Origin of the sequence: Priestia flexa (assembly GCF_021441905.1) — a bacterium.
In the GTDB taxonomy this organism is placed as follows: Bacteria; Bacillota; Bacilli; order Bacillales; family Bacillaceae_H; genus Priestia; species Priestia flexa.
This window is the reverse complement of record NZ_CP090431.1, coordinates 3,221,158-3,336,500: the sequence shown is the minus strand read 5'-3', so window position 1 is coordinate 3,336,500 and position 115,343 is coordinate 3,221,158. Positions and strand designations below refer to the sequence as shown.

Genomic DNA, 115,343 nt, shown 5'->3' with positions numbered 1-115,343 from the left:
TTCATCTCCACCAATTTTCTTAGTGAAATCTTGCAGTGGAAAAATAGTTGTATAAACCGTTAATTTATCGTCTTTACTGCTTGCTTGTTCATCTGAATTGTCAGCACCGCATCCAGCTAAAAATGCTGCTGTACCTAATGCTAATGCCATAAATGTAGCTTTAACTTTCATATATATAATTCTCCTTTCGATTACTAGTTACGAACAATGACCTATGTTATTATATCGTAATAGTTACGATTTGAAAACTATAAATTTATGACTGGACCGTGAATTTAGGTAGAGAATCACAGAAAGTCGACCAATCTTGCTGCATTTCTGCATCAGTAAGCAAGCAGTGATCAAGCGTAGAAATGACTTCTTCTTCATTCATTTCCAATCCAATAAAAACTAGCTCGTTCATGCGGTCACCAAATGTATCGTCCCATTTTTCGAGAAGCTCGGGCTCTTCTCTTAATGTCTGTTGCTTTTCAGCTTCTGAATATGCAGCTACCCATTCGCCTGCACCTTGGATCATAATCGATGTTCCAGCTTGTGAAAGCAGTCCTGCCATATCATTCCGTGAAGCTAACCAGAAAAAGCCTTTTGCTCGGACAATATCAACTGGCCAATTTTCAAGCCATGTCATTAACCGTTCTGGATGAAATGGACGCTTTCGTCTATAAACAAAAGAAGAAATGCCGAATTCTTCTGTTTCTGGAGTGTGGTGATCTGTATTTAGCTCCTTGATCCAACCTGCTCCTTGACTCGCTTTTTCAAAGTCGAATAGACCAGTATTTAGAATTTCTTTTAGGTCAATCACACTTTTAATTGTTTGGATAATCTTAGCTTCAGGGTTCAGCTTCTTTAAGACTAACTCCAGCTCTTTTGCGTCTTCTTCTGTCAGTAAGTCGACTTTGTTCAGCAGAATGACATTTGCAAACTCAATTTGGTCAATGAGTAAGTCAACAACTTCACGCGTATCATGTTCATCGTTACCTTCTTTACGATCTAACAAGCTTTCACCGGATGAGAAATCCTCCCAAAAACGATTTCCATCTACTACTGTGACCATCGTATCCAGAGAACATTTTTTTGTTAAATCAATGCCAAGCTCTTCATCGATATACGTAAACGTTTGGGCAACTGGAATGGGTTCACTAATTCCTGAAGATTCGATGACGATGTAATCGATATTTCCTTTATCAACGAGACGTTCAACTTCTTTCATTAAATCGTCTCGTAGCGTACAGCAAATGCATCCGTTTTGCATTTCAACTAATGTTTCTTCAGTACGAGAAAAGCCACCTTGTTTTACTAAGTCGGCGTCAATATTTACTTCGCTCATATCATTGACGATGACGGCTACTTTAAGCCCGTCTCTATTTTTTAAAATATAATTCAATAAAGTTGTTTTACCTGAACCTAGGTAACCACTTAATACTGTAACAGGTACTTGTTTCATTTTGTTCTTCCTTTCTTTAAATAAGAATAGTTACGATTTATGCTGTTACATCATATAAGAATTTTTAGTATAATACAAGGGGAACGATTAAAAAAATTTTTACATAGGAAAGGAAGTAGGAAACATGAGTCTATTAAATGAGATTTTAACTTACAATGAGAAGTTTGTGGAAAATAATGAATATCGCAAATATGAGACAAGCAAGCTGCCGGATAAAAAGATGGTTATTTTATCTTGTATGGACACAAGATTAGTGGAATTACTTCCTCAATCAATGAACTTACGTAACGGTGATGTGAAAATTGTGAAAAATGCAGGGGCACTTGTATCTCATCCTTTTGGAAGTGTCATGAGAAGCATTTTAGTAGCTGTATATGCACTTCAAGCAGATGAAGTATATGTAATTGGCCACCATGATTGTGGTGCAGGAAAATTAGAGCCGATTTCATTTTTAGAAGCTGTAAAAGAGCAAGGGATTTCAGAAGAAGTAATCGATACAATTGAAAAGTCAGGAATTGATTTAAAAAGCTGGTTAAAAGGATTCGATTCGGTTGAAGAAACGGTGCAACATACGACGTCTACAATTCGTAACCATCCTTTATTTGCAAAGCATATTCCTGTACATGGTCTTGTTATTGATCCAGGCACAGGAAAGTTAGACGTTATTGTAGATGGATACGAGTATGTTAAAGAAAAGCAAAATAGCTAATCTTTTTTTACAGATTCTTTTTCAGGCACGGGATCCATACCTCCTGGGTGAAAAGGATGACACTTGGAAATTCGCTTTATCGTTAACCACCCGCCTTTAAAAGCTCCAAATCGCTTAATCGCTTCAACCCCATAATGAGAACATGTTGGATAGAAGCGACACGTAGGAGGTGTGAGTGGCGAAATAACTTTTTGATATACTTTTATAATACTCAGCATGATTTTAGCAAGCACTGATATCACATCTTTCTAAACAGATTCTTTTCTATAAATATATCGAAAAAAAAGCACAGGATGCAAATACCAGGTATATAGTATATTAAATTGATGAAAAAAATCGGAATTAAGTGTATGATAAAAAGTAAGAATAAAAAAGGAGTGATAGCATGCCATCAGTAGAAAGTTTTGAATTAGATCATAACGCTGTAAAAGCCCCTTATGTAAGACATTGTGGTGTACACAAGGTAGGTAGTGACGGCGTTGTTAATAAATTTGATATTCGTTTTTGCCAGCCCAACAAGCAAGCGATGAAGCCTGATGTTATTCATACATTAGAGCATTTATTAGCTTTTAACATCCGTACTCACGTAGAGAAATATGATCATTTTGATATTATTGATATTTCTCCTATGGGCTGTCAGACAGGATATTATCTTGTTGTCAGCGGAGAACCAAAAGTAGAAGAAATTATTGATCTTTTAGAAGACACACTAAAAGATGCAATTACAATCACAGAAATTCCAGCTGCAAACGAAAAGCAGTGCGGTCAAGCAAAGCTTCATGATTTAGAAGGAGCAAAGCGCTTAATGCAATTCTGGTTGAATCAAGATAAAGAAGATTTAGCAAAGGTATTCGGTTAAACTAAAAAAACTCTAGCTTTGACAGCTAGAGTTTTTTTAGTTTAACCATAATGCCGACCTACGTATTTTAAAAAGTTTAGTGTTAGACCATTTTTATAAACTATTCACAATGAGCTGCGCAGCTTGTCTAGCACCAGAAATATTTCTAGCGATCGGTCCCACTTCTAGTTCAGCTAAGGCCCCTGTAACATATAGATTAGGTCCCCATTGTAGTGAGTGAGAAACAATAGGATAGCCACACTCACTGCAATGTAACTTATGCTCATGAATCAAGGGTGTCAGCCACTGCTTTTCAGGTAATGTTTGAACAAAGCCAGTTGCTAAGAAGACACGTATCCAATCGTAAATCAAATGTATCCACCTCTTTAAATCGTAATCATTTCGTTTTTTTTTGTGAAAATGATAATAAAAAAATGGTTCATCGTCAATAGCGGAAGAGTACGAAAAACTTCTAAAAAAATGTTTTAATCAAGGAAAAAGGGGTACTACTATACTAGAGATAATTGAAGTAGAAATCATTAAGGAGTGGGTATTATGTCTAAAGAGTTAACAACAATCGTAAATAAGCAAGTAGCAAATTTTAGCGTGATGTATATCAAGTTACATAATTATCATTGGTATGTAAAAGGCGAACAGTTCTTTACGTTGCATGAAAAATTCGAAGAGCTTTATACAGAAACGGCAACAGTAATTGATGACTTAGCAGAACGTTTATTAGCTCTAGGTGGTAGCCCAGTTGCTACAATGAAAGAAATTTTAGAAATGAGTTCAATTGAAGAAGCACATGGAAATGAAACAGCAAAAGACATGGTATCTGAATTAGTAAAAGACTTCACAACGCTAACAACAGAGTTAAAACAAGGTATGGACGTAGCTGGCGAAGTGGATGATGAGACAACAGGTGACATGCTTCTTGCTATTCATCAAAGTCTAGAAAAGCATATGTGGATGTTAAACTCTTTCTTAGGAAAATAAAAACTTGCGAGCTTCTCGCAAGTTTTTTTATTCCATAAAAGTGTACAAACGATAGCATGTATGAAGAACACTTCTCACTATTTTGCATATGATAGTATGTACCACTATGTAAATAGTTGAGAGGATGAAAAATGAATATGTACAAACTATCCTTGTTATCTTTATCTAGTTTAGGTTCATTTATCTTTTTCTTAGTAGGGGAATGGAATTATTTATTGATGGCTTTAGTAGCACTGGTAGCAGTTGATTATGTCACTGGAACAGTTGCAGCGTTTATTGATAAGAGTTTATCTAGTAAGGTAGGCTTTCGGGGCATTGCCAAAAAGGTTTTTATTTTTGCTCTTGTTATGATGGCTAACTTCATGGACCAAGTATTTTGGCCGGACAATCATTTTATCAGAGATATAACGATATTATTCTATATTTTAAATGAGATGATTTCTATTACGGAGAACGCTGGTCGAGTAGGTCTTCCTGTGCCCGCCGTTATTAAGCAGGCAATTGAGAAATTAAAAAATCAAATTAAATGATCAGTATAAAAGGAAACCATTATACAAATAAGAAAGGTAAGTCAGTATAAAGGAGCTGAATATCTTTCAATGAAAAAAACGTATTATGTATCCCTCGGTTCGGGTGAGATTTCTCAAGTGAGTACGGCATCGGAATGGAATTTTAAAATAAGTGCGACCGATTTGGAAGTAGAGCAACTGCGAGAGCGTTTAGATCAACGTTATTCAGATGATTGGCAAGGTTTCTTTCGAGCTCATATTCCTTATCTAGAATATCATCATGATCGTCAAAATGATGCTTATGATGATATGAATACTCAGCTATATCAAATGTTGTATGAGCTAGGAGATGAGAATGCAAAGGCTCATATTCGCACAATGGGAATTCTACCTTCATAAAAATAATAAAAATGTAAAAGTAGTGCTACTATTAATGATTATTAAGGGCTTTTATCGAGAATATTGGTAGAAAATCCGTTATTTCTATTCGAAAAGCTAAGAGATAGTACTTAAATGTGTGATAAAATAAGGAAAAAATCAAATGGAGTTTGAGTAGACGATGTACACATTTAAGGACGCATACCACAATCAGGTTTTTTTATCGTTTGAGCGCAGTCCGTTTTCAAAAACTCCTCGTCACGTTTGGGTTGTTTGTCGATACGAAGGACAATGGTTGCTAACTAATCATTCTAAGCGGGGGTTGGAGTTTCCGGGAGGTAAATTGGAGCTAGAGGAAACACCGGAGGAAGCGGCAGTTCGAGAAGTATTTGAAGAAACAGGTGGAGAAGTAGAAAATCTCTCGTATATTGGTCAATATAAAGTAGTTAGTAAAGGAAAAACAATTATAAAAAACATTTATTTTGCGAATATCTCAAAGTTAGTCCCAAAAGATGACTATATGGAAACAAAAGGACCGGTTGTTATTCGAGAAATTCCAGAACAAGGAATTCAAAAAAATGCGAAATACAGTTTTATTATGAAAGATAATGTTTTACAGTACGTGATGAAGCATGTAAAGCGCACATTTTTGTAAGAAACAAAGAAGCCCTGTTATCATCGGGACTGACCCCTGTTTTTGAGACAGGAATCAAAACACCTTTTAAACAACCCGTTTTCTGTATTGTACAGGAGACTGGTTGTTTAATTTTGTTTGAATACGGGCATGGTTATAATACGTAATATAGCTTTTGACGGTTTGCTCTATGATGGTAGTCGTAGTGTATGTCAACTCGTCAAGGTAGAACGTTTCAGACTTTAGTGAGGAATGAAACGATTCAATTGAGGCATTATCTGCAGGCGTCCCTTTTCGGGACATACTCATGATAATGCCTTTCTCTTTAATTGTTTGTTGATAAGCATACGATGTGTACACAGAGCCTTGATCACTATGCAACGTGCACCCTTCCGGTAGAGAAGGGAGTTGGTTAAGCGTGTCTAAAACAAACGCGACATTTTGACAATCACCTATGGAATACGCAATAATCTCTCCGTTAAATAAATCTTGAATACTTGAAAGATACAATGGTTTCGGCCCAAAAGGCAAGTACGTAATATCAGTCACGAGCTTTTGAAGAGGGCGTTCAGCTCGAAAGTCACGATTTAATACATTCTCTGCAACCTGATAAGGTTGCCCTGTTCGCTGCCGTTTCTTCCGTTTAACGCGACATTGCCAACCGTATTTCTGCATGGTACGCTGCACAAACTTGTGGTTAATCTTCATGGTTCGCTTGAGTACAGCTGTGATCTTCCGATAGCCATATCGAAACTTGTGTGCACGACATTGTTCACCCACTTGCTGTTCCATCCATTTCTTTCGTGTATCCTGTTGACTATGCTGCTTCCAACGGTAGTAAGTGGACCGAGGAATACCAAGATGGAAACAGATTTGATAAATAGGGATTTGTTCTTTTAACTCTTCCACTAGGTTCACTGCGATTTCTGGTACCACTTCCTTTCCAATTCCTTGTACTTTTTTAAAATCTCGATTTGTTGCTTTAATTGTCGGTTCTCAGTCTTTAACTTAGCTGTCTCGTTTTCAAAATCAGGACCTTTTCCATAGGCATATTGCTTGCCTACTGGCTGTTCCAACCGGTGTACATCCCCATTTTGATACCACTTCATCCATGTTTTTAATTGGGTAGGGTTCCGAATGTTTAGTTGTGATAATACTTCTTTTACAGGTACACCGGCTAACCTCATTTCAATCGCTTTTAACTTTATTTCGACTGGATAACTGACTCTTGTTCCCATAGAAAAAACACCTCCAAGTGATTGTTAGGTACTACATACCCAGTTTTCAACTTAAAGGTGTTTTTTATTTGTCTCACTTTATGGGGTCAGTCCCCATCATAGCAGGGCTTTTTAGTATTAATATTAATGACGCGTTAGTCGTTTTTCTAGATAGGAAATTGCTTGGTACATCCCAGTTGCAAATACAGCAATGAGCAACAAGCTTAAAATAACAAGGGTAAAGTTAAATACTTGGAAGCCATAGATAATCATATATCCAAGCCCTTTAGACGAAACCAAAAATTCTCCAACAATTACGCCAACCCATGATAAGCCAACATTCACCTTAAAGGTTGAAATAATCGCTGGCATTGTAGAAGGCAAAATTGCTTGTTTAAAACAATCATGCTTAGTAGCACCAAAGCTTTGCAGTAATTTCACATAGTTTGGATCGACTTCTTTAAAAGCTGTATAGACAACAATAGCAGTGATGATGACAGAAATGATTGCGCCCATTGTTAAAATGGAAAAGAAACCAGGTCCAATGGCTACAATCAAAATTGGGCCTAGAGCTACCTTTGGCATAGCATTTAAGATAACTAAATAGGGATCCAAAACCTTTGCTAAACGATTTGAATACCATAGCAAAGTTGCTAAAATGATACCACACAGCGTTCCAATAATAAATCCAAGTACTGTTTCAAACAACGTAAAGCCAATGTGTTCTAATAATGAACCATCCCCTGTTTTTTCAATAAACAAATTCCACACTCGGAGTGGAGAGCTGAAAATAAGAGGGTCAATCCACTTGAACGAAGATGCCAGTTGCCATATCCCAAAAAAAGATAAGAAGATAAATAATTGAACCAAACGAATGATTCGCTTTTCGCTATTTACTGCGGATTTGTATTGCTGATGTAAAACATCAGGATTGTGAGGCTGATTCAAGGTGATCCAACTCCTTCCAAATCTCCATGAACAGGTCGTTGTACACAGAGTGTTGTCTAGCTTCAAAAGGAGACAGAGTCTGAAGGATAGGTGGTACGGTGAAAATTCGAGCAATTCTTCCTGGGTTGGCTGAAAATAAAACGATTCGATTGCTCATGGCAATTGCTTCTCCAATATCATGCGTAACGAGTACCGCCGTTTTTTCATAAGTCATTAAGGTTTTTGATACAAGCTCTTCTAACTTTAATTTCGTTTGAAAGTCTAGAGCTGAAAAGGGTTCATCTAAAAGTAAAATACTAGGATTCGTAGCGAGTGTTCTAACGAGCGCCACACGTTGACGCATACCTCCAGATAATTGATGTGGAAAAAAATCTGAAACGCTTTTCAATCCCATTCCTTCTAAGAGCATTAATGCTCGCTGCTCATGTTCCTTTGTAAGGTTACGCTGGATTGTTAGTCCAAGAAGGATGTTGTCTTTTATCGTCTTCCAGGGAAATAAGTAGTCTTGTTGAAGCATATAACCAACTTCTGCTGTAGGCTCTTGAACAAGTTTATTCTTAATGTTTACTTCACCTGAAGTTGGTTTAATTAACCCAGCCAAAATCGAAAGAAGCGTCGTCTTTCCACATCCGCTAGGTCCTAGAAAAGAAATAAATTCTCCTTCTTTAATTGAAAGGTTGATATTTTCTAAAGCTGTGGTGGCTGATTTCATTGTGACATATACGTGGTGGACGTTTGTGATTTGTAAGCCTGACATGGTTACTGCTCCATGACGTCAGTTGCAATTTTTGTGTTGACTAATGTTTTGTGATCAATACGCTTAGGTAGTTCACCAGCTTCATCCATAATGCGTTGAAGGTTTTCCCACTCTTCTTTATCTAACACTGGGTTAGTAGCAAATGAATCTTGGGTTTTATATCTCTCAACAACGGTTTCAATTGTATCGATTGATGTGTCGTCAAAATAAGGAGCGATTGCTTCAGCAACTTCTTTTGCACTGTGCGTATCAACCCACTGCTGTGCATTATAGATAGCTCTTGTAAATTTCTCAGCAGTTTCTGGATTTTCTTTTAAAAAGCTGTCTTTTGACATGAATGTTGTATATGGAACCTTTCCTGACTCTTCACCAAAAGAAGCAACAATGTAACCTTTTCCTTCTTTTTCAAAAATACTGGCCGTTGGCTCAAATAGTTGGACATAGTCGCCAGTTCCAGATGCAAAGGCACTTGAAACGTTAGCAAAATCAATATTTTGAATAAGTGTTAGATCGTTTTTAGGGTCAATATTATGTTCTTTTAAGACGTACTCTCCAACCATTTGTGGCATGCCACCCTTACGCTGTCCTAAGAATGTTTTTCCTTTTAACTGGTCCCATGAGAAGTTATCAACTTTTTCACGTGCTACTAGAAATGTGCCATCCGTTTGCGTTAGTTGCGCAAAGTTAATAATGGGATCATCAGAACCTTGTGCAGCGACATAGATTGAAGTTTCTGAACCAACTAATGCAACATCTATGCCATCGGATAAAAGGGAAGTCATCGTTTTGTCTCCGCCCCAAGTAGTTTTTAATTCTACGTTTAATCCTTCTTTCTCAAAAAAACCTTTTGATATAGCTACATATTGGGGAGCATAAAAGATGGATCTTGTTACTTCTCCTACGCGAACAGTTTCAATTGAGCTTTGTTTACCACAGCTCATTAAAGTGAAGGTTAAAATACAAATAGTGATGATGGACAGCAGCCATTTTATTTTTCGCATGGTATTTCCTCCTAACGTTAAAATAAGATTGTAAATCAATTATGATGAAACATAGTAATAGGCCAATATGTGGAGTAGGATTGATAGCGTGACTTTTTCTACAATAATATATGATAATGGATAAAATAGTGTGAACGCCTGGTTAAAAACGATTGAATGATAAGGAGGGTTTTTTATGAAGGACGGAACTATTATTAGTCAATATCCTTTTCCATCTCCCAATCCACGCATTTCGTTGTCAATTGTGACGTATATGTGTCAAGGTTTAAAAATTAAGGGGATGTTAGCGGAACCAAAAGAAGAAGGTACATATGATGGATTTTTATATTTAAGAGGTGGCATAAAAAATGTAGGTACTGTGAGACCAGGGAGGCTAATTCAATTCGCATCTCAAGGATTCATTGTAATGGCTCCATTTTATCGAGGGAATCAAGGTGGAGAAGGAAACGAAGATTTTGGGGGAGATGATCGTTACGATGCTTTTGCAGCTTATGACTTACTTGTCAATTACCCTCGAGTTCATCAAGACCGAATCCATGTATTTGGTTTTTCACGAGGAGGCGTAATGGCTTTGTTTACTGCCATTGAAAAAAGTTCAGCACGTTCGCTTGTTTTATGGGGAGGGGTAACGGATATGATTCTTACCTATGAAGAGCGAACAGATTTAAGGCGTATGATGAAAAGGGTCATTGGTGGAACACCTTCGAAATATCCAGACAGGTATGAATGGCGTTCACCGCTAGCTCAGGCATATAAGCTAAGTATACCGACATTGTTAATACATGGAAAAGAAGATGCAAACGTGTCAATTGAGCATGCATATCAATTAGAGAAAATGCTGAGTGAACATGGGAAGCCCGTGGAAAGCTGGTACTTTGATGGATTTCCTCATGCGTTTCCTCCGAAGCAAAACCGAGAGACAGTGAAAAATTTAACTGAATGGATGAAAACAAAATAAAAGATATGCCAGCATAGAAAAAGCATTGTACAATAGAGGAAAAGAAAGGGAGGTAAGAAGGATGGGAATGCCACTAGAATTAAATACGATGATTGTTACAAAAGGAAATGAGAAGCGAGTAGTAGATAATGTATTTCAAATTGAAAAAAAAGGCTACCGCTTATACCCACTTGAGGTTCCGCTTAGTATTCATAAAACGAAGAATGGTGAACGCGTTGGGACAGGTATTATTAAAAAGCTTGAGTTAGAGCAAAATAAAACCGTTGTCACATACGAGTTAATAAAGCTACACTCCACAAACTAAAAAAAGCCGGAATTAAATTCCGGCTTTTCATTATTTTGAAATAATCGGTCCGCCCATTTGTGAAATTTCTGGAGCTACATTTGCAAAGCGCTCAAAGTTCTTTGTGAACTTTTGTGCTAATTGATGAGCTTTTTCTTCATATAAATTTGCATTCTTCCATGCTTTTACTGGTTGAAGTACTTCATCAGGGACACCAGGAACATGTGCAGGAATCTCAAGTCCAAAGATAGGATCTTGAACCGTATCTACGCTAATGAGTTCTCCTTCTAACGCTGCTTGAACCATTGCGCGTGTGTAAACTAGCTTCATTCGCTCTCCAACACCATACTCTCCACCAGTCCATCCCGTATTCACAAGATAAACATTTACGTTATGCTCATCAATTTTTTTACCTAGCATTTTAGCATAGGCTGTAGGTGGAAGAGGTAAGAATGGTTCACCAAAACAAGTAGAGAACGTCGCCTGTGGCGCAGTAATTCCGCGCTCTGTTCCCGCAAGTTTACTTGTATACCCACTTAAGAAATGATACATTGCTTGTTCTTTTGTTAGTTTGCTAATTGGAGGTAAAACTCCAAATGCGTCTGCTGTTAAGAAAACAATTGCCGTAGGATGTCCTGCAACGCTCGGTAAGATTGTGTTATCAATTGCTTGAATTGGATAAGCAGCACGAGTGTTTTCTGTTAAGCTATTATCATTATAGTCTGCAATTCTAGTATTCGAGTTAATCACAACATTTTCTAAAACTGTTCCAAATCGAATGGCATTAAAAATTTGAGGCTCTTTTTCTTTTGATAGTTGAATGCATTTTGCATAACAACCGCCTTCAATGTTAAATACGCCTGTACTAGACCAACCGTGCTCATCGTCACCAATTAGTCTTCTGGTAGCGTCAGCTGATAATGTTGTTTTTCCGGTGCCAGATAGTCCAAAGAATAGTGCAACATCACCTTCTTTGCCAACATTAGCTGAGCAGTGCATAGGAAGTATGTTATTTTGAGGAAGTAGGAAATTCATTACTGAGAAAATAGATTTTTTCATTTCACCTGCATATTCCGTTCCACCGATTAAAACAACTCTTCGTTCAAATGAAATAATAATAAATGTCTCTGAATTTGTCCCATCAATGTCTGGAACAGCTTTAAAAGTAGGAGCAGATACAATTGAGAATGATTCAGCATCACTTTTTAGCTTCGTGTCTTCTGGACGAATAAATAGTTGGTGAGCAAACAAATTATGCCATGCGTATTCATTTACGACTTGGATTGGAAGCTGATATTTATCATCGGCGCCCGCATAGCCGTTAAACACAAATAGCTCATTTTGTTCTTTTAAATGTTCTAATACTTTTTTATAAAGCGCGTCAAATCGTTCAGATGAAAACGGTTGATTCACATCTCCCCATTCAACAGTATGAGATGTTAAGGAATCGCTTACAATGAATTTATCGTGTGGGGAACGCCCCGTATATTTTCCTGTTTCAACTTGAATAGCACCTGTAGAAGTCAATACGCCTTCTTGTCGCTCTAAAATCTTTTCGACTAATTGAGAAACAGATAGTTGGTGATTCACTTTTTCAGATTCCAGGAGATTGGCTAATTCAATAGACATATTAACAGTACTCATGTGCACTACCTTCCTTTTTTTAAAATGATGTTTAAATGTACAATTAGTATAACACATTACTTTAAATAGTCTATACTATTCGAATAAAAATGTTAAAATGTTGCGAAAATTTTTTGTTTTAGAGAGCATAAAACGTTTTTGTGAGATGATCTTACTAGTGAAAGGTTTCTGTAAATAATAGGGAAGGAAAATACAACCTTTAAGTGATTTTCATAGGAATGTTATTGACATAACAGAGCATTTTCCTGTATGATATGTCCTTGAACGGATACTCTCTTATCCCGAGCTGGTGGAGGGACAGGCCCTATGAAACCCAGCAACCATCACCCATTTCCATAGAGGTGATAAGGTGCTAACCTGATGCAAGGGAATAAACCTTGATCGATAAGAGTGAAAGGCTTATGCAGAACTTGATACCTTTCCTCGATACAAGGAAAGGTTTTTTATATTGAAAAAATGTAAATGAACCACAATAAGGGAATGAGTACCGTATCACAATGTATCATATTTAAAGGAGGAAAACCGATGTCAACACAACGTCGTCTGTTTACGTCAGAATCTGTTACAGAGGGACATCCAGATAAAATTTGTGACCAAATTTCTGACTCAATTCTTGATGCTATTTTAGCTGAAGATCCAAATGCTCGTGTTGCTTGTGAAACAAGCGTAACAACTGGTTTAGTATTAGTAAGTGGTGAAATCACAACATCTACTTATGTAGATATTCAAAAAACAGTACGTGATACAATCAAAGAAATTGGTTATACGCGTGCAAAATATGGTTTTGATGCGGATACTTGTGGAGTAATCACAGCAATCGGTGAGCAATCTCCAGATATCGCTGCTGGTGTAGACCAAGCGTTAGAAGCTCGTGAAGGTTCAATGTCTGATGAAGAAATTGAAGCAATCGGAGCTGGTGACCAAGGTTTAATGTTTGGGTACGCTTGTAATGAAACAAAAGAATTAATGCCGTTACCAATTTCTTTAGCTCATAAGTTAGCGCGTCGCTTAACAGAAGTGCGTAAAGAAGAAATTTTACCTTACCTTCGTCCAGATGGTAAAACGCAAGTAACGGTTGAATATGATGAAAACAATCAACCAGTTCGTGTTGATACAATCGTTATCTCAACTCAGCATCATCCAGAAGTAACGTTAGAGCAAATTCAACGTAACTTAAAAGAATATGTAATCAATCCAGTTGTTCCACAAGAATTAATCGATGAGAACACGAAGTACTTCATTAACCCAACAGGACGTTTTGTAATTGGTGGTCCTCAAGGTGATGCAGGCTTAACAGGTCGTAAAATTATCGTTGATACTTACGGTGGATATGCTCGTCACGGTGGTGGCGCATTCTCTGGTAAAGATGCAACAAAAGTTGACCGCTCAGCAGCATATGCAGCACGCTACGTTGCGAAAAATATTGTAGCTGCAGGATTAGCTGATCGTTGTGAAGTTCAGCTTGCATATGCCATTGGTGTAGCTCAGCCAGTTTCAATCTCTATTGATACATTTGGAACAGGTAAAGTAACTGAAGAAGTATTAGTTGAAGTAGTACGTAACAACTTTGATCTTCGTCCAGCTGGTATCATTAAAATGCTTGATTTAAGACGCCCAATTTATAAGCAAACAGCAGCATACGGTCACTTTGGTCGTACTGATGTTGAGCTTCCTTGGGAGTTCACTGATAAAGCAGAAGCTTTAAAAACTGAAGCTTTAGCTAAATAATGAAAAGTCGCTGTCTCAAAAGAGACAGCGACTTTTTTTATTGAACAAATTCTAACCCATTGTTTGATTTAGTAGTGACTGCTTCATAGCGAAGCAGTAATTGGTCAAAAATAGAATCCCAAGATTGCGTAAGAGCATAGCGACGAGCAGCGTCTCCAAACCTTAGTCGAAGCTGGGAGGACTCTAACAAAGTACAAATGGATTCAATAAATTCTTCAAGTGAATTCGGGGTGCAGAGGTAGCCATTCTTCTCATTGCTAACAATATGTTTTACTCCCCCTGCATTAGCAGCAATAACAGGCGTACCGCAGGACAATGCTTCTAATACAACGTTACCAAAGGTCTCCGTTTCAGAAGGAAATATGAATAGGTCGGAAGCTGCATATAGTTTAGCTAAATGCTCATGTTCTAAGAAGTCGATGAATGTAATGGATTCACTCGCTTCTTGCTGCAGCGCTTCCTTGCTAGGCCCACCTCCAACAATAAGCCACTGTACTTGGTGACGTAAATGGTCAGGAAGTAAGCGAGATAGCTTTAATAAAAATGCTACGTTTTTTTCAGGAGATAAACGTCCAACATATGTTAAGATATAAGGCTTTTTTATATTGTATTTTATGCGGATATCAAATTTATCGTAGTAGGGATGAAATAAATGATGATCGACTCCTCTAGACCAGATAGATATAGATTTAAAGCCTTGATTTAAGAGCTGCTTTTTTGTTTCAAGAGAGGGAACAAAAATCTCTTCAAACGGTTCGTAAAACCATTTCATATATCTCCACAGAAGAGGAGATAAGTGTCCTAACTTGTAGCTTGGAAGATAGTGTTCAAAGTCAGTATGATGAGAACCAACTAAAGGAATACTAAGCTTTTTAGCCACATGAATGCCACTAAGTCCCATTGAAAAAGGAGTAGCAACGTGCATGATTGTAGGATTGAACTCCTTTATTTTTTTCTTCATCTTTATAACATTCGGTAAGGCAAACCGACATTGTGGATAAAGAAAGAATGGTATACTTAATGAATGATTAATGGATAATGGACTAAATGTGCGGGACGATGATTCAGGTGCAAAAACCTCATAGTCAATTCGTTGACGAGATAAATAATAAGTAAAGCGCTCTAATGTTTTTGCGACTCCGTTGATCTCAGGAGAAAACGTATCTGATATCAATGCAATCCTCATCCTACCACCTCCATTTTGATTTAGTAGAACAACTGTAGACCGATAATTCCAGAGAATATACCTAACAACATGCCTGCAAATACGTCAGTAGGGTAATGGAGCCCTAAATAAATCCGCGAAACTCCTACTAAAAAAGCAAGTGGAAATAAAAATAAAATTGAAACAGGTACCGCAATCATGATAGGTGCTAGAAACGAAAAAATGGCTGTTGTATGTCCAGATGGAAATGAATGATCTTGTAAAGGATTATCCAATACTTTTGTTTCTTTTAATTGAAGGTAAGGACGTTTTCTTGGATAAATTTTTTTGGTAATCGCCACAGGGATATGGCTGATTGCTAGAGATAAAGCGCATGCGTAAGCAAGCGGTAAAGATGCACGATTAATACATAGCATGAGGAGTAGCGCTAGGCCAATCATTGAAGTTGCACCACCGATATGTGTAATCGTACGAAAAAAAGTGTTGAGAGGCTTGAAGTCGAAATGTTTATTCACAACTTGAAATAAGTGGCACTCCCAATCATAAACTTGACGAATTAGTTTTGTTCGCATATAGCAACCTCCTTTAAGCCCATTATGTTCATAGCTAAAGTAATCGGTGACGATGAAACGTTAAAAAATTATATGTTTTTGTTTCTCAACGAATGTATAGTCGCTATGTTATATTGTAAGAAATATTTGTAGAGCTAGTGCTAATATTGTGTAAAGAATGTGTGGATTTATTTAGTGCATACTAAGTAAGGCCGCTACACAAAAAACAAGCAGTGGCATTGACCACTGCTTGTTGCATTAGCTGTTAATCGGGTTAATTGATTTATAATATTGTCCTTTTTCAACATACTGCATGCGAATTCGGTTCATATCTTTTACATCTTCATCTGTTAATTCACGGACAACTTTAGCAGGGCGACCTAGTGCAAGTGTATGAGGTGGGATTTTTTTACCGGGTGGGACCAAGCTACCGGCTCCGATAAATGCACCTTCTCCAATTTCTGCTCCATCTAAAATAATTGAGCCCATTCCAACCAGCGCATTTTTGCGAATAAGTGCGCTATGTAAAATAACTTGATGGCCGATTGTTACATCATCTTCAATGATAAGCGGCAAATTAGGGCTTTGATGAAGTGTAGATTGTTCTTGAATATTGACACGCTTTCCAATAATAGTCGGTGAAACATCTCCGCGAATAACGGTATTAAACCAAATGCTACTTTCATCGCCAATCGTGACATCACCTGTAATCGTTACGTAATCAGCGATATAGCATGTGGGTGAAATAGCTGGTATTTTTCCTTTATAAGGATAAATCATGCGTTCATCTCCTTTATTAGTTGAAAAAAGAGTAATAATCTTCTAATGTAAGTGTACATAGTTTTTTTTAACAGGTAAATAGCAAATGAAAGGGAGTAACTCAAATGCGTAAGTGGGAAACAGAAAATCCAAAAGGTGTGGTAGTCATTGTTCACGGCGCAGCTGAGCATCAAGGACGGTACCGCTGGCTAGTTGAAATGTGGCGTTCAGTCGGCATGAACGTTGTGATGGGGGATCTTCCTGGACAAGGTCTAACAACAAGAAGAAGAGGACATATCTTATCATTTGACGAATATGTACATGAAATTGAAAACTGGGTAAAAGAAGCACAAACTTATGATTTGCCTATTTTTTTATTAGGTCATAGCATGGGTGGGCTTGCCGTTATTCGAACGCTCCAGTTGAAGAACTTACCAATATGGGGAGCGATTTTATCATCGCCATGTCTAGGACTTAAAGAACAAGTTCCGGCTTATTTAGACGTTTTATCTAAAGGGTTAAATAAAGTAATGCCAACGAAACTGTTTGACTTAGGCTTAACTGTAGAGAAAGCAACGAGAAATCCAGAAGTAAGAGACGAAGACCAAAATGATTCATTGTATGTGACAAAAGTTTCCGTTAGGTGGTATCGCGAGCTTGTAGAAGCGATCAATATGGCATTTCGTGATATTGAAAAGATGCCTGATGTTCCACTTCTTGTTATGCAAGCGGGAGAAGATAAAATTATTGAAAAATTAATTGTAAAGCAATGGTTTGACGAAGTAGATTTAAGCGAAAAAATCTATAAAGAGTGGCCTCAGCTTTACCATGAAATTTTTAATGAGCCTGAACGAGACTATGTTTTCACATATGCAAATAGCTTTGTGAACCTTCATATTTGACGAAGCTTGAAACAACGGAGGTGGGGAACCTGTGAAGATACCGTCTCATCCCTTTTCTTTAATGGGGAAAATTTATCGAGGCATCATGCCAACTGTACATGAAGAGCTGAAACAGTGGCGTTTGAAAGCAGAAAAAATACCAAATATGGAACTGCGAACGCAAGCTTTAGATAGCATTGATACCAAAACCTTTCACTGTGAAGGAGGAGGTATACTGGCCATTTTGGCAAAAGAACAAATGAAAACCTGTATTCGCTTTATCGTTGCGTATCAGACCATTAGTGACTATTTAGACAACTTGTGTGATCGCAGCAATTCGCTCGATCCAAAAGATTTTGCAGCGCTCCATGAATCTATGCCAGACGCGTTAACACCTGGTGCACCATTAAAAGACTATTACCGCTATAGAGATGATAAAGATGACGGTGGATATCTTAATGAGCTGGTTCTGACATGTCAACAGACGCTGGAAAAAGCACCTAAGTACGCTATTGTAGCGCCGTACTTGATTGAATTGGCTAATTATTATTGTGACTTACAGATACATAAACATGTAAAGATAGAAGAACGTGTACCTAGGCTTGAGAAGTGGTTTTCAGAGCATAAGGAGTCATTGCCATCGATGTCATGGTATGAATTTTCAGCATGTTCGGGTTCGACGCTCGGTATCTTTTGTTTAGCTGCGTATAGCTTTACAAAAGACTTTACAGTGCAACATGCAGAGCAAGTACGCAATGGTTACTTTCCTTATATTCAAGGGTTGCATATCTTGTTAGATTATTTAATCGATCAAGAGGAAGACGTTGAAGGAGGAGATCTAAACTTCTGCTTCTATTATCCTCATCATCAAGATATGATGAATCGATTTCTACATTTTGTCACAAAGTCTGGCGAGCATGCTCAACATTTACCAGATGCTCATTTTCACCGTTTTATTTACCAAGGTTTACTTGGTGTTTATTTATCAGATCAAAAAGTTCGGAGCCAAAAGGAAGTAGCTCGAAGCGCTAAAACACTTATAAAAGCAGGTGGGTCTTTGAGTTATTTCTTCTATGTCAACGGGCGATTATATCGAATGTTAAAAAGATAAGCTTTTGCCAAATGGCAAAAGCTTATCTTTTTTCAATGGCCACAATAAATGGCGGATTATTTTGTTGGTTTATAAACTGGTAGCGTAAAACATGAACGATTTGTTGGTCAAGATTCGATACATAATGAAGCACATCATCACGTTCTATCTGTCCTTGTTCATGTCCGTGATAAATAACAAGTACGATAATCCCCTCGGGTGCTAATAGTTCAATCAGCTGCTCAATCGCTTGAATGGTGGACGTTGAGAGAGTAACAATTTTTTTATTTCCACCCGGTAAGTATCCAAGATTGAAGATTGCACCTGCTAGGTTACCATGTAAATGAGTTGGAATATGGTTTTTTAAACGACTATGGCTATCTTTTATAAGAGTAACTTGTTGTTCAATCCCTTGTTTAGCCAATCGTTCAGACGTATTTTGAATTGCTTCATCTTGGATATCAAATCCGTATACATGTCCACTTGCGCCCACTAATTTTGCTAAGAATGACGTGTCGTGACCGTTTCCAACGGTCGCATCAATGACCGTATCACCTTCGTTAACAGCACTTGTTAACAGCGTGCGAGCAAAAGGAAGAATGCGTTCAATTTTCATAATGTTGAAACACCCTTTGCAAAGAATTTTCCTTGGTAGCTACCTCGACGTTTGAGCTCTTGGTCAATTGTGTTTAATACATTCCATTTATCCACGCTCCACATCGGTCCAATCATCAAGTCAATTGGGCCATCTCCTGTAATGCGATGAACAATCATCTCTGGTGGTAAAATTTCAAGCTGGTTGCACACAAGGCTGATGTAATCATCAAATGATAAAAATTCGAGTAGGCCTTTCTCATACTGCTTCACCATTGGAGTGCCTTTTAATAAATGAAGTAAGTGAATCTTAATGCCTTGTACATCCATTTCTGCTACTTCCCTTGCAGTTTCCATCATCATACCTTGAGTTTCAAGAGGAAGGCCATTAATAATATGAGCACAAACGCGAATCCCATGCTTTCGAAGCTTTGCAACACCCTCTAAGTAACATGCATGGTCGTGTGCACGATTAATTAACGCAGAAGTACTCTCATGAATCGTTTGTAGCCCTAGCTCTACCCATAAATACGTACGTTCGTTGAGTTCTGCTAAATACTCAACTACGTCATCTGGTAAGCAATCTGGGCGGGTAGCAATGGATAATCCGACAACGCCTGGTAGTGCTAAAACTTCTTCATATTTTTGGCGTAATTCTTCGACTGGTGCATGTGTATTTGTGAATGCTTGGAAGTAAGCAATATATTTTCCGTCTTTCCACTTATGGTGCATCTTTTCTTTTATCTTGTTAAATTGTGTAGTCAAGCTTTCAGTGCGATTTCCAGCAAAATCTCCAGATCCCGCAGCGCTACAAAAGGTACATCCACCGTATGCAACGGTTCCGTCTCGATTAGGACAGTCAAATCCGCCGTCTAACGCCACTTTAAATACTTTATGACCAAAGTGTTGTCTTAAATGGTAGTTCCATGTGTGATAACGTTTATCCTCCGCTTTATATGGAAATGGGTTTTCTTGACTCAAGTCAATACCCTCCTTTATCTATGTACAGTACGTGTCTTAAATACAACATCAAATTGTATCAGAAAAAAAGAAAAGTTCCAAAGGCAATGTGAAATTCTATATTTTACAAATGATTTTTTCTAGAGATATGTCGTAAATTTGTCCAAAGATGAGCAAAATACATCTGAAACTAAAGAGTGTGGAGGGAGATAATCATGGCAACACGTCAATCAGTAGATAAGCTTCTTCAGCAATGTGAAGATGCGCTTCGATATGCGCAAAGTCAATTATCTGAAGGCATGAAACAAGAACATTATAATGATACAGAATATACAAAAGCACAGCTTGGCCTTGAAAATGCATATAAAGAACTTGAAGAGCTTGCTCATAGCGCAAATGATCAACAGCGTGAACAGCTTTATCGCATGCGCCTTCAAATTCAGCAAACGCAAAATCAAATGATCCTAACTGAACATTAAGGGGGAAATAGCGATGGCTACTCGTTCAAATCAGAATAATCCAGAGCAAAAGACAAAAGATGGAATCAATAATAACGATATTGAAGTAGGTAAAGATTTCGATCCAGTAAAAGAGTTAAAGGCTCGTAACAGCAAGCGTGCACAGCCCGATAAATCAAAAACAAAATAAGGTAAAAAAGAGCGCGAAAGCATTTGCTTTCGCGCTCTTTTTTAATAGAAAGTTAATTGAAAACATTTTTAATTAACTTTCTATATGCTAACTCATTGCGAAATAAAGTAGAAAGGACTAGAATGTACGTTGGCTTTAAAAGTTCTCAACAGTTGAAAGGAGAAATAGATATGCCAAAGTCATTATGGTTTTTAATCATTGGAATGTTAGTAAACGTTACGGGCGCTTCGTTTTTATGGCCTTTAAATACAATTTATATACATGATCATCTCGGTAAATCATTATCCGTAGCAGGCTTTGTTTTAATGTTAAATGCTGGTGCTAGCGTAATTGGTAATCTTATTGGAGGTACCTTGTTTGATAAAATAGGAGGGTATAAATCCATTTTATCAGGTATTGTTATCACCTTGATAGCATTGGTTGGGTTAGTGTTTTTTCACGATTGGCCTACATACGTTGTGTTACTTGTCATCGTTGGTTTTGGCTCGGGAATTGTATTTCCATCTATGTACGCAATGGCTGGAACGGTTTGGCCAGAAGGTGGACGTAAGTCCTTTAATGCCATTTACGTAGCTCAAAATGCAGGGGTAGCAATTGGTGCAGCTCTTGGAGGAATTGTAGCTTCTTATTCATTTACCTATATCTTCTTAGCAAACACGTTACTGTACGTGGTTTTTTTATTGATTGCATTTTTCACGTACAAGAACATTTCAGTTACGGGTTTAGCCCAAACGAGTGTATTGCAAGAAGCTAAGGGGATTAAAAATCACTATAAGCTGATTGCTTTATTAACTTTATGTGTGGGCTATTTGCTGTGCTGGATGGCGTATGTACAGTGGCAAACAACAATTGCTACGCATACATTAGAGCTTAATATCCCATTATCTCAGTACAGCATGCTTTGGACAATTAATGGCATTTTAATCGTTGCAGCACAGCCGTTTATTGTACCAGTCGTACAAAAGTTTGCGAAGACGTTAAAAGTGCAAATTATGATTGGTACGGCAATCTTTATTGCATCTTTTATTATTGTTTTGCAGGCAACTACATTTGTAGACTTTTTAATTGCGATGATTGTCTTAACGATTGGAGAAATGTTTGTTTGGCCTGCAGTTCCAGCAGTAGCAAACGAATTAGCGCCAAAAGGTAGAGAAGGATTCTATCAAGGCATTGTAAATAGTACGGCTACGGGTGGCAGAATGATTGGTCCTGTTTTCGGTGGGATGATGGTGGATCATTTTGATGTTTCTGTGCTCGTGTATAGCTTAATTGCTTTTCTATTCTTAACATTTTTCACAACATGGTTTTATGATTTGAGAATAAAAGAACAATCTACAAAGCGTTATCAAGTAACGGTTTCAAAATAAATTAAAAAGCTGAAAAGCGATGCCAGACGGCGTCGCTTTTTTGTTCCATAAAACCTGGTATGTCTCAATGGTTTGTCTAATAAGATAGTAGAAGTCAGCAGGGAGGAGGTTGTTTTCCACTTGATTGTAAACGCTTTCTAATATAAAGGGGGAAGAAAACGTGCTTAGTATGATTGGGTTAATCGGTGGTTTAGTCTTGCTTATTGTGCTTACTATGAGAGGAATGAACTTATTAATAGCAGGACCTTTAAGTGCTTTAGTAGTAGCTTTAACAAGTGGAATGCCTTTGTTTCCGCAGCTTGTTAAAGAAGGTGAAGTGAACTTTGTTGGTAACTATATGTCAGGATTTACGGGCTTTGTGACGTCTTGGTATTTAATGTTCTTACTTGGAGCAATCTTTGGAAAAGTGATGGAAGATAGCGGTGCTGCTGATAGCGTTTCAAAATGGATTGTTGAAAAGCTCGGTATGAAAAGAGCTGTATTAGCCATTGTTTTAGCCTGTGCTGTATTAACTTATGGTGGAGTCAGCTTGTTTGTCGTAGCTTTTTCTGTGTATCCCATGGCGGTAAGTTTGTTTAAGCAAGCTAACCTACCACGACGCTTTATTCCAGCTGCTCTTGCTTTTGGCTCTGTTACGTTTACAATGACTTCAGCTGGTTCACCTGAAATTCAAAACTGGATTCCAATTGATTATTTGAATACATCGCCTTATGCAGGTTGGGAAGTAAGTTTAATTGTGGCGGTATTAATGGCAGTGTTTGGCTATTGGTGGTTGAAGAAAATTATTACAAAAGCAGTGCAAAATGGTGAGCACTTTGTTGAGAGAGAGACGGACCCAAAAATGGAGAAAGGAAGAGAGTTACCTCATCCATTGCTTAGTTTAATTCCTTTAGTTGTCGTTCTTATTTGTTCATTTGTATTCCATAATTCATTGATGCAATCAGCTCTTATCATTGCGCTATTAAGTGGAATCATTGCTACGTATGTATTAAACCGTCGTTACTTTAAAGACTTCTGGGGAGCGCTATCTGAAGGAACACTTGGTGCTTTAATTGCAATTGGAAATACGGCAGCTGTTGTTGGATTTGGCGGAGTAGCAAAGGCAGCTCCTGCTTTTAATGTCGCTGTTGAAGCGATGACCAGTATTCCGGGCAGTCCGTTAATTGGAGGCGCCATTGCAGTAAGCGTTATCGCAGGGATGACCGGATCGGCATCCGGTGGCCAAGCGATTGCTTTACCGCTCTTAGCACCACATTATATGGACGCAGGTGTTAATCCTGAAGCACTTCATCGAGTTGTGGCCATTTCATCTGGCGTGTTGGACTCACTTCCCCATAATGGATATGTTGTAACTACAATTAACTCTATTTGTGGTGAAACACATAAAGATGCCTATGGCTCCGTGGCAGCTATGACTGTCGTTGTTCCGCTCGTAGGGTTAGCGATAGCTATTGCCCTCTTTACGTTTGGAGTGGGTATTTAAAGAGTAAGATGTTCAGCACATGGACATTTTAGCCGTTTGTGTGCTGAATGTTTGGATATTTCTTAAAAAAATGGGCATTATGTATGTTTTTAAGAGATTTGTTTATAAATAAGAAGAGAAACTTTGATAAAATGGTGTGAACAACTTGCAGTTTAATCACATATTATTTACAATACAAGGTAGTTACTATATGAAAAGCATTGAGAAGGAATAGTAGTGAGCGATACGAGCAAAGAGAGTTGACGGTTGGTGGGAGTCAACAAACGACCGTTCATGAACTCACCTTTGAGCTGTAAATGTGAACGAAGTAGCATTTATCGTCATCCGCGTTAAGGAAAATGAGTGAGTACATACATAATTTGTGCTAATGTGGGTGGTACCGCGGGAAGTTTATTCAACCTCTCGTCCCTTTCTTAAGGGATGAGGGGTTTTTTATAGTTCTAACACCATTGTCTTAAAATAGAAGGAGGAGTATTCATGGCCTTTAACCATAAGCAAATTGAGAAGAAGTGGCAACAGGTTTGGGAAGAAAATCAGACATTTAAAACGACTGAAGATAAAGGAAAGCGTAAATTTTATGCGCTAGATATGTTTCCATATCCATCTGGAGCTGGCCTACATGTAGGGCATCCAGAAGGGTATACAGCAACAGATATTTTATCTCGTATGAAGCGTATGCAGGGATATAACGTACTTCATCCAATGGGATGGGACGCGTTCGGTTTACCAGCAGAGCAGTATGCGTTAGATACAGGAAATGACCCAGCGCAATTCACAGAGCAAAACATTAACAACTTCCGTCGCCAAATTAAATCTCTAGGTTTCTCATATGACTGGGAGCGTGAGATTAATACAACAGATCCAAGCTACTATAAATGGACGCAGTGGATTTTCTTAAAGTTATACGAAAAAGGATTAGCGTATATTGATGAAGTTGCGGTAAACTGGTGTCCAGCTCTTGGAACAGTATTAGCAAATGAAGAAGTTATTGATGGTAAAAGTGAACGTGGAGGTCACCCAGTAGAACGACGTCCAATGAAGCAGTGGATGTTAAAAATTACTGCTTATGCAGATCGATTACTAGAGGATTTAGAAGAATTAGATTGGCCAGAGAGTATTAAAGAAATGCAGCGCAATTGGATTGGTCGCTCTGAAGGGGCGCATGTTCACTTTACAATTGATGGGCATGATGAAACGTTTACGGTGTTCACTACGCGTCCAGATACGCTTTTTGGCGCAACGTATGCCGTGTTAGCACCAGAGCATCCATTTGTTGATAAAATCACAACAGCTGAGCAAAAAGCAGTAGTAGATGCTTATATTGAGAAAATTAAAAGCAAAAGTGATTTAGAGCGTACAGATTTAGCGAAAGATAAAACAGGTGTATTTACGGGAGCTTATGCGATTAACCCAGTAAATGGCGAAAAAATGCCAATCTGGATTGCAGATTACGTATTAATGAGTTACGGAACAGGTGCAATCATGGCAGTTCCAGCTCACGATGAGCGTGACTATGAATTTGCTGTTAAATTTGAACTTCCAATTAAGGAAGTTGTAGCGGGAGGAGACGTTTCGAAAGAAGCGTACACAGGAGATGGCGAACACGTTAACTCTGACTTCTTAAACGGCTTAAATAAAGAAGAAGCAATTGAGAATATGATTGCTTGGCTAGAAACAAACAAAAAAGGTGAAAAACAAGTTACGTATCGTTTACGCGACTGGTTGTTTAGCCGTCAGCGCTATTGGGGAGAACCAATTCCAGTAATTCATTGGGAAGATGGTACAACAACGCCTGTTCCAGAAAGCGAGCTTCCATTAGTACTTCCGAAAACAACGGAAATTAAGCCGTCAGGTACTGGTGAATCACCATTAGCAAACATTGATGAATTTGTAAACGTAGTAGACCCAGAAACAGGTAAAAAAGGTCGTCGTGAAACAAACACGATGCCACAATGGGCTGGAAGCTGCTGGTACTACTTACGCTACATCGATCCAAAGAATGAAGATGCATTGGCTGACGCAGAAAAGCTAAAAGAATGGTTACCGGTTGATATTTACATTGGTGGTGCAGAGCATGCCGTTCTTCATTTATTATATGCTCGCTTCTGGCACAAGTTCTTATATGATATTGGAGTAGTACCGACAAAAGAACCTTTCCAAAAGTTATTTAACCAAGGAATGATTCTTGGCGAAAACAATGAGAAGATGAGTAAGTCAAAAGGTAACGTTGTTAACCCTGATGAGATTGTTGAGAGTCACGGTGCAGATACGCTTCGTCTATATGAAATGTTCATGGGACCTTTAGATGCATCTATTGCATGGTCAACAAAAGGATTAGACGGAGCAAGACGTTTCATCGATCGCGTATGGCGTTTGCTAATGGATGACAACGGTGAGCTAAGCAATAAAGTACAGGAAAGCGATGATAAAACATTAGAGCGTGTATATCACCAAACGGTGAAGAAGGTAACAGAAGATTATGAAGGTCTTCGTTTTAATACAGCGATCTCACAATTAATGGTGTTTATCAACGACGCATATAAAGTCGATGTTCTTCCAAAACAATACGTGGAAGGCATCGTGAAATTACTTGCACCAATTTGTCCACACGTTACAGAAGAGCTGTGGAATAAGCTTGGCTACGAAGAAACAATCTCGTATGAGGCTTGGCCTGCTTTTGATGAAGCAAAATTAGTAGATGATGAAGTTGAAATTGTTGTTCAAGTGAACGGTAAAGTACGTGCAAAGCTAAACGTTCCAGCTGAAGCATCACGTGAACAGCTTCAAGATATCGCAATGGCAAATGAAAACGTGCAAGAGCAAATCGAAGGCAAGACTGTCCGAAAAGTGATTGCTGTACCAGGGAAATTAGTAAACATTGTAGCGAACTAATGATAGAAGTCTGAGGCAAGAGCCTCAGGCTTTTTTCATGTAAGTAGAATTTCATTTATCACTTTTGTTACAATAATAATATGGGAACGAATACATAATGAGAGGGTTGAAAAAGATGGAACAAGTAAAAGAAATTACAACAGAAGAGCTAAAGAAACGTTTGGAGCAAAATGAAGCACTTGAGCTAGTAGATGTTCGCGAAGATGAAGAAGTAGAAGAAGGCATTATTCCAGGAGCAAAACATATTCGTATGAATGATATTCCTGCACATATTGATGCCTTTGATAAGGATAAAGAATATATCTTTATCTGTCGCTCAGGACGTCGTAGCGAGAACGTATGCTACTACTTACAAGAGCAAGGGTATAAAGTACGCAACATGGTTGGCGGTATGCTTGAGTGGGAAGGCGAAACAACTAAAAAGTAAATAAAAAAGATGAGACATAAGTATTTTAGCTAACGAGATATCCGAACTATTGGAAGGTAACGACTTTTGATAGTTTGGGTATCTTTTTCTTCATTCCCAAAACAAGTTAAAAAACTTAGTGGAACGGAGCGGAGGACACGCATCTGCGGCGCAATAGAACGAACTGGTGGTTCCAGCCTAACTACTTTAGAAAAGGTATAATTCATCTTTGAGAAAGAATCATTTGTTTTTATTCCAGACTCTTTTTTATTCAACGTATAAATTTTATAAGAATGTCTATAGTGATTGATACATATGTTAATAGAAATGTCCAAGCAGTGATAATCATGGGATGAAAGTGGTGTCGCGGTGTGGTTCAGGTAAAAGTGTTTGATAAAGAGCATGAAAAAGATTTAGAAGTAGCTCTAAATCGCTTTTTGAAAAAATTTGATGATGAGGATATTGTGGACATTAAGTATCAAGTTACAGTAGATGTGGACCGAGATGAACAAGTATACTGTTTTTCAGCAATGGTCATATATAAAGCCTAGCGCATTAATGCGCTAGGCTTTTGGCATACTCTCCAGCATTTGCTCCAGCAAGTCTTCCAGTTACTAAAGCTGACGTAATATTATAACCACCTGTATATCCATGAATATCTAGAATTTCACCGCAAAAGTAGAGGCCACTCATGAATTTTGAAGACATTTCTTTTGGATGCACCTCTTTTACCGATACGCCTCCACCTGTTACAAAGGCTTTTTCAAGAGATAACGTTCCGTTTACAGAAAACGTAAATTGTTTCAGAAGACCAACAAATTCGCGAAGTCGATCATGTGAAATTTGTCCAGCAAGTTCTTGTTCTTCAATATGCGAAGCTTGAAACAAAAATAATAAATAGCGCTCGGGCACAAACCCTTTTAACACATTTTTAATTGCTTTTTTTGGTTCTTCTTTTAAAAGAGCTACGACTTTTTGAAAGAGATTTTCTTCATTTATGTCTGGAAACGAATCAATCATCATTTGAACAGTCTTTGTCTTTTGTTTTTTTAGTTCTTTGACAACATATTGACTGCAGCGCAATACCGCAGGTCCAGAAATTCCAAAGTGTGTAAAAATCATATCCATTCGATGAGTAATCACAGGCTTGCCTTTCTTGTTTAGTACGCTTAATCCAACGCTACGTAAAGATAAACCTTGCAATGTCTTGTCTCGAATAAATGATTCACTTGAAGTGACGGGAACTTCGGTGGGATAAAGTTCTGTAATGGTATGTCCCGCTGCTTCCGCCCAAGCATAGCCATCGCCTGTGGAACCGGTATGAGGAACAGACTTTCCTCCAACAGCTAAAATGACTGCCTTGGTTTGGATTACTTCACCCGTCTCTAGCTGCACTTCTTTTACTGCATTGTTCTCATATGCGACTTTTCTTACAGGCGTATTTGTGCGTACATGAACGTTTAAACGCTTTAATTCACCAATGAGTGCATCAACGACTGATTGTGCTTTATTTGACACGGGAAACATGCGTCCGTGATCCTCTTCCTTTAAAGCAATCCCGAGGTTTTCAAAAAATCTGATGATATCTTCATTATTAAAAATCGAAAATGCACTATATAAAAAGCGTCCGTTTCCTGGAATGTGCTTAATAATTTCATCGATTGGGAGTCGGTTCGTAACATTACAGCGTCCACCACCCGAAATAGCTAACTTTCGACCGAGCTTTGTTCCTTTATCTACTAATAGTACCTTTGCGCCTTTTTCACCGGCTGCAATCGATGCCATCAAACCAGAAGGTCCTCCTCCGATTACGATTACATCATAAATCATATCTCCACCAACCTGTCTATTTTATAAAATTTGAGTTTGTTCACTGACAAATGAAGAAACTTTGGATAAAATGGGCTATAGTCTTGTTTTTTTCTAGCTGCTAGCAGCAGTTAACATTAAAGCATGTCTGAAATAAAACTGCAACTTGATTCCTTTTTATTCTATCACTATTATCAAAGTGTAACATTACGTATCGGAGGAAGCTTATGTCTGATTCAAAGCTATTACGAGGAACATTTGTGTTAACGTTAGGAACCTATATTTCTCGCATATTAGGAATGATTTATATTTTTCCATTTGCAACGCTCGTTGGAGCTGTAGGTGGAGCGCTGTTTGGATATGGATATAACCAATATGCCATTTATCTAAGTATTGCAACGGCAGGGATGCCGATGGCTGTTTCAAAATTCGTATCTAAATATAACGCAATGGGTGATTACTATACGAGTAGGAGAATGTATCGTGCAGGCCTTAAGCTTATGCTTGTCACAGGGGTTTTATCTTTTCTCTTACTTTATTCTTTATCTCCTTTTATTGCGAATTTAACACTAGGAGGAGCCGATTTAGATAACTCGTTAGAAGACGTTGTCATGGTTATGCGCATGGTGAGCGTGGCGCTTCTTGTCGTACCTATTATGAGTTTAATGCGAGGATTTTTCCAAGGACACCAGTCTATGGGGCCAACTGCTGTTTCACAAGTTATTGAACAGTTTGTCCGCGTTGTCTTCTTACTCGCTTCTACGTACATCGTGTTAAAAGTTGTCGGAGGAAGTTTAGCCTTAGCGGTTGGATTTGCAACAATGGGTGCATTTGTAGGGGCGCTTGGTGGACTAGCTGTCTTGTTATGGTATTGGAAAAAACGAAAACCTCATTTAGACAAAATGGTACAAGAGCAAAAAGTTACGCCAACGCGTATTTCAACGGTTTCTATTTTTAAAGAGTTGTTTACGTATTCTATTCCTTATGTATTTGTAGGGCTTGCAATTCCCCTTTATCAGTATGTTGATCAATTTACATTTAACCGTACAATGGTTGCTGCTGGTCAAAAAGAAATTGCAGAAACGATGAATGGGATTGTGCAGTCGTATGTACCAAAGCTTGTAATGATTCCTGTTTCACTAGCGACAGCGTTTGGATTAACGCTCGTTCCAACCATTACACGTTCATTTGTGAATCAAGATTACACGGCTCTTCAAAAACAGATTGACCAAACTTATCAAACGATTATGTTTTTAGTATTACCGGCATCAGTTGGGTTGATGGCTTTAGCGGGTCCAGCCTATGGAACATTCTTTGGTATAGAAGATATTAAAGCTGGTGGAACAGTTCTATTAGCTTATGCGCCAGTTGCGTTATTATTTTCATTTTTCACTGTGAATGCTGCGATTTTACAAGGTGTGAATAAACAAAAATACGCGGTAATCAGTTTAACATTTGGTCTAATTGTGAAAATTATTTGTAACGTACCATTTATTTATCTATTTCATGAGCTAGGTTCAATTTTAGCAACGGCTCTTGGTTATCTTGTATCTATTGCGTATACATTTTATCTCATTAAAAAGCATGCGAATTATGATTACCATGCGTTTATAAAACGTACAGTGTTAATCTTTATCTTCGTTGCAATTATGGGGTTAAGCGTTAAGTTGCTTTCCTTTATTTTAGGCTTCTTCTTAGCGTATGATCAAAGCCGCATCGCTGCTGTGGTGATCACCTTTATTGGAGCAGGGGTCGGAGGGATTGTATACGGTGTAGCAACGTACCGTTCGACATTACTAGAGCGAGTAATGGGCAAACGAATTATAAACATAATTGAACGAAAAATTTTGCGCCGTCGTCCAGCAAACGGTTAATGAGAAAGTGACTCATTCAATGAGTCACTTTCTTTTCGGATATAAACTGAGGAGGATTTTATGAGATTAGATAAGTTATTAGCTAATATGGGATATGGTAGTCGAAAAGAAGTAAAAGGGTTATTAAAAACAGGAGCAATAAAAGTGAATGGTAAAGCGGTCAAAGATGCTAAGCTACACGTGAATCCGGAAACTGACGAAGTGTCCGTTCACGGAGAAATCATTGAATACAAAGAATTTATTTATTTGATGATGAATAAGCCTCAAGGGGTGATTTCTGCTACAGAAGATCATCAACATGAAACAGTTGTTGATTTATTAGAAATTGACGACGCCATTTATAATCCTTTTCCAGTCGGAAGACTAGATAAAGATACGGAAGGATTACTGCTATTAACAAACGATGGACAGCTTGCTCATCAGCTGCTCTCACCCAAAAAGCATGTTCCAAAAACCTATTTTGCGACTATTAATATGAAAGTAACTGAGGAAGATGTCGAAGCATTCAGAAAAGGGGTTACATTAGATGACGGATATGTCACGAAACCCGCAGAGTTAACCATTTTAAAAAGCGGTGAATCATCTGAAATTGAGCTAACCATTGTTGAAGGGAAATTTCATCAGGTGAAGCGTATGTTTGAATCAAGAGGAAAGAAAGTCACGTATTTAAAACGAATTTCCATGGGAGCTTTGCCGCTAGATGAAGAGTTAGAGCTGGGCGAATACCGAGAGCTAACAGAAGAAGAATTAAGCGCATTAAAAGATAAAAAAGACTAAGAGGCGAAAGAAAAAGGAACCTGTACATAAATTGGTTCCTTTTTGTTCACTCTACGCAAGTGAAACAATTCACGTTTAAATGCACTGAGGTAAAATCAGGCATTTAAAGATACTCAACACACAAGGCGAAAAAGTATGAGGAATCTTTATCTCTGTATATAAATACTTACCTTTGAAACTTACTAGGATGAAATCTTGACCTTCTTCTCTGTCGTCGTCCACGTACCACGACTTGGACTATGAACTAAATCATTGTATGCTAATACATTTAAATCACGCTGAATAGTTCTAGGGGTGATACCAAACTCATCAACAAGCTCTTGAGTAGTAACAGTTCCCTTTTTACTAATGAACATATAAACGGATTTGATACGCGTTAGCATTCGATTAGTTGAAGGTTTCAAAAAACCACTTCCTTATTCGTTTTTCGTAAGGCACAACTTCTTTATAACTTTGAGATGTCAAGCACTATTTAAGTCCTCAGTTATATTGTACACAAAAAATCATAAAAAATAAAAGGGTAAAGCTTAATTTAATAATAAATTTACAAAAATTGTGATAAATGAGATAAATATGTACTTTTTTGGCAGGTCTCCTTTCCTAAGTTATACATTATTTTTTAATGTATGCGAAATATAACAAAATAGACCTATTCAAGCATAAATTTAGAGAAAAGGTTACAACCCTTTACCCTTTTTCTAGCTAATTAAACACCTTAGAAGCTTTTTAAAAATAGGTGTGATAAAGTGGAAAATAGTACAAATTGAATACTTCTACAATAATGGAGGATAACTATGGAAGCTATCAATTGGATGGAAGAAGTTAAAAAAAGAGAAAGCAATATCTTGGAAGAAACGAAGCGCTTTTTACAAATTAAAAGCGTCCTTGAAGAATCTGTAAAAGAAGATGAGCCATTTGGAGAAGGAGTAGCTAAAGCTCTTCATTTTTTATTAGATAAAGGAAATGATGATGGTTTTACGACTAAGAACGTAGATGGTTATGCAGGACATATTGAATTGGGAGAAGGAAAAGAATTAATAGGAATTTTATGTCACGTTGATGTCGTACCTGAAGGTGATGGTTGGTCTGTTGATCCATACGGTGCGGAAATTAAGGACGGAAAAATCTTTGCTCGCGGAGCGATTGATGATAAGGGACCAACAATAGCTGCTTATTACGCTATGAAAATTGTTAAAGAGCTAGGATTGCCGCTTTCTAAACGCGTACGTATGATTATCGGAACAGATGAAGAAAGCGATTGGAGATGTGTAGATCACTACTTTAAACATGAAGAAATGCCAACGATGGGCTTTGCTCCAGATGCTGACTTTCCTATCATTTACGCAGAAAAAGGGATTACCGATGTAGAGTTACAGCAACAGCCGATTCAAGGCACAGATGGCGACTATGTACTAACATCGTTTGAATCTGGTCGTCGTTATAATATGGTACCTGACTATGCAAAAGCAGTTCTTACTGTAAAAGAAGAAGCAAACCTCGAAAAAACGTATGAGAAGTTCTTAAATAAACATCATGTAAAAGGTACAGTTGAAGTCAACAGCAACAAATATACCCTTACCTTAGAAGGGGTATCGGCCCACGGAAGTGTTCCTCAAAAAGGGAAAAATGCCGGGGTGTTGTTAGCAAGCTTTCTACATGAATTAGCATTAAATGAACAAGCAAGACAGTTCGTTACATATGTTAATCACTATTTTGTAGAGGATACAATTGGTGAAAGAATCGGTTTGCATATTCGAGACGATGTAACAGGTGATTTGACTGTAAACGTTGGTATTTTATCTTACACTCATGAGAAGGCTGGACAAATTGGTTTAAACATTCGGTACCCAGTTGCCGCTAGTATTGATACTATTATTTCTACAATTAAGAAGCAAAGTGAGACATATCAAATTTCTGTTAAGCATTTTTCAGATTCAAAACCGCATCATGTCGATCAAAAGCATAAGCTTATCCAAACGTTACAGCAAGTCTACCAAGAACAAACGGGAGAGGAACCAACGCTTATTTCCATTGGCGGAGGTACGTATGCACGAGCGCTAGAGGCCGGAGTAGCATTTGGTCCACTATTCCCTGGAAGAGAAGAAGTAGCTCATGAAAAAGATGAATATATGGTGGTCGAAGATCTATTGAAAGCAACAGCCATTTATGCACAAGCTATTTATGAGTTAGCTAAGTAAACGAAAAAGACGCTCAGCAGCATGAGCGCCTTTTTTGGTTTATTAGGAATCAAAAGAGAATAAATCGCTTGATAAGTAGCGTTCACCTGTATCACAGGCGATGCACACAACGACTTGGTCGGGGCTTAGCTTTTTAGCTACTTCAATGGCAGCATAGCAAGCTGCACCAGAGGATGGACCAACTAAAATCCCTTCTTCAGCTGCAAGTCTACGCGTAATATCATATGCTTCTTCATCTTTAATCTTTAAAATTTCATCATACACATTCACATTTAACGTATCAGGGATAAAGCCAGGGCTTGTTCCTACAAGTTTATGCTTTCCTGGTTTTCCACCTGATAAAACAGGAGAGCCAGCAGGTTCCACTACATGAACACTCATGTTTGGATAGCGCTCTTTTAGTACTTCACCAGTCCCTGTAATTGTGCCACCAGTTCCGGCTGTAGCAACAAATGCAGCCAATTCTTTATTTAAATCATCCATTGCTTCAATAATTTCTTTTGCCGTGGTGTGGCGGTGTGCGTCTGGATTAGCTCCGTTTTTAAACTGCATTGGCATAAAAGCATTTGGAATTTCTTTTGTTAATTCTTCAGCTTTACGAATAGCACCTGGCATTTTTTCATCTCCTGGTGTTAGCACAACTTCAGCCCCGTAAGCTTTTAATAAGTTAATACGTTCTTGCGTCATAGTATCTGGCATAACAAGAATTGAGCGATATCCTCTTGCAGCAGCATTCATAGCTAAGCCAATTCCAGTGTTGCCACTCGTTGGCTCAATTATAGTTGAATTTGGTTTTAAAAGGCCTGCTTCTTCAGCTTTAACAATCATATTAAAAGCAGCGCGATCTTTTACGCTTCTGCTGGGGTTGAAGAATTCTAGCTTTAAATAAACGGATGCACCGTCAGCTGGCTGAAGGCGATTCAATTTAACAAGTGGAGTATCTCCTATTAAATCTGCCATGTTGTTAACAACTTTCATTTTAACCATCCTTTGCATCGATAGAATTAATGATCTTTTTTATCCTAGTATAGACAATAATAGCGTACAACTACACTTTTATCGCCGTAAAAAGAAGTGTTTTTTCTATCATAACATAATCTATCGCATTAGTAGGATAAAAGGGCTTAAGCTTACGGTTTCACTAAAAAGCTTTAATTACTAGTGGTATCTTTCTTTTAATGTTAGTAAAATTGAACAATAAAAACAATCTGGTATTTTTTAACGAGGAGAATGATTTGATATGGCGCAACTTATTAAGATACAAGACTATCTTTCACGCTATGAGCGAGATTTGTATCACTATTCCTCTCAATTTACACGCGTGAAACAACACAATTGGGAGAAAGCAAAGGATTATTTCTATAACGGAGAGGAAGAGGTTCAGTTAGATGATATAGACGAATCGCCGACTTCAGAACCATCGCTTTTTCGAAAGGTAAAATCCTTTTTTAAAAAAGATGAAGTAGCCGAAATAGATAAAGAATACATGGAGGTAGAAATAGAAAAAGAAGCAGAAGAAAACTTTGATGCCGAAAATCTCACTGCGTTTGTGACAGAACCTAAAAGCCTACAAGATCTAAAGGTATTGTTTTTAGAAAACGTTTTTCAAATGCAAATGAGGTGGGCGACGTCGACCTTATTTGAGCTTTCAAATGCAGATAAGCGATACTTTTATGATGAAAAGCTTCAATACTTTTTAAAAAGCTTTCCTGATACTTTTCTACTTATGTATAAGCCTGTCTTTTTAGTGAAAAAAGCGCCTGTTGAAGCAGAGGTTATTTTAATCACGCCTACTGAAACAATTTGTATTGCAATGGTTGAAGGGAAAAATGGCTCTGTTTTTCAGTATTCAAAAGAAAATTTTTGGACAGAGTTAATAGGGAAAGATAAAAAGAAAGTGTTAAATCCCGTGCTTGGGTTGAATAGAACAGAGCAACTCGTCAAAAGCCTTTATCAATCTCATAATATTGACCGACCTATTCGTAAAATATTACTGAGTCGCAATGGTTTCTTTGACTCTCCAACAGAACCGTATCAAATTGATTTTATTGATAAGCGGAACTATGAAGAATGGTTCTATAATTTAAGGCGTTTATCAGCACCCTTAAAATTCAATCAGCTTCAGGCAGCAGAGGCACTTTTAAAGCATAGTCAAAGCATTTATTTTGATCGAAGTGAGAATGAATAATTTTGATGTGAAATTTAGTATTTATCTAATAGAAAATGCTTTCATTTCTCCAATTTGAACATATAATGCTCATAATAAGTTATGTAGGAGGAGAACAGATGGCTTATGATGATCAAAAATTTGAAGCATATTTAGATAAGATGGATATGGTTACCGTTCTTGTTCCTAAATCTTACTACGATGGAGAAGTGAATTCGCTTTGTTTAATGAGAGATGGCCAATCGCTTTCTTTAAAGCTAAAGGATAGAAAAGTATTACATGAGGCTATAAAATATGAATGCTACTGTCAAATAAAAATAGAGATTGGTGAAGAGTATCAAGTGGTAGAAGAACGTGGTGCCAAAGCAGATTTAAAGATAGGAGCTGTCATTCGCACTCCTGAATTCGATGATGCTTTTTTTTACAATGAATCGGACTTGGGTGTGGTTTTTACCAAGCAACATATTCAGCTGAAATTATGGGCACCGACTGCTACAGATGTGAAGGTAAAGCTTATCAATCCTAAAACGTTAAATAAAGAATATATTGGCATGGCTCGTATGAAAAAAGGAGTGTGGACAGCGATTTGTGGCCTTGAAAAAGAAGGGCATCACTATAGCTATGAGGTAACGGTCAACGGTGTTACGAGAGAAGCTGTTGATCCGTATGCACTAGCAGCATCAGCAAACAGTGAATACGGTGTGTTGGTGAATTTACACAAAACTAAGCAGCCGCCTGTGAAAAAGGCTCCGCTTCAAAAGCCCACGGATGCTATTATTTATGAAGTCCATATTCGTGATTTTACCATTCACCCTTCCAGTAACGTGTCCAATAAAGGAACATATGCAGGATTCACTGAGTCGTCAACAGAAAGCGGTGTAACAACAGGGTTAGCTTACTTAAAGGAACTTGGTATTACACATTTGGAGCTCCTACCCGTTAATGACTTTGATGGCGTAGATGAACTGAAGCCTTTAGATACCTATAATTGGGGCTACAACCCACTCCTATTTAATGTGCCGGAAGGCAGCTATTCTTTGGAGCCAACAAATCCTATAGCTCGTATTCTAGAGCTAAAGCAACTTATTCGAGCGGTTCATGAGAATGACCTACGTGTTATACTCGATGTTGTCTATAACCATGTATATGTAAGGGAAGACTCTTCTTTTGAAAAGATTGTTCCAGGATATTACTTCCGGCATGATCAATTTGGAATGCCGTCCAATGGAACAGGTGTAGGAAATGATTTTGCTTCTGAGCGTAAGATGGCGCGTAAATTTATCGTTGACTCCGTCTTGTTTTGGGTCAAAGAATATGATGTTGATGGCTTTCGTTTTGATTTAATGGGAATTTTAGATATTGAAACGATGAATACGATTCGACAAAAGCTGTTTGAATATGATTCATCCATTTTGCTGTTTGGTGAAGGGTGGGATCTAAATACCCCTTTATCTTCAGAGCAAAAAGCAACAATCTATAACTCTGATAAAGTCCCACATATTGGGTTCTTTAATGATCGTTTTCGAGATTTTATCAAGGGAAGTACTTTTAACATCTACGATAAAGGTTTTATTTGTGGCAACACCCATCGAGTTGACGAAGTAAAGCAAGTAATGGCTGGCAGTGTTTCTTATCAAAAAGGAGAGAAGTATTTATTTGTTCAGCCTACCTCTTCGATAAACTATGTAGAATCACACGATAATCACACGCTGTGGGATAAATTGAGTAAGTGTAATTCACATGAGGAGAAACAAATTTTGCAAAAAAGGCAAAAGCTTGCAAGTGCAATGGTGTTATTAGCTCAAGGCATTCCTTTTCTACATGCAGGACAAGAATTTTATCGAACAAAACAAGGTGTTGAAAATAGCTATCGCTCACCGGATAGCATCAATCAATTTGATTGGGAGCAGCGGAAAATCTATAACAAGGATATAAAGTGGCTACAAGCAGTGATTCAGCTAAGAAAAGCGCACGGCGCATTTCGCTTTCATACAACCGAGCGAATTCGTAAGCATATGAAGTTCTTAGAATCGGTGCCAGAAATAGTTGCGTATGCTCTTGCCAATGTAGAAAAATACGGACCATGGAAGGATATGATTGTCGCGTTTAACCAAGACACATCAACTCATTATATTAACTTGCCACAGGGGAGTTGGAACGTCGTAATCGATGGAGAAAGCGCTTATCAGTATCCATTTACAAAAGCCCTTTCAGGCGAAGCAGCGGTTCCTGCGGTTGGCGTTTTAGCATTATTTAAAACATAAGTGCTATTCTGCTACTTGACGAGAAAAGCGGGAAGAGGATAAAATTTATGAAGGATAGCTATTGGTATATGTCCGCAATAGCTGTCTTTTTTATTTAATAAAACAAATACACGTTGTTGATGATATAAATAGAAGTAAACATAACTTTAAATTTTTAATGAAATGTGTGTGTTGAAATTGAAGGTGAATTGGTTGGAACATATATTAGGAAGCGAATGGGAAGTGACTCCTGCTGGCGGTGCAACTGGAGATGCTTATTTCGCAAGGTTTCAAGACCGAAAGCTATTTCTGAAGCGCAATTCATCTCCTTTCCTAGCTGTTTTGTCAGCAGAAGGGATTGTTCCAAAGTTAGTTTGGACCAAACGAATGGAAAATGGAGATGTAATTACAGCTCAACACTGGCTAGATGGTCGAGAGTTAAAACCTCAAGATATGAACTCGGATAGCGTAACAGAACTGCTGAGTAAAATTCATCACTCTAAAGAGTTGTTGGATATGTTAAAAAGATTAGGGAAAGAGTCGTTATTACCACAAGACGTTCTACTCGATATTCGAGCAAATGTAGATTTGGACTTGCAGAAAGAACCAGTTGTTGAGCAAGGGATTCTGTATTTAGAGCGAGAAGTGGATTTCGTTCAGCCAGAGGAATATGTTGTTTGTCATTGCGATGTCAATCATAATAATTGGTTGCTAGGTGAGAATGAACAGCTATATTTAATCGATTGGGACGGAGCGATGATTGCTGATCCAGCTATTGACTTAGGCCTTCTGCTGTACTGGTACATTGATCCAGCAGAATGGAAGGGTTGGCTAGAAAAGTACGGTATTGCTTTAACAGATAGCTTGCAAAAGCGAATGAAGTGGTATGTTGTGAGTCAAAGTATTTTATTTGTACAATGGCATCGTACAAAGCAAGAATTACCAGAAATGAACTACTGGCTTAACTACTTAAAAGTATTGCTTGAAAATGAGCAGTTAAGCCAGTAAGTTTAGTTAAGATAGACTAGATAGTTCTTCAACCCATTGGGATAAATTTTGTTTATTTGTTTCAATATGTTGATCGAGATGCGCCGCGCTTTTTGCAGTCTGTGTATACTCGCAAATGTTTTGAAGCGTGCGATACACTTGTTCATTAGCAGTTCCATTTGCTAGCATTGCTTGAGCTAAACGTTCAACTTGTTCGCATTCAGAGACTGTTCCACAGCAGTCAGTTTGGTGATTTGATAAGATGTCCTTTAAGATAGCCATTTGATGCTGAGCGTTTAAAGGCATAGTGCATCATCCTTTCTCGTATGATGCTTTTATTTTTTTCTTTATGAATACAATTATTCATACGAATGTCGGTTGTACAAAATAACCGACATTTTCCGTGTGGTTCAATTTTGATAATTTTTGATAATATAGATGAGGTGTGCAGTATGAGACTAAGAAATAAGCCTTGGGCAAAAGAGAAATTGGCACAGTATCCACAATATGCCGTTGGAAATCCCGCAGAACATAAGGGCAAATGGAACGAGGTATTTGGAAACGATAACCCAATTCATATTGAAGTTGGAACTGGAAAAGGTCAATTCCTACTTGGGATGGCTAAGCAAAATTCAAACATTAACTACATTGGCATTGAGTTATATGAAAGTGTAATTGTTAGTGCGCTAGATCGCATAATTGAAGCAGAAGTACCGAATTTTAAACTGCTAAGCGTTGACGCAAAAGACCTAACGGAATATTTTGCTAAAGGTGATGTTGAGCGAGTATACTTAAACTTTTCAGATCCTTGGCCAAAAGTTCGTCATGCTAAAAGACGCTTAACGTACAAAACATTTTTAAATATCTATGAACAAATTTTAATCGATGGTGGAGAGATTCATTTTAAAACAGATAATCAAGGATTGTTTGAATACTCTTTAATGAGCTTTTCTGAATATGGCTTGTTATTAAAGTACGTAAGTTTAGATTTACATGCTAGTGACTTCGAAGGAAATATTATGACGGAGTATGAAGAAAAGTTTTCTCAAAAGGGAAGTCGTATTTATCGTTCAGAAGTTAAATACATGAATGAAAAATAATATCTATAAGGACCTTTCAACTAGTGAAAGGTCTTTTTTGTTTAAAAAAGACTATAAAAACGTAAATAGGGAGTGATACAATAAATAGGAATATATGGGAGGTGTAAAAATGGAAACGTTAACAATAGGGGATGTGAGAGTTTCTTGGTTAAATGGTGGAGATAATCATCTTGACGGGGGAGCTATGTTTGGTGTTGTACCAAAAGAGCTTTGGTCTAAAAAATACCCTACTGCTTATGACAATCGTATCCCAATGAGAACAGATCCATTGCTAGTTCAAACTGGTAAAGAAGTTATCTTAATTGATGCAGGCATAGGAAACGGAATGATTGAAGGTAAGCAAAAAAAACATTTTGGCATTACGGAAGAATCTAACGTAGAAACAGATTTAATGAAGCTAGGATTAACGCGACATGATGTAACAAAAGTAGCGATGACACATATGCACTTTGATCATGTAGCAGGACTAACAACGAGAAGTCAAGGGAAATTGGAGTCTACATTTCCAAACGCAGTTATTTATGTAAGCGACGTTGAATGGAACGAAATGCAAAACCCTAATATACGTTCAAAAAATACGTATTGGAAGCAAAATTGGGAAGCCATTGAATCTCAAGTTGTGCCGTTTCATGATTCTCTTCAATTGCTCCCAGAATTTACGATGCATCACACAGGTGGGCATAGTGATGGACATTCTGTCATTGTCATTAGTAGTCAAGGCGAGCAGCTTGTGCATATGGGAGATCTATTACCAACTCATGCTCATCATAATGTGTTGTGGGTTATGGCCTATGACGATTTTCCAATGACATCTATTTCTCAAAAAGAAAAATGGCTTCAGTATGCATACAATCAAAATGCATGGCTTAGTTTTTACCATGATGCTTATTACCGAGCGATTAAGTGGGATACTAAAGGTCACATCATAAATGCAGTAAAGTTTAATCAATCTTTACTAAGTCAATAATGTTACCGCTACTTTTATCAATGAAGAATTCATATTGTTCCTGATTTCCATTGACAGAACGAGTAATACCACCAGAGTAACCTTCAAAAGCGAGGCCGTACCTGTTTATAACCTTGGTCGTCGTCTGAATCCAAGAGCCGTTAATGGGACCATTTCTTTTAAATGCTTGCTTTGCAATATGCAATGCTTCCATGGATGAAAGAGACGACTTTTTCTTTTGATATAGATAAGCGCTTGCAAAACCAACAGCAATGCCAGTTATGAGCTGCGTATACTTCATAATAATCACCTTCTTTTTTTAATAAAAACAAAAGTTCTTACTATAGTCCATTATACAAAAACATACTTTGATTGTTAAGCAATCCTCTTGGTTAAGGAAGAAAAATGGAAAGTATTTTGACTTTTCGCTACAATGAAAAGTAATGACATACATAAAGGAGACGAAAGATGAATTCAGAAACTTTATCATTATTTAAAACATTAACAGAACTTCCGGGTGCTGCAGGGCATGAGCATGCGGTAAGGTCTTTTATGAAATCACAAATGGAGCCTTTAACTGATGAAATTATTCAAGATGGACTTGGAAGTATTTTTGGAGTGAAAAAAAGCAATGCTTCAGGTCCAAAAGTAATGGTAGCTGGGCATATGGACGAAGTTGGATTTATGGTGACAGGTGTGACCGATAAAGGAATGCTTCGTTTCCAAACATTAGGCGGATGGTGGAGTCAAGTATTATTAGCTCAGCGCGTCGAGGTTATTACAAGAACGAGGAAGATTACAGGCGTTATTGCATCGATTCCTCCACATCTGTTAGAGGATGCGCAGCGTAATAAGCCGATGGCTATTAAAAACATGATGATTGACGTTGGAGCCGATTCCAAGCAAGAAGTTGCTGATATGGGGATTCGTCCTGGAGATCAGATTGTACCCATTTGTCCATTTACACCAATGGCTAACGAGAAAAAAATCTTAGCAAAAGCGTGGGATAATCGATACGGTTGTGGATTAGCAGTTGAGTTATTGAAAGAGGTAAAGGATGATAAGATTCCAAACATTCTATATGCTGGAGCAACTGTGCAAGAAGAAGTAGGTTTACGAGGTGCTCAATCTGCTGCAAATATGATTAAGCCGGATGTCTTTTATGCGCTAGATGCCAGCCCAGCGAATGATATGTCAGGAGATAAAAATGCATTTGGTCAGCTTGGAAAAGGTGTACTGCTTCGCATTTTTGATCGTACGATGGTAACGCATCGAGGTATTCGAGAGTTTATTCTAGATACAGCTGAGACCAACCGTATTCCATATCAGTATTTTGTGTCACCAGGTGGCACAGATGCCGGGCGCGTTCACACGTCTAACAGCGGTGTTCCATCAGCTGTAATTGGTATTTGCTCAAGATATATTCACACACATGCTTCCATGATTCACGTAGACGATTATGCTGCTGCAAAAGAACTATTGGTGAAGCTCGTGCGGGCAACAGACGAAACAACAGTAGCTACTCTTAAAGAGCAGGTGTAGTCTTAAAACAGTCGCTTGTAAAAAGCGATTGTTTTTTGTGTTAATTAAAAAACATGCAAAGGAGCAACGGAATGAACATTGCAATCGGAACGAAAAATCCAACTAAAGTAAATGCTGTTAAAAATGTATTTGGACAAGAGATGACATACTATTCATTTGATGTGCCTTCAGGTGTATCTAGCCAACCGTTTTCAGATGAAGAAACCATTCAAGGAGCTATTAATCGTTCAGAGAAAGTATGTAAAGATGAGATAGACTTAGGGATTGGATTAGAAGGGGGCGTAACAGAAACGGATTACGGCTTATTTTTGTGCAACTGGGGAGCTTTAAGTAGTCGGTCTCTTGAAAAGCCAATCATTGCGGGTGGTGCAAGAATTTTATTGCCTGAGGAAATTGCAAGGGTGTTAAAAGAAGAAAAAATTGAGTTAGCAGAAGCTATGGAACGCTTTACAAAAAAAGAAGATGTACGTTCAAATGAAGGAGCAATCGGTATCTTCACATCAGAAATCCTTACCAGAACGTCTATGTTTGAGCAGGTTGTTCGTATGCTGTATGGTCAATATCTATTTCATCAAAACCGCTAAATAGGATATACTAACGTCTTATAATAGTAAAACGTTCTACATACTTGAAAGTAAGATACTTGCACCATCTGTTTGACTATGGTTTCATATGAGTGAATGTAAAATTAAATGAAGCATAAACCCAATGTCTTTTTGAATAGAAACGAGACATAAAACATAAAGGAGGAAATAAAAATGAAGAAAATGGAAAGTATTGAACAATATAATGAGGTTATTAAAGAAGGAAAGCACATCATGATGTTTTCAGCAGACTGGTGCCCAGACTGTCGTGTAATTGAACCGATTCTACCTGAAATAGAGCAAAAGTATAGTGAGTATACGTTTCATTATGTCGATCGAGATCAGTTTATTGATTTGTGCATTGAACTGAATATTTTTGGTATTCCAAGCTTTGTAGGATATAACAACGGTGAAGAAAGCGGACGTTTTGTAAGCAAAGATCGTAAAACGCAGGAAGAAATTGAACAATTTATTGAAAGTTTAAAAGGATAAGCTATCGCTAGGCCTGTTGTTTTAACAAGAGGCCTTATTTTAAGCTTCTTTTGGTGAAAAGGAGGGGTTTTTCAGTGAAGATGACAAGTGTTAAAATGAAAAAGTTAGTTCAAGATCGTTTGAAAGATGAAAATCTACGTTTTCAATTTGATCAAAAAAACGATACGCTAAGAATTGAGCATTCTGAAACAAAAAAAGGATTAACGGTTTCACTACCAGGGCTCATTGCGAAATGGGAAGAAAAAAAGGACGCAGCAGTAGACGAAATGATATATTATATAAGAGAAGCTGTGCGCGTAATGAATGATGAACAACAATTAGACTCAAAAGAAAAGAAGGTTCTTCCAGTTGTTCGGTCTACCTCTTTTCCAACGAAAACAAACGAAGATGTTCCGCTCGTATATGATGATCATACGGCAGAAACAAGAGTTTATTATGCCTTAGATTTAGGTAATACGTATCGATTAATAGATGAAAAGCTTCTGCAAAAAGAAAAGCTTGATGTAACATCTATAAGGGAAATGGCAAAGTTTAATCTTCGTTCATTGCCAATTACATATAAAAAAGATACAGTTGCAGGCAATGATTTTTATTTTGTTAATGCCAATGACGGGTACGATGCGAGCCGGATTTTAAATGAATCTTTCTTACAAGAGTTTCAAGATAAAGTAAAAGGAACGCTCACAATTGCTGTGCCTCATCAGGATGTTTTAATTTTAGCAGATGTTCAAAATGAAACAGGCTATGATATATTAGCACAGATGAATATGAGCTTTTTTGCTAGTGGAAGAGTACCCATTACAGCACTCTCTTTCTTGTATGAAAACGGGCGTTTAGAACCGATTTTCATTTTAGGAAAAAATCGTAGTAAAGGACGGAGTTAAGGAATGAATATTTTTTACAACAAAGAAGGTATCGGTGATACGTTAATCGTATCTCTTCGAGACATTGAACTTTCAAACCGAACGTTTGAAACAAAAAAGAATGTAACGCGAATCTTTGATGAAAAATCAAATATTACTGCTGGCTATAATATTTTTGAAGCATCTACTGTTTTATCTTTTTCAGGGCATGGACCTATTAAGTTAACAGAAGAGCTAGTAGCGGAAGTAAACCGAGTTATTCAGGAAAGCGGATTTTCTGAATCGATTGAAGTAGACTTGTCTCCAAAATTTGTTGTGGGCTACGTTCAAGAAAAAGAGAAGCATCCAAATGCTGATAAATTGAATATTTGTAAAGTAGATGTTGGGACAGAGACGTTACAAATTGTGTGTGGCGCTCCAAATGTTGAGGCAGGACAAAAAGTTGTAGTGGCAAAAGTAGGCGCTGTTATGCCAAGTGGTCTTGTTATTAAAGATGCAGAACTTCGTGGCGTACCTTCTTCTGGTATGATCTGTTCTGCAAAAGAATTGGCTTTACCAAATGCTCCTCAAGAAAAAGGTATTTTAGTGTTGGAAGAAAGCGCAAAAGTAGGAGAAGAGTTCTCAGCCTAACTCTATATGATGCCAAAGTCGGATGTTGCTTTACACCTATGTTTCAAAGGATTACAGTTTGTGAAAAGCAATTGTCAATGGTTTTATAAATTTGATAAAATTAAAAGCCACTAGTAGTTCTAGTGGCTTTTTTGCATATTTCACAATATATCGGGTATCTAGTTAATAGATTTTATAGGAACCCTATTGGATACATGGTAAAATGAATGAGAGTGTATAAAAATTGAAAATTTTACAAGAAGCATACAGTTTTTTATAAATAGAAATACGACTGTTAAGGAAGAAAGAGTGATAAAAATGGGTTTTATGCGAAAAATGATGGATTATCTATTAGGTTATGAAGTAAAAGAAATTATAGTAGATGAAAAAGGTCGAGAAACAGAGATTCCATTAGATGAACCTAAGAAAGAAACAGAAATGAAGCAAAGGCCAGTTCAAGACACGGTCAATGAAAAAGCAGCTACTCCAAAGAAGAAAACGCCAGCCCGCTTACCGAGACAAGAAAAAGGGACAACCCATCAAGAATTAGAGGCAAAAGTAGCTTATCACTATCCAAAAGGTCAATTTCGCTTTCCGCTTATAGATGACAATCAATTTAATCGTTCAGATGATTCACCAAGGCGTGAGGTTCGTCGAAGAGAAAGGCCTGCTGAGAAATTGAAAAATGAACGAGAGCCTATACTGAAAAGTCATCAGTTGACTAAAGAAGAACCAACTTCTTTTCAACGTCCAGAATATGTGAAGCCAGTACAAGAAAAAAAGGCACCGGTCGCTTCTAAGCCGACTTCGCAAGTGAAAAAGCCGTTTCGTCCGACTGAAATCCCGTCACCCGTATATGGGTTTAATAAGCGTCCAGCTAACCATCATCTTTCTCAACAAAATTCAGAAGTGGTGGAATTTGAGCTTTCGAGCCCAGCTGGCATAAAGCCGACGCCTACTTATGAGTCTCTTCGAAAGGAAATACGTAACGAAAGAACATATGTAGAGCCTTTGGTGCGCAAAGAACAGCAGGAGGAAAGCAAGGAAATAGAAAAGGTAGAATCGTTTAGTGAACAGGTAAAAGATGCTTATGTCGAACCTCAACCAGTCCCTTCCTTACATATTGAAGACTTATCAGTGGAAGAAGTAGAGGAACCATCAACTCACTTTGAAGACCATGTGGATGTTGTAGAGTCTGAAGTAGTAGAGAAGCCGGAATCAATAGTGGAAAGTGTTCCAAAACAGGAAGAGCGGGAAGAGACTAATGGTGGCGAATTTGAGGAGACAAAAGGGTATCACCCTTCAATTGAAGAAGAGCCGCAAGCATTCGCAGATGAGTCAGAAGCAACTAACCAAAAGACCGTATCGTCAAGTACAAGTTCATCAAATGGAGGGCGCAGGTTAGTTCCTTTTAATGTCATGATGTTAAAAAAGGATCGTGAAAAAGCCACTAAATCGTCATCTATAGAGCGTTTGAAAATGGAGGAAAAGCAAGAAGTACATGATGAAGAACCAATTCCTGCGCTACTTAAAGAAGAAATGCCGCCAATGGATTCTCAAGCAGAGTTGTCGTATCAATTTCCTTCTATGTCAATATTAAATGCACCCTTAATTGAAATGGAAGAAGATCATGATTGGGTACAAGAGCAAAGTGACCTGCTTGATATGACGCTAAATAATTTCAACGTTCGTGCTAAAGTAGTAAATGTGACGAAAGGTCCAACCGTTACACGATTTGAAGTTCAGCCAGAGCCAGGCGTTAAGGTAAATAAAATAACAAATTTAACAGATGATATCAAACTGAGTTTAGCAGCAAGAGATATTCGGATTGAGGCGCCAATACCAGGTAAAAATACAATTGGTATTGAAGTGCCCAATCAACAAAGTAAGCCGGTTTTACTTAGCGAAATAGTAACTGACCCAGCGTTTACGCAAAATAAATCACCGTTAACAGTTGCACTGGGCTTAGATATTTCAGGTGCTCCTGTCGTAACAGACTTGAATAAAATGCCCCACGGACTAATTGCAGGGGCCACAGGCTCAGGAAAAAGCGTATGCATTAACACAATTATTGTAAGCTTGCTCTATAAAGCAGCCCCTCACGAGGTAAAGCTGATGCTTATCGACCCAAAGATGGTTGAGTTAGCTCCTTATAACGGCATTCCACACTTAGTAAGCCCTGTTATTACGGATGCTAAAGCTGCAACATCAGCTTTAAAATGGGCTGTAGAAGAAATGGAGCGTCGCTATGAGCTGTTTGCGCATACAGGTGTGCGTGATATTACACGCTATAATGAAAAAGTAGAAGAGCATAGCGAAAAAAGCGGTAAGCTTCCATATCTCGTCATTATTATTGATGAGCTGGCAGACTTAATGATGGTATCGCCTGGTGAAGTAGAAGAAGCGATTTGTCGTATAGCTCAAAAAGCAAGAGCATGCGGTATTCATTTGCTTCTAGCAACGCAAAGACCTTCTGTTGACGTTATCACGGGTCTTATTAAAGCGAATGTCCCAACTCGCGTAGCCTTTTCAGTCTCTTCTCAAGTGGATTCTCGCACCATCATTGATACAGGTGGAGCGGAGAAGCTACTTGGTAAAGGAGACATGTTATTACTAGAAAACGGTTCGTCTAAAACGGTTCGAGTTCAAGGTAATTTTGTATCAGATGAAGAGATTGATCGTGTCGTAGATCATGTAAAATCGCAAATGAAGCCAACCTATTTATTCGATCAGCAGGAGCTGTTAAAAAAACAGCAGACGTTTTCAACACAGGAAGATGATGAATTATTCTATGAGGCGTGTGAGTTTGCTTTAAACCAGGACGGTGCTTCAGCATCAAGCCTGCAACGCCGCTTCCGTATTGGTTATAACCGCGCTGCAAGATTAATTGATATGATGGAGCAGCAAGGAATTATCTCAGAGGCAAAAGGAAGTAAGCCAAGAGACGTGCTGATTACAGAAGATGAACTGCATGAACTTGAAAATAAAACGGCCAGCTATTAAAGTAGAGACCTGGCTTGCTACGGCTATTTTAGCAAAGTAGCTTAAGCCAGGTCTTTATGTATGTAACAAGATTAGGTTATTTTGGAAGTGTGAGAACAGAGATAAAGGTTTGTCAGATTACAAAAAATGATTTAGTATATGTAGGGGTAACATTTCATTGTTTTTTCCAGTTTGATTTGGAAAGCATAACTAGTAATGAGGACGTCAGCTCACAAGCGATATGATACGGCTCCTCGATAATGAGTGTGAGAGGCAATGGCGAATAACCATCAAGACATTATCGATTTAATTGAAATTCGGAAAGAAAAACAATCCCAAACGGATGATGCTATTCAATCCTTTTATGATGAATATGTTTTGTTTGTGATGCGGTATACAAATATTCGAGAAAAAGTGAGAGCGTCTCACCTTTTTTGTGAGCGTACAGGACTTTCGCAGGAACAAATGCAGCTAAGCGACAAAGAGTATTTATTTCAACATTGGTTTGCATTTGATTATGTTACAATTCAAGGCCGAACATTGTTGCAGCAGTTTATAAGTGAAAAAGCAGCTACACGAAATGAAACATTTTTAATTCAAAGTGCTTTGTTTTTAACAAGTGTATTAGAGCCGATTATTGTATCAAAAGTATGTGAGTCTTTTTACGTAAAAGGATATAGTCCATTGACAAACAAGCAGGTTATCATCAAAGATGTAAAAGGAAGGTTTAAGAACACAGATGTTGAAAAAGTATTATGGGTTCGGAAAATAAAGTCACTCGGTTATGACGTATTAGTAGGCTCTTACTTTATACAAGCAGAAGCTAGTATGGAGAAGCTACATCAATCACTGAATCAAAATGAAAAACTCACTTGGAGACAATTTTTAAAAAGATATGCGGTTGCCTATTTGACTGAGGTCCGAGTCTTTCAAAAATAGCCAAAAGTCAAGGCTCTCAAAGCCTGTTGAGAAATTTGCAGAAGTGATATAATATGCAGCTGTTGTCATTCTACACAAACAAATGCGAAGAATGACATGTTTGTAAGAGCAATTATTGATAACCGTCATATACTGTCTTACAGATAGACGAATGTTGGAGGTTCTTTATATGACAGTTTACCATTTTGTAGGTATTAAAGGAACAGGGATGAGTGCGTTGGCACAAATCTTAAATGATACGGGCTTTCAAGTTCAAGGTTCGGATATTGAAAAAGAAATCTTTACACAGAAAGCATTAGAAGAGCAGGGGATTCCTGTTCTACCTTTTAATAAAGAAAACATTAAAGAAGGTATGATTGTAATTGCTGGAAATGCGTTTCCTGATACGCATGAGGAAATTGCAGAAGCGATGGAGCGCGATCTACCTGTTGTACGTTATCACCGTTTTTTAGGTGATTATATGAATCAGTTTACAAGTATCGCTGTTACAGGTGCTCATGGTAAAACATCGACTACTGGTATGCTAGCCCATGTTATTCAAGGCGCTGAACCAACTTCATATTTAATTGGAGATGGTACAGGAAAAGGTGTAAAAGATAGCAAATACTTTGCATTTGAAGCTTGTGAATACCGCCGTCACTTTTTATCATATACGCCAGATTATGCAATCATGACGAATATTGATTTTGATCACCCAGATTATTTTGCGAACATTGAAGATGTATTCAGTGCGTTTCAAGAAATGGGCTTACAGGTGAAAAAAGGTATTATTGCCTGTGGCGATGACGAGCATCTTCAGCAAATCCAAGCAAAAGTACCAGTTTTATATTATGGATTAGGTGAAGAAAACGATTTTCAAGCTCGCAATATCGTGAAAAGTACAGCTGGAACAGCATTTGATGTGTTTGTACGCAATACGTTCTTTGCATCATTTGAAATTCCCGGATACGGAGACCATAATATTTTGAATGCTCTATCAGTAATTGCACTATGTCATTATGAAGATATCCCGGTAGCTGTGTTACAAGAGCGATTTAAGACATACCAAGGTGTAAAGCGACGCTTTAGTGAAAAAAGTGTTGGAAAGCAAGTATTAATTGACGATTACGCGCACCATCCAACTGAGATTAACGCAACAATTTCAGCAGCTCGTCAGAAGTATCCAAATCGAGAAGTAGTTGCTGTATTCCAACCTCATACATTCACAAGAACACAAACGTTTTTAGAGGATTTTGCTACAAGTTTACAGCATGCAGATAAGGTATATTTATGCGATATCTTTGGCTCAGCTCGTGAACAGCAAGGCAAGCTTTCAATTGAAGATTTGCGTAGCAAAATTAATGGAGCAGAGCTTATTGATGAACAAACGATTGAAACATTAAAAGGTCACAATGAAGCAGTTCTTGTATTTATGGGAGCTGGAGATATTCAAAAGTTTGAAGAACTATATCAAAAAACAGTTTCATAATAACAAAGCTCAGATTAGCTAATCTGAGCTTTTTTGATTGCTTAAATACTTGATTATTTTAAATTCTCTGGATTTAATCCTTTTAATTCTTCTAATACAAAAAGACCGTCCTTACGAATTAACACATCATCAAAGTAAATTTCTCCACCGCCGTATTCAGGGCGTTGTATCATAACCATATCCCAGTGAATGTTTGACTTATTTCCGTTGTACGCATCTTCATAACATTCACCCGGTGTAAAGTGGAAGCTTCCATCAATTTTCTCATCAAATAAAATATCTTGCATTGGATGTTGGATATATGGGTTTACACCAATAGCAAACTCTCCTACAAAGCGAGCACCCTCATCTGTATTAAAAATCTCATTGATACGCTCTGTATCGTTTGCTGTTGCTTCAACAATTTTTCCATTTTCAAACGTCAGCGTTACGTTTTCAAACGTAAATCCTTGATATGGTGAAGGTGTATTATAAGCAATTGTTCCGTTTACTGAATCACGGACGGGAGCTGTGTAGACTTCTCCATCTGGAATGTTCATTTCACCAGCACATTTTACGGCAGGAATATCTTTAATAGAGAAGGTTAAATCAGTCCCTTTTCCTGTTAAATGAACCTTGTCCGTACGATTCATTAGGTCAACAAGTGAATCCATTGCTTTACTCATTTTGCTGTAATCTAAGTTACATACATCAAAGTAAAAGTCTTCAAATGCTTCTGTGCTCATTTTAGCTAGCTGAGCCATTGCATCATTTGGGTAGCGTAAGACGACCCATTTCGTTTTTGGTACACGAATATCACGGTGAACCTTTTTACCGATTGTATTTCCATGAATACGCATTTTATCTCCTGGCACATCAGATTGTTCAAAGATATTGGAACCTGAACGTAATCCAATATAAGCGTCCATTTCCTTCATCACGTTTGCTTCAAAGTTAGCCATCATGCTATATTGTTCTTCTTGTGCACCTTGAAGGAGAGCGCGGTCTACCGTATGATCTTTTAATGAAACAAATGGGTACCCACCTGCAGCATATGCCTCTGCTACCAGTGCAGTTACAAGTTCACGCTGCAAGCCAAAGTTTTCAATTAAAACCTTTTCGCCTTTTTGAAGACGAACGGAGTAATTAATTAAATTATGGGCTAAAGTTTGAATTCTAGGATCTTTCATATGTATCCCTCCTTTAAAATAAGCGACAAATGCCACTTCCTTATTGTAACCGATTATTTATTTTTTGTTGATGAATAAAGGGTATTTTAGTTATACTTTCCAAAAGATAAGGCAATAAATAATAAAAGTTTAAGAAAATGAGGAAGATAGTGTATGATAAGGATAAACAATTCCAATTTCTAATCGGATGTTTAAACTGTCTTAAAATTGGGAATGTATTTATATCAACAATATGAACGAGGAGGGGATTAAATATGATTCTTATTTTATATTTAAGCGCTGCAGTAGTCGCTATTGCGATTTTCTATCTTGTTGTTTCAGTATCAAAGACGCTTCGTTCTGTACAACAAACGCTTACTTCTGTGGCAGGAACGCTCGACGGTCTGGAAAAACAAATGACAGGTATTACAACGGAAACAACCGCACTCTTACATAAAACTAATTTATTAGCAGAAGATATCCAACGGAAATCAGAAGCTTTAAATACCGTAGTTGACTCGGTAAAAGGTGTTGGAGACTCAATTCATGATTTAAACAAATCTTTAAAGAACGTCTCTACTAGCGTCTCGCAAAAGGTGGAAGAAAATAAAGAGACCGTTGCGCAAGTTGTTCAATGGAGCAATGTAGCAATGGATGTATGGGAACGACTGAAAGCAAGAAGAAAGCCTGTTCAACAATCTACTGTTGATTCGACTGCTACTCAGTTAGCTAAACCATCACAAAAGCGCTCAAGATCTTATTCTTAAAAGTATACTGGAGGAGAAAGCAATGGCAAATAATCAATCAACAAATAAAGACTTTTTATTAGGAACGATTATTGGAGGAGTAGTAGGAGCAGCGACTGCTTTATTGTTAGCTCCGAAAGCAGGTAAAGAACTAAGAGCGGATTTAAATGAACAAGCGGCTTATGTTCGTTTAAAAACAGAGCAAGTAAAAAATAATGCTGTTGAAAAAGGACAAGAATTCGCTCAAACTGCTAAAGTAAAAACAGCGGACTTGTCCCAAACTATTTCAGAGCAATCATCACAAGTCGTAGATAAAGTGAAAAACTTCAGAAAAGCTGATCAGCATGAAGATAATTTACCCCCAACAAGCCTTGAGGTACTCGCTGATGAAGTAGAGTCTCAAAGTAATGAAGACTTTCAGCAAAAACTAACGGAAGCCCAAGAAGCGTTAGATGAAGTCGAAAGCAATATCAACCGTCCTTAAATGTGCTAGTAAGCGTTCATCTCATTGAACGCTTTTTTTTGTGACTATCCAATGTGCCAATTTATTGTGAATGAGTAATTGAGAAGGTAAAATAAAGAAAAAAACTTAAAAGGATGATGGAAATGAAGAAAATTATAAGCATAGAAGAGTTTAATGAAGTGGTCAATGAAAATGAATCTTTTCTATTTTTAAAGCATAGTACAACTTGTCCGATTAGTGGCGCCGGTCATGAAGCATTCTCAAACTATGTAAACAATCAAAACTCAGTGAAAGCATACTATTTACACGTGCAAGAAGCACGCCCGCTATCAAACTATATTGCTGAGACATATGGTGTTAAACATGAATCACCACAAGCACTTTTCTTTGAAGATGGTAAAGTGAAGTGGGACATTTCACATTGGAAGATTACTGAAGAAGAACTAAGTAAAAGAGTAAGTAAATAAAAGAAGTGGAAAAAGCTTGCGTGATGATTATTTGCGCAAGCTTTCGTTTATTGTGCTTCAGCTTATTTTCGTATAAAATGAATAGTAACTTAGTCTTTCTCCTCTATCTATATCCTCCTAGATCAACAGATTCTTCAAAGGACTTCTGTGTCTTTGCTATTTCTGGCAGAGAGATAAACAAGTGAATATTGATTACCGTAAAGGTGGAAGGGTGGAACCAAATGGCGAAACAAGATTTACAGCAACTACGTGCTCAAATCGATGAACTGAACCTACAGCTACTAAAAGTTATTAATGAAAGAGGAATGCTCGTTCAGGAAGTTGGTAAGCTAAAAGGGGTACAAGGAACGAATCGTTTTGATCCCGTTCGTGAAAGGGTAATGCTTGATTTAATTGTTGAGAAAAATGAAGGGCCATTTGAAACATCTACTTTGCAGCATATTTTCAAAGAAATTTTTAAAGCGAACCTTGAGCTTCAAGAAGATGACCATAGAAAAGCGCTTCTTGTCTCAAGAAAGAAAAAGCCAGATAATACAATTGTCATGGTAAAAGGAGAAGCAATTGGCGATGGTAGTCAGCGGTTTATTGCGGGCCCTTGTGCAGTTGAAAGCTATGAACAAGTTGCTGAGGTGGCAAAAGTAGTTAAGCAGCAAGGAATTAAGCTTCTTCGAGGTGGAGCTTATAAGCCTAGAACATCACCATATGACTTTCAAGGGTTGGGGTTAGAAGGTCTGAAGATTTTAAAGCAAGCTGCTGATGAGTACGATTTAGCCGTTATTAGTGAAATTGTGACCCCTGGTGATATTGAAACAGCACTTGATTATGTAGACGTTATTCAAATTGGCGCACGAAACATGCAAAACTTTGAATTACTAAAAGCAGCAGGAAGCGTGAATAAGCCTGTATTACTAAAAAGGGGTTTAGCTGCTACAATCGATGAATTTATTAATGCTGCTGAATACATTATGTCAAAAGGAAATGGTCAAATTATCTTATGTGAACGCGGGATTCGGACATATGAGCGAGCAACTCGCAACACATTAGATATTTCAGCTGTTCCAATCTTGAAAAAAGAAACTCATTTACCAGTTCTTGTCGATGTTACGCATTCCACAGGTCGAAGAGATTTACTGCTCCCAACTGCCAAAGCAGCGCTCGCAATTGGAGCTGATGGAGTCATGGCAGAAGTTCATCCAGACCCTGCTGTTGCACTATCAGATTCTGCGCAGCAGATGAATATCCCTCAATTTAATGAATTTATGAGTAAGTTAAAGCCACTTTGTAACTGAAATTTATAAATGAGAAGCCTGAAACTCATGTTTCGGGCTTCTTTTATGAAAAACTGTGCTGTCATAGATAGAAAAAAAGCAATAATGTTGCATCTTTACAATAAGTTTGCTAAAAATAGGAAATGATAAAAAGGCAGAATCATTTTTTGAAAATCTGGTGAAATTTGTCGGAAAAAGGCACTAAAGGCGTTGCGGTTCAGCACATAGTGTCGTATAGTAGTTACAGATATTCGCTATAATTCTGTCAATTATTTTTTTATTCAAGTCCCTGTATGTACATGTATATACATAAGAACTTTTGATGATTTATGAATAGACGTTATATAGAATGGGTATTTAATTGGTATATAAAAATCATGAATGAAAATCTTACAACTATTTCGTTATATGCAAGAAGGGTTTATATACGTAATTACAAGTTATCATTTAAGGGCAAAATAAGTGAACAAGTAATAAAAAAGGAGTGTGTCGTTATGAACGTAACAATTTATGATGTAGCAAGAGAAGCGAGTGTATCAATGGCAACGGTTTCGCGCGTTGTGAACGGAAACCCTAACGTGAAGCCTTCGACAAGAAAAAAAGTACTAGAAACAATTGAGCGTTTGGGCTATCGTCCTAACGCAGTAGCGAGAGGGTTAGCAAGTAAAAAAACAACAACAGTAGGGGTTATTATCCCAGATATTTCAAGTATCTTTTACGCAGAACTTGCACGTGGTATTGAAGATATCGCTACAATGTATAAATACAACATTATTCTAAGTAACTCCGATCAAAACCAAGATAAAGAACTTCATCTATTAAATACAATGCTAGGTAAACAAGTAGACGGAATTATTTTCATGAGTGGTAATTTAACGGAAGAGCATGTAGAAGAGTTAAAGAAGTCACCAGTTCCGATTGTATTAGCAGCGTCTATTGAATCTACAAACCAAATTCCATCTGTCACAATCGATTATGAACAAGCAGCATATGATGCGGTTAAGTCTTTAATTGACAATGGCCACAGTAAAATTGCATTCTTAGCAGGTACTCTAGAAGAGCCTATTAATCATGCCCAAAAATTAAAAGGTTATGAAAGAGCATTAACAGATCATCAAATAGACGTTCTGGATTCTTATATCGTGGAAGGCGATTACACATACGATTCAGGTATTGAAGCAGTTGAAAAGCTATTTGAAGAAAATGAAAAACCAACGGCTATCTTTGTAGCTACTGATGAGATGGCTCTAGGTGTTATTCATGGCGCACAAGATCGTGGATATAACGTGCCAAATGATCTTGAGGTTATTGGATTTGACAATACGCGTTTGGCTACGATGGTACGTCCGCAGTTAACTTCTGTTGTTCAACCAATGTATGATATTGGTGCAGTAGCTATGAGATTATTAACGAAGTATATGAATAAAGAAACAGTGGATAGTAGCATTGTTCAGCTTCCACACCGTATTGAATACAGACAGTCAACGAAATAAATAGAAATTTCCATAAGTAGCTAATGTGCTTAGTCATGCAGGAACACATTGAAGTTGCCATTAGTGGGGAGAGAGGGTATGAAGAAATTTGATCTATTAACGCCTATAGGGATACTGATTGGTATCTCTATGGTTGCGTTTGGCGTTATTTCTAGCGGCGGAGTACAAGGCTTTTTAATTTTTATTGATTTCCCGTCCATGCTTATTGTCTTGGGGGGAGTTTTCGGAGCTCTATGCGTCAGCTTTCCGATTAGGCAGCTTCGTAATATGTGGAGAGTTGGTTTACAAGCTTTTCAATCAAAGGAATCAAATGTTGATGAACTAATAGAAAAATTTGTACAGCTATCAGAATTAGCAAGGCGTGAAGGGTTATTGGCACTGGAAGCAGAAATGGACAAGGTTCATGATCCATTCGTGCGGAAAGGGCTGCTATTAGCAATTGACGGCGTAGAGCCTGAAGTAATTAAAGAAATGTTAGAAGCAGAAATTATTGGAATTGAAGAGCGTCATTCTAAGGGAAGAAGCGTGTTTGAAAAAGCTGGCGATTATGCTCCGGCTTGGGGAATGGTAGGAACATTAATTGGACTTGTTTTAATGTTAAGAAACTTGAATACCCCTTCTACGCTTGGCCCGAATATGGCTATTGCACTTTTGACGACATTATATGGTTCTCTTCTTTCAAATTTATTATTTCAACCAATTGCAGCCAAGCTAGCAGTGAAAACAGAGCAGGAAGTATTTATGAAAGAAGTAGTAATTGAAGCAGTTGTCGGTTTGCAAAGCGGTCAAAACCCGAGATTATTGCAAGAAAAGCTAAAAGCATTTATACCCGCTAAAAAAGCAAGACAATCTCAGCTTAAAGAGAGGGCTAGCGTCCGTGAAGCGTAGAAAAAAAGTTCAGCACTCTTCACAGTCGAACAAATGGATGGTGACGTTTGCAGACCTTGTTACGTTAATATTAGTGTTTTTTATTTTACTTTTCTCTATGTCTAATATCGATAATATTAAGTTTAAGCAATTAGTAAATTCTTTAGGATTATCAGAGTCTAACGGAGCAGATGCTTCTATTATTGAATTTGAATCATCTTCACAGTCGCAAGAGGGAAATAATAAAAAAGTCCTTAGTAACAAGTCAGCAGAGCTTGATCGTATTCTTTTACAGGTACAACAATATCTTGAGGAAAATAACCTTCAGGAAGTGATAACTGCGAATCGTGATGAGCGAGGAGTCGTTTTGGTATTACAAGAACAGGTATTATTTGAGACAGGAGAAGCGGAGATTTTAAAAAAAGGCTACCCGTTCCTAAATGAGTTGGGCGCACTTTTTACGACGATACCTAATCAGATAAAAATTGAAGGCTATACCGATAATCGACCGATTAAAACGTACCGTTATCCATCGAACTGGGAGTTATCTACTGCAAGAGCGAGCAGCGTCATTCGTTATTTTATAGCTCATTATGATTTAAAGTCTGAGCAATTTATCGCTATCGGCTACGGGGAAGCAAAGCCTGTTGTTGAAAATACGTCAGAAGCCAATATGCAAAAGAATCGACGCGTTGAGATTATTATTTCTGACCCGACCAATGAGTAGTTATTCAGAGCATGGCCTCTTCTTATGATATGAGAAGAGGCCATGCTTTTTAGTGAGACGAAGCTTCTTTCTGATGCGAGCGAATAGGAAAGAGCGCTCGAGAGACAGTATGAGCATTCTTTTCTTCAATTTCTTTCCTTCTTGGAATAGGATCATAAATTCCATCTTCATCATCCCATTTTGTACAAATTGGGATGGGCGCTTCTCTTTCCCACTTTTGAACCCAAGTGGTCGGTAAGTTTCCTGTAATCGATTGCTTTTCTAACATCTCCAGCCAAATAAAGGACCAAGCACGTGGAACTACCCGCCAAATATCATACCCTCCACCACCTACTCCAATCCACTTTCCATTGCAGTATTTATGAGCGATTTCATGCGCAACTTTTGGGATTTCTCGATACATTTTAGTCGTGCCGCAGAGGTGAGTAAGAGGATCATAGTAATGAGAATCAGCACCGTTTTGAGTTAAGATAACGTCAGGTTTAAAGAACGCAGCAACCGCTTCAAGCGATGTTTTATAGGCGTGTAACCATGAATCGTCTTCTGTATAGGCATCAACTGGTATATTAAATGAATATCCGTATCCTTTATTATGTCCGCGCTCGTTTACATCGCCAGTTCCAGGGAATAGGTATCTACCAGTTTCGTGAATAGATAAAGTACATACAGAAGGATCGTCGTAAAAAGTCCACTGCACGCCATCACCGTGATGAGCATCTGTATCGACATATAAAATGCGGGCACTGTATTTTTCTTGCATATAGCGAATAGCTACCGCACTATCATTATAGATGCAAAAGCCGGATGCTTTTCCTCGAAAGCCATGGTGAAGTCCACCACCAAGATTTAGTGCATGGTTAGCTTTTCCTGTCATTACTTGATCTACGGCAGTAAGTGTACCACCAACGAGAAATGCACTAGCTTCGTGCATGTTATGAAAAATAGGCGTATCTTCCGTTCCCAGTCCATAGCTTTCACCTTTTGTTGTCGATAAATTTCCTAATCCAGCATCTTTAACAGCTTGTATATAAGCAGGGTCATGAACGAGCGCTAGTTCTTCGTCAGTAGCCATTCTGGGTAAGACAATTTGTTTATCTGTTAGCATTCCAGATTCCAGCAATAGTTCATAAGTTAGCTTTACTCGGAGCTGGTTAAAAGGGTGATGGTGGTTAAATTTATAGGTTAATAAATCTTCAGAGTAAATAAAGACGGCATCTTGTTTTTTCATAACGTACTCTCCAGTGGTTTTGGCCAAATAACTTCGTAGCCGTGATCACGTAAATCGTTAATAATGCTAAGCGGGTTAAATGTTTGAACCCTAAAAACGAGTACTTTATATCGATCATCTTTATGAGGATATACTAGGACGCTCAAGATGTTCGTACGGTGTTGACCAAAAATAGCTGTCACATCACTTAAAACACCAGCTTGGTTTTTAACTTTCACTTCAATATGTGACCCAGGCTTATGTGACCCAGTTAGCTGAATAAAGCTACGCAATAAGTCTCGTTCGGTAACGACACCGATTAGACGGTTCTCTTGTGTAACAGGTATGCATCCAATTTGGTTTTCATAGAAGACGTTTGCGATATCTTCTACAAAATCAAGAGGGTGTGCAGTAATAACATTCTTTTGCATGATGCGATGAATAGGTTCTGATAATTCAGTGGACTGTGAAGATGGATCTAAAATTGATGGACTAGCATCTCGTATATCACGATCAGAGATGATACCAACAATATGATGTGCATGATTCACAATTGGAATATGACGAATTTTATATGTATCTAGCAAATGAAGTGCTTCAGCAATGGTATCAGTCGGTGCTAGAGTAATAACATCTTGAATCATAATCTCTTCAACAAGCATATAAAACGCCTCCTTATCAATACATAAAGCGATTTTGAAAACGCAGATGATCAAACGATTGAACGCTATCTAAATTGACTCTTTTTCCTATTCGAGCCATTAAACAGTTGGCTGGATGTGAGCTGATTTCCGGGTCATCTGTTGCATACCAGGTTAATCCACCCGTGTTCATCATTTTTTCCATGATTTTACGATATTCCCACACGTTTAAGCCTGTTCCTTTTAAATCCCAATGCCAATAATATTCTGTTGTAATAATAATATAATCTTCCATGGCATCATCCATCATTGAAACTTTTAATAAGCTTTTGCCAATCGAGTAGCTTCTAAATGGAGCTGCTACTTCAATGGCACCCAGTTCAATTAAATTATCCATTTTCCCTTCAGACCACCTTTCTAAGGGGTCTGGATATAAGAAGGTGACATAGCCAACAACCGTATGGTTGATGCGTGCAACAATAATTCTACCTTCGGGTAAGTCGGCAATTTCAACTAGAGCTTGCTTTTGCTGTTCAGCGGGTCTAAAAGCTGTTAATTCTTGGTGGAAATCTAGCTGTGCTAATGTTGTAGAGGAAACGGGACCTTCAATAACTAACGTCCCAACAGGAGTTTTAACTTCTTTCATATTGTATGTTTTGATGTGATTCAACAAGGTCACCACCTTTATTCGGTCTTATCTGTATTATACATAAAATCGAGATAAATGAAGCGTTTTCAATAAATTTATCGAGAAAAAAAGGAAATTGGTAAAATTAGTCGAATTATTCTATCGAGAACAGAGCATCATTCCAATAAATATTTTTAAAATTGAGAAAATTAAAGCTCTGTTATATAATAGGAATGAGAATATTTACATAAGGGGGAGTTTGTGATGAAAGTGGAAGCGCTTCCTGTAATTAACGGTGAGTATAATTTACAGGACTATGATCAAATGTATACAGAATTTGATTGGTCGCAGGTGGAAAAAGAATTTTCTTGGCATGAAACAGGTAAACTAAATGCTGCCTATGAAGCAATCGATAGGCACGCAAACTCTACGCGTAAAAACAAAGTAGCGCTTTATTACAGGGATGCGAATCGTAATGAAAAGTATACGTATCGTGAAATGAAAGATTGGTCGAATAAAGCAGCGAACGTTTTAAAGCAGGCAGATGTTGAAAAAGGAGATCGCGTTTTTATTTTTATGCCGAGATCCCCGGAATTGTATTTTGCTCTTTTAGGTGCTATTAAACTAGGTGCTATTGTTGGTCCATTGTTTGAAGCATTTATGGAAGGTGCTGTAAAAGATCGACTTGAAGATAGTGAAGCGAAAGTATTAATTACAACTCCAGAATTACTCCAACGTGTACCCGTTCAGGAACTACCCGCTTTAAAGCATGTTCTTCTTGTAGGTGAAGAAGTAGAAGAGCATGGACCATTTTTAGATTTTAATCAGCGTATTGCACAAGCAAGTAAAGAAGTTGAAATTGAATGGGTTGATCGAACTGATGGTATGCTGTTGCACTACACATCAGGTTCAACTGGTAAGCCAAAAGGTGTTTTACATGTTCATAATGCGATGCTACAACACTATCAAACTGCTAAATGGGTGTTGGACTTAAAAGATGAAGATGTTTATTGGTGTACGGCTGATCCCGGTTGGGTTACAGGCACATCTTACGGTATTTTTGGCCCGTGGCTAACTGGTTCAACAAATGTCATTATTGGTGGGCGCTTTAGTCCAGACTCATGGTATCAGGCTCTTGAAGAATACGGTATTACCGTATGGTATAGTGCGCCTACTGCTTTTCGTATGCTAATGGGAGCAGGAGATGAACTTGTAAAACGCTATAATCTATCTCAGCTTCGTCATGTTTTAAGTGTAGGTGAACCGCTAAATCCTGAAGTTGTGCGCTGGGGAATGAAGGTGTTTCAAAAGCGTATCCATGATACGTGGTGGATGACAGAAACAGGTGCTCAAACGATTTGTAACTACCCGTGCATGAAGATTAAGCCAGGATCAATGGGCAAGCCGATTCCAGGCGTAACAGCGGCTATTGTGGATGATCAGGGCCAAGAACTTCCACCGTATCGAATGGGGAATTTAGCGATTAAAAAAGGTTGGCCTTCTATGATGCATACAATTTGGAATAACCAAGCAAAATATGAATCTTATTTTATGCCAGGTGATTGGTATGTATCAGGAGATTCAGCTTATATGGATGAAGACGGTTATTTCTGGTTCCAAGGGCGAATTGATGATGTTATTATGACGGCTGGTGAGCGAGTAGGACCGTTTGAAGTCGAAAGTAAGCTTGTGGAACATCCAGCAATTGCTGAAGCGGGCGTTATCGGAAAACCAGATCCTGTTCGTGGTGAGATTATCAAAGCATTTATCGCATTGAGAGATGGGCACGAGCCTTCAGATGAGCTGATTGAGGAAATACGTCAGTTCGTGAAAAAAGGGTTAGCTGCTCATGCAGCACCGCGTGAAATTGAATTTAGAGACAAGCTTCCAAAAACAAGAAGCGGTAAGATTATGCGACGTGTTTTAAAAGCATGGGAGTTAGATCTTCCAACAGGTGATTTATCAACTATGGAAGATTAATCGAAAAAAGAGGCTGGGACCTAAGTAATTCAGCCAATGATAAACCTGAACGGTTGAGAGTTCCTCACTTTTAATCGTTCAGGTTTTTTGTTGATTGTGAAAACAATGTTGGAAACAGGGTGGAATGGAGTGTAGGACACTCGACTCCTGCGGGAAATAGAGGGAAACCTGAGATCCCGCAGCGCAGCGAGGAAGCTCAGGTTCCTCCACGCGGAAAGCGAGCGGCCGTAGTGCAATGGAACGAACGTGTTCTGACAACGTAAAGAGGTGAGAAAAGGGAGTGTTCGTCTTTTTGGAAATTTGTTTTGTTATGTCCCACTCTCTTTTAGTTTTTATCACATAGATTGCTACTTGAATTTTAAAATGAAATCATTCATAATAATGCTGTATAGATTTTTTTAATATAAAATGCAGAGATAGGAAAAAGTAGTAGCTGTCTCCCTGTTAAAGAGAGCTGGTGGTCGGTGTAAATCAGCCATAGACAGATATGAAGTACATCCTTGAGCATCTTTTGTGAACGTGTTAGTAGCAAAAGACGGGAAGACCGTTACATCGTTTAAGTGGAAAATAACCGTTGTTATTTTCAAATAGGGTGGTACCGCGATATTTTCGTCCCTTCTTTTATAGAAGGGGCGTTTTTGTGTTGTTTTGAAAGATATATTAAAGGAGAGAAACTTAGATGAACATTTTACAAGATCTTGAATTCCGTGGTCTTATTAATCAACAAACGGATGAAAAAGGATTAAGTGAGTTATTAAATTCTGAATCAGTTCGCTTATACTGTGGATTCGACCCAACGGCTGATAGCTTACACATTGGTCATTTATTACCCGTGTTAATTTTACGTCGCTTCCAGCAAGCTGGTCATCAACCAATTGCACTAGTTGGTGGAGGTACAGGTCTTATTGGAGATCCAAGTGGGAAAAAAGCAGAACGTACGTTAAATGAAAAAGAAACAGTAGCGATGTTTAGTGATCGTATTAAAGGTCAGCTATCTCGCTTCTTAGATTTTGAAAACGGGGATAATCAAGCGGTTATTGCAAATAACTATGACTGGATTGGATCTCTAGATGTGATTACATTCTTACGTGATATCGGCAAAAACTTTGGTATTAATTATATGATGGCAAAAGATTCTGTTCAATCACGCATTGAGTCAGGAATTTCTTTCACAGAATTTAGCTACATGATTTTACAGTCTTATGACTTCTTAAACTTATACAAAACGTATAACTGTAAGCTGCAAATTGGGGGAAGCGACCAGTGGGGGAACATTACAGCTGGCCTTGAACTAATTCGTAAATCTGAAGAAGATGCAAAGGCATTTGGTTTAACAGTTCCGCTTGTAACAAAAGCTGACGGTACAAAGTTCGGTAAAACAGAAGGTGGAGCAGTTTGGTTAGATGCTGAAAAGACAAGCCCTTATGAGTTCTATCAGTTCTGGATCAACACAGATGACCGCGATGTTGTAAAATACTTAAAATATTTTACGTTCTTATCTCATGAAGAGATTACGGCGCTTGAAGCATCTGCCAATGAAGCGCCTGAAAAACGTGAAGCTCAAAAAGCGTTAGCGGGTGAAATGACAGAACTTGTTCATGGGAAGGCAGCTCTAGAGCAAGCAATTCGTATTTCACAAGCGTTATTTAACGGTAACATTGCTGAGTTAACTGCAGTAGAAATTAAAGAAGGATTTAAAGATGTACCTTCTTACAATCATAGTGGTGAAGAAGTAGGACTTATCGATTTACTTGTTGAAAGTAAAATTTCTCCGTCTAAACGTCAAGCACGTGAAGATGTAACAAACGGGGCAATTTATATTAATGGAGAACGTATTCAAGATCTTCAAAAAGTAATGACGGAAGCAGACCGTATTGAAGGGCAGTTCACAGTTATTCGACGCGGTAAGAAAAAATATACGTTAATTCAATATTAATGAAAAGACGCTCAAGTTTGAGCGTCTTTTTTCATGAGTAAACAAAAAAAATTCCCAATAGAGGGAATCTTTTTTTACTATTAACGAGAGTAGAACTCTACGATTAGTGCTTCGTTGATTTCAGGAGATAATTCAGTACGCTCAGGTAAGCGAGTGAAAGTACCTTCTAATTTTTCTGCATCTACAGTTAAGTAGTCTGGTACGAAGTTTGTAGCTTCTACAGATTCTTTAATAATTGAAAGGTTGCGAGATTTTTCGCGAACACCAATCACTTGACCAGGTTGTACACGGTAAGAGGGAATGTCAACGCGTTTACCATCAACTAAGATGTGACCGTGGTTAACTAATTGACGAGCTTGACGACGAGTGCGTGCAAGACCCATACGGTATACTAAGTTATCAAGACGAGCTTCTAAAAGAATCATGAAGTTCTCACCGTGCTTACCAGTTAATTTACCAGCAGCAACGAATAAGTTACGGAATTGACGCTCGTTTACGCCATACATGTGACGTAATTTTTGCTTTTCTTGTAATTGTAAACCGTACTCAGAAATTTTCTTACGTTGTCCTGGGCCATGTGGACCTGGAGCGTAAGGGCGTTTTTCTAATTCTTTACCTGTACCGCTTAGAGAAAGACCTAAACGACGAGAAATTTTCCAACTTGGACCTGTATAACGAGCCATGATGACTCCTCCTTGTTTGTGTTTTTATTTTATGCAAAACAAAAACAGACACATTCTAACGATATGCTCATTTTGTTTTCATGTACCATCGCTCTAGCAGCAGAGAGTTACACGATACACCATCAGCTCATGCTGAGGAACAAAATGAAAAAACATAAAGAAGACTGTATAAGCTGCAATATTTTACACAACGAGTATTATATGTTTTCTACATCAGATTGTCAAGCCTGTTAATTTAAAAGGTTATGATAGGAAAAAACAGGATTTTTTATTATAATAAAAGAATGGTTTAGAAGAGGAATTAATGGTGTAGGTGATAATGAAATGAATCAACAAGAAGTTTTGAGAGAATTAAAAGGACGTTTATTTGAATTAACGCACGTTAATGACAATGCTGAATCATTACGACAAACATTAGATAAAATGGTGCAGAGCATCATTTCTATATTGGAATCTAGCAGTGGTTTTATTGCGTTAAAAGCAGGAGAACTCTATGGCTATAAATTAATAGCATCTGTAAATAAAAAAGGTAATCAAAGCAATGATAAGGGTGAAAAAGAGGTATTAGACCTTCTTAACTCTTTACCGTTACGTACTCAACAAAGCTATTATGTGACAGATTCGTATATTGTAATGGCGCTAACAATTGAGCATTATCATTGTTTGTTTGGTATAGAAAGAACGGATTTAGTAAAGGGAAATAGTAATAGCTTTTTAACAGAGCTTAGCAAGCAGTGTATTGCATTTCTAAAGAAAGTATATGCCCATTATCAAACATCCATTGATAAGGCGCGATATAAGGAGCTATACGAATTAACAGAAGCATTTAACCGTTCCATGAACATGGATTACATATTAGAAAAAGTGATAAGCGTATTGGAAGGTATGTATCCAACTTATCAACATAAAATTTATGTTGCCCATGATTATCGTGGGCGGTATATCGATAAAATTTTGCCCCTATCATACGATGATCAAGAGCTAATGAATATTTATGTGACAGGTGAGGTTGACGTAGTTTCAACAGATAGTACAGGCTGCAAAGTTTATGCACCTCTTGTAGGTTCGCAGGGAACTTATGGTGTGCTTATTATGGAAAAGAGTACACCGTCTTTTTTTCCACATTCAGAAATCCCCTTTATTAAACAATTAATCAGCGTCACTGCAGGGGCATTGGAGAAGGTACAGCTTTATGTACGTTCGCAAAAAAACCTTACCGATTTAAAGCTCATTAATGAAACATCACGTCATTTAAACGAAAAATTAAATCTACACGACGGTATTCATTATGTGTCGAATCGAATTATGACATCATTTGATGCTCAAGAGGTTGGCGTAATCTTCTTTGAGGATGATTATTATGCCCCATTAAAAGGAAACACTGCATTTTTTGACACCCCTGGTGCGAGATACTATATTGAGTATGCATATAAAAGGATTACTCAGGAGAATGAATCGTTGTTTATAAACAATATAGTTGGAGAGCTGAATGATGAACTTGTTACATTTCAATCACTAATTGCTGTACCGATGGTTCAAGACCAACAGTTAAAAGGTATGGTAATGGTTCTTCATAAGCAACCTTATTTCTTCTCTTTTGATACATTTAAGCTCGTTCAGGAGATTGTTCATCATTCAACGCTTGCATTTGTGAACGCGATGCTGCGAGATGAATTAGAAAAGTTAGTCGTGACAGATCATTTGAGTAAGCTTTATTCGAGGAAATACTTGGATCAGTGTATTGAAGAGTCTATGAGAAAAGATTCGGGCGGCTCATTTATTTTATTAGATATTGATAATTTTAAGAGAATAAACGATACATATGGTCATCAAGTAGGAGATGATATTATCATTCAAATATCAAATCTTATTAAAGGGAATATTAGGTTAAATGATGTAGCAGCAAGGTGGGGCGGTGAAGAATTAGCTGTTTACTTGCCCTGCACTACATTAAGTATCGCAAAGCGCATAGCGAATCGGCTTGTTAAGCGTGTAGAAGAAGAAACAATCCCAAAGACAACAATTTCCTCTGGTATTTCTTTTTGGTCTCAAGAACAACAAGATTCAACTGAGAAACTATTTAAGCGGGCTGACCTAGCATTGTATGAAGCGAAAAAAAGAGGGAAAAACCAAGCCGTTATTCAAGAGTATAAATAATAAAGAGGATGCTTAAGCATCCTCTTTATTCAGGCTGTTGAGAAACTTTGTTCTCAACAGCTTTTTTATGTCTGTCTTTTTTTATCAGTGGTAACACTGATAAAAAAAGACTGGAGTTGATGAAACATGATGGGTGCACTTAAAAATCATCGAGATGAACAAGTGATGGTTTCTGTAGAAGATTTAGTTCCTGCCAATCACTTTTTGCGTACAATTGAAGCGACAATTGATTTTAGCTTTATTGAAGAAAAGCTTCTTCCTTATTATTGTGAAGACAATGGACGTCCTTCCATTCATCCCATTACGCTATTCAAAATGATGTTTATTGGCTACTTTTATGGCGTTCGTTCCGAACGTCAACTTGCCAAAGAAATTCAAACGAATGTGGCGTATCGATGGTTCTTAGGCTTATCGTTAACGGATGCCGTTCCTCACCATTCGACGATTAGTTTTAATCGCCGAACACGCTTTTTAGATACGACGATTTTTGAAGACATTTTTGATGAAATTGTTCGCCAGGCGATAGAACATCGCATGGTTGGTGGACGTGCTTTAATGACAGACTCGACTCATATCAAAGCGAATGCGAATAAACATAAATATGAAAAACAACCAAAGAAGTCCCGCCGACAAGCGTATATGGAAGAGTTAGAAGCAGCCGTCAACGAAGATCGTCTTGAAAACGGAAAAAAGAACTAAGTCCTCGAAAGGAAGGCGTTGCCTTACAAAAACAAACCCGCATCAGTACAACGGATCCCGATAGTGGTTTTATGATGAGAGATGGAAAGCCAGATGGCTTTCATTATTTAGATCATCGAACGGTGGATGTCAAACATAATATTATTACAGATACCTGTATTACAGCTGGCAATGTGGCTGACTCTGTTCCTTATCTTGACCGCCTTGACATACAAATAAAAAAGTTTCGCTTTTCTGTTGAAGCTGTTGCATTAGATGCCGGGTATTTTACAAGCCATATTTGTAAACGCCTTTCTGAAAAAGGGATTTTTATGGTGATGGGCTATCGGCGTTTTGGATCGTCAAACAAAGACGTGCCAAAACGTCTGTTTCACTACGTACAGGAAAAAGATGTATTCGCTTGTCCAATGGGGTGCATTTTATCGTATGCGACTACCAGTCGCACAGGAGATCGTACATACAAATCAAATCCAAGTGATTGTGCCGTTTGTCCAATGAGAGACGGGTGTTTTTCCGCTTCCCAAAAACAACGCGTGGTGACACGTCACATTTGGGAGAGATTCAAAGAACAAGCGCGTCTAAACAAGCGCACAAAAGCAGGTAAACAACTTTATCGTATGCGTTGCACGACGATTGAGCGTAGCTTTGCCGACGCAAAAGAGCTAAATGGGTATCGATATGCCCGGTATCGAGGGCTGAAGTCTGTCCAGATGCAGGCGTATCTGACGGCAGCTTGTCAAAACATGAAAAAAATCGCCCATTACCTGACCAAAACAGGTCAGGTAATGGGCGATTTTTATGGAAAACGACGATTTGTTTGTGAAATGTTTACTTGTTTCACTATAAAAAATGAAAAGAGCCTCAGATTGACGAGAACCTTACAGGTTTCTCGTCAATCTGAATAAAGAGGATGCTTAAGCATCCTCTTTATTATTTATTACATTGCTTCTAGCAAAGCTTCAACAAACTTCTCTAAATAAGCTTGGTCTAGTTCATCAAAACGGTTTTTAATTGGGCTATCGATGTCCAACACACCAATTAATTTATCGTCTTTTACAATAGGGACAACAATCTCTGATTGAGATGCAGCATCGCAAGCGATATGACCGGGAAACTGATGTACATCAGCAACAAGCTGCGTTTGTTGGGTTTCAGCGGCAGTTCCACAAACACCTCTTCCAAATGGAATTCTTACGCATGCTGGTAAGCCCTGGAAAGGGCCAAGCACTAGCTGATTCCCTTCCGTTAAATAAAATCCAACCCAGTTTACATCTTCTAAAAACTGGTTTAAAAGTGCTGAAGCATTAGAAAGGTTTGCGATCAGATTATTTTCTCCGTCAATTAATGCACGAAGTTGCTTTAAAACAAGTTCATAATTTTTTTCTCTTGATTCGCTATAATTTTCGACATGAAACATGTTATTCTCCTCCATTCAACATAAAACGTATAAAATGTATCAAAGCGCGTCGTTCTGTTCATGACTTTGTCGATAAAAGATTACAGGAACTTAGAAGCTTATCACGAATTATGTAGATAAGCCCATAAAACCCTTTTAAATAATGTAACGATTTCTCTCGGATTTTGCAATGACTTTGATTGTGTATAAGAAGACGTGATTCCTGCTTAAATATCACTTGATTGAAAAAAGATGAGGTGGTAAAAATGGTTGTTCAAGCTAAAACGAAGGAACGAATTATTGACGCTGCGGTTTCATTATTTAACGCGAAAGGTTTTGATGGAACTTCAGTACGCGAGATTGCTACAAAAGCAAAGGTGAACGTAGCGAATATTTCATATTACTTTGAAGGTAAAGAAGGGCTATTAGAAACGCTTGTTACAACTTACTTTGAAGGCTATATAGCAGAACTTGAAAATGAATTTGAGCTCAGGGAATATAAAGATGCTAAGGAGTGTTTACAGGGGATGGTCTCTGCTGTACTGAATTATCAGCACGAAAACCGTACAATTGCGCGGCTTGTCTATCGCGAGATTTCACTAGACACGACGTTCATAAGAGAAGTTATGACAACATACTTAACAAAAGAAAAGTACTACCTTAAAACCGTTTTAGAAAAAGGAATGGAAGATAGGGAATTTCGAAAGGTTAACTCTTCATTTATCATTATTCAGCTGAAAGCACTGCTTTCGATGCCCTACCTTCATCCACAATATTTAACAGAGGTATTATATATTATGCCTCAAGAAACCTACTTTTTAGAGCAATACAATGGCGAACTAACTGCTTGGATTCGAACGATGCTATATGAACAGCGTGAACCGAAAAAGCAAGTGCACGTGCGTTTAACAAGAAAATAGCGTTTCGTAACCTTGACCGAGGTCCTTCGCACAATGGGCATCTGATCCATAGACAAGAGGGATCTTTTTTTTGCGTGCTAATTCAAGCACATCAGGAGCAGGGTATGCTTCTTGACAAAGAGGTTTAAAGAGTCCAGCTGCATTATAATCAAGCTCCAAGTTTTGTTGCTGAATAGCTAATAAAATCGTATTAATTTTTTCAGTAAATCGATTTGGACACGGAAATTGCCTTTTGAATTTATGAACAAGTGTAATATGTCCAATTCGCTTCGGCTTAAAAAGTCCTAGGTCATAGTTTACAGACTTCAACAGCGTTTCGTAGTACTTATCATATGTTTTGCTTACACTCCCAAATTTCTGTACAATATGAGCAAATGCTTCGGGGCTATAATCTAAACAAAAGTACTGACGGTCAAATCTTAAAAAGTGAACAGACAGTATGCTGTCGTCTAAGTGAGGGCCGTATTCATTTAAAAATTGCGTAGTTTTCGTTTCAAATCCATCAATATAATCCACTTCAAGTCCAACGTTGATTTTTAAATCGTTGGCATACTGCTCTTTTATGTGATGGACATCTTTTAAATAATTTTCAAGCTGTGTCATCGACATGCCGCTATCTTGTTCCGGAGTTGGGTCAACAAAATTCTCAGGAATCGGGGCATGCTCTGTAAATGAAATTTCCTGGAAGCCTAATTGGATGGCTTTCTCTACATAAGCTTGTAATGAATCCTGTGAGCCATGTGGACAAAATGGTGTGTGGATATGTCGGTCTACCTTCATCAACTTGCATCACTCCTTTCATTTTCTTTAATTGTAACGTTGCAGGCTAAAACTTCAACTGTAGAACTCGAAATTTCAGCAATTTTGTCGATGAATTTAGAAAAGCAAAAGGTTTTTCTTTGAAAGAAATGATAAAAGGAGACACAGTCGACAAATTGCCAATATTTTGTGTGAAAAAATTAAAATTTTTGCTCAAAAGCAAGGCTTTACATGGTATCATAAAAACATTGACGCTTAAACATTTAAAGGATTACAATAACCCTTTTTATAAATAGGAAACTTGTCATGTAGAACGTATTGTAAGGGGGCTTAGTATGGAATTTATTATTGCACTAATCATACTAATTATTGGATTAGTTGTGTACGGAATGTTTTCACGAAAAAAATTTTATCAGGAAATTGACCGGCTTGAATCTCGTAAGATGGAGTTAGAGAATATGCCGGTGGCAGAGGAAATTTCAAAAGTAAAAGAACTAAACATGACAGGTCAAACTGAAGAGCTATTTGAACGCTGGCGTGAACAGTGGGATGAAATCGTAGCAACTGAGCTTCCAAAAGTTGATGAATTACTTTTTGAAACGGAAGAATGTGCAGATAAATACCGCTTTAAAAAAGCGAAGCAACTATCTATACATATTAATGAACTGTTAGATAAAACAAAGGCTGAGATTGAGAACATATTAACAGAATTACAAAATCTGATTGGCAGCGAACAAAATAATCGTCATGACATTGAAGAGCTTAACCAGTTGCACCGTCATGTAAAGAAAAAGTTGCTAGCGCACCGCTATTCATATGGAAAAGCGGAAAAAACGCTGGAAGCAGCGATTGATCATGCAAAGAAACAGTTTGCTGTTTTTGAAGAAGAAACAGTAAATGGAAACTATTTACAAGCACGAGAAACGGTTCTGCAATTAAAAACGGATTTAACGACAATTGATACATGCTTAGAACAAATTCCAAAAGTGTTAGTAGAATGTCAAACTACGCTTCCAGCTCAGTTTTCAGAGCTAATTGATGGATTTATGGGTATGACCAGAGACGGCTACGTGTTAGATCATTTGCAAGTTGAAGAAACGATTGAATTTTTAAGACATGAAACAGACACTATTATTCAACAAATCGAAGAGCTTTATGTAGAAGAAGCAATGGCAAAGCTCGATGATGTAAATGAACGCTTAGAGCAACTATACGATGCTTTAGAGCACGAAGTGTATTCATATCATAAGATGAATCAAGAATCTCAAACGGTTTCACATTTCTTGAAGATTTTACAAGATAAGAACCGAGAACTGCGAGATGAAACACTGTTCGTACAACAAAGCTATCACTTTAAAGAGAAAGACTTAGAGCTGTATTACAAAATGGATCGTGAATTAAAGCGTTTAACGAACCTTTATTATAATATCTCAGATAAAGTAGCGGAACATAACTTAGCTTATAGCGTTATTCAAGAAGAACTTGAAGATGTGTCTAAGCAACTAAAACAGCTTCAACAGTCTCAAGAATCTTATAGCGATATGCTTCAAGCGTTGAGAAAAGACGAACTAACGGCTAAAGAGCAAATTGAGGATTTAAAGTCTCAGCTTATTGAGGCAAAAAGGTTGATTCAGAAAAGTAATTTACCAGGTGTACCTGAATACTATAAGGTACAGTTAGAAAAGACGATGCACCTCTTGAAAGACGCAACGTTAAAGCTTCAAGAAAAACCTCTTAACATCCAAGCAGTCCAAGCTCTTCTTAGTGAAGCTGTAGAGGCTGTAAAAGAGACATTTGAAGAAACGGAAGCAATTCTAGAAGAAGCGCAGCTTGTGGAGAAGATGATTCAATATGGAAATCGTTACCGCAGTCAGTATGGATCGGTAGCTCAAGCGCTACGAGATGCAGAAGAGCTATTTCGTAAATATGAATATAAAGAAGCTCTAAACGAAGTAGCTAGTGCGATTGAACAGGTCGACCCTGGTGCGGTAGAAAAAATCCAGCAGTTTATGATCACAAATAGATAGAATAAAAAAACGTCAGCTTAGTTAGCTGGCGTTTTTTTTATAATTGATATGAAATTATGAAGCTTTGCGAGAAGAAGATTCCAAATCTTCGATGTAGCTTCCACGGATTTTACTAATCATATAGCCAATGATACAAGCGATAAGGGTTGGAATTAGCCAGCCCATTCCATCGCTATAAAGCGGGAGGTAATTTGTAAACAGCTTGTCAATACTTGCAATTTTTAAATTAGCAGCATTTAACCCGTCAAAGAGGCTAAAGAAAGAACTTGTAACGACTGCTAATACATATACTTCACGGCCAAATCGCAGTGCTGATGCAACTAGAGAAAGGACAATTAAGCTAATTGCAATTGGATAGATAAATGTAAGGATTGGTACGGAAATAGAAATTAACTGTGTTAGCCCTACATTTGCAATAACTGCACTAAATATCGTGAGCACTACTACAAAACCTTTATAAGAAAGTTTTGGAAAGATTCGATTAAAAAAAGAACTACAAGCAGAAATTAAGCCAATTGATGTAGTTAAACATGCAAATGTAATTGCTAGTCCTAAAATAATCGTTCCAAAGCCGCCAAATAGCTCGCGAGCAACAGCTGTTAAAATTGCTCCTCCGTTGGCTTGCATGCCAATAGACTCTACGCTAGATGCACCAATATAAGCTAGTGATACATATACTAAAATCAATCCAATAGCAGCAATAAAACCTGCTTTAATACAAATAGCCGAAAGTTTCTGACTATTCACAATCCCTTTTTCTCGAATACTTGAAATGACAACAATTCCAAACACAAGAGCTGCAATAGCGTCCATTGTTAAATAACCATCAACAAACCCTGCTACAAATGAAGCTGATTCGTACCTTGGTTGTGGAAGTTGAAATTCTCCCATTGGTGTCAGTAAACTTTTTAGAACAAGTATAGCTAAAACTGTTAACAACAGCGGTGTTAAAACCTTACCAATGCGATCTACAATTTTTGTTGGGTTCAATGACAAAAATAACGTAATACCAAAGAAAATAATTGTATAGATCATTAAAGGTACATTACTAGCTAACGCGCTATCAGATAAGAAAGGTGTAACACCAATTTCAAACGCTACGGTATCTGTTCTTGGAATACCAAAAAAAGGTCCAATTGCTAGATATAAAACAATTGTAAAAAATATTCCGAAAATAGGATGTACTCTGTTTGCTATTTTTGTAAAATCTCCATTGGTTTTAGATGTGGCGATAATTCCTAGTAACGGCAATCCAACACCCGTTATCAAAAAGCCAACTGTTGCGCTCCATGTATTTACCCCTGCTTGTTGTCCTAACGAGGGAGGGAAAATCATATTACCTGCACCAAAAAATAGGGCAAAAAGCATTAAACCAATAGCTAATGTCTCTTTGCGAGTCAATGCTTCTTTTTTCATAATGCCTCCTATGTTTTATAGAAATAGTATAAAGTTTCTGATACATACTATCATACTTCATAAAAAAAATGTCGAAAATTTTAAAAATCTAAATATTCAGTTTAATATTTCGGACAGTTATTATATTATTTAGGCTTTCCTTTTAGAAAAGTAATTAAGAGTATTATCTGTTTCATTTGGATAAATAAACAACATCATTTAAAAAATAATGAAGGTATGCTAAGATAAAAAGTTGTTTCTAAATATTCTTAAAGGGGCGTGCACATTGATTTACTTAGATAATAGTGCTACTACTAAGCCTTACGATGAAGTTATTCAATCTTTTACAAAGGTTGCTACGACATATTATGGAAATCCTTCTTCACTCCATCAGTTTGGTGTACAAGCTGAAAATCTTATGACAAAGTCAAGAGAGCAAGTAGGGCAATTATTACATGTATCACCTAAAGAAATTATTTTTACATCTGGAGGTACGGAAGGAAATAACATGGCGATAAAAGGTACAGCCATGAAATATAGAAATAGAGGCCGTCATATTATCACAACGGCTATTGAACATGACTCCGTTCATGAACCTTTTAAACAATTACAAGAGCTTGGTTTTGATGTAACATATTTACCTGTTTCTAGAGAAGGGTTTGTGGATCCTCATGATCTTAAAGATGCAATTACAGCTGAAACTATTTTAGTTTCAATCATGCATGTTAATAATGAAATTGGAACAATTCAACCTATTGAGGAAATTGGGAAAATACTGAAGGAGTATCCAACCGTTTTATATCACGTAGATCACGTTCAAGGGATTGGAAAAGTCCCTCTTTCATTGCGAGGTGCTCATATTGATTTATGCACAATATCAGGTCATAAAATTCATGGTTTAAAAGGAACTGGTATTTTGTATATAAGCCAAGGCGTTGAGCTTTCACCATTAATTAGTGGAGGGGCTCAAGAGTTGCAGAAACGCTCTGGAACTGAAAATGTGCCGGGAGTTGTCTCGTTCGCAAAAGCAATGCGTTTAACCATGGAACATGCGTCGAAAAATAGTAATAAAATGAAAAAGATGCAGAGTGAACTGAAGTCCCAATTGGAAAAGCATGAGCGTATTATCATGAACACTCCAGCTGAAGGAGCCGCTCCTCACATCTTGAATTTTACAGTAAAAGGAATCAAAGGTGAAGTATTCGTTCATGCTCTAGAGGAAAAGGGTGTTTTTGTATCTACGACATCAGCGTGTTCTTCTAAGCGTCAAAAGCCTAGTAAAACATTATTAGGAATGGGGAAAAGTTACGAAGAAGCTGATCAGTCAATTCGTATTAGCCTGTCTCATTTTAATGATTTTAATGAAATAACGCCAACAGTTAATGCAATCTTCACAGTAATTGAAGAACTAAAAAAAGTAATGGGGTAAAAATAAATGATTTATAACCATATATTAATTCGCTACGGAGAAATCTCAACTAAAGGACAAAACCGAAAGAAATTTGTTGCTCAGCTACGTCAAAATATTGCTCATGCCTTAACTCAATTTTCTAACGTGGATATTAAATATACAAGAGATCGTATGTACATCCATTTAAATGGAGAAAATCATGAGCCGATTGTAGAACTTCTTCAAGAAGTTTTTGGTATTCAGAGCTTTAGCTTAGCTTTAAAAGTAGAAAATGAACTAGAAGCCATTCAAGAAGCTGCGTTAAAAGCGATGCAAGAGTTTGATGTAGAGAATAGAACATTCAAAGTATCAACACGTCGTGCGTATAAAGAATTTCCACTTGATACCAGTGAGCTTAACTATGCAGTTGGTAGTCACATTTTGCGAAATACAACAAATTTGAAAGTAGATGTGCGTAATCCTGATGTAAATGTAAGGGTAGAAGTTCGTCGTGAAGCAACGTACATTACGTGTTTTGACTATCAAGGAGCTGGAGGGCTTCCAGTAGGTACAAGCGGACGCGCAATGCTTATGCTATCAGGTGGAATTGATAGCCCTGTTGCAGGTTACCTAGCGATGAAAAGAGGTCTGGAGATTGAAGCAGTTCATTTCTATAGCCCACCGTTTACAAGCGAACGCTCTAAGCAAAAAGTAATTGATCTTGCTCAAAAGCTTACGAAATATCATGCCAATATTAAGCTTCATATCGTGCCGTTTACAGCTGTTCAGCAAGCTATTCAAAAACAGATTCCAGAAAACTATACGATGACATCTACAAGAAGAATGATGCTTCGTATTACGGATTTATTGCGTGCTCAGAGAGAATCTTTAGCGATTGTAACAGGAGATAGTTTGGGACAGGTTGCTAGCCAAACGGTTGAAAGTATGTATGCAATTAATGAAGTGACAAACACGCCAATCTTACGACCACTTGTCACAATGGACAAAACGGATATTATTAAAATTGCTCAGCGAATTGATACGCATGAGATTTCGAATCGTCCTTATGAAGACTGTTGTACAATTTTTACGCCAAGCGCACCAAAAACAAAGCCGAAACGTGAAAAAGTAAATCGATACGAAGAATTTTATGATTTTGATACGCTTATAAAAGAAGCAGTTCAAAATACAGAAACCCTTGAAATAAAGGCGTTGGAGCCACAAAATCTACTTGGAAATGACGACGATTTATTTTAAAAAATAAAAAGATAAAAATTACCAAAAAAAAAACGTATGAAGCCATGTGTTTTGACACACTCTATATTCAACAAGCAACGAGGAGGTGAAAACACATGGCAAACACAAACAAATTAGTAGCTCCTGGTTCAGCAGCTGCTATCGACCAAATGAAATACGAAATCGCTTCTGAATTCGGTGTAAACCTTGGACCAGAAGCAACATCTCGCGCTAACGGTTCTGTTGGTGGCGAAATCACTAAACGTTTAGTTCAAATGGCTGAACAACAACTTGGTGGTAGCTACAAATAAGTCATATTAACTGAATAATGATGGCTAAAGAAGAGTGAGGGAAACCTCACTCTTTTCGTTTTGGTGATTTTCTTTCACCATTTGTGGCAAAGCTTTATACTAAATGTAAAGTACGTTTGGGAAAGGGAGAGAGAGATGGGAACATTGTTTTACGGTGGAAAAATTTATACAATGGCTCAAGAAGGAGAATGGGTAGAGAGTGTTTTTGTAGAAAATGGGATGATTGAAGACCTTGGTTTCGAACGTGACGTCAGAAATGCACAACAAAAAAATACTCAAAACGAAGTAAACTTAGATGGCAGCGTCATGTATCCCGGTTTTGTTGATAGTCATTTACATTTAATTGGACACGGAGAAAAACTGCTTCGTTTAGACTTATCCCAAGCGTCTTCTGCCAGTGAGGTATTGAAATTAGTTCAGGAAAAGGTTAAGCAAACGCCACCAGGGGAATGGATTATTGGAGAAGGATGGGATGAGAATCAGTGGGATGATCGAGAACTACTTCATTATCGAGATTTAGATTCTCTTACAGACCAACATCCAATTGTTCTTAAACGTGTTTGTAGACACGGGTTGCTTGCTAATGGCAAAGCGTTAACAATAGCGAAAATCTCTAAAGGCACTGAATCACCAGAGGGAGGCGCCATTCAAGTTGATGAGCTGGGAATGCCAACGGGCTTTTTAGCAGATCAAGCACAGGAACTGGTAACCAAGCATATTCCAGTTGTATCAGAAGCTTATTTAGAAAAAGCTTTGCAGGTTTCAATTAAAGATTGTGTTCAATACGGACTAACGGGCGTACATACGGAAGATTTAAATTATTATGGTGGTTTTACACGAACATACCAAGCGTTTAAAAAAGTAATAGAGGATCAAAGAAATTTATTTCGCTGTAACTTACTTGTTCATCATAAGGTTGTAGAATCAATGGACGAATATGTGAAACAGCAGTCTACCCACTCTGCATTTTTAGAATTTGGTGCGATGAAAATTTTTGCTGATGGTTCATTAGGTAGTAAATCTGCACTGCTTAGCTTTCCATATAAAAGTGATCCATCAACAAACGGGCTAGCTATTCAGAGCCTACCAGAGCTTAAACAGCTTGTTCGAAAGGCGAGAGAGCTTAGCAGACCTGTAGCTATTCATGCTATCGGTGATTTAGCTTTTGAATACGTATTAGATAGCATTGAGCAATATCCACCTAGTGAAAAGGTTCGAGATCGTATTATTCATGCACAAATCTTAAGGAAAGATTTGATTGAAAGAACGAAGCGTTTACCTGTTGTATTAGACATTCAACCGCGCTTTTTAGCAAGTGACTTTCCGTGGGTAATTGATAAGATAGGTGAGGAAAATTTAAAATATTGCTATGCATGGAAGACTCTATTAGATAACAGCATTATGTGTGCGGGAGGCTCGGATGCACCTATAGAGCCAATTAACCCACTGCTAGGAATACACGCAGCCGTAACGCGCAAAGTAGGGGTAGGCGACTTACCTGAATATATGCCAAAAGAAAAGTTAACGATGTTTCAAGCCATTCAGCTATTTACATTAGGAAGTGCCCAAGCAACTAGCCAAGAACATATAAAAGGAAAGATTAAAAAAGGATACATTGGCGACTTTACGGTGTTTAAAAAGGACTTATTTGAGATAAACGTGGATGAGCTACTTGAAGTGCAAGTACATTTCACCATTATAAATGGTGAGATTGTTTATCAGTGTTCATAAAGAAAGAGGTGTGCTGTAAAGCACGCCTCTTTAAAATAGTACTCATAAGAATGTACGCTGTACGCGTTGCCAAAATGAATTATCTTTTAATTTTACAGTTTTAACTTGGCGATCGCTTAGACGAACTTGGATTTGATCTACGTGTTTTGTACTGATTGCTTCGTTATCTAAGCCGATAACAGGGTAATGGCTGTTATCGTTTGAGAGCTTTAGGGTTAACGTGTGCTCATTGCTTAAAATAAAAGAAGATCCAAGCGTACGATAATTGTTATTGTTTAAAGATGCAAGTTCGCTGATTTGCATACACGGTAAAAGTGGATCAACGACGGCACCGTTAACTGATTTATTATAAGCTGTACTTCCTGTTGGTGTCGAAATAACCATACCATCGCCACGGAATGTCTCAAAATGATTCTCGTTAATAAATACGTCCATTGTAAACGTTTTTATTAATGCGGATCGCACAAGACATTCATTTAGTGAATGGAATGTCGTCTCTTGATCAATGGTTGTTTCTAATACAGGAAAGCGCCTTACCTCAATATTTTCGGAAGTGATAGCGTCAATCATTTTTTCTTTTTCATTAATATGGAAATCACAGTAGAAGTTTAGCTGCTCGGATGTTGCTACCCCTGCATACAAGCAGTCATCTCTAAAACCTGTTTGACGGACAGCCTGTAAAAAAGCACCGTCATCTCCAATGCTTACAATAATATTTGCCTCTTTCGATTGCTCTACTACCGTAAAATCATACTTAACCGCTAACTCTTGTAAAGGTTTTACTGCGGCATTCGTTTCTTTATTTCTAGGATGAAAGAAATAAACATTACGACGATTTGACATATGTAGTTCCCCCTTGTTTCCCCGTCTTTGATGTAAAAAAATAGTATAAAAGTAAACTTTCTTACAAAAGTTTGTTACAATAATTATATCACTATTAAAACATAAATTGAAAGATTATTCTTTCAATTTGTAATCAGGATTAATTTAGGAGGGTTTTCATGAATACGAAAAGGTGGGTAGCACTCGCCATCGCAGTTGGTGTATTTATTATTTCAATACTAGTAAACACAGTTTCAACTTTTATTTTTGCTAGTGATGAGGAAACGGGCGTTGCTGGGTTCTTTGGCGGAAGTACTAGCGAGCTAACTGAAACGGTTATTGAAGAGGGTGCGTCTCTTAATAAGATTGCTGTTTTAGAAGTAAACGGAACGATTCAAGATACAGGAGATAGTACATCAGTATTTTCGCAAGGTGGCTATAATCACGAGCTGTTTTTAGAACAACTTGATGCAGCTAAAGATGATGACATGGTCAAAGGAATTATCATAAAGGTTAATTCACCAGGGGGTGGAGTAGTAGAAAGCGCTCAAATACATAAAAAAATGGAAGAGATTCAAGCTGATACGAAAAAACCTATCTATATTTCAATGGGCTCAATGGCTGCATCTGGTGGATATTACATCTCGACATCAGCTGATAAAATTTATGCAACTCCAGATACGTTAACAGGTTCACTCGGTGTTATTATGCAAAGCGTAAACTACGGAGAACTCGCTGAGCGTCTTGGAGTAAAAGACGTGACAATAAAAAGTGGTGAGCATAAGGACATTATGTCACCTACGAGAGATATGACTGAAGAAGAGCGTCAAATTATGCAAAAGCTTATTGATAACTCATACAGCGGCTTTGTTGATGTCATCTCGAAAGGGCGCGACTTATCTGAAAGTAAGGTGCGTGAAATTGCTGATGGGCGAATCTATGATGGTCGCCAAGCAAAAGAGTTAAAATTAGTTGATGAGCTAGGGTTCTTTGAAGACAGCTTAGTAGATATGAAAAAGCAGTATAAGCTAAAAGATGCTCAGGTTATTGAATACGAATCAGGCTTTGGCTTCCCTTCATGGCTATCCATGAGCATGAACAAGATGATGGGAAGTGACCAGCAGCTATCTTCTGTTTTGAAATCATTAGCTGAGCCAAATTCTCCTCGTATGATGTATCTATATCAAGAATAGAGGTGGATGAATAATGGAAAATAACTCATATGATAAAGAAGTAGCGGGTGTTGAACATTCATCACCTTTAGAAGATAGAGTAGTAAACCCTTCTGTAGTTGAAAATCGATATGCTGGGTTTTGGATGCGCTTTTGGGCATACCTCCTTGATATCATTGTAGTGGGAAGTATAAATGGTATTATTGTAAAACCAATTTTTAAAGCATTTGATTTTGCTCAAGTTGATCAATTATTTTCACCGTTTTGGTTCATTACAGCACTGACGTTTTACGGCTATTTCATTTTAATGACCAAGTTCTTTGGTCAAACATTAGGAAAGATGGTTTTTGGCTTAAAGGTAGTCTCATTAAATGGAACGCCGCTTAGCTGGTCAGTCGTTTTGTTCCGAGAAGGAATTGGACGTTATATTTCAAAAACGGTTCTATTTATCGGTTATATCATCGTTGCCTTTTTACCTAAAAAGCAAGGTGCACATGACTATTTTGCAGAAACTGCAGTAGTGCATGAAATAAAATAATATAGAAGGCCTCTACTCGTTGAGTGGGGGCCTTTCTTGTTAGGTTTAACTTCATGATATATGGGACATAATGGAAGGGGAAAAAGGAGTGAAGAAAGTGATATGGGTGTCATGGATTATCGCAATACTACTTGTCCTTGTGTTTATAGTGATAGTTACGAAGGTTACGGTATATATTGACTTACGACATGCCAAGGATAACGATTATTATCGCGTGACGTTTATGGCGTGGTTTAAGCTCATTCGCTATACATATGAAATACCAGTGGTAAAGGTTCAAAAAGACTCCAATACCCTGCTTGTCGAAGAAAAAAGCGGAGCGGGAGAAAATACAAATAAAGATAAATGGAAAGACTACTCCATGGAAGACGGTCTCAATCTTCTGGAAGATGCAAAGCAATTTTTAGAACATGTTGTTGGCTTTCATACCATTATTCGGAAGTTTTTAAGTCATATAGCAGTGAGAAATTTAAAATGGCATACACGAGTAGGTCTAGGTGACGCTGCTCTCAGCGCTATTTTAGTGGGTGTTGTATGGTCTGCAAAAAGTGGTTTTGTTCATCTGCTCGATCAATACATGAGGCTAAAAGATCCTCCTAGGATGACGGTAGTGCCAGCCTTTCAAAAGATGTGGTCTGAAACCATCTTTCAATGCATAATTTCATTCCGATTAGGACAAGCTATATTAGTAGGTTTACGTTTAGTTAAGCACTGGCGCAAGATACCTCGCTTTTATAAGCCTGAAAGCGAAAGCAAAGCGCATTCTGTTAAAACATAAGGAGGTTACTTGAATGGGAGAACATCCAATTAAGAGTCTAATGTCTACAGCAATGGAAAATTTAAAAGAAATGATTGACGTCAATACAATCATCGGAGACCCAGTAGAAACACCGGATGGAAGCGTTATTTTAACGGTATCAAAGGTAGGGTTTGGTTTTGCAGCAGGAGGAAGTGAATTTAATGGAGAAGGACACAAGTCATCTTCACAACAAGGTGGTCAATCAGCTGATTCGAGTCATCCCTTTGGTGGAGGAAGTGGTGGAGGAGTATCGATTACGCCAATTGCTTTCTTGATTGTTAGCTCAGCTGGAATTAAAATGCTTCATTTAAATGAAAGCACGCACTTATACGAGAAGATCCTAGACACTGCACCTCAAGCAATCGAACGCATGCAGCATATGTTTAAAAAAAATCGTCATGACCAAGAAAATCATGACCGCAATGATAGTCATGATTCATTTAATCTATAAGCTACAAGCTCTCGTTACATGATTATAAAAACGAGGGCTTTTTTATATGGGGAAAACGCATTTAATTGCAATCTTTTTACATAGGCGCTAATATGAAGGATGTACATATTTATTTAGGGGAGGAATCATTCGTGACAACAGTTAAGTTTAAAGGTAACGATGTAACACTACTAGGGAATCAAGTAAAGGTAGGAGACAAAGCGCCTAATTTTACGGTTCTTGCAAACGATTTGTCAGAAGTAACGTTAGATGACACAAAAGGTTCAGTGCGTCTAATTAGTGTAGTTCCTTCTATTGATACAGGTGTTTGTGATGCACAAACTCGCCGCTTCAATGAAGAAGCATCAAAGCTAGACAATGTGAAAGTATTAACAGTAAGCGTTGATTTGCCGTTTGCACAAAAGCGCTGGTGCGGTTCAAATGGTATTGAAAACGTACAAACTGTATCTGATCACCGCGATTTATCTTTTGGTGAAGCATTTGGCGTAGCTATCAAAGAACTACGTTTATTAGCTCGTTCTGTATTTGTGGTAAACTCAAACGACGAAGTAACATACGTTGAGTATTTACCAGAAGTTACGGATCATCCAAACTATGAAGCAGCAATCGAAGCAGCAAAAGCAGCTAAGTAATTGCACATGTTTTAGACAAAGAAGGCGGAAAACATTGTTTTTCGCCTTCTTTGTGTGGCATGAACTATTTGTGATAAAATAAAATTCTTTGTTAGAGTTCTATATAAAGCGTTGTAATGAAAAATAGATTAATAAATGGAAATGTTCAAGGAGGAATAGATGTGAGCGAGTTATCAAAAATGGAGCAGCTGTTTAAGGTTATTGACCAGAGTGCAGTCATTTTACGAAAAGAGCTAAACTGCTTATATTTAGAAGCAGTTGCTGAAACAGGTGAAAATTTATTTCAAGAAGACATCTTACAAGATGAATTAGATGAAGTAACGAAAAAAAGGTTACAAAAAGAATATAGTTCTGTAAAACTGAATCAATTTGAGCAAGAGACAATTCGAAAAGCATATCAATTAGCAGTTTTAAAAGGAATGAAAGAAGCGATTCAGCCAAATCATCAAATGACACCTGATGCGGTAGGGTTATTTATGGGTTATGTCGTTGGTAAGTTTATGGAAGGGAATCAGAGCTATACGATACTAGATCCAGCAGTAGGAGCAGGGAATTTAATTACGACGATTTTAAATATGCATTCACATTCAATTGAACAAGTGTATGGCGTTGATATTGACGACTTATTGCTTCAGTTAACCTATGTAAATGCAAACCTTCAAAAGCACGGTGTAGAGTTATTTCATCAAGATAGTTTACAGCCGTTATTTATTGATCCTGTTGACCTTGTGATTTGTGATTTACCGGTAGGCTATTATCCAAATGATGAAGGTGCTGCCCAATATAAAGTAAAGTCAGAAGAAGGGCATACATATGCTCATCATTTATTTATTGAAAAAAGCTTAAACCACGTTAAACCAGGTGGATATGTAGTCACGCTGATTCCAAACAATCTATTTGATTCTGAGCAATCTCATCTTCTACAGGCGTTGCTAAAAGAAGAAGCGATTGTACAAGCAATCATTCAGCTTCCGTTATCGATGTTTAAGCAGGAAGAAGCAGCAAAAAGCATTCTGGTTTTACAGAAAAAGGGTGAGGGGGTAACTCCACCAGAGAACGCACTTCTTGTAAATTTACCAAAGTTTAGTAACAAGCAAGGCATGAACGATATTATGAGTCAAATGAATGAATGGTTTAAATTGAATAAATAATTTATCTTTTTAGAAAATAATGATTTTTTTATGATGGCGCTTTTAATCGTGCATAGCCCTTGAAATCTATAGTGCTGAATGATTAAATGAATAAGGATAGAATTTGTGTCGAAATGCATAGAATATTGTAGAGAATATCGTTTTGTACTTTTTCGTCAAGTTCATAATGCACGTATATAAAAAGGAGCTGTTTTTAGTATATGTCAAAAATTATTGCAATTAATGCTGGTAGCTCATCTTTAAAGTTCCAGCTGTTTGAAATGCCAAGCGAAGCAGTTTTAACAAAAGGTTTAGTAGAGCGTATCGGTTTAGACGATGCTGTTTTCACTATTTCAGTAAATGGTGAAAAACAAACAGAAGTAAGAGAAATTCCAGACCACTCTGTAGCAGTTCAAATCTTAGTAGACAAGCTATTGTCTCAAGGTATTATTGAGTCATACGATGAGATTACAGGCGTTGGACACCGCGTTGTTCACGGTGGAGAGAAGTTTGCTGATTCTGTGTTAATTACGGATGAAACACTAGCTGAAATTGAAGCATTATCAGATTTAGCACCTCTTCATAACCCAGCTAACGTTGTTGGTATTAAAGCATTCCAAGCAATCTTACCAAACATTCCGGCAGTTGCAGTGTTCGATACGGCATTCCATCAAACAATGCCTGAAAAATCATTCTTATACAGCTTACCGTATGAGTACTATGAAGACTATGGTGTTCGTAAATACGGTTTCCACGGTACATCACATAAATATGTATCAGAGCGTGCAGCTGAACTATTAGGTCGTCCAGTTGAACAACTACGTTTAATTTCTTGTCATTTAGGTAACGGTGCAAGTATCGCAGCAATCGAAGGTGGAAAATCAATTGATACATCAATGGGCTTCACGCCGTTAGCTGGTGTAGCAATGGGAACTCGTTCTGGTAACATTGACCCTGCGTTAATTCCATTCATCATGGAGAAAACAGGAAAAACTGCAGACGAAGTGCTAAATGTGTTGAATAAAGAAAGTGGTTTACTTGGTGTATCAGGTATCTCAAGTGACTTACGTGACTTAATTAAAGCAAGTGGCGAAGGAAACGACCGCGCAGAAACAGCTCTTGAAGTGTTTGCTGGTCGTATTCATAAGTACATTGGCTCTTATGCAGCTCGTATGTCTGGTGTAGATGCAATTATCTTCACTGCAGGTATCGGTGAGAACAGTGATGTTGTACGTGCTCGTGTACTTCGTGGCTTAGAATTTATGGGCGTATATTGGGACCCAGCATTAAACGGTGTTCAAGGAGAAGAAGCGTTTATTAGCTATCCTCACTCTCCAGTAAAGGTTCTTGTCATTCCGACAAATGAAGAAGTAATGATTGCTCGCGACGTAGTTCGCTTAGCAAATATTTAATAGCATGTAAAAAGCTAGCGTCTTTCGCTAGCTTTTTTTGTTTTATGAAAATAGGTGTCTTTTTAAACATTTGTTATAATGGAAACAAATTCTATTACTTATCTTTGAAGGAGTGAAAGCATGAGCCTAACCAATCGAGAAGAGCAGTTGCTACACGAAATTCGGGAGTGGGAACAAACATTGGATGAATATGATCAAAGTCAGATTGAGATTACATATGATGAATGGTTACATAAAGCAGTTGGCCTTGTACCTGAGCATATTTTACAAGAGTATTTAGCGAAAACAGATGATTTTATGTTTCATTTTACATCCTTTATTCAAAATACAGATATTCAGATACAAGCTGAAAAACAGATTATTAATACAGCACGCGTATTTCAACCAGATATTACAGATATACCAGAACTTCAATCACTACAAATTGATCAACTATCTTACATTTGTGATCAACAGCTAGCAAAACAGAGGCTTTATGCATTGGGACAAGGCGCTTTATCTGGTACGGGGAAAGCTCTACTAGTAGGTACAGATATTCCAGCTTTGTTATTTATTAATTTACAATCGATTCAAAAAGCAGCCATGAGCTACGGTTATAATATCCATACACCGTTTGAACTTATGATGACGTTAAAAGTATTTCATACGGCTTTGCTGCCACCTGAATTGCAAAAGACAGGGTGGCTTGAATTGACAGAGGAAATCGAACATGGTGTCGACCCTTATTTTTATGAAGGTAGAGATCAGGTGGTAACTGAGTCGCTTGTTTATAAAGCTGTTGCTCAGATTGTTAAAAGCTTTCTTATAGTCATCTTAAAGCGTAAGGCATACGGTCGTATTCCTTTGCTTGGTATGGCAATTGGTGGAGGAATGAACTATACATTTACAAAGCAAGTAACAGATTATGCAAAGCGATTTTATCAATATCGTCTTTTAATAGAAAAAGTAAATAACGAGGCTGGGATATAACTACATGATTCCTTCTCAAAGACGAATCATGACATGACGTTTCGAAACGAGTGAGGTTGGAAAAACACGTTCGTTCCATTGTCGCACTTTCCGCGGGGAGGAATCTGAGCCTCCTCGCTGCGCTGTGGGGTCTCAGCCTTTCCTCTAGTTCCCGCAGGAGTCGCGTGTCTTACGCTCCATTCCACTCTTTTTTAAACTTATTTTCCGCACCAACAAAAAACCCGAACGGTTGAGAGTTAACTGAAACACTTATGTCTCGACCTTATTTACAAATGAGTTTTGGCAGATATATCTTGGTCCGTACGATACCAAATCCACAAATCATTAATAATAGAGGCTAATTCAGCAATTTCCTCATTTAATTGGCAAGACTTCTGAAAATTATCTTCTTCTTCTAAAGCAGCCTGCTTGTTATTAATTTTCCTTTCAATTTCTGCAATTCGATCAGGAATCAAACCTCTAATTTCTTCCCACTGAATTAAAATTTCTTCTTGTAGTGCGGGAGTATATTCATTCCATGAATGTGCTAGTACAGGAATAGAAATACCCAGCCTTTTATTATATAAAAACATATTTTGCATAAATAAACGCCTCACTTGCATATGAAATCTTTGCATTAATGCTCTCTTTGTTTTGTGAATAAGAACTTATGCTGTTTATGATAAAGGAAATAATAAGAAAAATCATGTGTTTTATCACTTTATATATGCAGTTTTATTTTATGATAAGAGTATATTTATCGTATAAAACAAGGTTTTTGAAAAAGTATTTGTGAATTTATATACTTTTTTGTGAATAAGTATTGAAAAAACCAAATAAAGTTGTTAAAGTAATAGTAGATTAAATGAATAAAAATTTATTGAGATGTATTTATATATATTAGGAGGAAATGTTGATGAGTAATCCGAAAATTGTTCTTGCATATTCAGGTGGTTTAGATACTTCAGTTGCTATTAAATGGTTACAGGAAAAAGGTTATGATGTTGTTGCTTGTTGTTTAGATGTAGGTGAAGGAAAAGATTTAAACTTTATTAAAGAAAAAGCTATTACAGTTGGAGCGGTAGCATCACACGTGATTGATGCCAAAGAAGAGTATGCAAATATTTATGCATTAGCTGCTCTGCAAGCTCACACATTATATGAAGGCAAATATCCATTAGTATCTGCGTTATCAAGACCGCTAATTGCAAAGAAGCTTGTTGAAGTCGCAGAGAAAGAAAATGCAGTAGCTGTGGCCCATGGTTGTACAGGAAAAGGAAATGACCAAGTTCGTTTTGAAGTTTCAATCAAAGCTTTAAACCCAGATCTAGAAGTTGTTGCACCGGTACGTGATTGGAAATGGTCTCGTGAAGAAGAAATTGAATATGCGAAGCAGCATAATATTCCAATTCCAGTTAACTTAGACAGCCCGTTTTCAATTGATCAAAATTTATGGGGAAGAAGTAACGAGTGTGGTGTTCTAGAAGATCCTTGGGCTGCTCCGCCGGAAGAAGCTTACGACTTAACTGTTGCATTAGAAGATACGCCGGATACTCCTGAAACGGTTGAAATTGAATTTGTTCAAGGTGTACCTGTTTCATTAAATGGCCAATCTTATACGTTAGCTCAGCTTATTCTTGAACTGAACGATATTGCTGGAAAGCACGGAGTTGGACGTATCGACCACGTAGAAAATCGTTTAGTTGGAATTAAGTCACGTGAAGTATATGAGTGTCCAGCTGCGATGACTCTTATCAAAGCGCATAAGGAATTAGAAGATCTAACACTTGTAAAAGAAGTGGCACATTTCAAACCAATTATTGAGAAAAAGTTAACAGAAGTTATTTATGAAGGACTTTGGTTTTCACCTTTAACAAATTCACTGTTAGCATTCTTAAAGGATACGCAACAATATGTAAACGGAACGGTACGTGTAAAGCTGTTTAAAGGTCATGCGATTGTTGAAGGCCGTAAGTCTCCAAACTCTCTATATAACGAAAAACTTGCTACGTACACAAAAGAAGATGAATTTGACCATAACGCAGCAGTAGGATTTATCTCTTTATGGGGACTTCCAACAAAAGTTAGCAGCATGGTGAATACTAAGAAGGTGACGACAGTATGACCAAATTATGGGGAGGACGTTTTACGAAACGTCCTGAACAATGGATTGATGAATTTGGGGCATCCATTTCATTCGACCAACATTTAGTAGAAGAAGATATTGAAGGTAGCTTAGCTCATGTATCTATGCTAGAAAAATGCAAAATTCTTTCTAGTGAAGAAGCGAATCAAATTAAAGCAGGGTTACAAACCCTGCTTCAAAAAGCAAAAAATAAAGAGCTTATGTTTTCTGCTCAGTACGAAGACATTCATTTGAATCTAGAAAAGCTCTTGATCGATGAAATTGGTCCTGTAGGTGGAAAACTGCATACAGGCAGAAGCCGTAATGACCAAGTTGCAACTGATATGCACTTATATTTAAAGAAGCATGTGCAGCAAATCATCCAACTGACAAAGCATTTACAGCATGTGTTAGTTGAAAAAGCTGATCAGCATGTTGAAACAATCTTTCCTGGCTACACGCATCTACAAAGAGCGCAGCCTGTATCGTTTGCTCATCACTTACTAGCGTATGTATCAATGTTTAAGCGTGATACTGAGCGATTTGAAGGATCGTTAAAACGCATTGATATCTCTCCCCTAGGAGCAGGAGCACTTGCTGGTACAACGTTCCCAATTGATCGTTACTATAGCGCTGAGCTGTTGGGCTTTGCTGATATTTATCAAAATAGTATGGATGCAGTAAGTGATCGCGACTTTATTTTAGAATTTTTGAGCAATAGCTCAATTTTGATGATGCACTTATCTCGTTTCTGCGAAGAGTTAATTTTATGGTCGAGTCAAGAATTCCAGTTTATTGAAATGGATGACACATATGCTACAGGAAGCAGTATTATGCCACAAAAGAAAAACCCTGATATGGCTGAGCTAATCCGTGGAAAAACAGGAAGAGTCTATGGACATCTCTTTAGCTTGTTAACAGTGTTGAAAGGTACGCCTCTAACATACAACAAAGATTTACAAGAAGACAAAGAGGGTATGTTTGATACAGTTACAACGATTGAGGGTTGCTTGACAATCTTTGCTGGAATGATTGAAACAATGACTGTTAAAACAGACGTCATGGAATCATCAACTAAAAAAGACTTTTCAAATGCAACGGAATTAGCAGACTACCTTGCTTCAAAAGGGATGCCGTTCCGTCAGGCTCATGAAGTTGTAGGTAAGCTTGTTCTAGAATGCATTCAGCAAGGTATGTATCTAATGGATTTACCGTTAGAAAATTACCAAGCGGCAAGCGATTTATTTGAAGAGGATATCTATCACGTACTTGATCCAAAAACTGCGGTTAATCGTCGTAATAGTGCGGGTGGTACAGGTTTCGATCAGGTAAGACAAGCAATCTTAAAAGTTAAAGAGGATTTGAAGCAAGAAGTTAATGCATAAAAAATGCGCACTCACTGAAGTGCGCATTTTTTATGCTTATTTTTTGTGAAAGTGTACAGAGTCATAATCACGGTTACATCGTGCATAACTCCAACAAGTTAGAAGAAAAATAGAGGGGAATAAAACAACACGTTATATAAGGAGAGATTAACAATGAAAGAAAAAAAGAACCCTCAGCACGTTTATGAATACGATCATGAAGGAGAACAACAAACGTTTCAACAACTAATGGACTCTTACTCAAGTGGTGTAGTAGGAGATGGCTACATGGCTTCAACATTTGAAAATGTTGAAGCTAAAAGTGATAACGAACTATATGAATAAAAAGATGGATAGACTATAAATAAGGCAAAAACTCCCCACTTTATAAGCATAAGGTGGGGAGCTTATTTTACATATCATTCATATGATAAATAAACAATAAATTAAGGAGTGACAATCGTGAAAATAGGTGTTCCAAAAGAAATTAAGAATAATGAAAATCGCGTTGCTATTACACCAGCTGGCGTAACGGCATTTACAAACGCTGGTCACGAAGTATGGGTTGAAAAAAGTGCTGGTGAGGGATCTGGCTTTACGGATGAACAGTATGTAGAAGCTGGAGCGACCATTGTTGAAACAGCTCACGATGCGTGGAGTGCAGAGATGGTCATGAAAGTAAAAGAACCATTACAAGAAGAGTACGATTACTTTCGTGAAGGATTAATTTTATTTACGTACTTGCACCTTGCTGCTGAAGAAGCATTAACAAAAGCATTGATTGAAAAGAAAGTAGTAGGCATTGCGTATGAAACTGTGCAGCTACCGAATCGTACGCTTCCACTTTTGACACCAATGAGCGAAGTAGCTGGAAGGATGTCCTCGCAGATTGGGGCACAATTTCTAGAAAAAACAAAGGGTGGTAAGGGAGTTTTACTAAGTGGTGTGCCCGGTGTTCAACGAGGAAAAGTAACGATTATTGGCGGTGGAGTTGCGGGAACAAACGCTGCGAAAATTGCTGTTGGCCTAGGGGCAAATGTAACAATTATTGATTTAAGTGCAGAGCGACTTCGACAATTAGACGACTTATTTGGCAAGGAAATTACAACATTAATGTCAAATCACTATAACATTGCAGAATCTGTGAAGGACTCAGACCTAGTAATTGGAGCAGTATTAATTCCAGGTGCCAAAGCTCCAAAATTAGTTACCACTTCCATGATTAAAACAATGTCTTCAGGTTCAGTTGTCGTAGACATTGCGATTGACCAAGGTGGAATCTTTGAAACAACAGACCGCATTACAACACATGATAATCCAACGTATGAAAAGCACGGTGTTTTGCACTATGCGGTAGCTAATATGCCTGGAGCTGTTCCTCGTACGTCAACCATGGCTTTAACGAACGTGACTGTTCCTTATGCGCTTCAAATTGCAACCCTAGGGTACAAGAAAGCGTGTTTGAAAAATCCACCGTTACTTCAAGGGATTAATACATTAAACGGCTTTGTGACATATGCAGCAGTAGCGGATGCACATGGATTAACGTACTCTGATGCTACAACATTGTTAGAGCAAGCATAACGGCTTTATAATAAAGAGAACGTACCCTTTTTGTTTAAATTAGTATAGAAAGGGTACGAACTAGTTAATTAGTGATAATGATAAAGGAGAGGTTATTGTGCACATTTCTTATCACGGACACTCTGTTGTGAAAATTGAAACGCAAGGGAAAACAATTTTAATTGATCCATTCATTACAGGAAATGGAAAAACGGATTTAAATGCAGAGGATGTACAAGCAGACTATATCTTACTAACGCACGGTCATAACGATCACGTAGGAGATACAGTAGCCATTGCAAAACGAACAAATGCGCAGGTTATTGCTATTGCTGAGCTCGCTACATATTTAGGATGGAAAGGTTTAAATGTTCATCCCATGAGCATTGGAGGAGCTTATACGTTTGATTTTGGTAAAGTTAAACTCACACAAGCTTTTCATGGATCAAGCTATACGGAAGAAGAAAGCAAGCAAATTGTTTACACGGGCATGCCAGCAGGCTTGCTGCTAACAATTGAAGGAAAAACCATTTATCATGCGGGTGATACGGCGCTTTATTCTGACATGAAATTGTTAAGCGATTACCATCCAGATGTAGCATTTTTGCCGATTGGAGATAACTTTACAATGGGTCCTGAGGATGCGGCAATTGCAGCTTCATGGATAAATGCCAAATTAGTTGTTCCAATCCATTACGATACGTTCCCTGTTATTAAACAAGATCCTCATGAGTTCGTCCAATCCTTAAAAGGAATTGAAGGGAAAGTCTTACAGCCTGGAGAAGGTTTGGATTTGTAATAGAAATAGCAAGACGATGCAAATTTAGCGCGCATCGTCTTTTTTTGTGTGTACAAGCATACTATGTAAATAAAAAAGGGGGAATGTAGTGGTGTTAAAGCGAAATAAAGCAATTTTATATTTGTTGTTGTGTGGTCTTATGCTTTATTATGCAAAGCCTTATATTGTCATAAGCACAGAGAGCCTTCAAGGGATTTTTAGCCTTACGTGGTTAGGGTTAGCACTTCTAGTTGTAGGTGGCAATGTGTCATCACTTTTATATGCGAAAAAAGAAGAACAAAAAAAGCTTTTGCAACAAAAGCTTCGTAAGCCAATTCGTCAAAGAGGATGAGATTGAATCCAGCTCTTCCCACCTTTATAATAAAAAGAAAAGAGTAAAGCACCGAGTACGTCCGGCGCTTTAGAAGGGTGAAGTACATTTGGCGACAAAACATGAACAGATTTTACACTATATTGACTCGTTACCAATTGGTGAAAAAATATCAGTTAGGCAGATTGCAAAAGAACTGACGGTAAGCGAAGGTACTGCTTATCGAGCTATTAAAGATGCAGAAAATAAAGGATACGTTTCTACAATAGAGCGTGTTGGGACCATTCGAATCGAGCGAAAGAAAAAAGAAAATATTGAAAAGCTTACTTTTGCCGAAGTTGTAAACATTGTAGATGGACAAGTGCTGGGTGGAAGAGAAGGGTTATATAAAACGCTTAATAAATTTGTTATTGGTGCAATGAAGCTAGATGCCATGATGAGATACACAGAAGCAGGAAACCTTTTAATTGTTGGAAACCGAGTAAATGCACATGAATTGGCTTTAGAAGCAGGAGCAGCTGTTTTAATTACAGGAGGATTTGATACAGAAGATTGGGTGAAGAAGCTCGCAGATGACTTAAAACTTCCTATCATTTCTACAAGTTATGATACATTTACCGTTGCAACCATGATTAACCGTGCCATTTACGATCAATTGATCAAAAAGGAAATTGTACTGGTGGAAGATATCTTAACGCCTGCTGAAGAAGCTGTTAGCCTAAAGCTTAATGATACAATTGCTACGTGGCATAACCTTAACACAAAAACGCATCATAGCCGTTTTCCTGTAGTGGATGATCAGATGAAAGTCCACGGAATGGTGACTTCTAAAGATGTAATTGGTTATGATGCCCAAACCTCGATCGAGAAGGTAATGACGAAAAATCCAATGACGGTCCATGGTAAAACGTCGGTGGCATCTTCTGCTCATATGATGGTTTGGGAAGGTATTGAAGTTCTTCCCGTTGTTGATGACTCTCACCATTTAGAAGGAATTATCAGTCGACAGGATGTCTTAAAAGCACTTCAGATGATTCAAAGGCAACCTCAGGTTGGCGAAACAATTGACGATATTGTGACCAATCAATTCATCGATGTAAAAGATACAAAAGCTGAACCTTTTTATCGCTGTGAAGTAACGCCGCAAATGACAAACTATATGGGAACTATTTCGTACGGCGTATTTACGACAATTGTAACGGAAGCAGCAAACCGAGCGCTTCGTTCATTCAAAAAAGGTGACTTAGTTATTGAGAATATTACGATCTATTTCATTAAACCTGTACAAATTGACAGCATTGTTGAAATTCGACCGAAAGTATTGGAGTTGGGTCGAAAGTTTGGAAAGGTAGATGTTGAAGTATATAATGAGGGCGTCGTTGTTGGTAAAGCAATGCTAATGGCGCAGCTTTTAGAACGTGTATAAAGAGGCTGGGACATAAGTAATTCAGCCAATGATAAACCTGAACGATTGAGAGTTTCTCACTTTTAATCGTTCAGGTTTTTTGGTTGATTGTGAAAACAATGTTGGAAACAGGGTGGAATGGAGCGTAGGACACTCGACTCCTGCGGGAAAGAGAGGGAAAACTGAGATCCCGCAGCGCAGCGAGGAAGCTCAGGTTCCTCCCCGCGGAAAGCGAGTGGCCGTAGCGCAATGGAACGAACGTGTTCAGACAAACCAAAAAGATTGGAACAGCTATTGTTCGTCTCTTAGAAGCAATCATTTTGTTATGTCCCAAACTCTTTTTATAAAGACGTTTGAGCTTCTTTCGTAGCAAGAGGAAGGTAATATCTGTATGCGCGAATACCTGTAATAATACTTCCGAGACCAAATAAAGCAAAGATGATACCGATAATGAGGGATGTTGTAGTTGCATAAATAAACCATTGATTAATTCCAAAGAAAAGTACAAAAGCTCCAAGTGAAATACTGGATTTTGCAGAGATCCATTTGCGTTCAATAGGACGTTTGGAGCGGACATATTTGACTTTTAAATAGAAATAAAAGACAAATGAAATGACGATTAAAATGGCGAGAATAGGCATTAATTCATTCAGCTCCTTTTGAAAATAATTATTTATTGGTTGTAAGATATCTAAACAATTTCACCTTCATAGTACTGAATGCGTTTTCTTTAAGCTGTATGTAACAGACTACTTATTCCTATTCTATCGATAGATGCCAGAAAATTCTAGTATTAATTAATTCTGCTTTTAAACTTCTAGCTATCTATGATTTAATAGAACTAGCTATTAGGTTTGGTACATAAATAGTTTGCTAATTTACCGATGGGAGTGCTGCTAGATGAAAACACAAATTTTAAATGCAATTAAAGGTTTCGATACAATTATTATTCACCGTCATGTAAGGCCAGATCCTGACGCGTATGGTTCTCAATGTGGGTTAGCGGAGCTGTTAAAAACATCTTTTCCTGAAAAGAAGATTTACGTAACAGGAAAAGAAGCGGAATCTCTTAAGTTTTTATATCGAATGGATGATGTTGCTGATGAAGTGTATGAAGATGCACTTGTTATTGTATGTGATACAGCCAATCAGGAACGAGTCTGTGATCAGCGATATGCAAAAGGGAAAATGCTAATTAAAATTGATCATCATCCGAATGAAGACCAGTACGGAGATTTACTATGGGTGGATACAGAAGCGTGTTCAACAAGCGAAATGATCTATGAATTTTTCCTTCATGGTAAAGAAGACGGGCTTACATTAAATGACCGCGGTGCTGAGTTAATTTTTAGCGGAATTGTGGGAGATACAGGTCGCTTTTTATTTCCAAGCACAAAGCCTAAGACGTTCCGCTACGCAAGCGACTTAATTCAATATGATTTTGAATTTAAGGATGTTTATGATGAGATGTATAAAACGAAAGCAAACGTGGCGCATTTACATGGGTATGTGCTTCAAAATTTCTCTCTATCAGACTCAGGGGTTGGGTATATGAAAATACCAAAAGAAATTCTTGAGAAATACAGCGTAACGCCAGCAGATGCATCGCAGTTAGTTAGTTCATTAGGGCATATTGAAGGCATGAAGGTATGGGTATTCTTTGTGGAAGAAGAAGATCAAATTCGAGTAAGATTAAGATCAAAAGGTCCGGTTATCAACACGATTGCCCGTAAGTATAAAGGAGGAGGTCATCCACTTGCAGCTGGTGCTTCCATTTATTCTTGGGATGAGGTTGAGCCACTGCTTCAAGATTTAGAAGCGCTATTTCAGTAAATGTTAAAACAGGCGTACATTCTCCTAGTACGCCTGTTTTACATGACTTTCTCTACTTTCTTTATCCGAATTTCAATTGATAAAGTGGTGTAGAAATAAATTTGGTGCACTTCGACTTCGTAAATCATTTTATCGAATTCATATTTTTTATTTTCAATCGCTTTTTTTAATACATTTCGTGCGTCATACGCACTCTCAATGTCTTGAGCAATTAAATGTAGTGCTTCTTCTTCAACGCTAGCTTGAAGGTGGTAAGAAGTGAGGGAACCTAATTTATATTGCTTCGTATTTGTTAAGTTTACTTTCACCTCTTGAATCAAAATGTTTTTTTTCATCTTTTTATTTAATTCTCGTACATCTTCTTGCCAAATTAAACTGTTTTTTTCTGCTCTTTCTAGCTTCTGTTCCAGCTGCACTAATGACTTTGTTTGTTCATGCTGTAGTTCACCATAAATAATTAAAAAAACGCCCCAGCTAATAATGGCACCGATAACTAATCCAGCGAAAAAGCGTTCTAAGTCTGACCGCTTATATAGACGTTTGTTTGGGACCCTCATAAACCTAAGCTCTCTTGTGTCAACCATTTAATAATTAGTGCCCCTGTTTGAGCCCCACCCATTGCTGAGAGTATTAGCAAGATTTGTTTTACGACATCTTTAGTAGCACCTTCAAACAAGCCACGTTCAAAACTATAGAATGTATCAAACGTGCCTCCAATAGCTCCTACAATCGCCCAAATTTTTAAGCTGTTACTTAATGTATACATGATGTGAAATGGAGATTTACCAATTAAAAACCCTGCAAACGAACCAATTAAAGCACCGCCAAGAATAATACCTAATGAAGTGAAGTAGCTCCAAATAAACAATGACATAAAGGGCTCTTTCATCTTCTCCCTCCTTTTGCACATTTTCTATCATTTCTGCTGTAATTCATATATATGGACAAACAAAACAAGTTATGTAATTTGTATGGAAGAACAACAAAATTTATAATGGACATAAATACATAAAAAGAAGGTGGGAAGACTCGTGCCTTTTGTTCATCTACAACTAAAAAGTGCATATAGCATTTTAAATAGCACGATTCGAATTAAGCAGCTGGTCGAACGTGCAAAAGCATTAGATTATAAAGCTGTTGCTCTGACGGATGAAAATGTGATGTACGGAGCTATCCCTTTTTATAAAGAGTGCAAAAAAGCTGGCATTAAGCCAATCATCGGTTTGACTTTATATGTGCAAAAGCAAGAAGATGAAGCGTTTTCTTATCCGCTTGTTTTACTCGCTCAGAATGAGAAGGGATATGAAAATTTAGTAAAGTTGAGCAGCCTTGTTCAAACAAAAGAAAAGAACGGCGTGAAAAAAAAGTGGTTACCGCATTATAAAGAAGGCGTAATCGCTTTTACGCCTGGGCTATCTGGAGAAATTGAATCGCTTATTTTGGATAATAAGCTGGATGAAGCAAAACAAACTATTGCATTTTTTAAACATGTATATGGAGAAGAAAATTTTTATTTGTCTCTTCAGCGACACGGAGATCACGAGCAAGTTTTGAATGAGGAACTTTGTAAATTAGCAGAAGAATTGAATGTGAAGTTACTGGCTTCCAATGACGTAAAATACCTGGTTCAAGAAGATTATGAAGCCTATGAATGCCTAAAGGCTATAGGTGAAGGTGATATGCTTCAAGATATGATAGAGGAAGATAGGAACAGCAAAGAATATTATTTTAAATCACAGTCTCAAATGGAAAGCCTCTATACAGACGTTCTTTCCACTTTATACGAAACAAATCGTATAGCTGACCGGTGCAACCTTGAGCTCTCACTCGGTAAAATGATGATTCCATCCTATCCAATCCCCAACAGTCAGGATACGGCGGATAGCTATTTACAAAAACTGTGCGAAGAAGGCTTGAAAAAGCGTTTAAGTACAGTCACCCCTGAATATGCAGCACGATTAGACTATGAACTTAGTGTCATTCAACAGATGAAGTTTAGCAACTACTTTCTAATTGTATGGGATTTTATGCAGTATGCGCACAAAAATGGAATTATTACAGGGCCGGGGCGTGGTTCAGCAGCAGGTTCTTTAGTTGCTTATGTTTTAGAAATTACCAATGTTGATCCAATTAAGCATGACTTGTTGTTCGAACGGTTCCTAAACCCTGAACGCATTTCAATGCCTGATATTGATATTGATTTTCCAGATAATAAACGTGACCAAGTCATTCAATATGTGGCTGGAAAATACGGTCAGATTCATGTTGCTCAAATTATTACTTTCGGCACTCTAGCGACTAAGGCGGCCATTCGCGATGTGGGAAAAGTTATAGGAATGGATAAGGAAGATCTTTCTGTTGTTTCTAAATTACTACCATCTAAACCTGGGGTCACGTTACAACAAGCAGTTGCACAGTCTAAGCCTTTACGTGAGTATATTCAAGCTATGCCTATTAGACAAAAACTTTTGCAATTAGCAATGCAAGTAGAAGGGCTTCCAAGACATACGTCAACTCACGCTGCAGGCGTTGTTATTAATGGCGAGCCGCTTACATCGTATACGCCTATTCAAGAGGGTCAGCATAATGTGTACCTCACTCAGTACCCAATGGAAGCACTGCAGGATATAGGCTTACTTAAAATGGATTTTCTAGGTCTCCGTAATTTAACGTTAATTGATTATATTCTTGCAAAAGTGGAGCGAGATACAGGAGAAAGGCAAAAGCTACCAGATATTCCTATGCAAGATGCTAAGACGTTTCAGCTTTTAGCAAGTGGTGATACAACTGGAATATTTCAGTTAGAATCAGACGGCATGCGCAAAGTATTAAAAGAGTTACAACCAACAGAACTAGAAGATATAGTGGCGGTCAATGCTTTGTATCGTCCTGGACCGATGGAGCATATTCCAACCTATATTAAAAGAAAGCATGGTTTAGAAAAAGTTACGTATGTTCATGATGTGCTAAAACCAATTTTACAAACCACGTATGGAGTCATTGTTTATCAAGAGCAAATTATGCAAATCGCTTCGAAAATGGCCGGATTTTCATTAGGGGAAGCTGACCTTTTAAGGCGAGCGGTCAGTAAAAAAGAGAGTGCGACGCTCCAAAAAGAGCGAAAGCATTTTATCGAAGGTAGTAAACGACAGGGATATGGTGAAGAAGTCTCAGAACAAGTCTACGACTTAATTGTTAAGTTTGCTAACTACGGATTTAACAGGAGCCATGCCGTTGCATATAGCTTTATTACTTACTATTTAGCCTATTTAAAAGCACATTATCCCCTTCAGTTCTTTGCGGTTTTATTAACCAGTGCGATTGGAAATCAATCAAAAAGTGAGCAATACATTCAAGAAATGAGGAAAAGAAAGATTGCTCTTTTGCCTCCATCTATCAATCAAAGTGCGTATGCTTTCAATGTAGAAAAGCAACAGATTCGTTTTAGTTTAGGAGCAATTAAATATGTTGGCGGAACAGTGGTTCAAGAAATTCTCAATGAGAGAAAGAATAAGCCGTTTGAAGACCTATTTGATTTTTGTATGCGCGTATCGACAAAAATTGTTAATAAAAAAATCCTTGAAACGCTGATTAATGCCGGTTGTTTCGATGAGTTTGGTGAAAATCGTGCCACGCTTATTGAAACGATAGACGTAGCTTTCGAACATGCCCAGCTGGTTGATCCACAAGATGATTTTGGCATGGGTTTTTCGCTAAAGCCAAAGTACATAATAGTAGACGAATTCAGCGAGCAAGAAATTTTGGAACGTGAAAAAGAAGCAGTAGGCTTTTATTTATCTAATCATCCGGCTTCTCAATATGAAAGGTTAATGGAAGCTCATTTTACAATCCCTCTTTGCGATATTGCGAAGTGTAAAAATGGAGCACAAGTTTCAATTATTGGACTTATCTCAAATGAGCGCATCATTCGTACCAAACAAGGTGAGCAAATGGCCTTCCTTGCAATTAGTGATGAAACAGACGATGCCGATGCAGTAGTGTTTCCACGAAGCTACGAGAAATACAAGCAGTTGTTAAACGTTGGAGAAGTCGTATTGATTAAAGGTAAAGTCGATATTCGAACCAATAAGCGACAAATTGTTGCACAAGAAATTTATTTAGCGAAGGAAGTTGAAGAAGAGCTGCCGAAACAAGAAGTATATTTACGTGTAAAGCCATCAGCCCAAAGTGATGAAGTCATTCGTGATATTTATAAAAAAATTCATAGCGCTAAAGGAAATGTACCAGTTCTGGTGTACTATGAGTCAGAGAAGCGATTATTACGCTTAACGTCCGACTATTTTATCTCACTAGAGGGGGATGTTATTACACAATTTAAAGCGTTACTTGGAGATGAAAATGTGGCTGTAAAAACGCTATAGTCTTTACAGATTGTAGATGATGTTATATTGTAAAGAAGTTAAAAAAAGTGGTCTGACCACTGTTACTTAATTTTACATTTACTCAGATGCAATGAAAATGAGCGCTTATTGCTTAACTGCATCGTTTCTAATTAATAGCTATATGTATACTTATATCGAATGAGGAGTGAGCTCATGTCTTTACGTGAAGAAGCACTGCATATGCACCGTATTAATAAAGGGAAGTTAGAATCTAAGTCAAAAATCCCTGTTCGAAATGCTCAGGATTTAAGCCTAGCTTATTCACCGGGGGTAGCTGAGCCTTGTAAAGAAATTTACGATGATGTGAATAATGTGTATGAGTATACAATGAAAGGAAATATGGTTGCAGTGGTATCTGATGGAACTGCGGTTTTAGGGTTAGGAAATATCGGTCCAGAAGCAGCTTTACCTGTAATGGAAGGTAAAGCAGTATTATTTAAAAGCTTTGCCGGAGTAGATGCGTTTCCTATCTGTTTAAAGACCACAGATATTGACCAAATCGTAGAGACAGTAAAGCTATTAGAACCAACATTCGGTGGAGTAAATCTAGAGGATATTGCGGCACCAAATTGTTTTGAAATTGAGGAACGCTTAAAGAAAGAAACCAATATTCCTATTTTTCATGATGATCAGCACGGAACTGCAATTGTAACGGTAGCTGGCTTGGTAAATGCATTAAAACTAGCAAATAAAAAAATGTCAGAAGTGAAGGTAGTAGCCAACGGTGCTGGAGCCGCAGGGATTGCCATCATTAAATTATTGCATCGCTATGGCGTGCGCGACATTATTATGTGTGACTCAAAAGGTCCAGTTTATGAAGGTAGATCGTTTGGGATGAATCAGGTAAAAGACGAGGTAGCTGCTTATACCAATCGTCAAAAAGTAACTGGGACCTTAGAAGATGCGCTTTCTGGAGCGGATGTTTTTATTGGTGTATCTGTCGAAGGGGCTCTGACAAAAGAGATGATTCAAAAGATGAATGAGGATCCAATTGTTTTTGCAATGGCTAATCCAATGCCTGAAATTATGCCCGACGAAGCAAAGAGTGCGGGTGTAAGGGTAATTGGGACAGGGAGATCGGATTTTCCTAACCAAGTGAATAACGTGCTGGCGTTTCCTGGTATATTCCGTGGTGCCCTAGATGTACGGGCTACTCATATCAATGAACAGATGAAAATTGCTGCGGTAGAAGCAATTGCAAGCCTTATTTCATCAGACGATTTACATGAAGATTATGTTATTCCCGCACCATTCGATACTAGAGTTGCACCAGCAGTAGCAGCTGCTGTGGCGAAAGCAGCGATGGAAACAGGTGTTGCGAGGTTACAGGTTGATCCAAATGAAATTGCATTAAAAACGCAGCGTTTGGCTATCATTGAATAAAGTGATACAGCGAAAAATTCTGTTTGGATACTAAGTGGATAAGGTGAGTGAAAAAATAGGTTGATGAATGAACGGTCAAAAGTTTATGTAGAAATCTTAAAGCAAATTCGGCAATTGATGCAGTCTAATCAGCTGCAAACAGGAGATAAAATTCCGTCAGAGCGAGAGTTGGCAGAGCGACTAAATGCGGGTCGCTCTTCTGTGCGTGAAGCGCTTCGAGCATTGGAGTTGCTAGGCCTTATTGAAACACGGCGGGGGGAAGGCACGTTTATTAAAGAAGTAGGCGATCATCAGCTTATCGAGATTTTAGCAACGTTTCTCTTGCATGATAGCAAACCAAAAGAAGACTTAATTGAAACGAAATATATGTTAGAAAGAGCATGCTTAGAATCTATACTACAGAATAATGAAAGCATTGTTGATCAGCTAGATCATCAAACCTTAACAATTAAACAGCTATTTGAGCAGTTATTTCGCCTTCAACATAATCGATTGTTACATCGCATTTGGCTAATTGTTAGTAACTTTTACTATACATTTCAACAGTCAACAATGATGCAAAATCAAGCCCAAATTGCGTTATTAATTCATGCTATTAAACAAGGAAACGAGCATGACGTTTTTGCGATTCATAAAGGATGGTATCATCCTTGTGATGCTTCACAAAATGTCGAATAGCACGTTGCATGTTTCTACACAAAATGTACAACTTTTCTTGTAAAGTAAATATCAATTAGTACACAAAATGAAGGAATTATGAGTGGATTCATACTTCATGGTCTGTTTGCACCGATTGTGTAACCTATTTTGAAATAATAGGTGATAGACGCTCTATTGGTTTCAGACTGATGCTTATTGCATGGTAAGCAAAGGATACGAAGACAGGTTCTTTTAGATAAAAGGATCAAAAGGAGGTTACACTTTGTTAAGAGATTTATTTACTAAAAATACAAAGAATGCAAAGAATACAAAGAAGAAAAAGTATGCTTCAGTTCCATCAGAACACCTAAAACAAGATGTACCGGAAGGAATTATGACGAAGTGTAAAAAATGTAAAAAAATTATGTACACGAAAGAGCTTAATAAAAATCTAAAAGTGTGCTTAAACTGCGGACATCATCACCAAATGACTGCTAAAGAAAGAATTAGTAGCTTAATTGATGAAGGTACGTTTATTGAATATGATCGTACAATGCGCTCTCAAAACCCTTTAGAATTTCCCGATTATGTTGAAAAGTTGGAGAAAGACCGTGAAAAAACGGGCCTTAGTGAAGCTATTGTAACGGGTGAAGGAGACATTAATGGTTTAAAAGTAGTCGTTGCCGTTATGGATTCACATTTTAGAATGGGAAGCATGGGCTCTGTTGTAGGTGAAAAAATTACAAGAGCTATCGAAAAAGCAAAGGATTTAGGCGTACCGTTTCTTATTTTTACAGCATCAGGTGGAGCTAGGATGCAAGAAGGTATCTTAAGTTTAATGCAAATGGCTAAGACAAGCTCAGCGTTAAAAATGTATAGTGATAAAGGTGGACTCATTATTTCCATCATGACGCACCCTACAACGGGAGGCGTATCCGCTAGTTTTGCTTCGTTAGGAGATTATAATCTAGCAGAGCCGGGTGCTTTAATTGGTTTTGCAGGTCGAAGAATTATTGAGCAAACTATTCGAGAAGAGCTACCGGAGGATTTCCAAACTGCAGAATTTTTATTAAAGCACGGTCAATTAGATGCGGTTGTGGCGCGTCACAATTTAAAAGAAACGCTCACGAATATTTTAGACATTCATGTAGGAGGTGACGTACAGTGGTAAGTGAATTAGAATTCGAACGTCCAATCGTGGAATTGCGTAATAAAATTGCAGAGTTAAAGGAATTTGCAACAAACACCGATGTTGATTTATCAACAGAGATTGAAAAGCTAGAAAAGCGCTTGGAAAAAGTAGAAAAAGATATTTATAACCACTTAAGCCCATGGAATCGTGTGCAGATTGCGCGTCATCCTGAACGACCAACTACGCTTGATTATATTTCAAGGTTGTTTACTAATTTTTTAGAGTGTCATGGTGACCGTTATTACGGTGATGATGAAGCCATCGTAGGAGGAATTGCTAAGTTCCAAGGTGTACCTGTCACGGTTATTGGTCATCAGCGTGGTAAAGATACGAAAGAGAATATTCGTCGCAATTTTGGAATGCCACATCCTGAGGGATATCGTAAAGCATTACGTTTAATGAAGCAGGCTGAAAAGTTTAACAGACCAATTATTTGCTTTATTGATACAAAAGGCGCTTACCCAGGAAAAGCAGCGGAAGAAAGAGGACAAAGTGAAGCCATCGCAAAAAACCTTTTTGAAATGGCTGGCTTAACTGTACCTATCGTTTGTATTGTTATTGGAGAAGGAGGAAGTGGAGGAGCATTAGGACTTGGTGTAGGGAACCATCTTCATATGCTTGAAAACTCCACGTACTCTGTTATCTCTCCAGAAGGTGCTGCTGCCTTACTGTGGAAAGATGCAACGCTTGCTAAGCAAGCAGCAGAAACAATGAAAATTACGGCACCAGATTTAAAAGAACTAGGCATTGTGGATGAGGTTGTGGAAGAAGTCAAAGGTGGAGCTCATCGTAATATTGATGAACAAGCAGCTTATATGGAAGTAGCGATTCGTAGCTCTTTACAAGAATTAACAAAATTAACAAAAGAGCAATTAGTTGAAGAACGCTATGAAAAATACAAAAAAATCGGACAGTTTTCAGCTGAAACCGATGCCATCGGTGTGAAATAAACAACGAAGCATCCTCTACTTAGATAGGGGGTGCATTTTCTCGTTTCTACAATAGCGCTTCTCTATTGTGTTTCATAGTTCTTCATGGTATTTTATAGACAGCAAAACCCTATAGGATTCTTAAGAAGAAGCCTGCATTTTCCTCTAATGGATTTAAAAGACATTGTTGTAGGGAAAGCAACCCGCTTCTTTTATTGTAATGTCTAAAACCAATTTTTATAGGCATGCTTGTCAGATAGACGGGAATAGTAAAATCATTAGATAAACCAAGTGAATTGTAGTAAAAAAACAACTAGTTAAGGGTAAAATTATGCTATGAGTGTACAATACATCATGTGTTGTGATAGTCTATTTACTGCTTACATAATAGTTCTTTCTTTGGTTTAAAGAGAGCATATCATCGCCTGACTAAGCTACATATTGCTGTTAACATGTAAAGTAAAAGGTGATTAGTCCAGTAACTTTGAGTGCTAGGTTTGTACAATTAATTGAGAAGTTTGGTTATACCACTATATAGGAGGAAGATAGAATGCGTAAAACAAAAATTGTAGGTACTATTGGTCCAGCAAGTGAAAGTGTAGAAAAGTTAGTTGAACTATTTAACTCTGGTTTAAATGTTTGTCGTTTAAACTTTTCACACGGTGATTTCGAAGAGCATGGTGCACGTATTGTTAACATTCGTGAAGCTGCTAAAAAAACGGGGAAAACAATCGGAATTTTACTTGATACAAAAGGTCCGGAAATTCGTACAAATACAATGGAGAACGGTGCAATTGATTTAGAAGAAGGTTCTGAAATCATCGTTTCTATGCAAGAAGTAGTAGGAACAACTGAAAAGTTCTCAATTACATACCCTGGTCTAGTAGAAGATGTACACCCAGGTTCTAAAATCCTGTTAGACGATGGCTTAATTGGACTGGAAGTATTAGAAGTTAATAAAGCTGCTGGTGAAATCAAAACAAAAGTACTAAACCCAGGTACTTTGAAAAATAAAAAAGGTGTTAACGTACCAAACGTAAGTGTAAACTTACCAGGTATTACAGAAAAAGATGCAAACGACATCGTGTTTGGAATCGAGCAGGGTATTGATTTCATCGCTGCATCTTTCGTTCGTCGTGCGTCTGACGTATTAGAAATTCGTGAACTATTAGAAAAGAACAATGCTCCACACATTCAAATCATTTCAAAAATTGAAAACCAAGAAGGTGTCGATAATATCGATGAAATTCTTGAAGTGTCTGATGGCTTAATGGTTGCTCGTGGTGACTTAGGAGTAGAAATTCCTGCTGAAGAAGTACCGTTAGTACAAAAAGATTTAATCAGAAAATGTAACGAGCTTGGTAAACCTGTTATCACAGCAACACAAATGCTGGATTCTATGCAACGTAACCCACGCCCAACTCGCGCAGAGGCAAGTGACGTAGCGAACGCAATCTTTGATGGTACAGATGCAATTATGTTATCCGGTGAGACTGCTGCTGGTTCTTATCCAATCGAAGCTGTTCAAACAATGCATTCGATTGCATCACGTGCAGAACAAGCTCTAAACTATCGTGAAATCTTACAACAACGCAGCAAGCAAGTAGGTACATCTATTACAGATTCAATCGGTCAATCTGTAGGACATACGGCACTTAACTTAAATGCAAGTGCAATTGTTGCTCCAACTGAAAGTGGATATACGGCAAAAATCGTTTCAAAATACCGTCCACAATCTCCAATCGTAGCGGTAGCAGCAAATGATTCAGTAGCTCGTCGTTTAGCGTTAGTATGGGGAGTAACACCAGTTGTAGGTGAGCGTTGCACAAACATTGATGACATGTTAGAGCATGCTGTAAACGACGCAGTAAAAACGGGCATTGTATCTCAAGGAGATCTAGTTATTATTACAGCAGGTGTACCTGTTGGAGAATCTGGTGCTACAAACCTAATGAAAGTACAAGTTGTAGGTGATGTATTAGCAAAGGGTCAAGGCATCGGTCGTAAATCAGCGGTTGGGCAAGTAGTTATTGCGAAAAGCGCAGCTGAAGCAAACGAAAAAATGACAGAAGGCGCAATTTTAGTTACAAATAGCACAGACCGCGACATGATTAGTGCAGTTGAAAAAGCAAGTGCATTAATTACAGAAGAAGGTGGTTTAACAAGCCATGCAGCTGTTGTAGGGCTAAACTTAAGCATTCCTGTCATTGTAGGCGTAGAAGGCGCAACAGTTACGTTTAAAGATGGACAAGACATTACAGTAGATTCGGCTCGTGGCGTTGTATACAATGGCCATGCAAGCATTCTGTAAGGTATAATTAAGAAAAAGAGAAGGTCTTTACCTTCTCTTTTTCTATAGTCAGATATTAAGGAGAGTTGACGGTGAAATTTCTCGTTCCAATTTTAATTATTATCCCTGCTATTGAAATCACATTATTGCTTACAGTAAGTTCGAAAATTGGTATTTTACCAACATTTTTCTTGATTTTAGCAACGGGAATATTAGGAGCTTATTTAGCAAAGAAGCAAGGTATGAAGACCTTACACAAAGCACGACAGCAAATGAATTCTGGCCAAGTTCCCGGTGAAGCAATTGTAGATGGGCTCTGTATCTTAATCGGTGGTCTTTTACTATTGACACCGGGCTTCTTTACCGATACAACGGGTTTTTTACTACTTATTCCTGCAACAAGAAAGTTTATCAAACCAACTGTTATGAAGTTATTCCAGCGACTGTTTCAAAATCGTGGAAGGTTTACGATTATTCGCTAAGAATGAAAATCAGGGTACCGACTAAAAAAAGAGTGTGCTATCAATGAGAAAAACTCTCTCATGAAGCACACTTTTATTTTGCAATAATAAAATTTTTAATATCTGTAAATACACCAGCTGAGTGTAGCGTACGAATGATAACCAATAAAATGGGCCCAACAATTAATCCGAGAAAACCCATTAATTTAAAGCCGACAAACAAAGCAATCAAAGTAGCTAAAGGATCTAATCCAATACTCGATGATAGGATTTTAGGTTCCATAATTTGGCGCTGTACGATAACCACTAAGTATAAAACAGATAAACCAACGGCAAAGGAGATATTTCCAGTTGTAAACGTATAAATAATCCAAGGCACGAAGATGAGTCCGGTTCCTAAATAAGGTAATAAGTCTACAAAGCCGATAAGTAAAGCGATAGTAATTGAATAATCAACTCGTAAAATGAGTAGACCAATAAGAACAATAATCGTTGTGATGGAAATAAGCGTAAGTTGAGCTTGAATAAATCCAAAAAGTGCTTTTTTTAGCTCTCCAATTACAGCTTCACTACTCTGTTTCACCTTTGGTGGTAAAAAGCTTTTGCTAAATGCAAGGAAACGATTCCAGTCCTTGCTGATAAAGAAGGTAGCAAGTAAGGAAAAAATAACAACAGTTGCGATGTTAGGGAGCCATCCGAGAAAAGTTGGGATTGCTTGTAAAAGTCGCTGTAAAAAGTCTCCGACAGTTGTTGTAATACTACTGCCAACGTTTTGAATATTTGTTAAAATAGTTTCCTGTTGGTTATGGTTTAAGCTGTTAAACATTGAAGCAATTTGGTTATAAAGAGGAATCAGTTTGCTGGCAATAAAGTTTTCGATGTATACGATGACGGCTTCAAAATTAGTTGGAACGACTTTTGCTAGATAGGTTGTACCGGCTATTATTTCAGTCACTAATAGCGTAATCGAGCCTGCTAGAATGGAAAAAATAAGCATGATGGAAATAAGAACAGCAATGTAGCGTTTACACTTTAACGTACGCTCAAAAAAGTTTACGATTGGATTCATGAAGAGTGCAATAATAAAGGCAATGATGAATGGATAAAGCAGCGTTGAAAGGTAATAAATAACTATAAGTGTGGCGCTTAAACCAGTCAATAAGATGACGATTCGTAAAAAACGAACCCAATAGATTTTAGGCAAGCAGTTAACAACCTCCTTTAAAAATAGTTTTGTTAGTATTTTACAACTTTTATGAAAGAGTGAAAAGAAAAAAGTGGGTTTTTCACTAGAAAATAAGATCCAAATAAGCATGAAAGTAATGAAAGGAAGGATGAACGAATGTTTTCACAACCAGTTATGTTTTTAGCTATTTTATTGGTTATAGGATTGATTGCAAAAAATCAGTCGTTAATTATCGCTGTAGGTTTTCTATTAGTTATTAAATTAATAGGTCTAGACAGTAAGGTATTTCCCTATCTACAGTCTAAAGGAATTAACCTAGGTGTGACCGTTATTACAGTTGCGGTATTAGTGCCGATTGCAACAGGTGATATTGGTTTTAAACAATTGGGAGAAGCTATTAAGTCGTCATATGCTTGGGTAGCATTAGCTGCAGGAATTTTAGTGGCAATTATTGCTAAATATGGACTGACTTTATTGTCGGAAGATCCCCATATTACAACGGCTCTTGTATTTGGTACAATCCTAGCTGTGACGCTATTTCAAGGGGTTGCTGTAGGTCCTCTGATTGGTGCAGGAATTGCCTATTTATTTATTAAAATTACAGAGTTATTTTAGTGGAAATTTTTTTATAATAACAATTTTTTTAAAATTTATTTACTCTTTTCATTCACAAAAGTCAGATAATTGTTTATAATATAGTTTGAAGCCGCATCTCATTACATACAATTGTATGATATAACGTATACGATCAAACAACTAAAAAGCATGCTAGATAGCATAATTTCTTTATGTTATTTAGCAATACGAAAATGTAAGCATTTTCTTTTTTATCAGGGTCTTAAGAAAACCCTATGAGGAATGCTGTGCTTCTATAGAAATGTCTTATGTGATGTGGAATTGAGCCAACGCTCAATATAATTTATTTTTGTATGTACAATAGGGTGTATGGGGAAATCTTTTCTGTAAAGGAGATGGGAATATGACTGCGACTCGAGGTTTAGAGGGAGTTGTTGCGACAACTTCAGCGGTAAGCTCCATTATTGACGACACGCTAACTTATCGTGGTTACAATATTGATGATTTAGCAGACTATGCTACATTTGAAGAAGTAGTTTATTTGCTTTGGCATGGAAAATTACCAAATAAAGAAGAATTATCTATTTTTTCTAGGTTACTAGCAGAGAATGCTAAATTACCTCATGAAGTATTAAATCATTTCAAAACATATCCAATTAAAGACGTTCATCCAATGGCAGCTTTAAGAACAGCTGTATCACTAATTGGCTTGTACGATCCAGAAGCAGACCTAATGGATGAAGAAGCTAATTATCGTAAGGCAGTTCGCCTACAAGCCAAATTACCGACAATTGTAACAGCCTTTTCACGCATTCGAAAAGGGATGGATCCAATTGAACCAAATGAAAACTATAGCATTGCAGCCAACTTCTTGTACATGTTAACGGGGAATGAACCGACTGACATCGAAGTTGAAGCATTTAATAAAGCACTTGTCTTACACGCTGACCATGAGCTAAATGCATCTACATTTACCGCTCGCGTCTGTGTGGCAACTCTCTCAGATATTTATTCTGGTATTACAGCAGCAATCGGAGCCTTAAAAGGACCTCTTCATGGTGGTGCAAATGAAGCCGTTATGAAAATGCTATCTGATATTGAAACGGTAGAAAATGCAGAGCCGTATATTCGTAGTAAGTTAGCAAATAAAGAGAAGATTATGGGCTTTGGTCACCGCGTGTATCAGCAAGGGGATCCACGTGCTAAACATTTGAGAGAGATGTCTGAGAAGCTTACAAAACAAGCTGGAGACTCTACTCTTTATGAAATGTCTGTAAAGATTGAAGAGATTGTTACAAGTGAGAAGAAGCTACCACCAAACGTAGACTTCTATTCCGCTTCTGTCTATCACAGTCTAGGAATTGATCATGATTTGTTTACACCAATCTTTGCTGTAAGCCGCGTATCAGGTTGGGTAGCACATATTTTAGAACAGTATTCAAACAATCGATTAATTCGTCCACGTGCCGATTATATAGGCGAAGGAAAGCAAGCGTATATTCCGATTGAGCAAAGAGATTAACTTTTATGTAAGAAAGTGCTCAGCGTAAGTTGAGCACTTTATAATAAGCTATTAATCTATTAAGCTTTAAAACTTCAAGGGGGTTATTTTTATGACAAACGGACAAAAAATTACGGTAACAAACGGAGTATTAAATGTACCTAACAATCCAGTAATTCCATATATCGAAGGAGACGGAATTGGTCCGGATATTTGGGCAGCAGCATCTCGTGTATTAGAAGCAGCTGTTGAAAAAGCATATGATGGCGAAAAAGAGATTATTTGGAAAGAAGTATTAGCAGGGGAAAAAGCATTCAACGAAACTGGCGAGTGGCTACCAGCTGAAACATTAGATGTTATTCGTGAGTACATAATCGCGATTAAGGGACCATTAACAACGCCAGTAGGTGGAGGAATCCGTTCACTAAACGTTGCTTTACGTCAAGAGTTAGATTTGTTTACTTGCTTACGTCCAGTACGTTATTTCGAAGGTGTTCCATCACCAATTAAACGTCCAGAAGATACGGACATGGTTATCTTCCGTGAAAATACAGAGGATATCTATGCTGGTATCGAGTATGCAAAAGGTTCTGAAGAAGTTCAAAAGTTAATCAACTTCTTACAAACTGAAATGGGCGTTAATAAAATCCGTTTCCCTGAAACATCAGGTATTGGAATTAAGCCAGTATCATCTGAGGGTACAGAGCGCTTAGTTCGCGGAGCAATTAACTATGCAATCGAACACGGTCGTAAGTCTGTAACGCTTGTTCATAAAGGAAACATCATGAAGTTTACTGAAGGTGCCTTCAAAAACTGGGGTTATGAATTAGCTGAAAAAGAATTCGGCGATAAAGTATTTACTTGGGCTCAATATGATCGCATCGTTGAAAAAGAAGGAAAAGATGCTGCAAATAAAGCACAAGCAGAAGCAGAAGCTGCTGGCAAAATTATCGTAAAAGATTCAATTGCAGATATCTTCTTACAGCAAATCTTAACTCGTCCTCGTGAGTTTGACGTAGTTGCAACAATGAACTTAAATGGTGACTATATTTCTGATGCTTTAGCTGCGCAAGTAGGTGGAATTGGTATTGCACCGGGTGCTAACATTAACTATGAAACTGGACATGCAATCTTTGAAGCAACACATGGTACTGCTCCTAAGTATGCAGGTCTAGACAAAGTAAACCCTTCATCTGTATTATTATCAGGTGTGTTAATGCTAGAACATTTAGGCTGGACTGAAGCAGCTGCGCTTGTAATGGAATCAATGGAAAAAACAATCGCTTCTCAAGTAGTAACATATGATTTTGCTCGCTTAATGGATGGAGCGAAAGAAGTAAAATGCTCTGAGTTTGCAGATGAGTTAATTAAAAACTTAGGAAATCAAGTAACAGTATAATAGTAAACGAGAACGATTTGGGGGAATTAACATGTCAAACAAACGAAAAAAAGTCTCAGTTATTGGTGCTGGCTTTACAGGTGCAACAACTGCGTTTTTGATCGGACAAAAAGAATTAGCTGACGTTGTATTGGTGGATATTCCACAGGCAGAAAACCCAGCTAAAGGTAAAGCGTTGGATATGTTAGAAGCAAGCCCAGTACAAGGTTTTGACGCTAATATTACAGGAACAGCTAACTATGAAGATACAGCTGACTCTGATGTCGTCATTATTACGGCTGGTATTGCACGTAAACCTGGTATGAGCCGTGACGATTTAGTTACGACAAACCAAAAGGTAATGAAGTCTGTAACGCAAGAAATTGTTAAATACTCACCAAATTGTTATATTATCGTGTTAACCAATCCAGTTGATGCGATGACGTATACAGTATTTAAAGAATCAGGATTTCCAAAAAATCGTGTAATTGGTCAGTCTGGTGTACTAGATTCGGCTCGTTTCCGTACATTTGTAGCACAGGAACTGAATGTATCAGTTAAGGACGTTACTGGCTTTGTACTAGGAGGACACGGTGACGATATGGTTCCTCTTGTGCGCTACTCATACGCAGGTGGAATTCCGCTTCAAACGTTAATTCCACAAGATCGCTTAAATGCTATTGTGGAGCGTACGCGTAAAGGTGGCGGCGAGATTGTAAACCTTTTAGGAAATGGTAGTGCTTATTATGCACCTGCTGCATCTCTCTTAGAAATGACAGAAGCTATCCTAAAAGATCAGCGTCGTATCTTACCTACAATTGCGTACTTAGAAGGTGAATATGGCTACAGTGGTATTTACCTTGGTGTACCAACAGTTCTAGGTGCCAATGGTATTGAGCAAGTGATTGAATTAGAACTAACTGAACAAGAAAAAGCAGCTTTAGATCAATCTGCTGATTCAGTTAAAAATGTGATGAGCGTTCTTGTTTAAAAATAGACAAGCACTTGGTAAACGGTGTGGTAAAAAGCATCATTTATAAAAGAAAAACAGGAAAATTCGAGGGAAACCTCGAATTTTTTTGTTGTAGAAGTTTCACTGCTTTAGACAAGAACTGTTCGCATGATTAGCGATCGTTCATGAAAGCTACAAATAGAAAGGATGAAGTAGCAATGGTGCTAGGGAAAAAACAAAAGATTGGAAGAACCATAAAACAAATCCAAGTTGGCGAAAAGCTTTCACTTACTGAACGCATAGAGGACAAGGATATTCTTCTATATCTAGGCTTAACAAATGACGCCAATCCCCTTTATATTCAGCATGATTATGCTGCGCAAACGGCGTTTAAAAAGCCGATTGTTCCAGCAATTATGATCAATGGAATGATGACAGCGGCTATCTCCAAATATTTGCCGGGTCCAGGAAGTCATATTCTAAAGCAAACCGTTTCATTTCCTAAGCGTATTTACCATTACAGTACAGTCGAGTTCTTATTTGAAGTAGTTAATAAAAATATGGACGAAAAGACAATTACAATTGATGTACAGGCAACAGATGAGAATGAAGAGAGCGTTGTACAAGCTCAATTTATTGTATGTCCTCCTCAAGAACTATCGATTGCCGAAACACATGAGTTTGAGAACTTTTAATGCAGTGACAAACGGGCCTCCTTTTTAATTAGGGGGCTTGTTTATTGGCATAATATTATGAAATGCCTTTGAGAACTTTAAGGAATCAGTGTATGATAATGACATACATATAGACAAAATATTGGATGAAGTGGCGTTTAAAATGAATTGATGGAGGCTTATGTTACGAACATGAATAAGAGATTATTAGTAGTAGACGATGAACAGTCAATCTCAACATTATTACAGTATAACCTGCAGCAAGCTGGTTTTGAGGTCAGCACGGCAATGGATGGAGAAGAAGGGTACAATAAAGCACTGGAAGAAAACCCAGATTTAATCGTGTTAGACTTAATGCTTCCCAAAATGGATGGAATTGAAGTGTGCAAAAAGCTTAGACAGCAGAAAGTTATGACGCCTATATTAATGTTAACGGCTAAGGATGATGAGTTTGATAAAGTGTTAGGTTTAGAACTTGGAGCAGATGACTATATGACAAAACCGTTTAGTCCACGAGAAGTTGTTGCTCGGGTAAAGGCCATACTTCGTCGTTCTCAAATTAGTAATCAAGCCGATCAGGAAGAAGAGGATGGAGAAAGAATCTTTATTGGAGATTTAAAAATTCTTCCCGAGCATTACGAAGCTTATTTTCAGCAAGAGCAGCTAGAATTAACGCCAAAAGAGTTTGAACTATTATTATATTTATCAAAACATAAAGGGCGAGTGCTGACGCGTGATCAGTTATTAAGTGCCGTTTGGAATTATGACTTTGCGGGTGATACAAGGATTGTAGATGTCCATATTAGTCATTTGCGTGAAAAGATTGAAAGCAATACAAGAAAACCAATTTATATTAAAACCATTCGTGGTTTAGGATATAAATTAGAGGAACCAAAGGTAGATGAATAAGTTCCGCTCGCGCTTACTTTTTGCACTGCTAACGTTAATTATTGTGGTACTGGTTTGTTTAGGCTTATTATTAGCTCAGCTTTTCAAAAATTTCTATTTTCAAACCTTTCAAGAACGGATGGAAAAAGAAGCTGAGCTTGTCGAACTTTTTATTGGGAAAGAAGGCCTGACAAATCCAACTCTTCAAGAAAATGTAGATTCGATTAGTGAGTCATTAAGTGTTCGAGCAACTATTATTAACAATGACGGTACAATTCTTGTAGATTCAAATGCAAGTAGTCACAATGGCTCTTTGGAAAACACTCGTATACTCCAAGAGGTAATAAAGAAGCAAAGCGTGAATCAGGAAGCATTCAGCCGCATCGAAGAAAATCATGACCTCTACTATTATGGTGTGCCACTTGTCATTGACGGTGAGAAAGAAGGGTTTGTTGTTTTAAGTACTTCTTTTGCGTCGTTAAATCAAGTCAATCAACAAATATGGGGGCTGTTAATTGGAAGTCTTGGCGTTGCGTTAATCGTCATTTTATTACTAGGAATAAAGATTATGAATCGCTATACCAGACCAATTGAATCGGCTACTCAGGTAGCCATGGAGCTAGCAAAAGGCAATTATAAAGCTCGTACTTATGAAGATTATATGGATGAAACAGGAATGCTAAGTCAATCCATTAATGCATTAGCCCGTAATTTACAAGAGTTAATTCGTAGCCAAGAGATGCAACAAGATCGCCTGCGGACGCTCATTGAAAATATGGGTAGCGGGATGATTTTAATTGATAGTCGCGGCTATATTAACCTAGTAAATCGAGCTTATAAAGAACAATTTCAAATAAAGATGAATGATTTCTTATATCACCTATACTATGAAG

General features: G+C 37.7%; 113 protein-coding genes, 1 pseudogene, 1 riboswitch and 2 other annotated features (2 of these 117 only partly in view). Of the genes and pseudogenes, 81 read left to right on the top strand and 33 right to left on the bottom strand.

The annotated features are described in order from the left end of the window. Both LZP85_RS17130 and LZP85_RS17125 read right to left on the bottom strand, forming a co-directional pair. A protein-coding gene (locus tag LZP85_RS17130; RefSeq protein ID WP_206782187.1) for a metal ABC transporter substrate-binding protein crosses the window boundary here: on the bottom strand, positions 1–171 show its beginning. The gene continues 822 nt to the left of window position 1, outside the view; 171 of the gene's 993 nt are visible here — the first part of the coding sequence; its start codon is at positions 169–171; the stop codon falls past the left edge of the window. A gap of 85 nt (positions 172–256) precedes the next feature. Then, positions 257–1,444: a GTP-binding protein gene (locus tag LZP85_RS17125; protein WP_206782186.1), complete on the bottom strand. Its 1,188-nt coding sequence runs from the start codon at positions 1,442–1,444 to the stop codon at positions 257–259. Between the two features lie 124 nt (positions 1,445–1,568). On the opposite strand from LZP85_RS17125, the gene LZP85_RS17120 reads away from it, so the two are divergent. After that, positions 1,569–2,153, top strand: a complete 585-nt coding sequence (locus LZP85_RS17120; RefSeq protein ID WP_025911908.1) for a beta-class carbonic anhydrase — start codon at positions 1,569–1,571, stop codon at positions 2,151–2,153. Here the strand turns inward: LZP85_RS17120 and yidD are convergent. Further along, a complete protein-coding gene (gene yidD, locus LZP85_RS17115; RefSeq protein ID WP_206782201.1) occupies positions 2,150–2,371 on the bottom strand; it encodes a membrane protein insertion efficiency factor YidD in 222 nt (73 codons plus the stop codon). The genes LZP85_RS17120 and yidD overlap by 4 nt on opposite strands. Positions 2,372–2,538: 167 nt before the next feature. Between yidD and LZP85_RS17110 the strand changes: the two genes are divergently transcribed. Next, complete coding sequence (locus LZP85_RS17110; protein WP_025911910.1) at positions 2,539–3,012, top strand: S-ribosylhomocysteine lyase; 474 nt, start codon at positions 2,539–2,541, stop codon at positions 3,010–3,012. 93 nt (positions 3,013–3,105) lie between these two features. Here the strand turns inward: LZP85_RS17110 and LZP85_RS17105 are convergent, their stop codons facing one another. Next, positions 3,106–3,363: a hypothetical protein gene (locus LZP85_RS17105; RefSeq protein ID WP_224840359.1), complete on the bottom strand. Its 258-nt coding sequence runs from the start codon at positions 3,361–3,363 to the stop codon at positions 3,106–3,108. Positions 3,364–3,546: 183 nt separating this feature from the next. On the opposite strand from LZP85_RS17105, the gene LZP85_RS17100 reads away from it, so the two are divergent. The 4 genes from LZP85_RS17100 to ytkD all read left to right on the top strand — a co-directional run bounded on the left by LZP85_RS17100 (position 3,547) and on the right by ytkD (position 5,529). After that, entirely contained in the window at positions 3,547–3,987 is a 441-nt protein-coding gene (locus LZP85_RS17100) for a Dps family protein (protein WP_076513437.1), read from the top strand. 131 nt (positions 3,988–4,118) lie between these two features. Further along, entirely contained in the window at positions 4,119–4,517 is a 399-nt protein-coding gene (locus LZP85_RS17095) for a phage holin family protein (RefSeq protein ID WP_119543285.1), read from the top strand. Between the two features lie 69 nt (positions 4,518–4,586). Next, entirely contained in the window at positions 4,587–4,895 is a 309-nt protein-coding gene (locus tag LZP85_RS17090) for a hydrolase (RefSeq protein ID WP_119543284.1), read from the top strand. A 160-nt stretch (positions 4,896–5,055) separates the two neighbouring features. Then, complete coding sequence (gene ytkD, locus LZP85_RS17085) at positions 5,056–5,529, top strand: RNA deprotection pyrophosphohydrolase (RefSeq protein WP_119543283.1); 474 nt, start codon at positions 5,056–5,058, stop codon at positions 5,527–5,529. A 66-nt stretch (positions 5,530–5,595) separates the two neighbouring features. On the opposite strand, the gene LZP85_RS17080 is transcribed toward ytkD, so the two are convergent. From LZP85_RS17080 to LZP85_RS17065, 4 genes are all read right to left on the bottom strand, one after another. Continuing rightward, positions 5,596–6,746 (bottom strand): IS3 family transposase gene (locus tag LZP85_RS17080; protein ID WP_206833833.1). Its coding sequence is split into 2 segments (ribosomal slippage): positions 5,596–6,473 and positions 6,473–6,746, totalling 1,152 coding nucleotides; the frame shifts between segments, so codons are not numbered across the junction. A 123-nt stretch (positions 6,747–6,869) separates the two neighbouring features. Beyond that, positions 6,870–7,673: an ABC transporter permease gene (locus tag LZP85_RS17075; RefSeq protein WP_234561822.1), complete on the bottom strand. Its 804-nt coding sequence runs from the start codon at positions 7,671–7,673 to the stop codon at positions 6,870–6,872. Continuing rightward, positions 7,651–8,430, bottom strand: a complete 780-nt coding sequence (locus LZP85_RS17070) for an ABC transporter ATP-binding protein (RefSeq protein ID WP_025911921.1) — start codon at positions 8,428–8,430, stop codon at positions 7,651–7,653. The genes LZP85_RS17075 and LZP85_RS17070 overlap by 23 nt, the downstream gene beginning before the upstream one ends. A 2-nt stretch (positions 8,431–8,432) precedes the next feature. Beyond that, the gene (locus LZP85_RS17065) at positions 8,433–9,431 is read right to left on the bottom strand and encodes an ABC transporter substrate-binding protein (RefSeq protein ID WP_119543282.1); all 999 of its coding nucleotides are present in this window, start codon (positions 9,429–9,431) and stop codon (positions 8,433–8,435) included. Positions 9,432–9,606: 175 nt separating this feature from the next. Between LZP85_RS17065 and LZP85_RS17060 the strand changes: the two genes are divergently transcribed. Both LZP85_RS17060 and LZP85_RS17055 read left to right on the top strand, forming a co-directional pair. Next, positions 9,607–10,389, top strand: coding sequence for an alpha/beta hydrolase family protein (locus LZP85_RS17060; protein WP_119543281.1), 783 nt, complete (start codon positions 9,607–9,609; stop codon positions 10,387–10,389). Between the two features lie 61 nt (positions 10,390–10,450). Further along, a complete protein-coding gene (locus LZP85_RS17055; RefSeq protein ID WP_025911924.1) occupies positions 10,451–10,693 on the top strand; it encodes a DUF2584 domain-containing protein in 243 nt (80 codons plus the stop codon). A gap of 30 nt (positions 10,694–10,723) precedes the next feature. On the opposite strand, the gene pckA is transcribed toward LZP85_RS17055, so the two are convergent. Beyond that, the gene (gene pckA / locus LZP85_RS17050) at positions 10,724–12,316 is read right to left on the bottom strand and encodes a phosphoenolpyruvate carboxykinase (ATP) (RefSeq protein ID WP_025909522.1); all 1,593 of its coding nucleotides are present in this window, start codon (positions 12,314–12,316) and stop codon (positions 10,724–10,726) included. 273 nt (positions 12,317–12,589) lie between these two features. Then, positions 12,590–12,707, top strand: a riboswitch (SAM riboswitch). 134 nt (positions 12,708–12,841) lie between these two features. Between pckA and metK the strand changes: the two genes are divergently transcribed. Continuing rightward, positions 12,842–14,044, top strand: coding sequence for a methionine adenosyltransferase (gene metK, locus LZP85_RS17045; protein WP_025909521.1), 1,203 nt, complete (start codon positions 12,842–12,844; stop codon positions 14,042–14,044). A gap of 37 nt (positions 14,045–14,081) precedes the next feature. On the opposite strand, the gene LZP85_RS17040 is transcribed toward metK, so the two are convergent. The 3 genes from LZP85_RS17040 to LZP85_RS17030 all read right to left on the bottom strand — a co-directional run bounded on the left by LZP85_RS17040 (position 14,082) and on the right by LZP85_RS17030 (position 16,540). Beyond that, complete coding sequence (locus LZP85_RS17040; protein WP_206782185.1) at positions 14,082–15,230, bottom strand: glycosyltransferase family 4 protein; 1,149 nt, start codon at positions 15,228–15,230, stop codon at positions 14,082–14,084. A 20-nt stretch (positions 15,231–15,250) separates the two neighbouring features. Beyond that, complete coding sequence (locus LZP85_RS17035; RefSeq protein WP_234561820.1) at positions 15,251–15,781, bottom strand: phosphatase PAP2 family protein; 531 nt, start codon at positions 15,779–15,781, stop codon at positions 15,251–15,253. Between the two features lie 237 nt (positions 15,782–16,018). Continuing rightward, positions 16,019–16,540, bottom strand: coding sequence for a gamma carbonic anhydrase (locus LZP85_RS17030; RefSeq protein WP_206782183.1), 522 nt, complete (start codon positions 16,538–16,540; stop codon positions 16,019–16,021). A 104-nt stretch (positions 16,541–16,644) separates the two neighbouring features. On the opposite strand from LZP85_RS17030, the gene LZP85_RS17025 reads away from it, so the two are divergent. Next, positions 16,645–17,421, top strand: a complete 777-nt coding sequence (locus tag LZP85_RS17025; RefSeq protein WP_025909517.1) for an alpha/beta fold hydrolase — start codon at positions 16,645–16,647, stop codon at positions 17,419–17,421. 31 nt (positions 17,422–17,452) lie between these two features. Beyond that, positions 17,453–18,511, top strand: a complete 1,059-nt coding sequence (locus tag LZP85_RS17020) for a tetraprenyl-beta-curcumene synthase family protein (protein ID WP_119543279.1) — start codon at positions 17,453–17,455, stop codon at positions 18,509–18,511. A 22-nt stretch (positions 18,512–18,533) separates the two neighbouring features. On the opposite strand, the gene LZP85_RS17015 is transcribed toward LZP85_RS17020, so the two are convergent. Both LZP85_RS17015 and LZP85_RS17010 read right to left on the bottom strand, forming a co-directional pair. Beyond that, positions 18,534–19,106 (bottom strand): tRNA 5-(aminomethyl)-2-thiouridylate-methyltransferase MnmM, encoded by a 573-nt coding sequence (locus LZP85_RS17015; RefSeq protein WP_234561818.1) that lies wholly within the window; start codon positions 19,104–19,106, stop codon positions 18,534–18,536. Then, positions 19,103–20,065, bottom strand: coding sequence for a tRNA modification radical SAM protein MnmL/YtqA (locus tag LZP85_RS17010; RefSeq protein ID WP_206782182.1), 963 nt, complete (start codon positions 20,063–20,065; stop codon positions 19,103–19,105). The genes LZP85_RS17015 and LZP85_RS17010 overlap by 4 nt, the downstream gene beginning before the upstream one ends. 194 nt (positions 20,066–20,259) lie before the next feature. Between LZP85_RS17010 and LZP85_RS17005 the strand changes: the two genes are divergently transcribed. The 7 genes from LZP85_RS17005 to LZP85_RS16975 all read left to right on the top strand — a co-directional run bounded on the left by LZP85_RS17005 (position 20,260) and on the right by LZP85_RS16975 (position 27,391). Continuing rightward, positions 20,260–20,523, top strand: a complete 264-nt coding sequence (locus LZP85_RS17005; RefSeq protein WP_025909513.1) for a YtzC family protein — start codon at positions 20,260–20,262, stop codon at positions 20,521–20,523. 13 nt (positions 20,524–20,536) lie between these two features. Continuing rightward, entirely contained in the window at positions 20,537–20,692 is a 156-nt protein-coding gene (locus LZP85_RS17000; RefSeq protein WP_025909512.1) for a hypothetical protein, read from the top strand. Positions 20,693–20,862: 170 nt separating this feature from the next. After that, positions 20,863–22,059 carry an MDR family MFS transporter gene (locus tag LZP85_RS16995; protein WP_234561816.1) on the top strand — a complete coding sequence of 399 codons (1,197 nt, stop codon included), beginning with the start codon at positions 20,863–20,865 and terminating at the stop codon, positions 22,057–22,059. Positions 22,060–22,219: 160 nt separating this feature from the next. Beyond that, positions 22,220–23,542, top strand: coding sequence for a GntP family permease (locus LZP85_RS16990; RefSeq protein ID WP_025909509.1), 1,323 nt, complete (start codon positions 22,220–22,222; stop codon positions 23,540–23,542). A gap of 191 nt (positions 23,543–23,733) precedes the next feature. After that, positions 23,734–23,955 (top strand) — a binding site (T-box leader). 64 nt (positions 23,956–24,019) lie between these two features. Beyond that, a complete protein-coding gene (gene leuS, locus LZP85_RS16985; RefSeq protein WP_206782180.1) occupies positions 24,020–26,434 on the top strand; it encodes a leucine--tRNA ligase in 2,415 nt (804 codons plus the stop codon). Positions 26,435–26,549: 115 nt separating this feature from the next. After that, entirely contained in the window at positions 26,550–26,861 is a 312-nt protein-coding gene (locus LZP85_RS16980) for a rhodanese-like domain-containing protein (protein ID WP_206782179.1), read from the top strand. A gap of 350 nt (positions 26,862–27,211) precedes the next feature. Then, positions 27,212–27,391: a sporulation protein Cse60 gene (locus LZP85_RS16975; RefSeq protein ID WP_061785908.1), complete on the top strand. Its 180-nt coding sequence runs from the start codon at positions 27,212–27,214 to the stop codon at positions 27,389–27,391. Positions 27,392–27,395: 4 nt separating this feature from the next. On the opposite strand, the gene LZP85_RS16970 is transcribed toward LZP85_RS16975, so the two are convergent. Continuing rightward, a complete protein-coding gene (locus LZP85_RS16970) occupies positions 27,396–28,670 on the bottom strand; it encodes a BaiN/RdsA family NAD(P)/FAD-dependent oxidoreductase (RefSeq protein WP_119543274.1) in 1,275 nt (424 codons plus the stop codon). Between the two features lie 206 nt (positions 28,671–28,876). On the opposite strand from LZP85_RS16970, the gene LZP85_RS16965 reads away from it, so the two are divergent. Beyond that, complete coding sequence (locus tag LZP85_RS16965) at positions 28,877–30,523, top strand: putative polysaccharide biosynthesis protein (RefSeq protein WP_119543273.1); 1,647 nt, start codon at positions 28,877–28,879, stop codon at positions 30,521–30,523. Positions 30,524–30,583: 60 nt separating this feature from the next. Beyond that, a complete protein-coding gene (locus tag LZP85_RS16960; protein ID WP_119543272.1) occupies positions 30,584–31,300 on the top strand; it encodes a pseudouridine synthase in 717 nt (238 codons plus the stop codon). Between the two features lie 182 nt (positions 31,301–31,482). Here LZP85_RS16960 and LZP85_RS16955 read toward each other — a convergent pair whose 3' ends face one another. Further along, positions 31,483–31,704, bottom strand: coding sequence for a DeoR family transcriptional regulator (locus LZP85_RS16955; protein WP_025909502.1), 222 nt, complete (start codon positions 31,702–31,704; stop codon positions 31,483–31,485). A 390-nt stretch (positions 31,705–32,094) separates the two neighbouring features. On the opposite strand from LZP85_RS16955, the gene pepV reads away from it, so the two are divergent. Continuing rightward, a complete protein-coding gene (gene pepV, locus LZP85_RS16950) occupies positions 32,095–33,498 on the top strand; it encodes a dipeptidase PepV (protein WP_206833780.1) in 1,404 nt (467 codons plus the stop codon). Positions 33,499–33,540: 42 nt separating this feature from the next. Here the strand turns inward: pepV and cysK are convergent, their stop codons facing one another. Then, complete coding sequence (gene cysK, locus LZP85_RS16945; protein WP_076513443.1) at positions 33,541–34,476, bottom strand: cysteine synthase A; 936 nt, start codon at positions 34,474–34,476, stop codon at positions 33,541–33,543. 262 nt (positions 34,477–34,738) lie between these two features. Between cysK and LZP85_RS16940 the strand changes: the two genes are divergently transcribed. From LZP85_RS16940 to LZP85_RS16930, 3 genes are all read left to right on the top strand, one after another. Further along, on the top strand, positions 34,739–35,686 hold the full coding sequence (locus LZP85_RS16940; protein WP_078989176.1) for an NERD domain-containing protein: 948 nt from the start codon (positions 34,739–34,741) through the stop codon (positions 35,684–35,686). 98 nt (positions 35,687–35,784) lie between these two features. Next, positions 35,785–37,929, top strand: a complete 2,145-nt coding sequence (gene pulA, locus LZP85_RS16935) for a type I pullulanase (RefSeq protein WP_234561814.1) — start codon at positions 35,785–35,787, stop codon at positions 37,927–37,929. A 171-nt stretch (positions 37,930–38,100) separates the two neighbouring features. After that, complete coding sequence (locus LZP85_RS16930; RefSeq protein WP_374955883.1) at positions 38,101–38,916, top strand: phosphotransferase family protein; 816 nt, start codon at positions 38,101–38,103, stop codon at positions 38,914–38,916. A gap of 6 nt (positions 38,917–38,922) precedes the next feature. On the opposite strand, the gene LZP85_RS16925 is transcribed toward LZP85_RS16930, so the two are convergent. After that, positions 38,923–39,201: a YtzH-like family protein gene (locus LZP85_RS16925; RefSeq protein WP_025909496.1), complete on the bottom strand. Its 279-nt coding sequence runs from the start codon at positions 39,199–39,201 to the stop codon at positions 38,923–38,925. Positions 39,202–39,347: 146 nt separating this feature from the next. On the opposite strand from LZP85_RS16925, the gene trmB reads away from it, so the two are divergent. Further along, complete coding sequence (gene trmB, locus LZP85_RS16920) at positions 39,348–39,995, top strand: tRNA (guanosine(46)-N7)-methyltransferase TrmB (protein ID WP_119543269.1); 648 nt, start codon at positions 39,348–39,350, stop codon at positions 39,993–39,995. A gap of 109 nt (positions 39,996–40,104) precedes the next feature. After that, positions 40,105–40,962, top strand: a complete 858-nt coding sequence (locus LZP85_RS16915) for a YtnP family quorum-quenching lactonase (RefSeq protein WP_119543268.1) — start codon at positions 40,105–40,107, stop codon at positions 40,960–40,962. Here the strand turns inward: LZP85_RS16915 and LZP85_RS16910 are convergent. Further along, positions 40,937–41,242 (bottom strand): PepSY domain-containing protein, encoded by a 306-nt coding sequence (locus LZP85_RS16910; protein WP_025909493.1) that lies wholly within the window; start codon positions 41,240–41,242, stop codon positions 40,937–40,939. The two genes, LZP85_RS16915 and LZP85_RS16910, sit on opposite strands and share 26 nt — an antisense overlap. A gap of 167 nt (positions 41,243–41,409) precedes the next feature. On the opposite strand from LZP85_RS16910, the gene LZP85_RS16905 reads away from it, so the two are divergent. The 8 genes from LZP85_RS16905 (at position 41,410) to murC (ending at position 50,420) form a co-directional block, all read left to right on the top strand. After that, on the top strand, positions 41,410–42,483 hold the full coding sequence (locus LZP85_RS16905) for a M42 family metallopeptidase (RefSeq protein WP_119543267.1): 1,074 nt from the start codon (positions 41,410–41,412) through the stop codon (positions 42,481–42,483). A gap of 71 nt (positions 42,484–42,554) precedes the next feature. Beyond that, positions 42,555–43,067 (top strand): DUF84 family protein, encoded by a 513-nt coding sequence (locus LZP85_RS16900; protein ID WP_234561812.1) that lies wholly within the window; start codon positions 42,555–42,557, stop codon positions 43,065–43,067. A gap of 174 nt (positions 43,068–43,241) precedes the next feature. Further along, the gene (locus LZP85_RS16895; protein ID WP_119543266.1) at positions 43,242–43,559 is read left to right on the top strand and encodes a thioredoxin family protein; all 318 of its coding nucleotides are present in this window, start codon (positions 43,242–43,244) and stop codon (positions 43,557–43,559) included. Between the two features lie 80 nt (positions 43,560–43,639). Continuing rightward, positions 43,640–44,443: a DUF1444 domain-containing protein gene (locus LZP85_RS16890; protein WP_206782200.1), complete on the top strand. Its 804-nt coding sequence runs from the start codon at positions 43,640–43,642 to the stop codon at positions 44,441–44,443. 3 nt (positions 44,444–44,446) lie between these two features. After that, positions 44,447–45,052: a YtpR family tRNA-binding protein gene (gene ytpR / locus LZP85_RS16885; protein WP_025909488.1), complete on the top strand. Its 606-nt coding sequence runs from the start codon at positions 44,447–44,449 to the stop codon at positions 45,050–45,052. Between the two features lie 297 nt (positions 45,053–45,349). Then, positions 45,350–48,034, top strand: a complete 2,685-nt coding sequence (locus LZP85_RS16880) for a DNA translocase FtsK (RefSeq protein ID WP_226639686.1) — start codon at positions 45,350–45,352, stop codon at positions 48,032–48,034. 255 nt (positions 48,035–48,289) lie between these two features. Beyond that, positions 48,290–48,952: a nicotinate phosphoribosyltransferase gene (locus LZP85_RS16875; protein WP_234561810.1), complete on the top strand. Its 663-nt coding sequence runs from the start codon at positions 48,290–48,292 to the stop codon at positions 48,950–48,952. 169 nt (positions 48,953–49,121) lie between these two features. Beyond that, positions 49,122–50,420 carry a UDP-N-acetylmuramate--L-alanine ligase gene (gene murC, locus LZP85_RS16870; RefSeq protein ID WP_119543264.1) on the top strand — a complete coding sequence of 433 codons (1,299 nt, stop codon included), beginning with the start codon at positions 49,122–49,124 and terminating at the stop codon, positions 50,418–50,420. A gap of 53 nt (positions 50,421–50,473) precedes the next feature. On the opposite strand, the gene LZP85_RS16865 is transcribed toward murC, so the two are convergent. Next, positions 50,474–51,589 carry an aminopeptidase gene (locus LZP85_RS16865; protein ID WP_119543263.1) on the bottom strand — a complete coding sequence of 372 codons (1,116 nt, stop codon included), beginning with the start codon at positions 51,587–51,589 and terminating at the stop codon, positions 50,474–50,476. Positions 51,590–51,843: 254 nt separating this feature from the next. Between LZP85_RS16865 and LZP85_RS16860 the strand changes: the two genes are divergently transcribed. The 7 genes from LZP85_RS16860 (at position 51,844) to motS (ending at position 57,599) form a co-directional block, all read left to right on the top strand. After that, positions 51,844–52,335, top strand: coding sequence for a DUF948 domain-containing protein (locus LZP85_RS16860; RefSeq protein ID WP_076513453.1), 492 nt, complete (start codon positions 51,844–51,846; stop codon positions 52,333–52,335). A gap of 22 nt (positions 52,336–52,357) precedes the next feature. After that, positions 52,358–52,798, top strand: a complete 441-nt coding sequence (locus LZP85_RS16855; RefSeq protein WP_061785747.1) for a YtxH domain-containing protein — start codon at positions 52,358–52,360, stop codon at positions 52,796–52,798. A gap of 122 nt (positions 52,799–52,920) precedes the next feature. Further along, positions 52,921–53,244, top strand: coding sequence for a bacillithiol system redox-active protein YtxJ (gene ytxJ, locus LZP85_RS16850; protein WP_119543262.1), 324 nt, complete (start codon positions 52,921–52,923; stop codon positions 53,242–53,244). A gap of 221 nt (positions 53,245–53,465) precedes the next feature. After that, on the top strand, positions 53,466–54,533 hold the full coding sequence (locus LZP85_RS16845) for a bifunctional 3-deoxy-7-phosphoheptulonate synthase/chorismate mutase (RefSeq protein WP_119543261.1): 1,068 nt from the start codon (positions 53,466–53,468) through the stop codon (positions 54,531–54,533). 473 nt (positions 54,534–55,006) lie between these two features. Continuing rightward, positions 55,007–56,005 carry a catabolite control protein A gene (ccpA, locus tag LZP85_RS16840; protein WP_025909479.1) on the top strand — a complete coding sequence of 333 codons (999 nt, stop codon included), beginning with the start codon at positions 55,007–55,009 and terminating at the stop codon, positions 56,003–56,005. Positions 56,006–56,083: 78 nt separating this feature from the next. After that, complete coding sequence (gene motP, locus LZP85_RS16835; protein ID WP_206782176.1) at positions 56,084–56,893, top strand: flagellar motor protein MotP; 810 nt, start codon at positions 56,084–56,086, stop codon at positions 56,891–56,893. Positions 56,894–56,930: 37 nt separating this feature from the next. Further along, positions 56,931–57,599: a flagellar motor protein MotS gene (gene motS / locus LZP85_RS16830; protein ID WP_234562267.1), complete on the top strand. Its 669-nt coding sequence runs from the start codon at positions 56,931–56,933 to the stop codon at positions 57,597–57,599. A 49-nt stretch (positions 57,600–57,648) separates the two neighbouring features. Here motS and LZP85_RS16825 read toward each other — a convergent pair whose 3' ends face one another. From LZP85_RS16825 to LZP85_RS16815, 3 genes are read right to left on the bottom strand one after another with little or no spacing between them, the layout of a single operon-like run. Beyond that, the gene (locus LZP85_RS16825; RefSeq protein ID WP_119543258.1) at positions 57,649–58,827 is read right to left on the bottom strand and encodes an acetoin utilization protein AcuC; all 1,179 of its coding nucleotides are present in this window, start codon (positions 58,825–58,827) and stop codon (positions 57,649–57,651) included. Beyond that, positions 58,824–59,468, bottom strand: a complete 645-nt coding sequence (locus tag LZP85_RS16820; protein ID WP_061785750.1) for an acetoin utilization AcuB family protein — start codon at positions 59,466–59,468, stop codon at positions 58,824–58,826. Before LZP85_RS16820 ends, LZP85_RS16825 begins: the two co-directional genes overlap by 4 nt. Positions 59,469–59,484: 16 nt before the next feature. Next, positions 59,485–60,117, bottom strand: a complete 633-nt coding sequence (locus LZP85_RS16815) for a GNAT family N-acetyltransferase (RefSeq protein ID WP_025909474.1) — start codon at positions 60,115–60,117, stop codon at positions 59,485–59,487. 222 nt (positions 60,118–60,339) lie between these two features. Here LZP85_RS16815 and acsA point away from each other — a divergent pair, with 222 nt between their 5' ends. Together acsA and tyrS are read left to right on the top strand one after the other, a co-directional pair. Next, entirely contained in the window at positions 60,340–62,055 is a 1,716-nt protein-coding gene (gene acsA, locus LZP85_RS16810) for an acetate--CoA ligase (RefSeq protein WP_100346712.1), read from the top strand. Between the two features lie 404 nt (positions 62,056–62,459). Next, positions 62,460–62,675: a binding site (T-box leader), on the top strand. Between the two features lie 59 nt (positions 62,676–62,734). After that, positions 62,735–63,991, top strand: coding sequence for a tyrosine--tRNA ligase (gene tyrS / locus LZP85_RS16805; RefSeq protein WP_119543256.1), 1,257 nt, complete (start codon positions 62,735–62,737; stop codon positions 63,989–63,991). A gap of 80 nt (positions 63,992–64,071) precedes the next feature. On the opposite strand, the gene rpsD is transcribed toward tyrS, so the two are convergent. Next, complete coding sequence (rpsD, locus tag LZP85_RS16800; RefSeq protein WP_025909471.1) at positions 64,072–64,674, bottom strand: 30S ribosomal protein S4; 603 nt, start codon at positions 64,672–64,674, stop codon at positions 64,072–64,074. A 324-nt stretch (positions 64,675–64,998) separates the two neighbouring features. On the opposite strand from rpsD, the gene LZP85_RS16795 reads away from it, so the two are divergent. Both LZP85_RS16795 and LZP85_RS16790 read left to right on the top strand, forming a co-directional pair. Then, on the top strand, positions 64,999–66,831 hold the full coding sequence (locus LZP85_RS16795; RefSeq protein ID WP_206782175.1) for a sensor domain-containing diguanylate cyclase: 1,833 nt from the start codon (positions 64,999–65,001) through the stop codon (positions 66,829–66,831). Between the two features lie 126 nt (positions 66,832–66,957). Next, positions 66,958–68,330: pseudogene (locus LZP85_RS16790) on the top strand (IS1182 family transposase); the annotation flags it as partial. Between the two features lie 137 nt (positions 68,331–68,467). Here the strand turns inward: LZP85_RS16790 and LZP85_RS16785 are convergent. After that, positions 68,468–68,947: a GAF domain-containing protein gene (locus tag LZP85_RS16785; protein ID WP_025909469.1), complete on the bottom strand. Its 480-nt coding sequence runs from the start codon at positions 68,945–68,947 to the stop codon at positions 68,468–68,470. Positions 68,948–69,192: 245 nt separating this feature from the next. Between LZP85_RS16785 and refZ the strand changes: the two genes are divergently transcribed. Then, complete coding sequence (gene refZ, locus LZP85_RS16780; protein ID WP_119543254.1) at positions 69,193–69,846, top strand: forespore capture DNA-binding protein RefZ; 654 nt, start codon at positions 69,193–69,195, stop codon at positions 69,844–69,846. Here refZ and hisJ read toward each other — a convergent pair. Then, positions 69,832–70,626, bottom strand: coding sequence for a histidinol-phosphatase HisJ (gene hisJ / locus LZP85_RS16775; protein ID WP_119543295.1), 795 nt, complete (start codon positions 70,624–70,626; stop codon positions 69,832–69,834). The two genes, refZ and hisJ, sit on opposite strands and share 15 nt — an antisense overlap. A 314-nt stretch (positions 70,627–70,940) precedes the next feature. Here hisJ and ezrA point away from each other — a divergent pair, with 314 nt between their 5' ends. Next, the gene (ezrA, locus tag LZP85_RS16770; protein ID WP_119543253.1) at positions 70,941–72,632 is read left to right on the top strand and encodes a septation ring formation regulator EzrA; all 1,692 of its coding nucleotides are present in this window, start codon (positions 70,941–70,943) and stop codon (positions 72,630–72,632) included. A 54-nt stretch (positions 72,633–72,686) separates the two neighbouring features. Here ezrA and brnQ read toward each other — a convergent pair whose 3' ends face one another. Further along, a complete protein-coding gene (gene brnQ / locus LZP85_RS16765; RefSeq protein WP_119543252.1) occupies positions 72,687–74,048 on the bottom strand; it encodes a branched-chain amino acid transport system II carrier protein in 1,362 nt (453 codons plus the stop codon). A 265-nt stretch (positions 74,049–74,313) separates the two neighbouring features. On the opposite strand from brnQ, the gene LZP85_RS16760 reads away from it, so the two are divergent. From LZP85_RS16760 to LZP85_RS16745, 4 genes are all read left to right on the top strand, one after another. Further along, complete coding sequence (locus tag LZP85_RS16760) at positions 74,314–75,456, top strand: cysteine desulfurase family protein (RefSeq protein ID WP_061785775.1); 1,143 nt, start codon at positions 74,314–74,316, stop codon at positions 75,454–75,456. Between the two features lie 6 nt (positions 75,457–75,462). Continuing rightward, on the top strand, positions 75,463–76,674 hold the full coding sequence (gene thiI / locus LZP85_RS16755; protein WP_119543251.1) for a tRNA uracil 4-sulfurtransferase ThiI: 1,212 nt from the start codon (positions 75,463–75,465) through the stop codon (positions 76,672–76,674). Between the two features lie 95 nt (positions 76,675–76,769). Continuing rightward, on the top strand, positions 76,770–76,964 hold the full coding sequence (locus LZP85_RS16750) for an alpha/beta-type small acid-soluble spore protein (RefSeq protein WP_119543250.1): 195 nt from the start codon (positions 76,770–76,772) through the stop codon (positions 76,962–76,964). A gap of 135 nt (positions 76,965–77,099) precedes the next feature. Beyond that, positions 77,100–78,695, top strand: a complete 1,596-nt coding sequence (locus LZP85_RS16745) for an amidohydrolase (protein WP_119543249.1) — start codon at positions 77,100–77,102, stop codon at positions 78,693–78,695. Positions 78,696–78,737: 42 nt separating this feature from the next. Here the strand turns inward: LZP85_RS16745 and LZP85_RS16740 are convergent, their stop codons facing one another. Then, the gene (locus LZP85_RS16740; RefSeq protein WP_119543248.1) at positions 78,738–79,538 is read right to left on the bottom strand and encodes an NAD kinase; all 801 of its coding nucleotides are present in this window, start codon (positions 79,536–79,538) and stop codon (positions 78,738–78,740) included. Between the two features lie 158 nt (positions 79,539–79,696). On the opposite strand from LZP85_RS16740, the gene sppA reads away from it, so the two are divergent. From sppA to LZP85_RS16700, 8 genes are all read left to right on the top strand, one after another. Further along, positions 79,697–80,710 (top strand): signal peptide peptidase SppA, encoded by a 1,014-nt coding sequence (gene sppA / locus LZP85_RS16735; protein WP_119543247.1) that lies wholly within the window; start codon positions 79,697–79,699, stop codon positions 80,708–80,710. 13 nt (positions 80,711–80,723) lie between these two features. After that, entirely contained in the window at positions 80,724–81,227 is a 504-nt protein-coding gene (locus LZP85_RS16730) for an RDD family protein (protein ID WP_025908921.1), read from the top strand. Positions 81,228–81,315: 88 nt separating this feature from the next. Continuing rightward, entirely contained in the window at positions 81,316–82,005 is a 690-nt protein-coding gene (locus LZP85_RS16725) for a DUF2953 domain-containing protein (RefSeq protein WP_226639105.1), read from the top strand. A gap of 13 nt (positions 82,006–82,018) precedes the next feature. Further along, positions 82,019–82,477: a GerW family sporulation protein gene (gene ytfJ, locus LZP85_RS16720; protein WP_025908923.1), complete on the top strand. Its 459-nt coding sequence runs from the start codon at positions 82,019–82,021 to the stop codon at positions 82,475–82,477. Positions 82,478–82,608: 131 nt separating this feature from the next. After that, positions 82,609–83,109 (top strand): thiol peroxidase, encoded by a 501-nt coding sequence (gene tpx / locus LZP85_RS16715; RefSeq protein ID WP_061785770.1) that lies wholly within the window; start codon positions 82,609–82,611, stop codon positions 83,107–83,109. 161 nt (positions 83,110–83,270) lie between these two features. Next, entirely contained in the window at positions 83,271–84,260 is a 990-nt protein-coding gene (locus LZP85_RS16710) for a class I SAM-dependent methyltransferase (protein ID WP_025908925.1), read from the top strand. A 200-nt stretch (positions 84,261–84,460) separates the two neighbouring features. Further along, the gene (locus tag LZP85_RS16705; protein WP_076513934.1) at positions 84,461–85,651 is read left to right on the top strand and encodes an acetate kinase; all 1,191 of its coding nucleotides are present in this window, start codon (positions 84,461–84,463) and stop codon (positions 85,649–85,651) included. A 120-nt stretch (positions 85,652–85,771) separates the two neighbouring features. Next, complete coding sequence (locus LZP85_RS16700) at positions 85,772–86,620, top strand: EcsC family protein (RefSeq protein WP_078989193.1); 849 nt, start codon at positions 85,772–85,774, stop codon at positions 86,618–86,620. Positions 86,621–86,886: 266 nt separating this feature from the next. Here LZP85_RS16700 and LZP85_RS16695 read toward each other — a convergent pair whose 3' ends face one another. Further along, entirely contained in the window at positions 86,887–87,201 is a 315-nt protein-coding gene (locus tag LZP85_RS16695) for a hypothetical protein (RefSeq protein WP_025908928.1), read from the bottom strand. A 314-nt stretch (positions 87,202–87,515) separates the two neighbouring features. Between LZP85_RS16695 and LZP85_RS16690 the strand changes: the two genes are divergently transcribed. From LZP85_RS16690 to LZP85_RS16660, 7 genes are all read left to right on the top strand, one after another. Further along, positions 87,516–88,724, top strand: a complete 1,209-nt coding sequence (locus LZP85_RS16690; RefSeq protein WP_025908929.1) for an argininosuccinate synthase — start codon at positions 87,516–87,518, stop codon at positions 88,722–88,724. Then, positions 88,721–90,109, top strand: a complete 1,389-nt coding sequence (gene argH, locus LZP85_RS16685; protein ID WP_119543245.1) for an argininosuccinate lyase — start codon at positions 88,721–88,723, stop codon at positions 90,107–90,109. The genes LZP85_RS16690 and argH overlap by 4 nt, the downstream gene beginning before the upstream one ends. A gap of 153 nt (positions 90,110–90,262) precedes the next feature. Next, a complete protein-coding gene (locus LZP85_RS16680; protein ID WP_169799852.1) occupies positions 90,263–90,433 on the top strand; it encodes a hypothetical protein in 171 nt (56 codons plus the stop codon). A 117-nt stretch (positions 90,434–90,550) separates the two neighbouring features. Then, entirely contained in the window at positions 90,551–91,672 is a 1,122-nt protein-coding gene (ald, locus tag LZP85_RS16675) for an alanine dehydrogenase (protein ID WP_119543244.1), read from the top strand. A gap of 97 nt (positions 91,673–91,769) precedes the next feature. Beyond that, the gene (locus tag LZP85_RS16670; RefSeq protein ID WP_025908932.1) at positions 91,770–92,450 is read left to right on the top strand and encodes a metal-dependent hydrolase; all 681 of its coding nucleotides are present in this window, start codon (positions 91,770–91,772) and stop codon (positions 92,448–92,450) included. 91 nt (positions 92,451–92,541) lie between these two features. Next, positions 92,542–92,781 carry a hypothetical protein gene (locus tag LZP85_RS16665; protein WP_025908933.1) on the top strand — a complete coding sequence of 80 codons (240 nt, stop codon included), beginning with the start codon at positions 92,542–92,544 and terminating at the stop codon, positions 92,779–92,781. 88 nt (positions 92,782–92,869) lie between these two features. After that, the gene (locus LZP85_RS16660; protein ID WP_025908934.1) at positions 92,870–94,186 is read left to right on the top strand and encodes a CBS domain-containing protein; all 1,317 of its coding nucleotides are present in this window, start codon (positions 92,870–92,872) and stop codon (positions 94,184–94,186) included. A 320-nt stretch (positions 94,187–94,506) separates the two neighbouring features. Here LZP85_RS16660 and LZP85_RS16655 read toward each other — a convergent pair whose 3' ends face one another. Beyond that, a complete protein-coding gene (locus LZP85_RS16655; RefSeq protein ID WP_025907280.1) occupies positions 94,507–94,806 on the bottom strand; it encodes a YtpI family protein in 300 nt (99 codons plus the stop codon). Between the two features lie 259 nt (positions 94,807–95,065). Here LZP85_RS16655 and LZP85_RS16650 point away from each other — a divergent pair, with 259 nt between their 5' ends. Next, positions 95,066–95,998, top strand: coding sequence for a DHH family phosphoesterase (locus tag LZP85_RS16650; protein ID WP_025907278.1), 933 nt, complete (start codon positions 95,066–95,068; stop codon positions 95,996–95,998). Positions 95,999–96,036: 38 nt separating this feature from the next. On the opposite strand, the gene ytrI is transcribed toward LZP85_RS16650, so the two are convergent. Next, positions 96,037–96,555: a sporulation membrane protein YtrI gene (gene ytrI / locus LZP85_RS16645; protein ID WP_061784953.1), complete on the bottom strand. Its 519-nt coding sequence runs from the start codon at positions 96,553–96,555 to the stop codon at positions 96,037–96,039. Next, positions 96,552–96,887, bottom strand: a complete 336-nt coding sequence (locus LZP85_RS16640; protein ID WP_025907274.1) for a sporulation membrane protein YtrH — start codon at positions 96,885–96,887, stop codon at positions 96,552–96,554. Before LZP85_RS16640 ends, ytrI begins: the two co-directional genes overlap by 4 nt. Positions 96,888–97,029: 142 nt before the next feature. On the opposite strand from LZP85_RS16640, the gene dnaE reads away from it, so the two are divergent. From dnaE to LZP85_RS16605, 7 genes are all read left to right on the top strand, one after another. Next, the gene (gene dnaE, locus LZP85_RS16635) at positions 97,030–100,380 is read left to right on the top strand and encodes a DNA polymerase III subunit alpha (protein ID WP_226639104.1); all 3,351 of its coding nucleotides are present in this window, start codon (positions 97,030–97,032) and stop codon (positions 100,378–100,380) included. 174 nt (positions 100,381–100,554) lie between these two features. Beyond that, positions 100,555–101,784 (top strand): NADP-dependent malic enzyme, encoded by a 1,230-nt coding sequence (locus LZP85_RS16630; RefSeq protein ID WP_061784955.1) that lies wholly within the window; start codon positions 100,555–100,557, stop codon positions 101,782–101,784. 63 nt (positions 101,785–101,847) lie between these two features. After that, a complete protein-coding gene (locus LZP85_RS16625) occupies positions 101,848–102,462 on the top strand; it encodes a FadR/GntR family transcriptional regulator (RefSeq protein ID WP_182840840.1) in 615 nt (204 codons plus the stop codon). Positions 102,463–102,706: 244 nt separating this feature from the next. Then, the gene (accD, locus tag LZP85_RS16620) at positions 102,707–103,594 is read left to right on the top strand and encodes an acetyl-CoA carboxylase, carboxyltransferase subunit beta (protein ID WP_076512628.1); all 888 of its coding nucleotides are present in this window, start codon (positions 102,707–102,709) and stop codon (positions 103,592–103,594) included. Next, positions 103,588–104,565, top strand: coding sequence for an acetyl-CoA carboxylase carboxyl transferase subunit alpha (accA, locus tag LZP85_RS16615; RefSeq protein WP_025907263.1), 978 nt, complete (start codon positions 103,588–103,590; stop codon positions 104,563–104,565). Before accD ends, accA begins: the two co-directional genes overlap by 7 nt. A gap of 529 nt (positions 104,566–105,094) precedes the next feature. Beyond that, a complete protein-coding gene (pyk, locus tag LZP85_RS16610; RefSeq protein ID WP_119543241.1) occupies positions 105,095–106,855 on the top strand; it encodes a pyruvate kinase in 1,761 nt (586 codons plus the stop codon). A 71-nt stretch (positions 106,856–106,926) separates the two neighbouring features. Then, positions 106,927–107,316, top strand: a complete 390-nt coding sequence (locus LZP85_RS16605) for an FxsA family protein (protein WP_061784958.1) — start codon at positions 106,927–106,929, stop codon at positions 107,314–107,316. Between the two features lie 73 nt (positions 107,317–107,389). On the opposite strand, the gene ytvI is transcribed toward LZP85_RS16605, so the two are convergent. Continuing rightward, a complete protein-coding gene (gene ytvI / locus LZP85_RS16600) occupies positions 107,390–108,499 on the bottom strand; it encodes a sporulation integral membrane protein YtvI (protein ID WP_206782164.1) in 1,110 nt (369 codons plus the stop codon). 138 nt (positions 108,500–108,637) lie between these two features. On the opposite strand from ytvI, the gene LZP85_RS16595 reads away from it, so the two are divergent. The 7 genes from LZP85_RS16595 to pnpS form a co-directional block, all read left to right on the top strand. Continuing rightward, positions 108,638–109,096: a DUF441 domain-containing protein gene (locus tag LZP85_RS16595; protein WP_025907255.1), complete on the top strand. Its 459-nt coding sequence runs from the start codon at positions 108,638–108,640 to the stop codon at positions 109,094–109,096. A gap of 364 nt (positions 109,097–109,460) precedes the next feature. Continuing rightward, entirely contained in the window at positions 109,461–110,579 is a 1,119-nt protein-coding gene (gene citZ / locus LZP85_RS16590; RefSeq protein ID WP_025907253.1) for a citrate synthase, read from the top strand. Positions 110,580–110,670: 91 nt separating this feature from the next. Next, positions 110,671–111,957 carry an NADP-dependent isocitrate dehydrogenase gene (gene icd, locus LZP85_RS16585; RefSeq protein ID WP_206782163.1) on the top strand — a complete coding sequence of 429 codons (1,287 nt, stop codon included), beginning with the start codon at positions 110,671–110,673 and terminating at the stop codon, positions 111,955–111,957. Between the two features lie 31 nt (positions 111,958–111,988). Further along, the gene (gene mdh / locus LZP85_RS16580) at positions 111,989–112,927 is read left to right on the top strand and encodes a malate dehydrogenase (protein WP_119543238.1); all 939 of its coding nucleotides are present in this window, start codon (positions 111,989–111,991) and stop codon (positions 112,925–112,927) included. Between the two features lie 179 nt (positions 112,928–113,106). After that, positions 113,107–113,583 carry a MaoC/PaaZ C-terminal domain-containing protein gene (locus LZP85_RS16575; protein ID WP_119543237.1) on the top strand — a complete coding sequence of 159 codons (477 nt, stop codon included), beginning with the start codon at positions 113,107–113,109 and terminating at the stop codon, positions 113,581–113,583. A gap of 171 nt (positions 113,584–113,754) precedes the next feature. Beyond that, positions 113,755–114,471, top strand: coding sequence for a response regulator transcription factor (locus LZP85_RS16570; RefSeq protein WP_094911868.1), 717 nt, complete (start codon positions 113,755–113,757; stop codon positions 114,469–114,471). Continuing rightward, a protein-coding gene (gene pnpS / locus LZP85_RS16565) for a two-component system histidine kinase PnpS (protein ID WP_119543236.1) crosses the window boundary here: on the top strand, positions 114,464–115,343 show its 5' end (the start). It continues 890 nt past the right edge of the window; only the first 880 of its 1,770 coding nucleotides appear in the window; its start codon is at positions 114,464–114,466; its stop codon lies beyond the right edge, outside the window. Before LZP85_RS16570 ends, pnpS begins: the two co-directional genes overlap by 8 nt.

What these genes read in the sequence shown, in the direction of transcription:
- LZP85_RS17125 (WP_206782186.1), bottom strand. Translation starts at nt 1,444, where the DNA reads ATGAAACAAGTACCTGTTACAGTATTAAGTGGTTACCTAGGTTCAGGT.
- LZP85_RS17120 (WP_025911908.1), top strand. Translation starts at nt 1,569, where the DNA reads ATGAGTCTATTAAATGAGATTTTAACTTACAATGAGAAGTTTGTGGAA.
- yidD (WP_206782201.1), bottom strand. Translation starts at nt 2,371, where the DNA reads ATGCTGAGTATTATAAAAGTATATCAAAAAGTTATTTCGCCACTCACA.
- LZP85_RS17110 (WP_025911910.1), top strand. Translation starts at nt 2,539, where the DNA reads ATGCCATCAGTAGAAAGTTTTGAATTAGATCATAACGCTGTAAAAGCC.
- LZP85_RS17100 (WP_076513437.1), top strand. Translation starts at nt 3,547, where the DNA reads ATGTCTAAAGAGTTAACAACAATCGTAAATAAGCAAGTAGCAAATTTT.
- LZP85_RS17095 (WP_119543285.1), top strand. Translation starts at nt 4,119, where the DNA reads ATGAATATGTACAAACTATCCTTGTTATCTTTATCTAGTTTAGGTTCA.
- LZP85_RS17090 (WP_119543284.1), top strand. Translation starts at nt 4,587, where the DNA reads ATGAAAAAAACGTATTATGTATCCCTCGGTTCGGGTGAGATTTCTCAA.
- ytkD (WP_119543283.1), top strand. Translation starts at nt 5,056, where the DNA reads ATGTACACATTTAAGGACGCATACCACAATCAGGTTTTTTTATCGTTT.
- LZP85_RS17070 (WP_025911921.1), bottom strand. Translation starts at nt 8,430, where the DNA reads ATGTCAGGCTTACAAATCACAAACGTCCACCACGTATATGTCACAATG.
- LZP85_RS17065 (WP_119543282.1), bottom strand. Translation starts at nt 9,431, where the DNA reads ATGCGAAAAATAAAATGGCTGCTGTCCATCATCACTATTTGTATTTTA.
- LZP85_RS17060 (WP_119543281.1), top strand. Translation starts at nt 9,607, where the DNA reads ATGAAGGACGGAACTATTATTAGTCAATATCCTTTTCCATCTCCCAAT.
- LZP85_RS17055 (WP_025911924.1), top strand. Translation starts at nt 10,451, where the DNA reads ATGGGAATGCCACTAGAATTAAATACGATGATTGTTACAAAAGGAAAT.
- pckA (WP_025909522.1), bottom strand. Translation starts at nt 12,316, where the DNA reads ATGAGTACTGTTAATATGTCTATTGAATTAGCCAATCTCCTGGAATCT.
- metK (WP_025909521.1), top strand. Translation starts at nt 12,842, where the DNA reads ATGTCAACACAACGTCGTCTGTTTACGTCAGAATCTGTTACAGAGGGA.
- LZP85_RS17040 (WP_206782185.1), bottom strand. Translation starts at nt 15,230, where the DNA reads ATGAGGATTGCATTGATATCAGATACGTTTTCTCCTGAGATCAACGGA.
- LZP85_RS17035 (WP_234561820.1), bottom strand. Translation starts at nt 15,781, where the DNA reads ATGCGAACAAAACTAATTCGTCAAGTTTATGATTGGGAGTGCCACTTA.
- LZP85_RS17030 (WP_206782183.1), bottom strand. Translation starts at nt 16,540, where the DNA reads ATGATTTATCCTTATAAAGGAAAAATACCAGCTATTTCACCCACATGC.
- LZP85_RS17025 (WP_025909517.1), top strand. Translation starts at nt 16,645, where the DNA reads ATGCGTAAGTGGGAAACAGAAAATCCAAAAGGTGTGGTAGTCATTGTT.
- LZP85_RS17015 (WP_234561818.1), bottom strand. Translation starts at nt 19,106, where the DNA reads ATGAAAATTGAACGCATTCTTCCTTTTGCTCGCACGCTGTTAACAAGT.
- LZP85_RS17005 (WP_025909513.1), top strand. Translation starts at nt 20,260, where the DNA reads ATGGCAACACGTCAATCAGTAGATAAGCTTCTTCAGCAATGTGAAGAT.
- LZP85_RS17000 (WP_025909512.1), top strand. Translation starts at nt 20,537, where the DNA reads ATGGCTACTCGTTCAAATCAGAATAATCCAGAGCAAAAGACAAAAGAT.
- LZP85_RS16995 (WP_234561816.1), top strand. Translation starts at nt 20,863, where the DNA reads ATGCCAAAGTCATTATGGTTTTTAATCATTGGAATGTTAGTAAACGTT.
- leuS (WP_206782180.1), top strand. Translation starts at nt 24,020, where the DNA reads ATGGCCTTTAACCATAAGCAAATTGAGAAGAAGTGGCAACAGGTTTGG.
- LZP85_RS16980 (WP_206782179.1), top strand. Translation starts at nt 26,550, where the DNA reads ATGGAACAAGTAAAAGAAATTACAACAGAAGAGCTAAAGAAACGTTTG.
- LZP85_RS16970 (WP_119543274.1), bottom strand. Translation starts at nt 28,670, where the DNA reads ATGATTTATGATGTAATCGTAATCGGAGGAGGACCTTCTGGTTTGATG.
- LZP85_RS16965 (WP_119543273.1), top strand. Translation starts at nt 28,877, where the DNA reads ATGTCTGATTCAAAGCTATTACGAGGAACATTTGTGTTAACGTTAGGA.
- LZP85_RS16960 (WP_119543272.1), top strand. Translation starts at nt 30,584, where the DNA reads ATGAGATTAGATAAGTTATTAGCTAATATGGGATATGGTAGTCGAAAA.
- pepV (WP_206833780.1), top strand. Translation starts at nt 32,095, where the DNA reads ATGGAAGCTATCAATTGGATGGAAGAAGTTAAAAAAAGAGAAAGCAAT.
- cysK (WP_076513443.1), bottom strand. Translation starts at nt 34,476, where the DNA reads ATGAAAGTTGTTAACAACATGGCAGATTTAATAGGAGATACTCCACTT.
- LZP85_RS16940 (WP_078989176.1), top strand. Translation starts at nt 34,739, where the DNA reads ATGGCGCAACTTATTAAGATACAAGACTATCTTTCACGCTATGAGCGA.
- pulA (WP_234561814.1), top strand. Translation starts at nt 35,785, where the DNA reads ATGGCTTATGATGATCAAAAATTTGAAGCATATTTAGATAAGATGGAT.
- LZP85_RS16925 (WP_025909496.1), bottom strand. Translation starts at nt 39,201, where the DNA reads ATGCCTTTAAACGCTCAGCATCAAATGGCTATCTTAAAGGACATCTTA.
- trmB (WP_119543269.1), top strand. Translation starts at nt 39,348, where the DNA reads ATGAGACTAAGAAATAAGCCTTGGGCAAAAGAGAAATTGGCACAGTAT.
- LZP85_RS16915 (WP_119543268.1), top strand. Translation starts at nt 40,105, where the DNA reads ATGGAAACGTTAACAATAGGGGATGTGAGAGTTTCTTGGTTAAATGGT.
- LZP85_RS16910 (WP_025909493.1), bottom strand. Translation starts at nt 41,242, where the DNA reads ATGAAGTATACGCAGCTCATAACTGGCATTGCTGTTGGTTTTGCAAGC.
- LZP85_RS16905 (WP_119543267.1), top strand. Translation starts at nt 41,410, where the DNA reads ATGAATTCAGAAACTTTATCATTATTTAAAACATTAACAGAACTTCCG.
- LZP85_RS16900 (WP_234561812.1), top strand. Translation starts at nt 42,555, where the DNA reads ATGAACATTGCAATCGGAACGAAAAATCCAACTAAAGTAAATGCTGTT.
- LZP85_RS16895 (WP_119543266.1), top strand. Translation starts at nt 43,242, where the DNA reads ATGAAGAAAATGGAAAGTATTGAACAATATAATGAGGTTATTAAAGAA.
- LZP85_RS16890 (WP_206782200.1), top strand. Translation starts at nt 43,640, where the DNA reads ATGACAAGTGTTAAAATGAAAAAGTTAGTTCAAGATCGTTTGAAAGAT.
- ytpR (WP_025909488.1), top strand. Translation starts at nt 44,447, where the DNA reads ATGAATATTTTTTACAACAAAGAAGGTATCGGTGATACGTTAATCGTA.
- LZP85_RS16880 (WP_226639686.1), top strand. Translation starts at nt 45,350, where the DNA reads ATGGGTTTTATGCGAAAAATGATGGATTATCTATTAGGTTATGAAGTA.
- LZP85_RS16875 (WP_234561810.1), top strand. Translation starts at nt 48,290, where the DNA reads ATGGCGAATAACCATCAAGACATTATCGATTTAATTGAAATTCGGAAA.
- murC (WP_119543264.1), top strand. Translation starts at nt 49,122, where the DNA reads ATGACAGTTTACCATTTTGTAGGTATTAAAGGAACAGGGATGAGTGCG.
- LZP85_RS16865 (WP_119543263.1), bottom strand. Translation starts at nt 51,589, where the DNA reads ATGAAAGATCCTAGAATTCAAACTTTAGCCCATAATTTAATTAATTAC.
- LZP85_RS16860 (WP_076513453.1), top strand. Translation starts at nt 51,844, where the DNA reads ATGATTCTTATTTTATATTTAAGCGCTGCAGTAGTCGCTATTGCGATT.
- LZP85_RS16855 (WP_061785747.1), top strand. Translation starts at nt 52,358, where the DNA reads ATGGCAAATAATCAATCAACAAATAAAGACTTTTTATTAGGAACGATT.
- ytxJ (WP_119543262.1), top strand. Translation starts at nt 52,921, where the DNA reads ATGAAGAAAATTATAAGCATAGAAGAGTTTAATGAAGTGGTCAATGAA.
- LZP85_RS16845 (WP_119543261.1), top strand. Translation starts at nt 53,466, where the DNA reads ATGGCGAAACAAGATTTACAGCAACTACGTGCTCAAATCGATGAACTG.
- ccpA (WP_025909479.1), top strand. Translation starts at nt 55,007, where the DNA reads ATGAACGTAACAATTTATGATGTAGCAAGAGAAGCGAGTGTATCAATG.
- motP (WP_206782176.1), top strand. Translation starts at nt 56,084, where the DNA reads ATGAAGAAATTTGATCTATTAACGCCTATAGGGATACTGATTGGTATC.
- motS (WP_234562267.1), top strand. Translation starts at nt 56,931, where the DNA reads ATGGTGACGTTTGCAGACCTTGTTACGTTAATATTAGTGTTTTTTATT.
- LZP85_RS16825 (WP_119543258.1), bottom strand. Translation starts at nt 58,827, where the DNA reads ATGAAAAAACAAGATGCCGTCTTTATTTACTCTGAAGATTTATTAACC.
- LZP85_RS16820 (WP_061785750.1), bottom strand. Translation starts at nt 59,468, where the DNA reads ATGCTTGTTGAAGAGATTATGATTCAAGATGTTATTACTCTAGCACCG.
- acsA (WP_100346712.1), top strand. Translation starts at nt 60,340, where the DNA reads ATGAAAGTGGAAGCGCTTCCTGTAATTAACGGTGAGTATAATTTACAG.
- tyrS (WP_119543256.1), top strand. Translation starts at nt 62,735, where the DNA reads ATGAACATTTTACAAGATCTTGAATTCCGTGGTCTTATTAATCAACAA.
- rpsD (WP_025909471.1), bottom strand. Translation starts at nt 64,674, where the DNA reads ATGGCTCGTTATACAGGTCCAAGTTGGAAAATTTCTCGTCGTTTAGGT.
- LZP85_RS16795 (WP_206782175.1), top strand. Translation starts at nt 64,999, where the DNA reads ATGAATCAACAAGAAGTTTTGAGAGAATTAAAAGGACGTTTATTTGAA.
- LZP85_RS16785 (WP_025909469.1), bottom strand. Translation starts at nt 68,947, where the DNA reads ATGTTTCATGTCGAAAATTATAGCGAATCAAGAGAAAAAAATTATGAA.
- refZ (WP_119543254.1), top strand. Translation starts at nt 69,193, where the DNA reads ATGGTTGTTCAAGCTAAAACGAAGGAACGAATTATTGACGCTGCGGTT.
- hisJ (WP_119543295.1), bottom strand. Translation starts at nt 70,626, where the DNA reads ATGAAGGTAGACCGACATATCCACACACCATTTTGTCCACATGGCTCA.
- ezrA (WP_119543253.1), top strand. Translation starts at nt 70,941, where the DNA reads ATGGAATTTATTATTGCACTAATCATACTAATTATTGGATTAGTTGTG.
- brnQ (WP_119543252.1), bottom strand. Translation starts at nt 74,048, where the DNA reads ATGAAAAAAGAAGCATTGACTCGCAAAGAGACATTAGCTATTGGTTTA.
- thiI (WP_119543251.1), top strand. Translation starts at nt 75,463, where the DNA reads ATGATTTATAACCATATATTAATTCGCTACGGAGAAATCTCAACTAAA.
- LZP85_RS16750 (WP_119543250.1), top strand. Translation starts at nt 76,770, where the DNA reads ATGGCAAACACAAACAAATTAGTAGCTCCTGGTTCAGCAGCTGCTATC.
- LZP85_RS16745 (WP_119543249.1), top strand. Translation starts at nt 77,100, where the DNA reads ATGGGAACATTGTTTTACGGTGGAAAAATTTATACAATGGCTCAAGAA.
- LZP85_RS16740 (WP_119543248.1), bottom strand. Translation starts at nt 79,538, where the DNA reads ATGTCAAATCGTCGTAATGTTTATTTCTTTCATCCTAGAAATAAAGAA.
- sppA (WP_119543247.1), top strand. Translation starts at nt 79,697, where the DNA reads ATGAATACGAAAAGGTGGGTAGCACTCGCCATCGCAGTTGGTGTATTT.
- LZP85_RS16730 (WP_025908921.1), top strand. Translation starts at nt 80,724, where the DNA reads ATGGAAAATAACTCATATGATAAAGAAGTAGCGGGTGTTGAACATTCA.
- ytfJ (WP_025908923.1), top strand. Translation starts at nt 82,019, where the DNA reads ATGGGAGAACATCCAATTAAGAGTCTAATGTCTACAGCAATGGAAAAT.
- LZP85_RS16705 (WP_076513934.1), top strand. Translation starts at nt 84,461, where the DNA reads ATGTCAAAAATTATTGCAATTAATGCTGGTAGCTCATCTTTAAAGTTC.
- LZP85_RS16700 (WP_078989193.1), top strand. Translation starts at nt 85,772, where the DNA reads ATGAGCCTAACCAATCGAGAAGAGCAGTTGCTACACGAAATTCGGGAG.
- LZP85_RS16695 (WP_025908928.1), bottom strand. Translation starts at nt 87,201, where the DNA reads ATGCAAAATATGTTTTTATATAATAAAAGGCTGGGTATTTCTATTCCT.
- LZP85_RS16690 (WP_025908929.1), top strand. Translation starts at nt 87,516, where the DNA reads ATGAGTAATCCGAAAATTGTTCTTGCATATTCAGGTGGTTTAGATACT.
- argH (WP_119543245.1), top strand. Translation starts at nt 88,721, where the DNA reads ATGACCAAATTATGGGGAGGACGTTTTACGAAACGTCCTGAACAATGG.
- LZP85_RS16680 (WP_169799852.1), top strand. Translation starts at nt 90,263, where the DNA reads ATGAAAGAAAAAAAGAACCCTCAGCACGTTTATGAATACGATCATGAA.
- LZP85_RS16655 (WP_025907280.1), bottom strand. Translation starts at nt 94,806, where the DNA reads ATGCCTATTCTCGCCATTTTAATCGTCATTTCATTTGTCTTTTATTTC.
- LZP85_RS16650 (WP_025907278.1), top strand. Translation starts at nt 95,066, where the DNA reads ATGAAAACACAAATTTTAAATGCAATTAAAGGTTTCGATACAATTATT.
- ytrI (WP_061784953.1), bottom strand. Translation starts at nt 96,555, where the DNA reads ATGAGGGTCCCAAACAAACGTCTATATAAGCGGTCAGACTTAGAACGC.
- LZP85_RS16640 (WP_025907274.1), bottom strand. Translation starts at nt 96,887, where the DNA reads ATGAAAGAGCCCTTTATGTCATTGTTTATTTGGAGCTACTTCACTTCA.
- LZP85_RS16630 (WP_061784955.1), top strand. Translation starts at nt 100,555, where the DNA reads ATGTCTTTACGTGAAGAAGCACTGCATATGCACCGTATTAATAAAGGG.
- LZP85_RS16625 (WP_182840840.1), top strand. Translation starts at nt 101,848, where the DNA reads ATGAATGAACGGTCAAAAGTTTATGTAGAAATCTTAAAGCAAATTCGG.
- pyk (WP_119543241.1), top strand. Translation starts at nt 105,095, where the DNA reads ATGCGTAAAACAAAAATTGTAGGTACTATTGGTCCAGCAAGTGAAAGT.
- LZP85_RS16595 (WP_025907255.1), top strand. Translation starts at nt 108,638, where the DNA reads ATGTTTTCACAACCAGTTATGTTTTTAGCTATTTTATTGGTTATAGGA.
- citZ (WP_025907253.1), top strand. Translation starts at nt 109,461, where the DNA reads ATGACTGCGACTCGAGGTTTAGAGGGAGTTGTTGCGACAACTTCAGCG.
- icd (WP_206782163.1), top strand. Translation starts at nt 110,671, where the DNA reads ATGACAAACGGACAAAAAATTACGGTAACAAACGGAGTATTAAATGTA.
- mdh (WP_119543238.1), top strand. Translation starts at nt 111,989, where the DNA reads ATGTCAAACAAACGAAAAAAAGTCTCAGTTATTGGTGCTGGCTTTACA.
- LZP85_RS16575 (WP_119543237.1), top strand. Translation starts at nt 113,107, where the DNA reads ATGGTGCTAGGGAAAAAACAAAAGATTGGAAGAACCATAAAACAAATC.
- LZP85_RS16570 (WP_094911868.1), top strand. Translation starts at nt 113,755, where the DNA reads ATGAATAAGAGATTATTAGTAGTAGACGATGAACAGTCAATCTCAACA.